This window comes from Streptomyces sp. NPDC006687 (assembly GCF_040636215.1).
Lineage (GTDB): Bacteria > Actinomycetota > Actinomycetes > Streptomycetales > Streptomycetaceae > Streptomyces.
The window spans coordinates 1-110155 of record NZ_JBEYJJ010000009.1; the positions used below are offsets into that span (position 1 = coordinate 1).

Sequence of the window (110155 nt, forward strand, 5' to 3'; positions counted from 1 at the left end):
GTTCCCGGGTCGTCGCTCTCCCGCTCTCCCCCCGCGCCGCCGCTGACAGGGCGCGGTGACGGAGCTGGTGGACCGGGCCCGGGCCCCCCCGGCCCCACGGCCGGGTCCGCCGCCGGGTGCGGGCGCGGGTACACCCCGCGAAGCGGAATCCTCGGAGGCCGCCGCGCGTTGGGATGGTCGGGGCGTACCCCGCCCCACCCCACCCGCACTCCCCAGGAGGCGCCTTGACCGGCTCCCTTCCCCTGCGTCCCCGGCTGCGCTCCCTGCGGCCCGAGGCATTCGGCGCGGACCCCTCCGGCGCACGGCTGGAGCGCATCCTGCGCTCGCCGAACTTCGCCGACGGCGTCTTCCAGAACCCGGTGGGGGCCAGGACCAGGCCCACCGGCTCGCTGCTGGAGTTCGCCAAGATCTACTTCCACAAGGAGCAGCGGATCCGGCGCAACCCCGGCGCGCCCATCCCCGTCTACCCCACCACCCTCGCCGAGCTGGCCAAGCCCCCCGCCGGCGGCCTGCGGCTGACGTGGATGGGGCACTCCACCGTGCTCGCCGAGATCGACGGCCGCCGGGTGCTCTTCGACCCCGTCTGGGGCGAGCGCTGCTCACCCTTCCCCTTCGCCGGGCCCAAGCGCCTGCACCCCGTACCGGTGCCGCTGGCCTCCCTGGGCGAGGTCGACGTGGTGGTCATCTCCCACGACCACTACGACCACCTGGACCTGCCCACCATCAAGGCCCTGGCCGGCACCGGCACGGTCTTCGCCGTCCCGCTGGGCGTCGGCGCGCACCTGGAGCGCTGGGGCGTACCGGCGGACCGGATGCGCGAGCTCGACTGGAACGAGTCCACCGAGGTCGCCGGACTGACCCTCACGGCCACCCCGGCCCGCCACTTCTGCGGGCGCGGCCTGCGCAACCAGCAGTTCACCCTGTGGGCCTCCTGGGTGGTCGCGGGCGGAGAGCACCGGATCTTCCACAGCGGGGACACCGGCTACTTCCCCGGGTTCAAGGAGATCGGCACCGAGCACGGCCCCTTCGACGCCACCATGATCCAGATCGGCGCCTACTCCGAGTACTGGCCCGATATCCACATGACGCCCGAGGAGGGCCTGCGGGCCCACCTTGACCTCCAGGGCGGCGCCCCCGCCGGAACGATGCTGCCGATCCACTGGGGCACCTTCAACCTGGCACCGCACCCGTGGGACGAGCCCGGCGAGGGCACCGTCGCCGCCGCCGGGGCGACCGGAGCCGCCATCGCCCTGCCGGTGCCGGGCCAGCCCTTCGAACCCGGCGCGGCCGACGCCCCCGCCGCACCCTGGTGGCGTCCCTTCACCGCGGGCGCCACCACCCCCGCCGACGTCCCGGCGACCGCCGCCGGCCTCCAGGCCGCCCCGGCCGGGGCGGGTGCCGGCGACCCGGCTCCGGCCCCGGCGGCCGGGCTCGGAGAACCGGAGGCCGTCGGTTCGTGAACCCGGGAGCGTGTGCCCCCGACCCGCGCGGGTGTACGCGCTCCCGGCGCATTCGGGCTGCCGTACGAGCGCTCCACCGGGAGCGGGAAGCAGCGCGGCAATGTTCCCCAACTGGGCAACCGCCGTGTGAGCGTGCGGTCTAGCGTGGGTATCCGGTGATCAACACCGGGCCCCGGGCAGTCGATCCGGGGGCCGGGCCCCACGTACCGAGGACGCCGATGTCCGGACTCCGCGCCGCCGCCCGCCACGCCCCGTCGAGACACGCCGCCCCGGGCCCCGGCCGGCAGATAAGGCCGCAGCTGGTCCGCGCCGCCGTGCTGCCCACGCTCGCCGCCGGGCTCAGCGGCACCGCCGCGGTGATCTTCACCCTCCAGCTCGGCGGGGGCGCCGGACACCGGGACGGCCGGCTCTGGCCGGTGCTCGCGGGCTGCGCCCTGCTGGCCGTGGGGGCCCTCGCCGCGGCCCTGCTCGGGGCCCAGCGCGGAGCGAAGGCCGTCCGGGACCGGTGCGAGGCACTGCGGCGCTCCAGCCTGCGCGGCCGCCAGGAGCTGCGGACGACCGCCGAGCGGCTGGAGCGGGGCGAGCGGCCCGGCCGCCAGGTGCGGGCCGGCCGGGTAGCCGCGCCGCCGGAGGCCGGTGCCTCCGGGGTGGACGAGTTCTGGCTCCTCGCGCAGGAGCTGCGCACCGCCCGTGAGCAGGCGCACGACACCCTCGTACGGCTGGCCGCCCCGCCCCCGCCGAGCGACAGTGACCGCAAGGTGGAGGTCTTCGTCAACCTCGCGCGCCGGCTTCAGTCGCTCGTGCACCGGGAGATCTCGCTGCTGGACGAGATGGAGGACACGGTCGAGGACCCCGACCTGCTCAAGGAGCTCTTCCACGTCGACCACCTCGCCACCCGGATCCGCCGGCACGCCGAGAACCTCGCGGTGCTGGGCGGGGCCGCCTCCCGGCGCCAGTGGACCCGGCCGATCGACCTGAGCGAGGTGCTGCGGTCCTCGGTGGCCGAGGTGGAGCAGTACACGCGGGTCAAGGTGGTGCCCCCGGCGGGCGGCACCGTACGCGGGCACGCCGTCGCCGACGTGGTGCACCTGCTGGCCGAACTCGTGGAGAACGCCACGGTGTTCTCCGCCCCCGACACCGATGTGGTGGTGCGGGCGGAGCGGGTCACCGCCGGGATCGCGGTCGAGGTGGAGGACCGCGGGCTGGGCATGCCCCCGCAGGAGCAGAACCGGATGAACGCCCTGCTGGGCGACCCCGACCAGGTCAGCGTCGGGCACCTGCTCGCGGACGGGCGGATCGGGCTGTACGTGGTCTCGGTGCTGGCGCGGCGGCACGGCATCGCCGTCGAGCTGAAGCCGAACATCTACGGCGGGGTGCTGGCCGTCCTCGTCCTGCCGCAGGAGCTGCTGGGGGCGCAGGCTCCCGGCGCCGCCGAGGCCCTGGGCGGGTCCCGGCCCACCTCCTGGGGCACGGCGGAAACCGCCCCGCCCCTGGAACCGGACTGCCGCACCCCCCTGGACCTCGGCCTGGTACCCGCCTCCCCGGAGGGCATCCCGTCACCCGCCGGCACGGCGGAGGCCGGCGGCCCGACGTGGGCCGGCGGAACGCAGCCGGAACCCGGCCCCGCTCCCCGCACCCCCCTCCCGCGCCGAGTCCCGGCGGCCCGCACCAGCCGCGAAACCCGGCCCGCCCCCACCACCCCGCCCGCCCAGGCCGACCACCCCGCCCCTGCCGCCCCAGCCGGTTCTGCCGCCCCAGCCGCCCCTGCCGGTTCTGCCACCCGGCCCGGCCCGGCGGTCCCTGCCGCCCACCCTGCCTCTGCCGCCCCTGCCGCCCCTGCCGCCCCTGCCGCCCCTGCCGGTTCTGCCACCTGGCCCGGCCCTGCGGTCCCCGCCGACCCCGTCGGCCACGTCGACCCGGCCGTCCCGAGCGTCCCGCCCGCCCCCGTCGACCGGCCCCGGCTGCCGCGGCGGCGGGCGCAGACGCATCTCGCGCCGGAGCTGCGCGAGGCTCCCGTCGGCCGCCGGGCGGACGAGGGCGGCGAGCAGCCCCTGCACGACCCCGGCCTGATGGCGGCCTTCCAGCGCGGCTTCGGCCTCGCCGAGTCGGCCGAGCAGCAGTCATGACCCCCCGCCTGACCCCCCGCCTGATCCCCCGCGCGATCGCTCGCGTGACCCCCCGCACGAACCCCAGCAAGGAGCACACCCCCATGGCCGGCGAAGTCGCCACGCAGACGAAGACCCGCAGCCTCTCCGACCTCGACTGGCTGCTCGGCGGACTGGTCCAGCGCGTCCCCTACACGCGCGCCGCGGTGCTGCTGACCAACGACGGGCTCGTCACCTGCGTGCACGGCCTGGACCCCGACGGCGCCGACCACATGGCCGCCCTCGCCTCCGGGCTGTACTCCCTCGGCCGCAGCGCCGGGGCCCGCTTCGGCGAAGGCGCCGAGGTCCGCCAGGTCGTCGTCGAACTCGACACCGCCCTCGTCTTCGTCTCCGCGGCCGGCTCCGGCACCTGCCTGGCCGTCCTCGCGGACCGGGAGGCCGACGCGGGCGTGCTCGGCTACGAGATGGCGATGCTGGTCAAGAGCGTCCGCCCGTACCTCGCCGCCCCGCCCCGCCGCCCGGTCGCCCCTGGCACCGCCGACGCCGAAGCCGGGCGGTGAGGGCCTGGGGCCGGGGGGCACACGCGACCGGAGCCGGGGCACTGCGCGACACGCCCTGGCTCGACGACTCGGCCGGCCGGGTCATGCGCCCGTACACGGCCAGCGGCGGCCGCACCCGGGCCGCCGTCGCCCTCGACCTGCTCTCCCTGGTCAGCGCCACCGGGGTCCGGCCGAGGGGTCCGCTCGGCGCCGAGCACACCCTCGCCCTGCGCTGCTGCGCGGTCGCCCCGGCGGTGACGGTCGCGGAGGTCGCCGGCCACCTGCGGCTCCCGGCCGTGGTGGTCAAGGTGCTGCTGTCCGACCTGATGGAGTACGGGGCCGTACGGGCGCAGGCGCCGCGGTTCCCGGGCGGCGGGGGGTCCTTCGCCGCCGACGACCAGTCCCTGCTGAGGGCGGTGCTCGATGGACTACGCCGACGGCTCTGAGGCCCCGGCCCTGCCCGCGACCCTGAAGATCCTGGTCGCGGGCGGGTTCGGGGCGGGGAAGACCACCTTCGTGGGCGCGGTCAGCGAGATCGAACCGCTGTGCACGGAGGAGCTGCTGAGCGGGATCGGCGCCGCCGCCGACCCGCTCGACGGGGTGGAGACCAAGACGGCGACCACGGTGGCCCTGGACTTCGGCCGGCTCACCCTCGACGACCGGCACGTCCTCTACCTGTTCGGCACGCCCGGCCAGCAGCGCTTCTGGTTCCTGTGGGAGGAGCTCTGCGCGGGCGCGCTCGGCGCCGTCGTCCTCGCCGACACCCGCCGCCTGGACGACTGCTTCCCCGCCGTGGACTTCTTCGAACGGCGCGGCATCGGCTTCGTCGTCGCCGTCAACGAGTTCGACGGCGCCCACCGCTACACCGCCGAGGAGGTCCGCGCGGCGGTGGGGCTCGGCCCCGAGGTGCCCGTCGTCCGCTGCGACGCCCGCCTCAGGGGCTCCGGCACGGGGACGCTCGCCGCCCTCGTCCACCACCTGCTGTCCACGGCGCAGCGCGCCGCCGCGGCCGGTCCGCCGGCACCGCACCTGTCCGCACACCACTTCCCACCGGGGGGACCACCGTGAACCACTACGAATCGACCGGCCACCTGCTGCTCACGCCCGTGGACCGGGAGGCGCCCGCACGGGCCGTGCGGCTGCGCGAGCTGAACCTGGGGGAGCGGGCGGACGCCGAACTCGACGCCTTCGCCCGGCGGATCGCCCAGACCCTGGACGCCCCCCACGCGGGGGTCAACTTCGTCGGCGAGGAACGCCAGTTCTTCGCCGGACTGCACCACGCCCCGGACGCGGCACCGAGCGGCTACCCGGCGCGCGTGCTGCCCCGCGACCACGGCTACTGCCCGCACGTGGTGGTGCGCCGCCGCGCCCTGGTCCTGGAGGACGTACGGGACTTCGCGCGCTTCGCGGGCAACGCCGTGGTGGACGGGAGCGGGATCCGCTCCTACCTGGGCGCTCCGCTCACCGACCGGCGGGGCGTCGTCCTGGGCACGGTCTGCGCGGCCGACGTGGTGCCCCGGCGGTGGGGGCCGGACGGTCTGGCCACGGTCAAGGACCTCGCCGCCGAGCTCGCGGAGCGCCTCCAGGAGCGCGAGGACCGCCCCGCCTGAGGGCCCGCTCAGCGCAGGAAGGCCGTGATCCGCTGCCGCAGCGAGGCGGGGTCCAGGCCGTGGGCGGCGGTGTGCTCCTCGATCGTCCCGAACCGGCGCAGCTCCGCCCGCCCCACTCCCAGGGGCAGCACCCGGTGCGGGACGTCGAGCAGCGCCTGCCCGGCGGCCGCCGCGGAGGTGCCGGCGAGGTACGGCTCCACCAGGACCACGTCGGCCGAGGCCCGCGCGGCGGCGGAGCGCAGGGCCGCGTCGTCGAAGGGGCGCACGGTGGCGGCGTACAGCACGGTGACGTCGAGGCCCTCGGTGGCGGCGAGGACCCCGTCCAGCATCGGCCCGACGGCGAGCACCACGCCCGCGCCGCCCTCCCGCAGGGTGTGGAACCCCAGCTCCCCGGCCCGCGGCTGCGGGGCGGCGTTCGACATCTGCGAGAGCCGGACGTAGACCCGGTCGTCCCCGGCGGCGTAGGCGTGGCGCAGCAGGGCCTCCGCTTCGTCGGGGTGGCCGGGCACGTGCACGGTCCAGCCGTCGAGGGTGTCCAGCAGGGCCACGTCGCCGGGTGACATATGGGTGTATCCGCCGGCCGGCCAGTCGTAGCTGGCGCTGGCGCTGACCAGGACCCCGCCCGTGTCCTGGTGCCCGAAGTCCAGCTTGACCTGCTCGAACGGCCGCTCCACCAGGAAGCTGGCGAAGGTGTGGACCACCGGCCGCAGCCCGGTGAGGGCCAGACCTCCGCCCACGCCGATCATCAGCTGCTCCCGGATCCCGACGTTGATCACGCGGTCGGGATGGCGCCGCTGGGCGGGCCGGAACCCGTCCATGGTGATCTCGGCGAGCACGAGGGCCAGCCGGGGGTCCTCGTCCAGCACCCTCGACGTGACTGAGATGAACCGCTCCCGCATGGTGTCCATGACCATCCCCCTCAGTACTTCTTCTCGACCCGGGCGACGACGGCGTGCGGCCGGCCGGGATGCGGTGTGGTGAAGGCGGCGTACAGCGCCGCGTGGTCGCGCCCGTCGACCGTGGCCGTGCTCCAGCCCGCGGCCTCGAAGCGGGAGGCGATCCCGCCGCGCCAGCCATGGGTGGCGGAGTCGTTGTCCACCACCACGGTGTGCAGGGCCTCCAGCCCGGCCGGGCCGGCGTAGGCGATGGCCTCGTGGTTGCTGCCCTCGTCCAGTTCGGCGTCCCCGATCAGCACCCAGACGGCCGCCTCGTCCAGCCCCTGCGCCCGCAGGCCGAGCGCGCTGCCGACGGCGAGCGGCAGCCCGTGCCCGAGGGACCCGCTGGCGATCTCCACGCCGGGGACCAGGACGCGGTCGGGGTGGTGGCCGAGGGGGGAGTCGAAGGTGCCGAAGCCGGGCAGCCAGTCCACGGGGAAGAACCCCTTGGCGGCGAGCACGGCGTAGTAGGCCATCGGCCCGTGCCCCTTGGACAGCAGGAACCGGTCCCGTCCGGGGTCCCGCGCGCTGTCCGGCCCGACCCGCAGCACCCGGTCGTACAGCACCCACAGGGCGTCGAGGGTGGAGGTGGCGGCGGGGCCGTGCTTCTCGTCCCCGGTCATGAGGGCCATCAGGCGGCCCAGGTCCTCGTAGCGGAAACCGGTGTCCGCGGTCGCGTGTGTCATACGAGAACCATCGGACCTCAAGCGGACTTGAGGTCAACCCCCGCCGGTCCGGCCCGCCGCGCCCACCCGGCCCGCGAAAGGTGCGCGCGACTACCCGGGGAAGTGAGGTATGGTTCTCATGCCGGTTGAGCCGGGGAGAAACCCCAGGTCAGCGGCATCGGGACGTGGCGCAGCTTGGTAGCGCACTTGACTGGGGGTCAAGGGGTCGCAGGTTCAAATCCTGTCGTCCCGACTGTGCGGAAACGCAGGTCGGAGGCCGTTCTCTCATAATGAGAGGGCGGCCTTTCGCATGCCCGGAGGCGTTCCCGCGGGCGCGGTCGTGGGGTCATTCCGACAGTCCGATAGCATGTTCGGCCTTATAGCGATCGCGTCGAAACAATGAACATCGGCTGAAAATTGATATCTGCGGTATCGCGCGTGTTGTCCGGACGAACCGGCGGAGCGGAGCCGCCCGTGTGGCGTCGGCCCCGGGTCGTGCTGTGGGCCGTCGTCGCCTCGGTGGGGCTGGCCTTTCTCGTGGCGCTGGAGATCGCCTCGCGCCATTACGGCACGCCGGGGCCGATCACCGCCCAGGCGCGCGAGGTGATCTTCCCGCCGAAGTCGGGGACCGTGCTCTACGCCGCCATGACGCTGATGCTCGTGGTGCTCACCTGGCGGCAGCGGTTCCTCGCCGTCGGCGCCGCCGTCGCCATCGACCTGGTCTTCTGGCTGGTGCGCTGGGCGGCCGGGGCGCCGACGATGTTCGGCAACGGGGCGCTGATCGTCACCCTGGCCTGCGCCGTCATCGCCCTCACGCGCCGCACCGGCCGCGAGCGCGTCCTGTTGCTCCAGGGGGTGGGGCTGGCCCTGCTGCTGGTGGCCGGCCGGAAGACCGGCTACACCTGGCTGGAGATCACCGCCAGGACCCGGCCGATGGTGCTCGACCAGTACATCGCCACCGCCGACCACGCGCTGGGCAACCCCTCCTGGGTGGCCGGCCAGCTCGTCCGGGCCAGTGGCGCCGTCGGCGCGCACGTCCTGGAATGGGTCTACATCCAGCTCGCGGTGGGCGCGGTCGTCGTCGCCCTGTACCAGCTGCGCAAGGTGGCCGTGGAACGCCGCTTCCCCACCCACCACCTGGTCCGCACCTTCCTCGTGATCGGGCTGCTCGGCCCCGGCATCTACATGATCTACCCGGTGGTAGGCCCGGTCTTCGCCTACGGGGCCGACGGGGGCCAGTTCGCGCTCGCGGACCTCTGGCCGAACACCCCGCCGCCGCTCGGCACCCCGCAGGCGATGCTCTTCGACGGGGTCACCCCGCGCAACTGCATGCCCAGCCTCCACACGGCCTGGGCCACCGCCATCTTCATCCACTCCCGCAAGGGCCCCCGCGCCCTGCGCTTCCTCGGCGCCTTCTGGCTGGTGGCCACCCTCGGCGCGACGCTCGGCTTCGGCTACCACTACGGCGCGGACATCCTCGCCGGAGTGGTGTTCACGGTGACGATCGAAGCGGCGCTGCGCGCCTTCGACCGCCGCGGCGACCGGCGGGGCGTCCTGCTCGCCTGTTACGGCGCGACGGTCTTCACCGCGCTGCTGCTCTCGTACCGCTTCCTGCCGCAGGAACTCGCCGCGCTGCCGTGGCTGACCGGGCCGCTGCTCGTGCTGGCCGTGGCCTCGGTGGTCTACGGCTACCTGCGCACCGTCCGGCTCTGGGAGCGCGAGGTCCGGCCGGCGGCCGTGCCGCGGCCCCGGCGTGAGACGCAGCCCGAACTGGTCTGAGCCGCGGGGTCCCCGTCGGCGGGCTCGGACGGGGCGTCGTCGAGCAGGCCCGCCCGCAGGGTCTCCAGGGTCCGGGTGAGCAGCCGGGAGACGTGCATCTGCGAGATGCCGAGCCGTTCGCCGATCTGCGACTGGGTGAGCTCCTGGCCGAAACGCAGGGAAAGGATCTCCCGGTCCCGCTCGGAGAGCTCCGCCAGCAGCGGCTTGAGGGACTCCAGGCACTCGATGCGCTCGTAGACCGGCTCCTCCTCGCCCAGCGGGCGCTGGGCCGTGCCGGAGTCGGCGTCCTCCTGCGCCGGGGCGTCCAGCGAGCGCGAGGCGTACACCTGGGCGGCCCGGCGGCCCTCGGCCAGCTCGGCCTCGGTCAGTCCGAGCCGGTCGGCCAGCTCGGCGTCGGTGGCGCCGCGGCCCAGGTCCTGCTCCATCTCGTCGGACGCCTTGGCCAGGTTCAGGCGCAGTTCCTGGAGCCGGCGCGGGACCTTCACGGCCCAGCTGGTGTCACGGAAGAAGCGTTTGATCTCGCCGGTGACGGTGGGCAGCGCGAAGGTGGTGAACTCCACCCCCCGGGCGACGTCGTACCGGTTGATGGCCTTGATCAGGCCGATCGTGCCGACCTGCACGATGTCCTCGAAGGGCTCGCTGCGCCCGCGGAACCGGCGCGCCGCGTACTTCACCAGGCTGAGGTTCAGCTCGACCAGGGTGTTGCGCACGTACGAGTACTCGGGCGTCCCCTCCTCCAGGGAGCCCAGCCGGCGGAACAGGGACCGCGACAGGGTCCGGGCGTCGGCGGTGCTCGCCTTGAGCGGCTCGGCCAGAAGGTCCGCCACCGGCTCCTCCAGGGGCGTCGCCGGGGAGCCCTGCGGCGGGTGCTGGATACGGGTCCGCTGGATGCGGGTCTGCTGGATTCGAGTCATGGAACGGCCCTCCGGTCCATGTAGGCATCAGAAGATTCATACCCAGTTCATCCCGATATCGACCATTTTGTTATCTAGGAGTGCCTCACGACACCCGCACGACCACCAGACTGGTGTCGTCGTCGGTGTCCCCCAGGACCGAGGACATCAGCCGGTCCGCCAGCTCCTCCGCAGGTCCGGGCCGCAGCCCCTGGGCCGCCGCGCGCAGCGCCTCCATGCTCTCGTCCAGTCCCACGTGCCGGCGCTCGATGAACCCGTCCGTGTACAGCAGCAGGGTGTCGCCCGAGCGCAGCCGGGTGTGGTGCTGCCGGTACGCCGCCCCCGGCATGGCGCCCAGCAGGATGTTGGACGCGCCCTCCATGAAGCGGGCCCGCCCGCCGCGCAGCAGCAGGATCGGCGGGTGGCCGGCACCCGACCAGAGCAGCGAACGGTCCGCCGGGTCGAACAGGGCGCACACGGCCGTCGCCGTCGGCTGGCCGGGGGTGCGCAGGGTCACCTCGTTGAGCCACTCCATCAGCCGCGCCGGGGGGTTCCCGGTGAACGCCAGGCCGTGCAGCGCCCCCCGCAGGGCGATCATGGCCGTGGCCGACTCGATGCCGTGCCCGGCGATGTCACCCACCGTGACCAGCGCCTTCCCGTCGGGCAGCGACTGCACGTCGTACCAGTCGCCGCCCACCCGGTACTCCACGGCGGCCGGCCGGTAGCGGGCCGCCACCCGCAGCCCGGGCGGGGTCTCCAGCGTGGGGGCCTCCGGGACGATGGCGTGCTGGAGGCCCAGCACCAGGTGGTCGCGCAGCTCGGCCTCGGTCCGCGCGATGGACAGCTGGTCGTAGGTGGCCGTGAGCGCGACCTCCGTGTGGTGCTGCGCCGAGACGTCCTGGAACACGCCGACGATTCCGGTCAGCGCACTGCCCGTGAGCACCGGCTCGGCCGCCACCCGCACCCGGCGCACCCCGCCGCCGGGCCGCACGACCCGCACCAGGACCTGGCCGCCCTCGTGCCGGTCGGTGAGCGAGGCCAGCAGGGTGCCCAGGCGCCCCGTGTCCTCGGGGTGCACCCGCGCCGCCAGGGCCCGCAGCGGCACCGGGGGGTCCTCGGGGTGCAGCCCGAAGACCGGGTAGGCGTGCGCGCTCCACTGCGTGGTACCCGTGACGAGGTCCTCCTCGAAGACCGCCAGCTGGTCCAGCCGCGCCAGCGCCCGGGTCACCGCGGGGCCCCGCCGGTCATCGGCGTGCCACATCACCACGGCCCGCCCGCGTCCCAGGGGCAGCACCCGTACCTCGGCCATCTGGGGCCCCGCCGCCGGACCCCCCGCCTTCCCGGGCCGCGCGTTCGAGGGGGCGGCCGGCAGCACGCGGGCGTACTGCGGGGCGCCGGTGGCGTTCGCCCGCGCGAGCAGCCCGGTCAGCTCCTCGTAGACGGAGGGGAAGAGCTGGGCGACGGGCCGCCCGAGCGGCGGCGGGAGCGGACCGAGGGCCCGTACGGCGGCCGGGTTGAGGTACTCCAGGGTGTGCGCGCGGCCGAAGCCCCCGGCCTCGCGGTCCCCGTCGGGTACGGCCATGCTGACCACCATCGCCGGCAGCACCAGCTCCGCCAGGACGGCGGTGAGCCGCGGCGGCATGGCCGAGCCGGAGTCCCCGAGGCCGAGCACCTGCCCGGCCGGGCGGCACAGGGCGGCGACGGCGTTCCGTACCGCCGTGTCCAGGGCCCGCGCACGGGGCCACACCACCAGGGCCAGTCCCACGGTCCGGCCCCCGCGCTCCAGCGGGACCAGCCCCCGGGCCGCGTCGGCGGCCGGACCGGGCAGCCGGCCCTCCGCCCCCGGCCCGTCGGGGAACCACGCGGGCAGGCCGACCCTCAGCGTCCGGTGCAGCGGGCCGCCGGTCTCGGGCGGGACCCACTGCCAGTGCGCCGCCTCCAGCGGGGTGGCCCCGGCCTGCCCGGCCAGGTGCAGGCAGTCGGTCTCCGTACGCCGCCACAGGTAGACGGACTCCGCCCCGAGCCGCCGCAGCCCGCCTTCCAGCAGCGCCGAGGCCGCGCCGTCGGCGGTGTCGGAGGTCTGCACGGCGGTCGTTCCCCGCCGGATCCGTCGGGCCTCCGCCGTCGGAACGCCGGAAGCCTGCCCCGGCAGCGGGTCGCCGCCGGCGTCCGGGCCGGCGGCCGCGTTGAGGATGTCCGCCGCGAGGTCCGTCGCGCTCAGCCCGGTCGACACCGCCAGCCGGAGCAGGTGGTCGGACGCCTCGCCCGGCGACAGCGACAGCTGGGCCATCAGCGCCCCGCACGCCAGGTCCAGGAGGCGGCGCCGGGCCCGGTCGGCGTGCAGGACCGCCACCTCGGCCGTCAGGTCCGCGACGGCCGAGGAGAGTCCGCTCTCGGGCAGGGCCATACCGGTTCCTCAGCGGGGTGTCAGCCAGGTGCGCAGGGCGGTCAGCAGCCGGTCGGGGGCCACGGGCTTGACCACGTAGTCCGACGCCCCGGCGGCCAGCGCCTCCGCCCGGTCGCCCGGCATCGCCTTCGCGGTCACCACCACCACCGGCAGCTCCTTCAGCCCGGGCATGGCGCGGATGGCCCGGGTGGTGGCGTAGCCGTCGAGCCCGGCCATCATCAGGTCCATCACCACCAGCTCCACCTCCCGGTGCGCGGCCAGCAGCTTGATCCCGGCCTCGCCGTTGTCGGCGGTCAGCACCTGCATGCCCGCCGACTTGAGCAGCTCGGTGAGGGCGTACACGTTGCGGGTGTCGTCGTCGACCAGCAGCACCGTCCGGTCCCGCAGGCCCTCGTCGTCCACCGGCGCCGCGAAGGGGGCCGCGGGGGCTTCCTCGCCCCGCTCCTCGGCCGCCCCGCCCGGGACCGACCCGGACTGCGCCCTGAGGTCGTGCTCCGGAAGGTAGAGCGTGAAGCAGCTGCCCTGGCCCATCGTGCTCTCGGCGGTGATGGTCCCGCCGAGCAGCCGGGAGACCTCGCGGCTGATGGACAGGCCCAGCCCGGTGCCGCCGTACGCCCGGTCGGCGCCGCTGTCGCCCTGCTGGAAGGCGTCGAAGACGGATTCCAGCTGTTCCGGGGCGATGCCGATGCCGGTGTCGATGACCCGGAAGGCGAGCACGGGCCCCGCACGGCGCAGCGGTTCGGGCACCTCCTGCGCGGTGGCGTGCTGGACGCGCAGGGTGACCCCGCCGGTCCGGGTGAACTTCAGGGCGTTGGAGACCAGGTTGCGCAGCACCTGGCGCAGCCGGGCCTCGTCGGTGACCAGTCCCTCGCCCGCCGACGGCGCCCGGCTGACGGTGAACTCCAGCCCCCGCTCGTCCGCGACCGGCCGGAAGGTGACGTCCACGTAGTCCAGGACGCGCTGGAGGGAGACCGGCTCCGGGTGTACGTCCATCCGCCCGGCCTCCACCTTCGACAGGTCGAGGATGTCGTTGATCAGCTGGAGCAGGTCCGAGCCGGCCGAGTGGATCACGGCCGCGTAGTCCGCCTGCTTCTCGGACAGGTTCCCCTCGGAGTTCTGGGCGAGGAGCTGGGCGAGGATCAGCAGGCTGTTGAGCGGGGTGCGCAGCTCGTGGCTCATCTTGGCCAGGAACTCCGACTTGTAGAGGGAGGCGCGGGCCAGTTCCTGGGCGCGTTCCTCCAACTCCTGGCGGGCCTGCTCGATCTGGTGGTTCTTCCGCTCGATGTCGCGGTTGCGGTCGGCCAGCAGGGCTGCCTTGTCCTGGAGTTCGGCGTTGCTGCGCTGGAGTTCGCGCTGGCGGGACTGGAGTTCCCCGGACCGGGCGCTCAGCTCCGCCGTCAGCAGCTGGGAGCGCTCCAGCAGCTCGTCGGTGCGGGCGTTGGCGGTCAGCGAGCTGACGTTGACCCCGAGCAGTTCGGTGAACTGCTCCAGGAAGTCGCGGTGCAGGGGTGCGAACGGGCGCAGGGAGGCCAGCTCCAGGGCGCCGAGCACCTGCCCCTCGAAGACGATGGGCAGCACGATCAGCGTGCAGGGGTCGGCGGAGCCCGTTCCGGTGAGGACCGGCGCGTACCCCGGCGGGAGCCCGTCCACCACGAGCACCCGGTGGTCGGCGGCCGCCTGGCCCACCAGGGACTGGCCCACGCGGAAGCGGCGGGGACCGGCCGAGGGGTCGTCGGGCAGCCCGTACGAGGCGATCGCGACGAGCTCGGCCCCGGCGGCGGCACCCCCGTCGGGGCCGTCCTGCGCCAGGAAGAAGCAGCCGTACTGCGCGTGGACCAGCGGCGGCACCTCCCGCATGACCAGCTCGGCCACCGTGGTCAGGTCGCGGCGGCCCTGGATCTGGCCGGAGATCCGCGCCAGCTGGGTCTTGAGCCAGTCCTTCTCCTCGTTGGCCCGGGTGGTGTCCCGCAACGACTCCACCATGGAGTTGATGTTGTCCTTGAGGGCGCCCACCTCACCGGGGGCCTCGACGGTGACGGTACGGGTCAGGTCGCCGCGTGCCACGGCGCTGGTGACCTCGGCGATCGCCCGTACCTGGCGGGTGAGGTTGCCCGCCAGCTCGTTGACGTTCTCGGTGAGCCGGCACCAGGTGCCGGACACGTCCGCCACCTCCGCCTGGCCGCCGAGCCGCCCCTCGCTGCCGACCTCCCGGGCCACCCGGGTCACCTCGGCCGCGAAGGAGCCCAGCTGGTCGACCATCGTGTTGATGGTGGTCTTCAGCTCCAGGATCTCCCCGCGCGCGTCCACCCTGATCTTCTGGGTCAGGTCGCCCCGGGCCACCGCCGTGGCCACCTCGGAGATGTTGCGCACCTGCGAGGTCAGGTTGTCGGCCATGCTGTTGACGGCGTCGGTGAGCTCGCGCCAGACGCCCCCGACGGGAGGCACCCGCGCCTGGCCCCCGAGCCGGCCCTCGCCGCCGACCTCCTGGGCCACCCGGGTGACCTCGGTCGTCACCTGGGACAGCTGGGCCACCATGCCGTTGAAGACCGACGCGATGTTCCCGGGCAGGCCGCCGCCGTCCTCCGGCAGCCGGATGTCCAGATTGCCGTCGCGGACGGCCGTCAGGCCCGCCAGCAACTGCTCCAGCGTTCTGTCTGTCTCGTCCATGGCCAGTCCCGTAGTGGAGCCGTCGCCTCCACTGTGACACGGGTCGGCCCCGCCCACCGTCCTACACCGAGGCGGTGGCGGCGGCGAGCTCGTCGACGACCGCGGTGAGGCTGCCGTGCCGGCGCAGCACGGCGCGCTGCCGGTCGGCCCCGCTGCCCGCCAGCCGCAGCCGGCGCAGCAGGTCCTCCACCAGGGCCAGGTCCCCGGTGGCTTCCAGCCCCGGCGCCGCGCGGGCCAGGAGCCGGTCCACCAGGGTGCCGGCGGGCAGCCGTGCGCCCGTGACGGGGTCCAGGCCCCAGCCGTGGAGCCCGTCGGTCGCGGCGAGCTCGTGCGCGGCCCGCAGCCGCCGGTCGGAGACCTCCGGGGGCGGCTGGTGGCGTTCCTCCTCGTCGAGCAGGTCCTGGGCGAGGCCGCGTACGAGGGCGGCCAGCAGGACCACCGTGTCGAGGTCGGCGTTGGAATCCGCGACGCGGATCTCCAGGGTGGGCACGTGCTCGGAGGGGCGGGCGTACCAGTACAGCATCCGCCGGTCCATCAGGATCCGGTGCTCGACCAGGGCCCCCACGTACGCCTCGTACTGCGCTTCCCGCATCACGGGGGCGGGGCCGACGGTGGGCCAGCGGGAGAACTCCTTGAAGCGCCAGCTGTCGAAGCCGGTGTCACGGCCCAGGATGAAGGGGGAGTTGCCGGTGAGGGACTGCAGCACCGGCAGCCAGGGGCGCATCCGGTGGGACAGGGCCAGGGCGGTGGCCCGGTCCAGGGTGCCGACGTGGACGTGGCAGCCGCAGACCAGGCCGTCGTAGTGGCCGACGAGCGAGGCGAACGCCGTGGCCATACGCCGGTAGCGGTCGGTGTCGGATACGGCCAGCGGCCGGGTGGGCGGCACCGCCGGGGTCCCCGACGCCACCAGCAGGCAACCGTTCTCGGCGGCGGCCGCGCCGGCGGTGCGCCGCAACCACGCCAGCTCGGCCCGTAGCGCGGCCAGGTCGGCGACGGGCCGGGTGCACACCTCCACCTGGGCGGCGAAGAACTCCCTCTGCACCTGCTCCCCGAGCTCCCCGGCGGCCGCCGCGATCACGGCGGCCGCCCGGTCGGCCGGACGCCTGCTGGAGCGGTCGACCAGCAGGAACTCCTCCTCCACTCCCACCGTCAGCGCACGCATCGGGGCTCTCCTCGCTCTGGGCCCCGCGCCTACCCGCACACGCGGTGCGCAGTCGTGCGGGGCGGGGGTCCTGCGGGGGCTGGTCAGCGGTCGTCACGCATGTCGTCGAGATCCCGTTCGGTCAGGTCCCGCATCACCTCGCGCAGGGTCGCGTCCTCCCGGCCCCGCTCGTGTGCCACCTCCTCGGGAGTGCGCGGCCGCCCGCCGGTCTTCGGCTGTCCGCGGCCCCGGGCCGCCCCGCCCTGTGGCTCGCCCCGTCGTCTGTCCGCCATGACGCACGCTCCTCACGCCCCCTGCCCACACCCCCTCGGGGCTGTTTTCCGCTGCTATGAACGTACTTCTTCACGTTTGTCCGCGCCGCCCCCGGGCAAACGCCCGCATGCCGCCCCGTGGTCCTGAGCCCGGGGCGGACCAGTTGGGCGGCCCGGGAGGCGGCCGGACGCGGGGCGGCAGACGATGGAGTCGAGACCGGGCTTCCCGCCGGTCCGCCCGGACCGGCCGGGCGCCCCGACGGGCCGCCACCGGGCATGGGGTGCGTGCCGTATGGACGAGGACCTCCAGGTCGAGGACCTGTTCGACAGCGCGGCGCAGGCCGCGGGCGGCTGGCTGGGCTCCCTGCCCGTCGCCCTGGTGGCCACCAGCGCCACGGGCACGATCGTGCGCTGGAACCAGGTCGCGCAGGAACTCCTCGGCTACACCCCGCCACAGATGCTGGGCCACAACATCGCCGACCTCCTCCACCCGGGATCCGACCGCAGCCTGGGCCGCACCCTGTGGGAGACGGCCGCCGCCGGCCGGGGCGTGATGGGCACGGTGACCGCCTGGCACCGCGACGGGCACCCGATGGAGCTGGAGATATGGGCCTCGCCGGTGGCCGACCGGCAGGGGCACGGCTCCCCCACGATGCTGGTCTTCGCCGCCGACGCCCCCGCCGCCCGGCGGATCAGGGGCTCCTCGGCGGTGTGGGACGGCCTGTTCGCCCGCTCGCCCGTCGGGATCGCCGTCCTCGACACCCAGCTGAGGTTCCTCCAGGTCAACGCGGCCCTCGAAGCGATGAACGGGCTGCCGGAGTCCGCCCATGTGGGCCGCCGCCTCGCCGAGATCCTCCCGGCGGTCAACGCCCGCGACATGGAGGACGCCATGCGCCGGGTCCTGGAGACCGGCGAGCCGGTCCTCGACCTCCGCCGCGTCGGACGCACCCCCGCCGAACCGGACCACGACCGGGTGTGGTCCTGCTCCTACGTCCGGGTGGAGGACCCCGCCCACATGCCCATCGGGGTCATCGCCTCCCTGGTCGACATCACCGAGCAGCAGCGCGACCACGTCGAGGCGGCAGCGGGCCGCCGGCGGCTCGGCCTGCTCAGCGAGGCCAGCATCCGGATGGGCTCCAGCCTGGACCTGGAACGCACCGCGCAGGAGCTCGCCGACCTCGCCGTCCCCCGCCTCGCCGACGCCGTCACCGTCGACGTCCTCGAAGCCCTGGCCCGCGGCGAGGAGCCGGGCGGGGGACTCGCCGCAGGCGTGGCCCTGCGGCGGCTGGGCCGGGCACCGCTCGGCGGCTCCCGGGTGACGGACGTCCTCGCGCCCCTCGGCCGGACCCTCCTCTTCCCCGCCGCCGCCCCCTATACCCAGGCCCTCGCCGGCCGCCAGCCCTTCCTGGTGGCGCGCCTCGACGAACAGGCCGTCGCCTCCGCCGCCCGGTACACGGCCAGGCCCGCGCGGCTGGTGGAGGCGGGGGTGCACTCCTGCGTCATGGCCCCGCTCGTGGCCCGGGACCGGGTGCTGGGCGTCGCCAGCTTCTACCGCACCCGGCCGGCGGGACGGGCCGGCTCCTCGGGCCCCGCCGGCCCCCTGGACCGCCAGGACCGCCTGGGCCCCTTCGGCGCCGAGGACGTCACCCTCGCCTCCGAACTCGCCGCCCGCGCGGCCCTCAGCATCGACAACGCCCGGCTCTACCACCGCGAGCACGAGACCGCCGTCATCCTCCAGCGCAGCATGCTGCCCCAGCACATCAGCCCGCCGGCGGGTATCGCCGTCAGCCACCGCTACCTGCCCGCGAGCGATGTCAACGAGGTCGGCGGCGACTGGTACGACGTGCTGCCCCTGGCCGGCGGCAAGGCCGCGCTGCTGATCGGGGACGTGATGGGCCACGGCATCGGGGCCGCCGCCGTCATGGGCCGCCTGTCGGCCTCCGTACGCTGCCTCGCCCGTCTGGACCTGTCGCCCGTACGCCTGCTGCACGAGCTGGAGGCGGTCCTCGCCGACCTCGCCGAGCCGATGCTGGCCACCTTCCTGTACGTGGTGGTCGACCCCGCCGCGGGCCGCTGCACGGTCACCCGGGCCGGCCACCCGCCGCCCGTCCTCGCCCTTCCCGACGGCTCCGTCCGGATCCTCGACACCCCGCCCGGCGTGCCCCTCGGCGTCGGGGGCATCGCCTTCACGCCGACCGAGGCCGAGGTGCCCCCGGGCAGCCTCCTCGTCCTCTACACCGACGGGCTGATCGAGGCGCGCGGCTGCGACCTGGACGAACGGCTGGCGGAACTCGCCCAGCTCCTGGCGGACCCGCAGCGGCAGCTGGACCACGTCTGCGACTCGCTGATCACCCACCTGGTCCCGGCCGCGGCGGACGACGACATCGCCCTCCTCGTCGCGCGGGTCGGCGACTAGGCCGTCTCTTCCGGATCTTGTCTGACCCGCAAGATCCGGAAGAGAAGAACCAGGAGGGCGATGCCGGGGATCAGCGGGTGCCGAGGAGGCCGTTCATACGGGTGATCTCGGCGCTCTGGGAGGCGATGACCGAGGCGGCCATGTCCTTGGCCGGCTGGTACGCCCCGTCCGTCTGCTCGGTCCGGGCCATGGCGACGGCGCCCTCGTGGTGCTTGACCATCAGCTGGAGGAAGGCCGTGTCGAAGGCCCTGCCGGACTTCCGGCCGAGCTGCTCCGTCTCCTCGCCCGTCATCATCCCGGACATCGAGTGGCCCGCGTGGCCGCCCTGGGCCTGCTCGCCCCAGGAGGCCAGCCAGCCGGACAGCGTCGTGATCTCCGGGTCCTGGGCCTTCCTGATCTCGTCGGCCAGCGTCTTCACCTCGGACGACTCGGCGCGGGTCGCCGCGAGCGAGGCCATCTCCAGGGCCTGGCGGTGATGGGGGATCATGCCCTGGGCGAAGGCGGTGTCGGCGGCGTTGTGCGCGGCCGCGCCGCCGACGGAGGCCGACGGGGTCGCGGAGCCCGCATGGCCGGCGCCGTGCCCGGAGCCGGCGGTGTCGGACGCCTGGCCGCAGGCGGCGAGGACGAGGGCGGCGGTGACGGCGGCGGCCGGGGCGGCGGCGCGGCGGATGAGGGAACGCGTGACGTACATGGTGGTGCTTCTCCTGTGCTGAGAGGTGTCGGAACGGGCTCGGCCGGCGAGAACGCCGGGGGAGCCGCCCTATATGCGCAGGAGCTGGAGTTCGCTGAGGGAGGGAGGCGCGCGCCCGTGCGCCCGCGCCCCGGGCGGCGCGGCGAGCGCGGCGGCGGCCTCGGCGGGGACGCCGCCGGGCGCGGGGGAGAGGGCGGGCAGGACGGGGGCGCCGCTGATCCCGGAGGCCGCGCAGGCGGCGTCGGCGTGCTCGGCGTGGCCGCCGCCGTGGGGGGTACCGCCCGTGCGGGCCGGCCCGCGGTCGTCGCCGGGCGGCTCGGGGGCCGTGACGGGGGCGGCCGGGGTCCCGGCGTGCCCCGCCGTGTGGGCGGGCCCGCGGGCGGCGCCGGGCGGCTGGGGGGCCGTGGCTCCGGCGTGGTGTGCGGCGCCCGTGTGAGCGGTGGCGGTGGGGCGGGGGAGGGTGCCCGGGGCCAGGCCGTGCATGGCCAGCAGGCCCGTGAGGACCGCCAGGACGAGGAGCAGGAAGGCCGGTGCCGCCTCGGCGGGCCCCGCCCCTCCTCGTTCCGCCCGTGTACGCATGCCGGGCATCGTATGCGACGCGGCCCCGCATACTCCCCCGGGGTAGGCGGGCGGGGGAGGATCAGACGGGCCGGCCCCGGTGGAGCTCCAGGGGGCCGGTGCCCTCCGCGAGGGCCTTGAGGCATGCCTTGATCTGCCGGCGCAGATGCGGTTTCACCAGCTCGCGCAGGTCCCCGCGGCGGGCGGTGCGCCACTCCAGCAGCTCCGTGGGCTCCAGCCGGATCCGGCTCAGCGCCGCCGCGTCGAGCACCCCGCCGTCGTACAGGAACCGCACCCGCGCCGGGTATCCCGGACGGTGGGACCAGTTGACGGCCAGGAGGCGGCCCGGCGCCCGGTCCAGCCCGATCTCCTCGCGGACCTCCCGTGCGGCGGCGGCCCGGGGCGTCTCCCCGAGATCGCTGTCGACCCCGCCTCCGGGCAGCAGCCACCGGCCCGGCTCGCCGTAGCCGGGCCGGACGAGCAGCACCCCGCCGGCCCCGTCGGTGAAGAGCACGTTCGCCGCGGTGAGGGCCTTCGGCCGGGCGGCCCGGTGGGCGGCGGCCTCGTAGCCGCCCGCCTGTTCGCGGGCCGCCCGGTCCGCCGGGTCGAGGCCGGCCGGGGAGCCGGGCTGGACGACCCCCTCGACCAGGTGCGCGAAGGAGCCCGAGTACAGCGCGGCCAGCGCGGCGCGCAGCCGGGGAGCGAGCCGGGCGGGCAGCTGCCGCACCGCCTCCTCGGGGGAGAGCCAGCGGGCCTCGGTGACCTCCCCGTCGGGGAAGGACAGCGCCCCGGCCCGCTCGGCGGAGAGCGGTCCCACCAGGTACAGGTGCACCACGAGCGAGCGCCCGAGCGCGCCGGGCGCGCAGGAGTCCACCGCGAGCAGCCGGCCGGCCGGCACGGCCAGGTCCAGCTCCTCCCTCAGCTCCCGCGCGAGCCCCTCCTCCGGCGTCTCACCCTCCTCCACCGTGCCGCCGGGCAGTTCGCGGCCGTCCTTGTAGGAAGGAGTGAGGACGAGGACCCGCCCGGCCGTGTCCAGGACGATCCCGGTCGCGGCGACGAGCGGGGACGGCTGGGCGGCGTAGTAGGCGCGCAGGGCCTCGGGCGACGGTCGGTCGGGCACGGTGACGGCTCCAGGTGTCGGCGGGGCGGCCGTGAGGGCCGCGCCTGACGGAATCAGTACCACGTCCCCGTCTGGCAGCCCGCGCCCTCAGGCCCGGGCCAGGAGCATGCCGCCCATCGTGACCATGGTCGCGGCCACCAGCCCGTCCAGCACCCGCCAGGCCCCCGGCTTCGCCAGCAGCCCGCTCAGCAGCCGGGCACCGTAGCCGAGCGTGGTGAACCAGGTCAGGCTCGCCAGGACGGCGCCGGCCCCGAAGGCCCAGCGCAGATCGCCCCGGTCGGCGGCCAGCGAGCCCACCAGCAGGACGGTGTCCAGGTAGACGTGCGGGTTGAGCCAGGTCATGGCCAGGCAGGTCAGCACGGCCGCGCGCGCCGACCCGGAGGCGGCGCCCCCGGCGGTGAGGGCCGCGCCCGGGGCGGGGCGCAGCACCCGGCGGGCGGCGAGGATCCCGTAACAGACGAGGAAGCCGCCCCCGGCGATGCCGACGGCCGTCAGGGCGGCGGGCCAGGCCGTGACGAAGGCGCCGACGCCGCCCACGCCGAGGGCGATGAGGGCCGCGTCCGAGACGGCGCAGATGGCGACCACCCACAGCACGGCATGCCGGCGCGCGCCCTGCCGGAGCACGAAGGCGTTCTGCGCGCCGATGGCGACGATGAGGGAGAGGCCGGTGCCGAAGCCGGCCAGGAGCGCTGTGGTGATGCCGTTGTTCATGCCTCCGACCGTAGGCAGGGCGCGGCAATCAGTACAGCTAAAGATTTTTACGTACCCTTAGCGTTCGTGATGGACGAGCTTCCCCTGGACCAGGTGCGCACCCTCCTCGCGGTGGTGGACGAGGGCACCTTCGACGCGGCCGCCGCCGCCCTGCACGTGACCCCCTCCGCCGTGAGCCAGCGGGTGAAGGCCCTGGAACAGCGCACCGGGCGGGTCCTGCTGATGCGCACCAAACCGGTACGGGCCACCGAGTCGGGGGAAGTCGTGGTCCGCTTCGCCCGTCAGCTGGCCCGGTTGGAGCGTGACGCCCGCGCCGAGCTGGGGATGGGGACGGCCGACGGCCAGGGAGCGGTCCGGCTGCCGATCGCGGTGAACGCCGACTCCCTGGCGACCTGGTTCCTGCCCGTGCTCAGCCGGGTCCCGCAGGACCCGCCCGTCTGTTTCGAGCTGTACCGGGAGGACGAGTCCCACACCACGGCCCTGCTGCGCGAGGGCCAGGTGATGGCGGCCGTCACCTCCTCGCCGGACCCGGTGGCGGGATGCACCGTGCGCGCGCTGGGCCTGGCCCGCTACCTGCCCGTGGCCAGCCCCGGCTTCGCCGCCCGCCACCTGGGCGGGGACCCGGCGGTGGACCTGTGCGAGGCGCCGACCATCGTCTTCGACCGCCGCGACGACCTCCAGGACGCCTTCGTCCGCACGCTCACCGGGGACCCCTCGGGCGCCTCGGCCACCCGCCACCAGGTGCCGACCTCCGAGGGCTTCCGTGACGCGGTGGCGGCGGGGCTGGGCTGGGGCCTGGTACCGCAGCCGCAGGCGGAACCCTTGTTGCGCACGGGGGCGTTCGTACGGCTGACGCCGGGGCGGACGCTGGACGTGCCGCTGTACTGGCAGCAGTGGAAGCTGGACTCGCCCGCGCTGGCGGTGGTGGCCCGGCTGGTGGCCGAGACCGCCCGCACGGCGCTCCTGCCGCCCGGGCGGTCCGCCCCGGGTGCCCCCGCCGGGGACCGCTCGCGCTGATCCGGCCCCCGCCGACCCGGTGAACCCTGACGTGATCATGCCTCTACGCTTGGCTGCGGCAGGCCGTGGACGGACGGCCGGTGAGGGAACGGAGCGGGCGGTGCCGGTGCCATCGGAGCAGGCGAACGACGGAGACCTGGTCGGCAGGGCACTCGCGGGCCGCTACCGGGTGACCGCGGTGGTCGGCCGCGGCGGCATGGGCGTGGTCGCCCGGGCGGTCGACGAGGTCCTCGGCCGGGAGGTCGCCGTCAAGGTCCTGCGGGCCTACACCGACGCGAGCCCCGCCGAACTCGCCGACCTGCGGACCCGGATGCGGCGGGAGGCGCAGGCCGCCGCGCGGATCCGGCACGCCGGCGTGGTCACCGTGCACGACGTCACCGAGGAGCAGGGGCTCCCCGTCATCGTGATGGAACTCGTGGACGGCCCCTCGCTGGACGCGGTGGTCGAACGGCGGGGCGCGCTGGACCCGTACGAGGCGGCGGCGATCGGCGCGAAGCTGACGGACGCCCTGGACGCCGCCCACCGGGCCGGTGTCCTGCACCGGGACGTCAAGCCCGCCAACGTGCTGCTGGAGGAGGGCGGGCGGGTCGTCCTCACCGACTTCGGCATCGCCAGCATGCAGGCCCCCGACGACGAGGAACTGGCGAAGCTGACCCGCAGCGGGGAGATCGTCGGCTCCCTCGACTACCTGCCCCCGGAGCGGGCGCAGGGGCGGGAACCCGGGCCCGCCTCGGACATCTGGTCGCTGGGGATGACCCTGTACGCGGCGGTGGAGGGCGTGTCGCCGTTCCGCCGGACCTCGGTGTGGTCGACGCTCTCCGCGATCGTCGCCGACCCGCTGCCCGAGGCCCGCCGGGCGGGCCCGCTCGGGCCGGTGCTCCAGGCGCTGATGGCGAAGGACCCCGAGTCCCGTCCGACCGCCGGGCAGGCCCGCGCGCTGCTGGAGGCGGTGGCGAACGGCGGGGCCGGTGGGGCCTTCGAAGCCGACAGGGCCGGTGGGACCACTGGGGCCTTTGGAGCCGACCGGGCCGGTGGGGACGGTGGGGCCAATGGGGCTGGTGGGACTTACGGGCCCGGCGGGGCCAGTGCGGCAGCTGGGGCGGCCGGGCCGGTGGCCGGCGGCTTCGGGCCTGCGCCCACGGCCGCGTCCCCCCTCGCGCCCCCGCCCGCCGGCGCCGGAAGCGCCTCCGGACCGGCGACCGCGCGCGTCGCGGCGCCCGGGGCCGGGGCGCCCGCCGGTTTCGGGCCTGCGCCGGCGGCCGTCGGGCCCGGCGGCGCCGGATCGTTTCCGCAGCCGCCCCACGCCCCGTCCCCGTACGCCCCGTACCCCCCGCACGGCGGCGACGGTCCCCCGGGGCGGCAGCCGACGGGCCGGGCGCGGGGCCGGGGCCCGGCGGCGGTCGCCGTCGCCGTGGCCGCCGTCCTCGCCGCCGGAGGCGTCACGTACGCCCTCACCTCCACCGGCGACGGCAAGAAGGGTCACGCCACGGCCGCCACCCGGCCCGCCGCCACCCCCGCCCCACCGGCGGCCACCCGGCCCGGCACGGCGGGCCCGGCGCCGTCCGTCTCCCCGTCCCCGTCCGGCCCCTCCCCGAGCTCCTCCAAGAAGGGCACGGCCTCGCCCTCCCCGTCGGCGTCCCCGTCCGCCGCGGCCAAGCCGAAGCCCGTGCCGACGGGCTGCGCCGGCTGGACCCACAAGGACCCCAAGCCCGGGACCTACGGCTACATATCGGGCGACCACCACCTGCTCGCCGCGCCCTACCAGCAGTGCGCCCAGGGCAGCCTGGTCAAGAGCGGCACGAAGCTCTGGTACCACTGCTACGTCGTCAACTCGTACGGGAACCAGTGGACGTTCGTGCGCGTGGACGGCACCAACCAGACCGGCTGGCTCTACAACCGCGACCTCACCGGCCAGAAGGGTTCCTCCCCGGCCTGTTAGCCGCCCGCCCGCCCCCGCCCTAAGCTGCGGCCCATGGAGTCCTACACCATCGGCCAGGCGGCCCGGCTGCTCGGCGTCAGCGTCGACACCGCCCGCCGCTGGGCCGACGCCGAGCGTTTCCCCACCCGCCGCGAGGGCGCCCGCCGCATGGTCGACGGCCCGGACCTGGCGGCGTTCTGCGTCGAGGCGGCGAAGGAGGGGGCCGAGGGCGGGGAGGCCCCGTACACCTCGGCGCGCAACGCCTTCCCCGGCATCGTCACCGGCGTGAAGCTCGGCACCGTGGACGCCCAGGTCGAGATCCAGGCCGGACCGCACCGCGTCGTCTCCCTGCTGACCCGCGAGGCGGTGGAGGAGCTGGGCCTGGAGGTGGGCTCGCGGGCCACGGCGCGGGTCAAGTCCACCAGCGTCTTCATCGACCGGGGCTGACCTGCGGCGGGCCCTTTGGCGAGGCGGTGGCAGACTGGCCGCTGATCCGCCGAAGGGAAGTTCCTTGTCCATGTTCAACCATCTGCGCCGGGCCGTGCGCCGCGGCTACCGGCGGGCCGTCGACCTCAGCCACCCCGCCCGCTCGCCGCTGGGCAGCGCCGTGGTCAACTGCGTGGTGTACCAGGACGGCATCCGCCAGGACGGCTGCGCGGAGGTCGAGGAGGCGCTGCGCCGGGTGCGCAAGACGGGCCAGGGCTTCGTCTGGATCGGCCTGCACGAGCCCTCGCAGCTGGAGCTCGCCGGGCTCGCGGAGCTGCTCGGACTGCACCCGCTGGCCGTCGAGGACGCCGTCCACGCGCACCAGCGGCCCAAAGTGGAGCGCTACGACGAGACCCTCTTCGCGGTGTTCAAGACCGTCCGCTACGTCGAGCACGAGGAGCTGACGGCGACCAGCGAAGTGGTGGAGACCGGCGAGCTGATGGCCTTCGTCGGCGGGGACTTCGTCATCACCATCCGGCACGGCGGCCACGGCACCCTCGGCCCCGTCCGCGAGGCCCTGGAGGCCGAGCCGGACCAGCTGGCCAAGGGGCCGGCGGCCGTCCTGCACGCCATCGCCGACCATGTGGTCGACGACTACGTGGCCGTCACGGACGCGGTGCAGAGCGATATGGACGCCGTGGAGACGGCCGTGTTCAGCGAGCACGGCGCACGCGGCGACGCGGGCCGGATCTACCAGCTCAAGCGCGAACTCCTCGAACTGCGCCGGGCGGTGGCCCCGCTGGGGAGGCCGCTGGAACACCTCGCCACGCAGCCGATACCGGTCATCCCGGCGGAGGCCCGGGCGTACTTCCGCGATGTCGCCGACCATCTGACGCGCGCCACCGAGCAGATCGCGGCGTACGACGGGCTCCTCGACTCCGTACTCCAGGCGCATCTGGCCCAGGTGACGGTCGCTCAGAACGAGGACATGCGCAAGATCACGGCGTGGGCGGCGATCGTGGCGGTCCCGACGATGGTGTGCGGGGTCTACGGCATGAACTTCGACCACATGCCCGAGCTGCACTGGACGTACGGCTACCCGCTGGTCCTCGGGGTGATGGCGGTGGCCTGCTGGGTCATCCACCGCGGCTTCCGCCGCAACGGCTGGCTCTGAGTCCCCTTTGCGGACGGACGGCTTCCGGACAGGGGCCGTCCGAGGGGTTCTCTGCGCCTGCGAGGTCTGGTAGGAAAGTTTCCTAACGGAACACTCACGGCTCAACGCCCTTACGGAGGCCCTGTGTTCACCACCCGCCGTACCGCCATGACCCTCGGCGCCCTCCTCGGCGCCGCCCTCCTCACCGCCCCGGCCGCGGCCCAGGCCGCGCCCGCCGCGTTCGCCTCCCCGGTCCCGGCCGCCGCCCGTGCGGCGGCCGGACTGGACGACCCGGCGAAGAAGGACATCGCCATGCAGATCGTCTCCAGCGCGGAGAACTCCTCCCTCGACTGGAAGGCGCAGTACAAGTACATCGAGGACATACGCGACGGCCGCGGCTACACCGCCGGCATCATCGGCTTCTGCTCCGGCACGGGCGACATGCTCGACCTCGTCGAGTACTACACCCAGGTCAAGCCCGGCAACGTGCTCGCCAAGTACCTTCCCGCCCTGCGGAAGGTGGACGGCACCGACTCGCACAAGGGCCTGGACCCTAACTTCACCAAGGACTGGGCGAAGGCCGCCCAGGACCCGGAGTTCAGGAAGGCCCAGGACCACGAGCGCGACCGGGTCTACTTCGACCCCGCCGTCAAGCAGGGCAAGTCCGACGGCGTGGGCACCCTCGGCCAGTTCATCTACTACGACGCCATCGTCATGCACGGCGACGGCGGCGACTCCACCAGCTTCCGCAACATCCGCAAGCGGGCCCTGTCCAAGGCCAAGCCCCCGGCCCAGGGCGGCAACGAGACCACCTGGCTGAACGCCTTCCTCGACGCCCGGGTCTGGGCGATGAAGCAGGAGGAGGCGCACAGCGACACCAGCCGCGTCGACACCGCCCAGCGGGTCTTCCTCAGGAAGGGCAACCTGAACCTGAACACCCCGCTGGACTGGAAGGTGTACGGGGACTCCTTCCACATCGGCTGAGACCGAGGGGTCCAAGTGGCTTGAAGGCGCCGTAGGGAGGGAATGAAACCGGCCCCGCCCCGTTTTCGGGGCGGGTCGCAGGTTCCGTCCCAAGGGGGGCTCGTGAACTACTACCTCGATGTCATCAAGCGGTACGCCGACTTCCAGGGTCGAGCGCGCCGCCAGGAGTACTGGATGTTCCTGCTGTGGAACATCCCGATCGTCATCGTGCTGACGATCCTGGACTTCGCGCTCGGCAGCTACCCGGTCATCACCTGGATCTACACCCTCGCCGTGTTCCTCCCGTCCCTGGGGGTCTCGGTCCGCCGGCTGCACGACACCGGGAAGTCCGGCTGGTGGTACCTCGTCAGCCTGATCCCGTTCGTCGGCTTCATCTGGATGATCATCCTGATGGCCACCGAGGGTGACGCCGGCCCGAACGTGTACGGCCCGAACCCGAAGCAGATCGCCGCCTGATCCACCGCCGCACGACCCGTACGCCGTAGCGCCGTCACCGGCTCGTCACAGCCGGTGACGGCGCTTCCGCGTGCGGGCCGTGACACGCGTCTCGCTCGCGTTGCGGCAGGGGGCTGTCCTGACCGGGCCGATCACGAGATATCTTGATGTCGAGCAATGTTGCAGACGAGAGACGCAGACTGTGGAGCGGAGCATCCGGTGACTGACTCGACCATCATCTACACGCACACTGACGAGGCCCCGGCCCTCGCGACGTATTCCTTCCTGCCCGTGGTGCAGGCGTACGCGTCGACGGCCGGTGTGAATGTCGAGACCCGTGACATCTCCCTGGCCGGCCGGATCATCGCCCTCTTCCCGGAGTACCTCGAGGAGGGGCAGCGCATCGCCGACGCCCTCGCCGAGCTCGGTGAGCTGGCGAAGACCCCCGAGGCCAACATCATCAAGCTGCCCAACATCTCGGCCTCGATCCCGCAGCTGAAGGCCGCGATCGCCGAGCTCCAGGGCCAGGGCTACACCCTTCCGGACTACCCGGACGACCCGAAGAGCGACGAGGAGCGCGACATCCGCGCCCGCTACGACAAGGTCAAGGGCAGCGCCGTCAACCCGGTCCTGCGCGAGGGCAACTCCGACCGCCGCGCCCCCGCCTCGGTGAAGAACTACGCCAAGGCCCACCCGCACCGCATGGGTGCCTGGAGCCCCGAGTCGAAGACGAACGTCGCCACCATGGGCGCGAACGACTTCCGCTCCACCGAGAAGTCCGTCGTCGTCTCCGAGCCCGGCACCCTGCGCATCGAGCACGTGGCCGCCGACGGCGCCACCACCGTCCTGCGCGAGTCCGTACCGGTCCTCGCCGGCGAGGTCGTGGACGCGTCCGTCATGCACGCCGACGCGCTCCGCACCTTCCTCAACGACCAGATCGCCCGGGCCAAGTCCGAGGGCGTCCTGTTCTCCGTGCACCTCAAGGCCACGATGATGAAGGTCTCCGACCCGATCATCTTCGGCCACGTGGTCCGCGCCTTCCTCCCCAAGACCTTCGCCCGCTACGGCGAGACCCTGGCCGCCGCCGGCCTGTCCCCGAACGACGGCCTCGGCAGCATCCTGAGCGGCCTGGGCGCCCTCCCCGACGGCGACGCCATCAAGGCGTCGATCGACGCCGAGATCGCCGAGGGCCCGGCCCTGGCGATGGTCGACTCGGACAAGGGCATCACCAACCTGCACGTCCCGTCGGACGTCATCGTGGACGCCTCCATGCCGGCCATGATCCGCACCTCCGGCCACATGTGGGGCCCGGACGGTGCCGAGGCCGACACCCTCGCCGTCCTCCCCGACAGCAGCTACGCCGGCGTCTACCAGGCCGTCGTCGAGGACTGCCGCGCCCACGGCGCGTTCGACCCGTCCACCATGGGCTCGGTGCCGAACGTCGGCCTCATGGCCCAGAAGGCCGAGGAGTACGGCAGCCACGACAAGACCTTCGAGCTCGCCGCCGCGGGCACCGTCCGCGTCGTCGACGCCGCGGGCAACGTCCTCATCGAGCAGGAGGTCGCCGCCGGCGACATCTTCCGCGCCTGCCAGACCAAGGACCTGCCGATCCAGGACTGGGTCAAGCTCGCCGTCACCCGCGCCCGCGCCACCGGCGCCCCGGCCGTCTTCTGGCTGGACGAGACCCGCGCCCACGACGCGCAGCTGATCGCCAAGGTGCGGACGTACCTCGCCGAGCACGACACCGAGGGCCTGACCATCGAGATCCTCTCCCCGGTCGAGGCCACGAAGTACTCCCTGGAGCGCATCCGCCGCGGCGAGGACACCATCTCGGTGACCGGCAACGTGCTGCGCGACTACCTGACCGACCTCTTCCCCATCCTGGAGCTGGGCACCAGCGCCAAGATGCTGTCGGTCGTCCCGCTGATGGCGGGCGGCGGCCTCTTCGAGACGGGCGCCGGCGGCTCCGCCCCGAAGCACGTCCAGCAGCTGGTCAAGGAGAACTACCTGCGCTGGGACTCGCTCGGTGAGTTCTTCGCGCTGGCCGCCTCCTTCGAGCACCTGTCCACCACCACGGGCAACGCCCGCGCCCAGGTCCTGGCCGACACCCTCGACCGCGCCACCGGCACCTTCCTCAACGAGGACAAGTCGCCGACCCGTCGCCTCGGCGGCATCGACAACCGCGGCAGCCACTTCTACCTCGCCCTGTACTGGGCGCAGGAGCTGGCCGGCCAGAGCGACGACGCCCAGCTGGCGGCGGCCTTCGAGCCGCTCGCCAAGACGCTGGCCGAGCAGGAGCAGACCATCGTCTCCGAGCTCATCGCCGTCCAGGGCTCCCCGGCCGAGATCGGCGGCTACTACCAGCCCGACCCGGCCAAGGCCGAGGCCGTCATGCGCCCGTCGGCCACGCTGAACAAGGCTCTCGCCCTCCTGGGCTGACCCCGCGGGCCCCACGGCCACGGACCCGCCCCGACCGGCACGCAGCCGGCCGGGGCGGACCCGTATCCGCGACCCGGGAACGGTTGTCCCCGCCGCGTGGATCGGCTGTACTGCTGTGCAGCCCCCGGCGGGGCGGGCAGCTGGAAGGGGCTCGATGATGGCGGGTGACCGGTGGAACGGCGGGCGGGCGCATCGGCGACGCACGCGGCTGCGGGGGAGCAGGGTCTTACCGGCGGTGCTGCTCTCGCTCTTCCTGCTCGTCGGGCTCGGTGCCGCCACCGGGCTCGCCGGGGACCCCTCCGGGGCCGCCGCTCCGCGTTCCGGTGGGGCGCTGCCCTTCGACCTGCCCGGGCCGGCCGCGCTGCGGGCCGGGGAGGCGGGGAAGAAGCTGGTGTTCGCCCACTACTTCACCCCCTATCCGCTCTCCCTGGACAACGCGAGCGCCGAGAGCGACTACTACACCCGCAACTACCTCGACCCCGCGGGCGAGAACGGCAAGCACCAGCGGTACGGCGGCCTGTTGCGCGACCGGCCCCTGCCCGTCCCGCCCCAGGGCGGCGACTGGGAGTACGCCAACCTCCAGCGGGAGGTGCGTACCGCGCGTGACGCGGGGATCGACGGGTTCACCCTCGACCTGCTCTCCCTCTCCGGCAAGAACTGGGAGCGGGCCGGGCAGCTGATGCGGGCGGCCCACGCGGTGGACCCCGCCTTCCGGATCATGCTGATGCCCGACATGACCGCGCTGGACACCGACGACCCGGCCGTGCTCGCCGCGGCCGTCGCCACCCTCGCCGCATCCCCGGCCGCCCACCGGCTCGCCGACGGCCGTCTCGTCCTGTCGCCGTTCAAGGCGGAGCAGAAGGACCCCGGCTGGTGGAGCCGGATGCTCGGCACGCTGAGCAGCCGGCACGGTATCCGGACCGCCTTCGTCCCGCTGTTCCTCGACTTCGACGCCCACAGCGCGGCGTTCGCGCCGATCAGTTACGGGTTCTCCGAGTGGGGCAGCCGCAGTTACGCCGGCCAGGAGGGTGCCACCGCCGACGTGCGGCGGGCCCACGAGCTCGGCAAGGTCTGGATGCAGCCCGTGTCCGTCCAGGACTCCCGCCCCAACCAGGGCGTCTACGACGAGGCCGGCAACACCGCCACCCTGCGCTCCACCTGGAGCCACGCCATCGACGACGGCGCCGACTGGGTCCAGCTGACCACCTGGAACGACTACTCCGAGGGCAGCCAGTTCGCGCCCTCCCTGCACAACGGCTACGCCTACCTGGACCTCAGCTCGTACTACCTGACCCGCTTCAAGACCGGCCGCTGGCCCCCCGTCGTCCGCGACACCCTCTACCTCACCGCCCGCACCCAGTTCGCGGACACCGGCCCGACGGGCGCCCAGTCCCTGGTGATGTCCCTGCGCAAGGGCAGCGCCGAGGCCCGGGACACGGTCGAGGTGCTCAGCTTCCTGACCCGCCCCGGGACGATCCGTACCACCGTCGGCCGGACCGTCCGGGAGCAGCAGGCCCCGGCCGGGGTGCACTCCGCCCTGGTCCCGCTGGGACCGGGCATCAGCTCCGCCCGGCTGGTGCGCGACGGCAAGGCCACGGCGGCGGTGGAACTCCCGTACCCCGTCGACCGGGAGGTGCCCGTCCAGGACCTCCAGTACTACGCCGCGACGAGCGGCCGGCAGGGGTAGCACAGGCGTCGAAAAGGGGCGCCACGGGTGGCCCGCCAGGCCAATCCCGCCCAAGCGGCCCTTTCCCTCCGCCCCGGGCGCCCCGCATGCTGCCGGAGCCCGCCCACGAGGCCGGGCCCGCCCGCCGTCCCCGACCCGGAGGCCCCCGTGACCGAACCGAACGCCCCCTCCGCCTTCCCCGGCGGCCCCGCCCTCTTCCGGCTGGACCCCGCCGTCGCCCACCTCAACCACGGCTCGTACGGGGCGGTCCCGCTGCCCGTGCAGGAGGCCCAGCAGGCCCTGCTGACCGAGGCCCACGCCGACCCCGACGCCTTCTTCAACGGGGTCGCCGACCGGCTCACCGCAGCCCGCGGCCGGATCGCGGCGCGCCTGGGAGCGGACCCGGAGGGCCTGTCCTTCATCTCCAACGCCACCGAGGGCGCCAACCTCGCCCTCGACGCCATCCCCCTCGCCGAAGGCGACGAGATCCTGGTCACCGACCACGGCTACGGCACGGTCGTCGCCGCCGCGGCCCGCCGCGCCAAGGTCACCACCGTGGCCCTGGACCCCCGCCTCCCCGACGAGGACGCCGTACGGGAGGCCGTACTGGCCGGGGTCACGCCCCGCACCAAGGTGGCCGTGCTCGACCACATCAGCTCACCCACCGCCCGCCTCATCGCCGGCCCCCGGCTCCTGGCCGACCTCGCCGCGCGCGGGATCACCACCGTCGTCGACGGAGCCCACGCCCCCGGGATGCTGGCCGAGCCGATCGCCGCCGGCGCCGACTTCTGGTTCGGGAACCTGCACAAATGGGGGTACGCCCCCTCCGGCAGCGGCCTGCTCGCCGTGGCCCCCGCCCACCGCGCCCGCGTCCGCTCGCTGAGCCCGTCCTGGGAGGACCACCGGGGCTTCCCGCTCTCCGTCGAGTACCGGGCCACCTTCGACTACACCGGCTGGCTCGCCGCCCCCGAGGGCCTCGACCTCCTGGAGCGGCTCGGCGCCGACCGGGTCCGGACCCACAACAGCGCCCTGGCCGGCTACGGGGCCGGCCTGCTCGCCCGGATCCCGGGAATGACCCCGCTGCCGCACACCCCCGGCCTGGCGCTGCGCTCCCTGCTGCTGCCGCCCGGCGTGGCCGAAACCCGGGAGGAGGCCAGGGCACTGCGCGAGGAACTCGCCGCGAAGCTCCGTATCCGGGTACTGGTCTGGCCCTGGCCGGGCGGCGGCGGGCTGCGGGTCTGCGGGCAGGTCTACAACCGGCCCGAGGAGTACGAACGCCTCGCCGCCGCCCTGCCCGCCTACCTGCGGTGACCCGCCTGTCTGCGGTGAACCGGCGGCCGGCTCAGGGGCGGCGCAGCAGATAGGTGTCCATGATCCAGCCCTTGCGGGCCCGGGCCTCGGTCCGCAGCTCCTCGATCCGGCCGGACACCTCCGACAGCTTGCCCGAGACCAGGATCTCGTCCGGGGTGCCCACGTAGGCGCCCCAGTAGATGAACAGGTCCTGGTCGAGGTGGGCGGTGAAGGCGTGCCGCGCGTCCAGCATCACCACCACGTCGTCCACGTCCTGCGGCCAGCCCTCCGCCAGCCGCCGCCCCGTGGTGATCTGGACCGGGCGCCCCACCCGGTTCAGGTTGGTGCGGTGCCGCGCCAGCAGCGCCGACACACTGCTGATGCCCGGCACCACCTCGTGCTCGAACGCCACCCGGCCGCGCTCCAGCACCTCGTCGAGGATCGCGAGCGTGGAGTCGTACAAGGAGGGGTCGCCCCACACCAGGAACGCGCCCGTCTCGCCCTCGGCCAGGTCCTCGGCGATGAACCGCTCGAAGAGCTCCGCCCGGGCGCTGCGCCAGCCGTCCACCGTCGGCGCGTAGTCCGCCGGGGTCCGGTCGCGATCGGGGTCGCGGCCTTCCACCAGGCGGTGGCCGGGGCGGGCGTACGTCTCCAGCATGGTGCGCCGCAGCCCCGTCAGATCCGCCTTCTCCTCCCCCTTCTCCAGGATGAGGAATGCGTCCGCCGCACCGATCGCCTTGACCGCCTGCAGGGTCAGGTGGTCCGGATCGCCCGCGCCTATACCGATCACTGAGAACTTCTTCACCGGGCTATTGTGCCCACCATGCGTGTCGCCCTGTTCGTCACCTGCGTCAACGACGCCCTCTACCCCGCTACGGGCATCGCCGTCGTCCGCCTGCTGGAGCGGCTCGGAGTCGACGTGGACTTCCCGGCGGCCCAGAGCTGCTGCGGGCAGCCGCAGTACAACACCGGCTACCGCCGCGAGGCCGAACCGCTGCTGCGGCGCACCGCCCGCGCCTTCGCCGGCTACGACCACGTCGTCACCCCCTCCGGCTCCTGCGCCGCGATGATCCGCGCGCACTATCCGCGGATCGCCCGTCTGGCCGTGCGCGAGGGGCGGGGGAGCGCACTGGAGGAGCTCACACAGGGGCTCGTTCCGCGCGTGTACGAGCTCACCGAGTTCCTGGTGGACGTGCTCGGCGTGACCGACGTCGGCGCCTGGTTCCCGCACACCGTGACCTATCACCCCTCCTGCCACGGCCTGCGCACCCTCGGGCTCGGCGAGCGCCCCCGGCGGCTGCTGGCCGCCGTCAAGGGGCTGGAACTGCTCGAACTGCCCGGCGCCGAGGAGTGCTGCGGCTTCGGCGGCACCTTCGCCGTCAAGAACCCGGACGTCTCCGCCGCCATGGGCGCCGACAAGACCGCCGCCGCCCTGGCCACGGGCGCCGAGGTGCTGTGCGGGGCCGACAACTCCTGCCTCGCCCACCTCGGGGGCACCCTCCGCCGCGCCGGGGCCCCGCTGCGGACCCTGCACATCGCCGAGATCCTGGCATCGACCGAGGAGGACCCGCTGCGATGACGCGCACCCACCTGGGCATGCCCGCCTTCCCGCCCTTCCCCGAAGCCGCGGGAGAGGCCGTACGGGACGAGGTCCTGCGCGCCAACCTCCGCCGCGCCACCCACACCATCCGCGGCCGGCGGGCCAGCGCCGTCACCGAACTCGCCGACTGGGACCGGCTGCGCGAGGCCGGCAAGGCCCTCAAGGACCACACCCTCCGCCACCTCGGCCACTACCTCCTCCAACTGGAGGAGGCCGTCACCGCGGCCGGCGGCACCGTGCACTGGGCGGCCGACGCCGAGGAGGCCAACCGCATCGTCACCGCGCTGGTCCTGGCCACCGGAGAACGCGAGGTCGTCAAGGTCAAGTCGATGGCCACCCAGGAGACCGGCCTCAACGAGGCACTCGAAGCCGCCGGGATCGCCGCGTACGAGACCGACCTCGCCGAGCTCATCGTCCAGCTCGGCCACGACCGGCCCTCCCACATCCTGGTGCCCGCCATCCACCGGGGCCGCGCCGAGATCCAGGGCATCTTCCGCACCGAGATGGGCCGATGGGGGCGCCCCGGCCCCGAGGGCCTCGGCGACGACCCGCGCGAACTCGCCGAGGCCGCCCGGCTGCACCTGCGGGAGAAGTTCCTGCGCGCCAAAGTGGCCGTCTCCGGCGCCAACTTCATGGTCGCCGAGACCGGGACGATGGTCGTCCTCGAATCCGAGGGCAACGGCCGGATGTGCCTCACCCTGCCGGAGACCCTGATCTCGGTCGTCGGCATCGAGAAGGTCGTCCCCACCTTCCGCGACCTGGAGGTCTTCCTCCAGACCCTGCCGCGCTCCTCCACGGCCGAGCGGATGAACCCGTACACCAGCATGTGGACCGGCACCCTCGACGGCGACGGCCCCTCCGCCTTCCACCTCGTCCTCCTCGACAACGGCCGCACCGACACCCTCGCCGACGAGACCGGCCGCCAGGCCCTGCGCTGCATCCGCTGCTCCGCCTGCCTCAACGTCTGCCCCGTCTACGAACGCGCCGGAGGCCACGCCTACGGCTCCGTCTACCCCGGCCCCATCGGCGCCATCCTCAGCCCCCAACTGCGCGGCACCGCCAGCGCGGTCGACGCCACCCTGCCCTACGCCTCCACCCTGTGCGGGGCCTGCTACGAGGTCTGCCCCGTCGCCATCGACATCCCCGAGGTCCTGGTCCACCTGCGCGAACGCGTGGCCCAGGGCGGCCCCGTCACCCGCGAGGGGATCCGCGTACGGCTGCGGCCCGCCGACGGCCACACCGCCGAACGGGCCGCCCTGCGCGCGGCCAGGCTCCTCCTCGACCACCCGGGCGCACTGCGCGCCGGCGAACGCCTCCTCGCCCGGGCCCGCCGCCTGCGCCCCCGCCGCCTCCCCGGCCCGGGCCGCGCCTGGACCGCCACCCGCGACCTGCCCGACATCCCGGCGGAACCCTTCCGCGACTGGTGGCTGCGAGAACGGGGAACCCGCACATGACCACGAAGGACCGCATCCTCGCCCGCATCCGCAGGGCCCAGCGGACCACCCCGGCGGACACCGGCCCCGCCGCCGGCCTGGCCGCCATTCCCCGGGACTACCTCCACGTCCACGGCGCCCGCACCCCCGCCCAGTCGGCGGACCTCCTCGCCGCCCACCTGGCCGAGTACCGGGCGCGGGTCCACCGCACGGACGAGGCCGGCCTGGCGCCCCTCCTCGCCCGCCTGCTCTCCGCCTCCCGGACGGTCCTCGTCCCGCCGGGCCTGCCCGCGCACTGGCTCGCCCGGACCTCCGCGACCCCCGTCCCAGACCAGGCGTCCTCCACCCCGCACGAGCTGGACGGCGTCGACAGCGTGGTCACCGGCTGCGCCCTGGCCATCGCCGAGACCGGCACGATCGTCCTCGATGGCGGCCCCGGCCAGGGCCGGCGCCGCATCACCCTGGTCCCGGACCACCACGTCTGCGTGGTCCGCGTCCCCGGCCAGGTCGTGGACTCCGTCCCGCAGGCCCTCGCCCGCCTCGACCCGGTCCGCCCGCTGACCTGGATCTCCGGCCCCTCGGCCACCAGCGACATCGAACTCGACCGGGTCGAGGGCGTCCACGGACCCCGCACCCTGGACGTGGTCCTCCTCGGCCCGCCCGCACAATGAGGGCATGCCTTCCCACCTCGCCCTCACCGCCCTCCTGGTCCGCGACTACGACGAGGCCGTCGACTTCTACACCCGCGCCCTCGGCTTCGAACTCGCCGAGGACACCCCCCGCCCCGACGGCTCCCGCTGGGTCGTCGTCCGCCCGCCCGGCGCCCGGGAGTCCGCCCTGCTCCTGGCCCGCGCCAAGGACGACGCCCAGCGCTCACGCGTCGGCGACCAGACCGGCGGCCGGGTCGGCTTCTTCCTCTACACCGACGACTTCGCCGCCGACCACGCCCGGATGACCGCCGAGGGCGTCCGCTTCCTGGAGGAGCCGCGCCACGAACCGTACGGCTCCGTCGCCGTCTTCGAGGACCTCTACGGAAACCGCTGGGACCTCCTGGAGCCCGCCTCCGCATAGGGCCTCGGCTCTCCGGATCAGGCCGCCGGGCCGGTGAGACGGGGCGCCTCGGCCGCCGCGTCGATCCGCTCCCCGGCCTCCACCCGCCCGGCCAGCTCCCGGGCCCACGCCACCAGTGAGGCCAGGTCCAGCCCGTGCGCGCCCTCCCGCCCGGCCAGCCCGCCGGCCCCGCGCCGCAACAGCCGGGCCCCGCCGACGGAGTTCCCCCGGGCGGCATGCGTCAGCCCGACGGCGAGCTGCGCCATCCCCCGCCACAGGGCGGCCTCCTGCTCCGGCCCGGACTTCCAGGCGTCCTCGAACACCTCGTGGGCGTGGAACGGCATCCCCGCGTCCAGCAGCCTTTGCGCCTCCGCGACCGTCTCCCCGGGCGCCCGCACCACCCCCTCGGGCTGCCGCGCCACCCCCTCGGCCCCGTACGGCAGAGGCCGCCCCAGCCCGTCCCGCGGCCGCGCACTGCGCGCCCGCCCCCCACCATCGCGATCCCGCTCCCGACCGTCCACCCGCCCATCCTCCTCCGCCCCGCTCACCGGTGCACGGGCACCCCTCGACGTGCGGTAATCTTCTGCATGTGCCCGCCACGAGGGGGAAACCCCAGGTCGCAGGCACAACGGGACGTGGCGCAGCTTGGTAGCGCACTTGACTGGGGGTCAAGGGGTCGCAGGTTCAAATCCTGTCGTCCCGACTCGAAAGAGTCGCAGGTCAGGGGCCGTTTTGGAGCAATCCGAAACGGCCCCTTGATCGTTTTTGGGGACCAGTTGGGGACCAGGTCGGTCCGTGTGGGTCAGACCGCGGTGACGGCCGTGACTGGCAGCGAACGAGGTGCACGGAGCACCATGAGGTACGCAGACAGCGCGGCACCAGCGGCGGTGATCTGGCCGGCATCGGGGTGCAGGTATCGCTGAGTGGTGGTCAGCGAGCCGTGGCCGGCGATCTTGCGCAGGACGTGGAGCGGCACGCCGGCGTCGGCGAACCAGGTCAGTCCGGTGTGGCGCAGGTCGTGCCGTCGGAGGTGCTCGAAGCCGAGTTCCGTGACGACGTCGTCCCAGTGAGTGGCGTCGCGCAGGACCGCGGTGGAGATGCGACCGCCACGCGGTCCGAAGAAGATCCGGGCATCGGGGTCATTACCGACGGCCAGCAGCCGCTGGGCAACCATCGGCCGTACTTCTTCGATGAGGGGTACCTTGCGGGCGCGCTTTCCCTTGGTGGCCTTATCGACGAGCCCGCCTTGGGCGGGGGTGGTCTGCCGTCGTACGGTCCAGATCCAGTTGTCGGTGTCGATGTCCTTGACGCGGACTCCGGAGACTTCGCCGATGCGGGCTGCTGTGGATGCGGCGAACGTGACCACGTCGCCCCAGCCCTGGTATTGGCCGTATGAGCGAGCGACCAGAGCCTTGGCGAGGGCCTGGAGGGTCTCCCAGTCGGGCAGAGCGAGCGCACGCGGGTCGTTGAGTTCGTCCTCGACCTGCTGGTACTGGCGCTGCCAGCCGCTGACCCGGGCGGGGTTGACCTTGATGAGCCCGTCGCGAACGGCCTGCTCCATGACACGCACGAGGACGGCGATGGTGTTCTTCACGGTGGAGCGGCTGAGCTCGTCTGCGATCCACCGGTAGACCGTGCGGTCCACGGCGCCATTGGTGATCATTCGAACCGGCAGGTGCCCGAGGGAGGGCACTACGCGCAGACGCCAACCGGCCATATAGGGGTCGAGCGTCTTGAGTTCCAGCCCTCGAAGCGCGAGGTCCATGTTCGCGGTCCCGTAGTCGGCCAGCGGCATGGTGGCAAGCGACGGGTTGATGCCGGCTTGGGCGGCCTCGACCAAGGCCGAGATCCACTCCTGGGCTTCGTCCTCGGTCTCCTTGGCCTCAGAGATGGACTTGCGGGACTTGGTCTCGGGGTCCCACCAGCGCACGCGTGCCCGGTAGGGCGAAGGGCGATTGGGCCGGTACTCGACATCAGCGGTGAGACGGACCCCGATCGGAACGGCTTCGACAGCGGCGGTGGGTGTCGCTATCGCCATGTCAGGCCGCCTGTTCGGGATCGACACGGCGACTGCGAAGCCAGTGCTCGACGTCAATCGCGCTGTAGAGGGTGACGCGATCCGAGACAGGGATGAACGGCGGCCCTTGCAACGGGCGAGCAGTCCGCCAGCGACGGAGCGTGGAGGGATCGACGTTCAAGATGCCTGCGAGTTCATCGGTCGTTAGCCACTTGCCCGTGACCAGATCGGGGGAAACGTTTCGTCCGCTCTTCGCGGATTCCTGGGATGACATGGGGTCCTTGCGGTGGCGCAGGGCGCCGATCGGGCGAGTCGGTGTAAGAGACAGGTCGGTCACGCTCTCCTGGGTGGAGGACTGGTGGGACGACGACCATAGGGGGAACGTTTGAAAAGTCCAGCGATAGACCGCCGGATTCGCACACGGAGAACAACTCCGCTGGCGCGTGCAGCTTCCAGAGAGCCCCTTCCGAGGCATCGATCTGCTCTTGAGGGGCTGCGGCTCAATGAGTGATCGATGCGCCCATCCCGAGACGGAAAGGCGCGTGGCATTCCGTTCGGGCTGTGGGGCGGCGGTCCGCTTCCGGATCGAGTCTTGGGCGCCGTGGCGCTCCCGGAGCAGGGTGGCGCTAGGGATTATGAGATCGAAGCTGTGCCATCGGACGACAGGTACCTTTCGACTCGAGTGCAGGGAAACGGCGGTGGAGTTTCGATCATCTACACGATCCCCGGTTTCGGAAACCGGGGATTTCCAGCTATATTCCACCGCGCATCGGCCGCATAGTCGGGTGAAGGAGCCAGGCTTCCGCGGCTGCCTCTTCACCAACGCCGCGGCGGAGTAACCCCACCATGAGGGAATCCGGGCGGCCATCGCCGATGACCGTGCCTGACTGCTCGTCCTTTTCACACGCCTCTTCTCGGCGCTGACACGGACAGCCGACTCGTCGCAGCCCTTGCACAGCTCTGCGAAGGGGCTTTCACCGCCGCGCACCTCGACCGCACCCGGACCGGACGCGGACCGCCCGCGCGACCGCCGAGCTCTTCCTGGCGGCTCGGCCCCCGGGGAACCGGTATCCGACACGCACCGGATCGGCCCAAGCGCCAACCCACTGGCGGGTATGCGACGACGCCGACCTCTTCACCCCGACAACCGGCGGGTCGGGCGCTCGCCTTGAGGTAAGCGTCTTCTGCCCTCAGCCGTGCCTTGCTGGACCCAACGAGCGTCGCTGGGTGGCACTGGGCGTCAGCTACGACGGAGCCCCCATGCGCCGGATGCCTCGACTTGTTCCCGATGACCCACCATGTTGAGTGCGTGGCGATCCTTGAACCCACGGCAAAGGGCGTCTGACCTGCACCTTTGTCGAGTGTGCATTATGTGCGCTACGTGCGTTACGGGCGATATCTTGACGCACGTCTGACGCACGTGACGCACGTCTGACGCACGCGTGACGCACGATCGCCCCCTCTGCTGACGGGGCGTCATGCACGAAAAGCCGCCTTCCCGCCGGGCGCAGAGCCTGGTGGGAAGGCGGCTTTTCGTGTGTGGGGCGGCGCGGCAGGCGCCCCTAGCTCCCGTTGACGCTCCGTAGTCGGCCAAGGGGATCGCTCACCTTCGGAAATAGTCCCGAAGCCGCTCGTGTTGGGGGATGTCGACGATGGGGGGTGTCGACGCTGAGGTTGTTCAGCACGAAGGGCGGCGTCACGGAGGTTGCGCCGCGATTGGCCGATGAAGAGGCGGAGGTGCAGGCCCTCGTCGAAGGCGCGATGGAGGCCATGCTGGGAGTGCGGTTCCTGGCGAGCGAATACAGCACCGGCCCCGTGCACGGAGGGCGTATCGACTCGCTCGGGCTGGACGAGAACGGCTCGCCCGTGATCGTCGAGTACAAGAGGGCCACCGACCCGGGTGTCCTCTCGCAGGGCCTGTTCTACATGGCCTGGTTGGTCGACCACCGGCAGGAGTTCCATGCCCTGGTGCGCGAGCGCCTGGGGTCTGCGGCTGCGGCCCAGGTGATGTGGAAGGCGCCGAGGTTGATCTGTGTCGCGGGGGACTACACCCGGTACGACCTTCACGCCGTCCGGGAGCACCGTCGGTCGATCGACCTTGTGCGTTACCGCCTCTACGGAAAGGGCCTCATCGCTCTAGAGACGGTCGCTTCCGTCGCGGTGCAGCCCAAAGCAGCCTCGCGCATGCGCCGCGGGAACGCCGGCGGTGCGGCATCGCGGCCGAATCCGGCGGGGGCGATGGTGGAGCTGGCCGCAGTGGTTGACGAAGCGCTGCTGGCCCTGGGTGCCGACGTGACGAAGGTCGAGCGCAAGCAGTACGACGCGTACCAGCGCCTGCGCAACTTCGCCTGTGTGACGTCGCGGCAGGACAAGCTGCTCGTCTACCTCAAGGCGGCCCCAGAGGCCGTCGACCTCGTACCAGGATTTACCAGGGACGTAAGAGGGCTCGGGCATCACGGCACAGGCGATCTGGAGGTCCAGCTGCGCTCGGAGAGGGACGTGGAGCGGGCAGTGGACCTGTTCCGGTTGTCCTACGCCGCAGCCTAGGCCGGTGCAGCCGGGGCGGCGATGCCCTGGAGAGTCACGGCTGGTCGCGCCGGGACGCGGTGCTGGCTCTTGGCGGGCTCCTTTCGGTGGACGGGTAGGACGTGGCGGTGGTGCAGTCCATCTTCCGCAGGATCCCCGGTTTCGGAAACCGGGGATCCTGCGCTATGTATCGCCCAGCCACTGGCTGGGCGATACCCGCTCGGTAGCGCCTGGATGGGGCTCGTTCACATCTTGCGTACAGACGTTCGAGCGGGCAGGGTTCCATACTTCCGAGCACGTCCAGCCCACTTCGGCAGGAAGCGAGCGAAGCCGACCATGGCCAAACGTCAGCCCGAAGAAACCGGAACCTCTCCACTGCTCATCGCGATCGAGCAGCTTGCTTGTGTGCAGGACCGCTTCGACACCCAGGAATCCGATCCCACCGGCACCTCGGCCGGCGATGACGGAGAGAACCGCGACGGCCTGAACCACCCCGAGGCGTAACCGCTGCCCCCGTTCGAGCCGCTCTGTAGCCCGGGCCCGCCCCTTCTCCAGGGTGGGCCCGGCCCGCACCCGAAGCCTCCGGAGGACGCCATGCACCACCAGCTCGTCGAAGCCCTCGAAACCGCCCTCGGCTGGACCGGGCCCGCCCCCATGGGCAGGGAGTTTGCCCGAGGCCACCTCGCTGACCCTGGGCTTCCGGCCCGGTTGATGAGCCCTACCCGCCTCTTGGACACTGTCATGCGGCGCAGTCTGTCCCACCCTCAGTTCCGCGCCTTCCAGAACGGACGCGAGCTCCACCCCGGCGAGTACTTCACCGACACAGTCACCCGCCGCGGCCAGGGCATCCGCTTCACGAACATGACCCGCCTTTCCGCGCTCATGCAGGAAGGCGCCACCCTCGTCCTCGACGAGCTCGACTTCTTCGACCCAAGCCTCGAAGTCGCCTGCCGCGCCCTCCAGTGGTGGTCCCGCGAGCTCGTCCAGGTCAACGCCTACCTGACCACGCAGGACGCCGCAGGGTTCGCCCTCCACTGGGACGACCACGACGTGGTCATCGTCCAAGTCGCCGGCGAGAAGTCCTGGGACGTGCGCGGCACCTCGCGGCCGGTCCCCATGTACCGGGACGCCGCCCCGAACAACACCCCGCCCGAGACCTCGATCTGGCAGGGCACACTCCGCGCCGGCGACGTCATGCACATCCCGCGCGGCCACTGGCACCAAGCCACCCGCACCGACCAGGGCGACGGCTTCTCCCTGCACCTGACCTTCGGGTTCGTCAAGCGCACCGGCGTGAACTGGCTGACGTGGCTGACCGACCAATGCCGCCGCGACGAGGTGTTCCGCACCGACCTCGACCGATGGGGCAGCCCCGGCGACCAGCAGCTCCAAGATGCCAACCTCGCAGCCGCCCTGAGCAAACTGGGCGAGAACTTCCCGCCCTCGGCGTTCCTCGCCGCCCGTGAGCGCGAACGCCCCGCCGCCCGGCACGTGCAGACCGCCGGCCTCTTCGGCTCGGCGACCCGCCTGGTCTGTGTCACCGACTTCGCCCCGATCATCGAGGCCGATGACGAGCAAGTCCGCATCACCGCCTCCGGTAAGACCATCACCCTGCACGCAAAAGCCGAGCCCGCCGCGCGGCTGATGCTGTCAGGGGAGCCTGCCGACATCGAGAAGGTGAGCATCGAAACCGGCATCGACAGCCAAGAACTCGCCGACATCCTGATCAGGGAGGGCCTGTGCGCGGAGCTGACCGACGAATTGTCCTCGGGCTATACCGGGTGGCTCCGACCCGCGCGCTCCTCGAACACGCCCTGACAGCCGGGGTCACCGCCCTCGACACCGCCTTCAACTATGACCGCTATGCCAGCCACCGCGTCCTCGCCAAAACCGCCCGGGAACTCCTCGACCAGTTCGAGGTATCGACGAAGGTCGGCTACTTCCCCGGCGGGCACACCCTCGAGCCGACGCGGCTGCGGGCGGCCGTCGAGCAGACGGCGGTCGAACTCGGCCGCACACCGGACACGGTGTTCCTTCACAACCCCGAGCACGACCCAACCCGGCTGGCAGCAGCCTGCGAAGAGCTGACCTCCTGCCGGGAGGCCGGCCTCTGCCGTGCCTGGGGGATCGCCACCTGGAACCCCGTTCCGCTTCTCGCCGCCGCCCCGACGGTCCCGGTGGTGCCGGACGTGGTCATGATGCGTGCCGGGCTCGCCGTACGCGGGGAGGTCCTGGACGCGGCCGAGCGGTTCGCGGCTGAACTGGAGGCGGGGGACCGGTGGGGTATGGCACCCTTTGCGGGCAACCCGAACGATCCGGTCTGGTCGAAAGTCGATCCCAGCGTGTTCCTCGAACCCGGACAGCCAGCGTCGCGGATCCAGGCCGGACTCGCCGCTGCGTTCGCCCTGCCCGCCGTCTCCCGGATCGCCGTGGGCACCTCAAGCCCGCAACACCTCGACGAACTCGCCACCGCCGTCCGATACACGGCCAGCGCCGGCGTCGTCGGCGAGTACCGGAAGCTGCTGCGCACCGGGGCCGAACGATAAGGAAGGAGAGCAGCATGCCGTCCACCCCCACCATGCATGATCTACAGACCGTCCCCCATGACGACGTCCTTGCCGAGGCCGAGAAGCGCACTGGTCGGGTCCTGGACCGCGACCACAGCCACTACAGCCGTTTCAACGGCACCGCTGGATTCCCCACCAGTGCGGGTACCTGGGTCCGCCTCGCCTGGTGCCGACCGGAACAACTCAGCTCTGCGGCCTGGACCGGGATCGAGGCGTCCATTGCCATCCAGGGCGTGCGCCGCCCGGAGTGGTACGCCGGCTCTCAGTGGTACGACCCCGACCGCGGCGTGGTGTGGCGCGTGGACGAGATGAGCCGCGCCACTACGACCGCCGTGTCCCCGGTCGGCACCACCGTGCTCAGCCCCCCCGGCCGAGAAGGCCCGGCCTGCATGGGTGATCTCCTTGAACAGGATGTCCAACGCGGCCAGCACTCTCCCCTCGTCCACCAGCAGCATCGACAAGGGGCGCAGCGCAGGGTCGTGGGTCGTGGCCTGGGCGGGCGTGTCGGAGCCGGACCCGGACGGCCACGCCTGGTCCTGCATCTGTCTCACCTGCACGCGGAGGCCGGCGGGGGTGGCTGCCTCGGGGAACGAAAGGACGAACCGCACTGCCTGTTCGTCGACGTCGCGGACGAACAGGTCGTCCCAGCGGGCGGGGTCTTCGACGGTCACCGCCCGGGCGCGCTTCCTCTTCGGGGCGGATGCTTGCGTGTGCACCCTGCGCGGGGCAGGCGCGCGGTCACACCCAGGTGTAGTTGTCGTCGGTGACGGCTTCGAGGGCGGCGTCGGTGACGGCGGCGCGGGGGTCGGGCAGGGCGGCAAGGGCCGGGCCGATGGGCGGGAAGATCGGCAGTTCGGCGGTTTTGCGGTAGTCGATCCACTCGATGACGCCGGTCTCGTGGCTGCCGTCGGGCAGTTCGTCCAGTTCGGTCCCGGCGAGGGTGGCGCGCAGTTCGGAGGTGATGTGGAAGCGGTAGATCAGGTGGAGCTTGCGCGGCGGCGGGGTGGGCCCGGGACGGGTCACGCGCTGATCGACGACCCACATCAGGTCGCCGCCTTCGGCCTGGTCAACATCAAGGCCGAGTTCCTCTGCGAGTTCCCGGGCGAGGAGTGGGCGCGGTCGCGGCGGATGAGGGCGACATCGTCGCCGCAGAACACCAGGGCCCCGGTCCGGATCTTGATCCGGGAGAACGGGGCCGCGGCGGAGGTTTCGGGTGTGCTGGTCATGACGGCCAGTATCGTGGCCGCCCCGGCGGCTCGGCGGCCGTTACTCCTCGTTCACCCGCCCGCCTGGGCAGGGTCGTTCAGGCGACGGGCAGGCTGGTCAGCGCGAACGCGGCGCGGCCCTCCGCCACGCCCGTCCGGTGAGCGGATGGAGCCGTGCCTGGTTCCAGTGCACTTGGTCGAGGAGCCGCTGCACGTCCTCGGCCGACGCGGCACGGCCGGCCTGCTCCTTGGTCAGCGCAGCCGGGGACGGGGTCGAAGTCGAGGCGTCCGCCGAGAACCTCCGGCCGGTCCGCGAAGCGGGCGGAGCCGAGGCCGAGGCCGCAGTGGCCCGTACCGCCCGGTCCGTCGTCCCTCACGGTCACCCGCAGAGCCCCTCCAGCCCCTGGCCCCTGGCCCTGACCGTCAGCTGCGTCCGCTGCGTCCGCTGTCCTGACGTCAGATCAGCGGAGGACGCCCCAGGCGCGTCATCCGCCACACAGTGCGCCACTTCATCGCCTTGCGAGGACCGCACGGATTGCGCAGCCCCTCCATGAAGCCGCCGCACCACGCCTTCAGCCCGCTGAGGGACCGGATGCGCGCCAGGGTGAGCACGATCCACACGCCCAGATAGACCGGGATCAAGGGGAGAGGAAGCCGCCGCCGGGCAAGCCAGACTCGATTCCGCGCGGTGAAGCGGTAGTAGACCGCATGCCGGGCTGGAGAGGTCTTGGGGTGCTGAAGAACAAGACCGGGCTCATAAAGGATCTTCCAGCCGTCGTCCAGAGCACGCCAGGCGAGGTCGGTCTCCTCATGCCCGAAGAAGAACTCGCCGGCCCAGTCGCCAATCCGCTCCAGCATCGGGACAGAGAAGGCATGGCCGCCTCCGAGGAAGGCGGTCACCAGGCCGCGGCGCATCGGATCATCGGCACGAAGCCGCGGCACCCAGCGCCGCTCCGTGTGTCCGTGCTCGTCCGCGACCCGGAAGCCGACGATCCCGAGCTTGGGGTCCGTCGCGAACAGCTGCTGGATCCTGCGGAACACGTCATCAGCGATGAGGAGCCCGTCGTCGTCCAGCTCGACGACGACGTCAACGTCACCCGATTCACGCAGCAGCTTCAGCCCGACGTTGCGGCCGCCGGGGCAGCCCAGGTTCTCCTCGAGCGGGATCTTCGTGACGTCCGCCGTGATGTCCGTGAGAGGCGTCGCGTTCCCCACCAGCACCACCCGCGCTGCTGGAACATCCTGCCTCTCCACGGAGGCCAGGAGAGCCTTCAGCTCGTGGGGGCGGGTGCCCATCGTCACGATGACGACTCCGAGACGCGGCAACGGCATAGCGGCAAACTCCAGATGTCGGCGAACACGATGATGCTAGTGGCGCAGACGCCCCTCTTCTGCATGTCGCGCACACGCCCGACGACCTGCGGGAGAGACAACTTACAGGGAGAGCGACATGTCGGAGCAGGGTGCCATCGTGCGCGCAGGAGACCACCGAGCGGGTCGGCGCCGTGCGCCTCACCGCGGTCCAGGTCCTCCTGCCAGTGCAGGGGAATCGACCACCGGCCGACTGCGTCGGTGCGGGCGTCGTCGAACACGGTCGCCTCCCAGGTGATCACACCTTGGCCGATGTACGGCCGTCTCCGGGAGTCCTGCCACGTGGCGCCGACCGATCATGATGGCCACCGCGGCGGTCTCCCCCGCACTCCTCGCCAGCGTCCGGGGCACCGCATGGTGCGGTCGGCTGAGTATCGGACTACTACTGGCCGTCGCCCTGCTGGACAGACACGGCAGCGGCGTTCTTCGAAACCGCCTACAGCGCTTGTCTCCCAGCATTCTGGAACCGCTGACCAGCCCGAAGGCAATGCCGAACTGCACGGCAGCGCCTCCGTCACGCAGATCGCCGGGCTCGGTTCCGGCGGTCCGATCGCACAGTCGGCAGGTGCGTTGAACGGGATGTTCGCGAACGCCGCGACGTTCTTCGTCTCTCCTGTGCCTCGCAGGCATCCGGCTTCGTGAGCCGCCCCGCATCACCAGAACCGAACATCGTCCCACTTCACTGATCAGTGAAGTGGGCAAAGGTATGCGGCTGGTCGTCCTTGACCCTTGATTTCGCACGTTCACACTCTTCGGAGCCGCCTCCGATCCGGCTCTTGTGGGATACCAGTCGATCCAGGTGGCTGCCTGGTCCGGAGTGTCCACGTGGCCCCGGGAACGGTCGGCGCAATCGTCGCGTCGACCAGTGCCGAGGGTGCAGGCGGGGGCGTTCGCCGCACGCCGGTTGCTGACAGGATCGGCACGGTCCGCGCGTCCCTCTCCTCGTCATCGTCGAGTTCGGGCGGCGTCCGGGTGCCGCGGGGGCCGCAGGCCGCCGCTGGCCGAGGTGGAGGCTGTGAAGCCGTAGTGGCCCTGGTCGTTCAGGTTCTTGTGCTGGAGAGGAGACAGCCGGGTGCGCTCTGCACGGGCACGATGGGCTTGGCGGCGCGCAGCGTGCACACTGCGCCGGGCCAGACAGAGTTCGCCGGCGGGAACGTGGCAGGTCGGACATGCTTCGGCGAAGGCACCATGCCGGAACTGGCGGTGCGTCTCGTACGCGGCGTCCAAGGCGGCATCGAATACGGAACCCTGTATCAGCGCTGGGGCGGCACTCACGAAGATCTCCTTACACAGGGGGCGCGGCGGCGTCGGCCCTCACACTCCACACGTCGGACAAGCGGTTCACCTTCCCATGCCCCCGTTAAGGCAGTTCACGCGGTGGATGTCGTACGACCGCCGCACCAGGCCACTCGCCGAACCGGCCGGATCCGCGAGCGGGGTGGCGGCAGGCGGCAGCTGTGCCCGCAGCCGGTTACCGGCGTCTCGCTACTGCCTTGATCCCGTTCGAGCGGGCCGCGACTGCGACCAGCGAGGACAGCTGGCCCTGGTCGTTCGCCTACGCCTTCCGCCCGCCCCTTCGCCGTCCACGAACTGGCCCCCGAACTGCACGCCTCGGCGAGCGGAACCATGGGGTCGATGCCCAGCTTGGACGCCGCCGTCACGGTGGTGTCGTCGTAGGACGACCACCACACCCCACCCCTCAGGAGGCCGCACCGCCTTCGACAGTAGAACCTCCGCCTTCGTGTTGCAGCCGTCCGCCGGGACGTCGCCGGCGTTCCAGTGCCTGAAGCCGGTCCGCTGATACCCCGTACGAGCCTCCGCCCGGACCGGCTGCGGTACGACGCGCTGCGCGGTGGTGTCCGGCGGTCGCGGTGGCGGCGAGGGGAAATCGAGTTTGGGAGGCGGTGCCCGGCATGCGAGGCAGAGTCGCGGCTCCGCCCCTTGGATCAAGGCCGTGAAGTGACGGGCTGATCGCCGACGGGACAGCGGAACTCCCGTGGTGAACGACTCGTCTTGGAGGGCAACGTCGTTCTATCGGGACTCCGCTCCCCATGCGGGGGCCCACCAGGACCAGCTGCGTGGTAATGGCCAACCGAACGGCCAAGCGCTCACTTCATCGGCTTGTCTGGCCGAGCCCTCTTGTCAGGTCCGGTCAACCTTCCACTCTCGGGCGAGCATCGCGTAGACGTACTCGCTACCCCAGCGCTCGTCGTCGAGGTCGTTCTCGACAAGGTGCGCCTCCCGGCGCATGCCGAGGCGCTCGCAGACCCGCACCGACCCGGTGTTGAGCACGTCGAGGCGGGCGAAGAGCCGGTGAGCACCCAGCTCGGCAAAGGCCAGCGCGGCGACCGCACGCGCTGCCTCGGTGGCGTAACCCCGGCCGCCGTAGACCGGGTTGAAGACCCAGCCGATCTCTACCTGGCGCGCCCGCGCGCTCGCGAGCTTCAGGACAACCTCGCCGACGACCTTCGCCTCACCGACCGGGCAGACGGCGACCACCAGGTCGTCACCGTCCTTGGCCCACGCCGTGCCGGCCGCACGCCGCGCCAGGCTCTGCACGCACTGTTCACGAGTGAGCGGCGGCCGGTAGAGGTAGCGAGCGACTTCGGAGAGGCCCTGATACGCGTACAAGTCGTCGAGGTCGTCCGGTGTGAACAGACGCAACAGGAGCCGTTCAGTACTGACCGGCAGCAAAGGCGTGGTCATCGATCTGGTGTTCCCTCCCCGAGAGCGGCCCGTCAGCCTAACTGATCCGACCGCAGTGCCCTCAACACGATTTTCATGGCCTTGCCCCTTAGGGCCTGTCCGACGGATCTTGTGACTGTCTTCTCGTCCGGTCGTTAGGCCGGGCATGGGGCAGGGTGATCTGACGAATGCGGAGTGGGTGCGGCTTGAGCCGCACCTGCCTGCCGCCGGGCGGCGGGGCGGGCGCTGGAGCGACCACCGGCAGGTGGTCAATGGGATCCTGTTCCGGGTGCGGACTGGGATCCCGTGGCGGGATCTCCCCGAGCGATACGGCAGCTGGAAGACGGTCTACGAACGCCACCGTCGCTGGTCTGCCGACGGCACCTGGGACCGGATCCTGCGGGCGGTCCAGGCCGACACCGATCTGGCGGGCCGGCTCGACTGGAGCATGGTGGGCGTCGACTCGACCACGTGCCGGGCCCATCAGCACGCGGCCGGCGCCCGCAAGAGTGCCCCGAGGGTCCCGAAAAAAGAACGACGCCCCGCAACCATCGCCCCGACGAGGGACTCGGCCGGTCCCGGGGCGGCCTGACCAGCAAGATCCACCTGGCCGGCGAGGGCGGCTGCCGCCCGCTGGCCCTCCTGGTCACCCCGGGCCAGTGGGGCGACGCACCCCAGTTCACCGAAGTCCTCGCCCGCATCCGCGTCGCCCGGCCCGGCGGCGGACACCCACGCACCAGGCCGGACCACGTCAGCGGCGACAAGGCATACAGCTCACGCCGCAACCGCAGCCACCTGCGAAGACGCCAGATTAAGCACACGATCCCGGAACCGAGGGACCAGCGGGCCAACCGCAAACGCCGCGGCAGCGGCGGCGGCCGGCCCACCGGCTTCGACCAGCAGCTCTACAGTCGGCGCAACGAAGTCGAACGGACCATCAACCGGCTCAAACACCACCGGGCCGTCGCCACCCGCTACGACAAACGCGCCTACGTCTTCCACGGCACCATCACCACAGCAGCCATCAGACTCTGGCTCCGTGAATGATCCGCCGGACAGAACCTAGATGCGTTCCGCGTGGAGGTTGATCTGGGTGGGCTTGTGTCTTGAGAGAGGCTCCAGGCGCACGCTCATTGCTTCGGCCCAGCGGTCGATGTTGTCGTCGCTGTCGTGGAAGAACCAGCTGGTGAAACTGGAGAGATCCCGAAGGAGCTGGTCAGGTGTGTAGAGGAGTTCGCAGTGGATCTGCAGGAAGTGGTCGTGCTCGCCGTCCTCGTCGCTGATGTCGAATTGCCGTGTCAGGTCCAAGGTGAACATCGGCGGCCCGCTGAAGGAGTACGTGCCGTACTGAAAAAGCAGTCCGTCGGAGTCGGGTGAGGAGGCCGTATCGAAGCGTCGCTGACCGAAACGGAGGAACGCCAGCCACGCATCGCGTGCGGTCAGCTCGATGAGCGCGTGCCCGCTGCTCACCAATTCGGCTTCCAGGGACCCGAGTGCGTCTGCCGGAGGCCATCTGTCGGGCATGCGGTTCTCCTTGATCCAGTAGGCCCGGCAGCATAACGACGTGGCCTTGCCGGCTCGCTCATGGGGCAGAAGGCGCGAGGGGTAGCAGGGGGATGCGCTCGGCGGGCTCGCGCGCTTGTCTCAACTCGACCAGGGCAGGCCGGGCCGGTGTTCTTCGACGGCCGCAAGCAGGGCTTCGGCGACGCCACCGGGGGTACGCCCTGGTGCCCGGCGTCGGGCTGCTGGGCATGCGTGAACGCGTCACCGCCCTCGGAGGCGGCCTGCGGGCGGAGCCGCGCCCCGGGGATGGCTTCACCGTCCTGGCCGGACTCCCCCTGGAGCGGGTCTCGTGATCCGTGTCCTGCTGGTCGACGCGCGACCGAAGATGCCCATCCTCGACGGCATCGAGGCGACGTCATGCTCCTCGACCTGCTCACCTAGCTTCGGGAGTGCCAGAACGCGAGGCCACCATCGGCTGCACCGAACGTCCAGGCCGTAGTCGGTCAGGACGACGACGCGCACCCCGGCGAGCACCGGGTCCGCGGCGCCGCGCCGGGCCTCGTGCGGAGGTTCCGCGAACGCCTCCGCGTAGATCAGCCTGAACGCGTCCTGTACCTGCACCGCGGCCGGTCCGTCCATGCGTCTCATCGTGACGTGCCCCTGCTGCGACATGGGTCCCCCTGTCCGGTGGCCGAGCGGCGAAAGGCCGACGGGCTGGATTCCTCCACGCGAGCGGCCATCGCGAAGGAGAATTTGTCCGCCTCCCGCCATAGGCCGCCATCGCCGGGATGGACCCCCTGGTAGCCGCGTCGCACTCCTTCTGCCAGGTCGCCGGCTGCACGGGAAGTCCTCGCGCGGTGGAGATGCGGGGCCGCCTCGGCCTCGCCCCCGGGGAGCTGTCGACTCATGGCAGCGGCGCAGGCCAGGCCCTCGGCGGCCTGGCCGTCGTCTTCTGCACCACCGTGCGGCCCCGTCTGAGCGGGGCCGCACGGTGCGACAAGCACGTGTTGTCGGCGGGGGTTCAGTGTTCGCAGAGGGAGAATTCGCGTTCGTAGAGCTGCTCGTTGTGTTCGTCGACGAAGAACTTCCGTTCCTGCATGAGTTCTTCCCGGAACGTCTTGGCCTGTTCGAGCGTCATGGTCGAGGTGTCTGACCAGGGCTGCTGCGGCGGCACGTCCGAGGTCGAGACGATCCGCTCCGACGGGTCGACCAGGAAGAAGGCGAGGATCTTGCGGTGCCCCGGGCGGCTGGGGTCCGCGAGGCGGAACGCGTCCACCCGGTGCTGCAGGACGTTGGGGAACGCCAGGCAACGGCCCGCCGGGGTCGGGACCGCGCCCAGCACCTGGTTCAGCGCGTCTTCGTTCTCCAGTCCGTAGACCTCGCGCATCCCGGCGTCATCGTTCTGTTCGTAGTTCGGGTCGTCGAGTGCGGCCCGGAAGCCCAGCCGGCTTTCGGTGATGTTCTCGCTGTCCCAGTAGTAGATGCCCGTCGAGACGATCCGCTCGTTCAACATGCCCTCGACGTGCCACGAGCCGCCCGCGTATTCGGGCTTCTCCGGGGTGAGGTGGACGGTGGCGAGCTTGACGATGACCTGCAGGCTGCGGCCGCGCAGGTCGACGCGGGCGGCGGCGTCGGGCAGCGCGGGCGGGGTGAAGGCCGGGGCGTCCGGGACGATCGGGCGCCGGTCCTCCCACCACGTCTCGTACTTCTCCTCCCAGGCGTCGCGGGCCTCCCTGTAGGCCGCGTCGTCACTGTAGGAGGAGCGGCTCGGATACTCCGGTTCCGAGTCGTACCAGCCGTAGGGGTCGGCCTCGATCCGCAGGGGCCGCGGGTGCCGCAGGTCGGTCAGCACGTTCTCGAACAGCGGGCGCAGGCGCGCGAACACGTCCGGCAGGACGGAGGCCAGGGCCTGATGCGTCACGGGGTGGAGGTTGTTGACGTACGAACGGAAGGCGACGGCCCCGTCCTCACTGACGTCCACGTCCGTGGGCAGCCACTGGAACCTCTCCGAGAACTCGTACTTCGCGTAGTGGTTCGCCGGGTTCTGCCAGGCCCGCTCGGGACCTCCGCTCACCTCCCGCACCAGGCAGAACAGCGAGGGGTGTACGAGATCCAGTACCTGGCCGTCGGATCCGGGATGCCAGTCCCGCTCGGCTTCGGGGACCTCTTCCAGGACCCGGACCGCCTCGCGCAGCCGGGACCTGAGCTGCTCGTCGACGAGGGCATCCGACTGCCAGACCCCGTCGACCGCGGACACCTCGATGCCCGTCCGCGCGTCCCGCTGCGCGGCGTAGTGCCGCAGCTCGGCGAGTATGTAACCCACCTGTGCTTCGGTCAGGCCCTGCGCCGACGCTTCCTGCGTCCACCTGGCGACGATGCCGGCGTCGTTCATCTTGTCGAACCAGGCGGGTTTGGCGCGCAGGTGCGCGCTGCACTGCATCATCTGCAGTTCCCGCAGCGTCCGGGGCGTCGCGAACGCCGGGGAACTGGAGCTCTGGAAGGGCAGCGGGAAGGCGGACAGGCCGGTCACTTCGGATGGTCCTCACGGTCGGGTTGCGGTGCCGGGAAGAATAGCCCGGTCCACTGACACCGCAGGTGAAGGGCCCTGGGACGCACGCTGAAGGGGATCGGCGCGGGCGGGCGCGGCAGAGGTCGCGCGGGAGGGCGATCTCGGCCACGAGGTGCAGCAGTTCCTGGTTGACCCACCAGACGATGCGGATGAACGGCTCCTCCGGATCGCTTCCACCAGGCCGGCACAGCCGGTGCTGCGGCCCCATCTCCGTTTTCCCCTGTCGGCGCGGGCTCCCCAGATGCCATGATCATGATGCTGATCCGGGCACCGGCACGTCATCTGGCCGGCCCGGCGGCCCGGCCGCACCATGGCGGCGCGACCAGCGGAAGGAACCCGGCATGCGCAGACTCGTCTACTTCGTCGCCACCACTCTCGACGGCTTCATCGCGGGCCCGGACGGTGCGGACCCCACGGGCCCGAACGGCTTCTGGCCCATATCCGAGGACTACGTCCAGCACCTGGTGGCCGAGTACCCGGAGACCCTGCCCGTGCAGGCCCGGCAGGCGCTCTCCGTCACGGCGCCGGGTACGCACTTCGACACCGTGCTCGAGGGGCGGCGCAGCTACGAGATCGGTCTTGCGGCCGGCATCACCAACGCCTTCCCCCACCTGCGGCACCTGGTGTTCTCCCGGACCCTGACCGAGAGCCCGGACCCCTCGGTCGAACTGGTCGCCGACGACCCGGCGGTGACCGTGAGCGAGCTCAAGCAGCAAGAGGGCAAGGACATCTGGCTGCTCGGCGGAGCGGAGCTCGCGCGGTCCCTGCACACAGAGATCGACGCGCTGGTCCTGAAAGTCGCTCCGCTGACCATCGGTGACGGCATCCCGCTGTTCTCCCGCGACGCCGCCTTCGACCCCCGCACGTGGGCGCTCTCTGACCACACGGTCCTCAAGAGCGGTGCGCTCTTCCTCACTTACACACGCTCCGACGCCTGAGCGCTCCTGGCGGGGCCTTGTTCCGTTACCGACATCCTGGGCACCGTGCCCGGCGCGCGGTACGGTCGGGGTCACGGTTGCCGACACGGGGGTTGCGCATGCTGTCCGAGGCACTGACCGCGCTGGCCATGTCCGGTGGGACGGCGGTGGTGACCGCGGCCGGGACCGCGGCCTGGGAAGGGTTCCGAAGCCGGGTGGCCGCCTGGTTCGGGCGGGGGAACGCCCAGCGCGAGAGCACTGAGCTGCAGCGTTTGGAACGCACCGCCGCCGAGCTCGCGGCGGCCGAGGGCGGCGGCCGGCTGGAGCGGCTCCGGATCCGGCAGGAGACGTCCTGGCAGGCCCGGTTCGAGGCGTTCTTGGAGGACCTGCCGGACGACGAGCGCGAGCGCGCGGGCGAGGCTCTGCGCGAGCTGCTCGATGAGCGCGCGGCGCAGGCCCAGGTGTCGGCCGGGGACGGCGGGATGGCGGTCGGCGGAAGCGTGCACATCAGCGCGCAGGAAGGCTCGGTCGCCGCCGGTGTGATTCACGGGGGTGTGCGGATCGGCCACCCTCAGGGGCCGGATCCGTCCAGGGGCTGAACGGACCGGCTACGCCAAGCCCGCCAGAGACCTCGCCACCGCCGGTTTTCTCGGGGGTACGGGCGAGCAACCACAGCCTCGCCGTCGGCCACGCCGACCACGTGGCCTACTACGCCGGCCGACGCGCCCCGGCGGCCTGGCCGCACCAGGTCGGGGCGGTCCCGGCTGCTGCGGGCTGCTTCCAGCACCGGGCCTTCACCGACATCCCCGGCACCCCTGCGCGCTGCCGGATTCTGGTCGGCACAGCGGGGGTCGGCAAGACCCAGCTGGCCGCGAGCGAGGCTCGGACGGCCTGGCGGGCCGGGCAGCTCGACTTGCTGCTCTGGGTGAGCGCCGGCAGCCGCGTGGAGATTCTGACCGCCTACGCCCGGGCCCTCGCCGAGATCACTGGTGGTGACCCAGCCGATCCGGAGCAGGGCGGGCGCGAGTTCCTGGCCTGGCTCCGGCCGGGCGGGGGCGGGGAGGCGGTCCGCTGGCTGATCGTCCTGGACGGTCTGGTCGACCGCGACGATCTGCGCGGTCTCTGGCCTCCGGACCAGCCCGTGGGGCGGACCCTGGTCACCACCTGGCGCCGGGACCTGGCCCGCGAGGGGCTCGGCCGGCAGGTGGTCACCGTTCCGCCGTTCAGCTCCGCCGAGGCATCCGGCTACCTCACGGCGGTGCTCGCCGCGTCCGGCCGAGTCGAACCGCCTGAGCGGCTGGAGGCGCTGGCCCACGAGTTCGGGCACCTGCCGGCCGCACTCGCGCAGGCGGCCGCCTACCTGGGCAGCACCGGCCTGAGCTGCGCCGGCTACCTCCGCCTCCTGCGGGACGAGGGGCGGCAGCTGGCCGACCTCGTACCGGACCCCGGCGGACTGCCGGACGGGCAGAGCCTGCCGCTGCCCAGCATCTGGGACCTCGCACTGGAGCGCGCCGACGCCCTGGCGCCGGCCGGGGCGGCGCGGGTGCTGCTGGAGCTGGCGGCGCAGCTGGCTTCCGACGGCATCCCGGCTGCGGTGCTGACCCCTGCCTTCAGGTATCTCGACGATCTCGACCAGGAGCGCAGCGGCCGCCCGGCGGAGGGCGCGGAGCCGGACGGGAGCGCCGCCGGGACGCTCGCGCTACTGCACCAGTGGAGCCTGCTCGACTACGACCCGGCGGACCAGGACCGGTCCGTGCGGGTCCACCCGGTGGTACAGCGAGCCGTCCGTGAGCGCGTACCCGCCCGCCGGGCCGCCGAGCTGGCCGGCCGGGCCGCCAGCCTGCTCCTCGTCGCGTCCCGGAAGTCGGCGGACGAGGTGAACTCGACGTCGTTCTTCCTGGTACCTCCGCATGAGCAGGCGCCGCACCTGCGTTCGCGCGTCCTCGACTTCTCGCCGGACGTGCTGCGTTCGAATGTCGAGGCGCTGATGCGCCATGCCCCGGCCCTGCTGCTGGGCTCTGGCGAGCCAGAGCTCCGGCACGGCTGGAGCACCGGTGCGGGGCTGCACGACCTGGTGCTCCGGGTGGGGGACGCGCTGGCTGACGACGGTCGGCCACAGGCCGCGCTGGACTACTTCTCAGCTCTGCTGCCGGCGACGGCAGACCGGCTGGGAGCCCGGCACCAGTCCGTGACGAAACTGCGCGGCCGGATCGCGCGGTTGCGGGCGGAGTCCGGTGACCTCGCCACCGCTGTCACCGCGTACCGGCGGATGATCGACGATCAGCTGGAGCTGCTGAAACCGGAGTACGCACTGCTCCCCTCCCAACGGGTCCGCCTGGTCGAGGAGGTCACCGCACTGCGCCACCGCCTGGCCCGCTGGCTCGAAGAGGCAGGCGACCTGCCGGGCGTCGCAGGCGTCTATGACGACATCCTCGCCGATCACCGGTACATCGCGGCCGTTGACGGACGGACGGGGCCGCCCGACTTCACCCTGCGACGCACCGCCGCCGAGTGGCAGGGAAGGTCGGGGGACGCCGCCGGGGCTGTGGTCGCGTATCACCAGCTCGTTGACGAGCAGTTCCGCACGTACGGGCCGGGGCACCCGGGCACCTTCGACACCCGCTTCCGCTTCGGCCACTGGCTGGGCGAGTCGGGCGACGCGCGAGGGGCCGTGACGGTCCTGTCCGCCCTGCTGAGCGAGCAACTGCGCGTCCTGCGCCCGGACCACCCCGACCTCGCGACCACCCGGCAGGCACTGACGTACTGGCGGGAGCGCTCCCGGGGCAGGGGGTGGCTGCGCGGGAGGTAGACCTTGGCCGGCCGCCCACCCAGGTGGCGGCCGGCGCGCGCAAGGTCGGTGGTCTCCCGGTGCCGGCGATCAGCGGCTCAGACTGCACCGCGCCAGGAGCCGGTCTCCCGGCCTCGGTCCTCGATGTACTCCTTGAACCGCTTCAGGTCACCGCTGATCTGGCGCTTGACGAACCCGAGCTTGTCGCCGACGTTCTCGGCGAACCCCTCCGGGTCGTAGTCGAGCTGGAGCATCACCTTCGACCGGTTGTCGCCCAGACGGTGGAACGTCACCACGCCGGCCTGCTTCACCTCGCCGCCGAGGGTCGTCCACGCGACCCGCTCGTCGGGGATCTGCTCGGTGATCTCCGCCTCGAACTCCTTCTTCACCCCGCCGACCTTCGCCACCCAGTGGGTCATGGTGTCGGTGCGCTGGTCGATCCGCTCCACCCCGTCCATGAAGTGGGGGAACGACTCGAACTGCGTCCACTGGTTGTACGCCGTGCGCACCGGGACATCGACCTCGATGGACTCTTCGACCTGCGACACAGGAGCATCCTTTCCTTCTCACCGGCCAGGCGGTGTTCGCCCGGCCCAGGGGGCTCTTCCCCTGCCCGCGCGTCTGCCCACGAATTACCCGTCCATCACCCCGGAAGGACACCTACGCCACCGGCGCTGCTGTCCGTCGTCCGCCTCCATACTGATGAGCATGACGTCAGTGATCGCACCGTCTGAGCCCGAGCGTGCGGCCTTGGTGGTGGACGGACGTCGTCTGTCCTTTCTCGATTTCGGGGGTTCCGGCAGTCCTCTCCTCGCCCTGCACGGGCACTTCGGAGACGGCCGTACCTTCGCGCGTCTGGCTTCGGAGTTGGGCGGCTCGTGGCGGATCATCGCGCTCGACCAGCGGGGACACGGCCTCTCCGACAGTGCGCCTGATTTCTCCCGTTCCGGCTACGTCGAGGACGCCGCAGCCGTACTGGAACATCTGGGGATCCGCCGCGCGGTCGTGCTCGGTCATTCTCTGGGCGGCGTCAACGCCTACCAGCTCGCGGCGTGGTTTCCCGGGCTCGTGGAGGCACTGGTCGTCGAGGACATCGGTGTCGAGGTGGAAGGGGACCTGTCCTTCGGCCTGTCCTGGCCGCACCGGGCACCGACACGGACCGGGCTGTTGGCGGAGCTCGGCTCCTCCGCGCGCCACCTCAAGGATGCCGTCCGTGAGTACGCCGACGGGTGGGGCCTTGCCTTCGGCCCCGAGGACATGGTCGCCTCACAGAGACAGCTCAACGGGGATCACTGGAGCGACTGGCTCGCCAGCGACTGCCCGGCGTTGCTCCTGCGTGGCAGCCGTAGCACCGTGCTCAGCGCCGAGCACGCGAAGGAGATGGCCGCGCGACGGCCCCGTACGCGGCTGGTGGAACTTCCCGCGGGGCACACCGTCCACGAGACCGTGCCAGGGGAGTTCGCCGCCGCCGTCAGCCGGTTCCTCGGCTCGTTGTGAAGAGCGCCGCGTGGCTGGGGTCTGGGGCTTCTTCAGCCCCGGTTGAGGTCGCTGTGCACCAGGTGGTGGTCCGAGTACGGGCTGGGGTGGACGCGCTGGGTGCGGGGGGTGATGCCGCGCAGGAAGACGTAGTCGAACTTGCTGTTCCAGTCGGTGGTCGTCGTGCAGGCGTCGCTGTCGGCCGTCGGAGGGGTGCAGTGGGGGTCCGCGTCGCGGGCGAGGGTCCACATGGGGCCCAGTTCAGGCGCGTTCGGGACCGCGTTGAAGTCACCGAGGACGATGGCGCGGTCGTGCCGGGCGACTTCCGAGGTCAGTACCCTCACCTGACCCGCCCGTACCTCTTCCTGACGGCGCTGGGCGAGGTGGGTGTCGAAGACGCGGACGGGCCGGCCGCCCACCAGCGTGGTGACGGCCAGGTACCCGCGGTCCTCGGAGCCGCCGTCGGGGTATTCGACGCTCACCCGGTCCGTCATCGGCGCCGCCGAGAGGATCGCCTGGCCGAAGCCGCCCGGCCGCCACGGCAGCCCGCCGCAGCGGTTCCAGTTCCGCAGGACTGTCCCGTACGCGACGCGGTAGACCAGCCCGTAGACCTCCTCCAGGTACCTGCGGATCTGCTCGACGTCACGTACGCACGCCTCCTGCAAGCCGATGACCTGCGGCGCGTACGTGGCGATCTCCGTCGCCCGACCGAAGTTGTGGCTGCTCCCGCCGCACGGGTTGCAGAGGTTCCAGGTCGCGACCCGGTCCTCGAACGGCAGCCGTCTGGCGACGGGGACGCCACCGCCCTGTGCGCCCGGGCCCAGAAGGAGCGCCATGCAGAGCGCGCCCATCGCGCCCGCGGCCCATCGCGCGCCCCTGCTCAGCACCATCGCCTCCCCCGGAGTGGACGCACATCGTCACACGGCCGCCTCGACGGACGATCGAGGCGCTGTGCGGCAGGTCCGGGGAGGCGGTGGAGGGTCAGCAAGTCGGCCGAGGCGGGGCTTCTACCACTGGACTGCGGTGAAGTCGATGGGGCGGGGGCGGAGCCGTTGGGTGCGGGTGGTCAGCTCGCTGAGGCGGCGGGACATCTCGTCGGCGGGGAGCCGGTGGCGGTCTCCGTGGCCCGGCAGGACCCATTCGAACCGCAGGTGCCCGGCTGTCCTGGTGAGGGAGGTGGCCAGCTCCTCGATGGAGTACCAGGTCACGCTGTCGGCGACGGCCAGGTCGCCGGTGGCGCGTGACCAGTAGAAGCTGTCGCCGCTGAAGCAGTACCGGTCATCGGCGAGGTAGAGGACGCTGCCCTGGGTATGGCCGGGCAGCGGGTGAGCGGTGACACCCTGGCCGATCTCCACTGGGTCGAGGCCCCGTATCACCTGGTCGGCGTCGGGTGCGGCATCGAGGTCGCCCTCGTGGATCCACAGCCGGGCGCCGAAACGGTCCGCGTAGCGGCGGCCGTGGGCGGCGTGGTCGCGGTGGGTGAGCAGCACATCGGTGACCGGACCGAAGGCCGAGTACCGATCGGCCAGTTGGCGGCTCCAGCGGGGCGTGTCGACCATCATGACGGTGCCGTCGGGGCGTAGGAGCAGGTAGGAGTTGGCTCCTGCGGTGTGGCGGGAGTTGTGGCCGCACAGCAGTACGCCGCTGTCCAAGGGCATCGGGAAGGGATCGAGCCGCTGGTCCGGTCGGCCGGAGAGGGGGCGGATGGAGCGGGTGGGGCAGGCGAAGACGGCCGCGTGTAAGCGCCGGGTCTCCGCTTCGTCGCGCGGTGGGCGCCGGATCCGGGACCTTCCGTCGGCCTCTTCGATCAGGTCGGGTGCGAGCTGCCGCGCGACATCGCAGTTGAAGCAGCGGTCGTCCACGTACCAGCCGTCCATGGGGGTCCTTCCTCGGCGGATATCAGCCCTGGGGGCAGCGGCCCCGAACAGGGGCGCTGCCCGTCCAGGAATACCCGAGGCGCCGGACGAAGCGGAAGGACCGCCGATCTTGTGTTTCCGGGCGTGGGCTGCTCTGCCGGAGCCATACGGACGCGTGGTCGGATGTGGCTGTGGGCGAAGATTCCGCGGGGCGGCCCGGGCGCGAGGGCCCGGGCCGAGCAGGCCCGTCACGGTGGGACGTGCTCCGGTGCGGGCTAGATGCGGCCGCCGGTGAGGCGCGACAGGGGGCCGCGGGTGCGGCGGCCCGAGCGGTGGCCCAGGGTGTAGGCGGTGGTCAGGGCGGCTGCGCCGGCGGTGGCGGCACCGGCCGCGAGGGCCTTTCGGGCCCGGATCGCGGTCCAGATCCAGCCGGCTCGGCCGACGCTGCCGCGCAGCGCCTGCGCCGCGGCCGCGGTCTTCTCCGCCAGCGGTGCGGGGAGGACGGTCGGGAACCCCTCGGTGGCGCTCGCCGCGGCGGCTGCCTGGGGGCGGGCCTTGGTTCCGTTGGCGGAACTACGGGGCCTGGACTGGGTGTTGGAGTTCTTCGATTCGGTCATGTCCCGCTTGTGGCCGGGAGTACGTACGGTAAACCACTCCGGGGTGATGGGTTTTGGCGCTCACAGCAGCTTTCCCAGGGGTCCCAGGTCGATGTTGAGGTCCTCCGGACGCAGCCCGAAGCGGCTGCGCAGGAGTTCCATCCGGTCCTCCAGAAGCATCAGGGTCAGGCCGAGGCGCTCCTCCTGGTCCTCCGACAGGTCGCCGGTCTCGACGCGGCGCAGGGCCTGGCGTTCCATCAGCTGCCGCAACAGTTCGATGACGGTCAGGACGAGGCGGGCCAGATCGCGTTCGACGGTGTCGGGGTCGAGGTCCACCCGCTGTGGGCGGCTCATGGCGTTCCCTCCCTCCAGGGTGTGGGGACCGCGTCGTTCACCGAGCTGATCAGGGCTTTCAGGTCGATGCGTACGAGGTCTACGTCGGCGATGCGCAGGGTGATGTCGCCGGCGAGGACCACCCCGCCCGCCAGCAGGCGGTCGAGGAGGTCGACGAGGGCGATGTCCTGGTCCCCGGTCATGCGGGCTCGGCGGTGTGGGTGAACGAGTAGGGGACCCAGGGGCCGGTGATCTCCACCCGGGTGCCCGGCGGCAGTTCGTCGGCCGTGGGGACCTTGTCGAGGAAGGTCTGGCGGTGCGTGGTGGGCACGAGGTAGGCGGCGTTGAGGACGTTCTGGCCGGGGGCGCCCGAGAGTTGCTGCTGCTGGGGCGGGTGGAGCACGGCGGCGCTCGCCTCCCGGGTCAGCCGGTGGTGGAGGGCCTCGGCCGCCCGCCGGGCCTGGCCGGTGCGGTCGGCTTCGGCCCGGCGGTCGGCGAGGCGGCGGCGGAGGTAGTCCCGTCCGGACGCGGTCGTGGGAGCCTCCGGCGGTGATGCGGAGGGGGGCTGGGTGTGGAGTTTCACGCCCCATTCCTCCGCGCCCGTCAGCCGTTCCAGTGCCGCGTCGAGGGGCTCGTAGGCGTCGGCCAGCATCCGCTCGACGCCGGAGCTGCCACGGCAGAGCGTGGCCAGGCGCAGCGGCACCGTGGTGGTGTGGCGGCCGAGGTCGGCGACCACGCCGTGGTGGGCGCGCGCCACCTCGGCGAGCCAGTCCAGGTCCTCCAGGTGCGCGCGCAGCGGCCCTTCGTCGAAGTCGGCCGGTGCGACCGGTTCCACGACCGCCGTGAGGCCCCGGTACGTGACCGGGCGCAGGCCCTCGCCCAAGTGGGAGCGGGCGTCGAGGGAGAGAGGCTGCGACTCCTGGTTTCGGAGGACGGCGTAGACGTAGAGCAGTTCGTCCGTCACGGAAGTTCCTCCTGGCGCGCTTCCAGTTCCGTGATCCGGCGGCGCAGTTCCTCGTTCTCCTTGCCCAGTTCGCGGTGGCGTGCCTTGGAGGACAGGGCCGGATCCTGCTCCCACCAGTCGATTCCCATCTCCTTGGCCCGCTCGACGGAGGCGACCACGAGGCGCAGCTTGATGGTGAGCAGTTCGATGTCGAGGAGGTTGATGCGGATGTCACCGGCGATGACCACGCCCTTGTCGAGGACCCGTTCGAGGATGTCGGCGAGGTTGGCGCTGGAGTTGTCGTCGTAGGAGGGCCGGGGCAGGCCGGAGCCGGAGGAGGAGGGGGAGTTCGGTGAGGGCATCATGCGCGTGCGTGCCGTCGGGTCGCGCGGCGGGCGCGGGGCCGGGCGGGTTCCGGGTCCTCGTCCGGGTCCTCGTCCGGGTCGACGTCCGCGTCCATGTCAGCGCCGTCGTCCGGGTCCAGATCCGCGTCTGCGTCCGGGTCCAGGTCCGCGTCCGGGTCGTCGGCCTGGTCGTCGTAGGGTTCCGGGTCGTCCTCGTAGGTGTCCTCGTACGTGACGTCGTCCGCCGCCTCGTCGTCGGCTTCGGGGGGTTCGGGATCCTCGCCCTCCTGGGCCGGGTCGACGAGTTCGCCCTCGTGGACCTCGCCGCGCCGGCCGTCCGGCTCGCCGCCCTTGACGGTGAGGTAGCGGGCGTAGTTCTTCAGGTCCAGGCGTACGCGCCGGCCCTGGGCGCGCCAGAGGTTGGCGGTCTTCTCCATCAGGCCGCGCGGGTGGTATTCGATGACGAGCAGGACGCGGGTGAGGTCGACGGTGAGCTCGTGGAAGGTCACCACCCCGCGCGTGGTGCCCTTGTCGCCTTCGGACGTCCAGGCGATGCGCTCGTCGGGCACCTGCTCGGTGATGTGGGACCTCCAGGTGCGGCGGGACCAGAAGATCTTGGCGTTCCACTCGCTGGTGGTCTCGTCGGTGGCTTCGGCGCTGGTGACGCCTCGCGCGAAGTCGGGGAAGTCGCGGTAGCGCGTCCACTGGTTGTAGGCGTCCTCGACGGGGACGCCGACGTCCACCGATTCGAGGATGGCGGTGGGACGGCCCCGGCCGGGCTTGCCGCCGCGCCGGCCCAGCCGTTCGCGTACCGCGCTCGCCGCCTTGTCCTTGGCCTGCTTCGCCCCGGCTTCGACGACCGCCCTGAGCGGTCCGCGGCCCTTGCCGATCCTGCGGGCGCCGTCCAGGGCCATGGCCTTCAGCCCGGGGCTGCTGCCGTCGGCCAGGGCGTTGAGGTGGGCGGTGGAGCGGCCCAGGGCGCGGCCGGCGCCTGCCAGGAGGCGTTCGGTCTGGGCCATCAGGTACGCCTCCAGTTCCTGCTTGGCCCGGTCCGCGGCGGGGCTGTCCTTCAGTCGCGCCAGTGCTGTCTCAGGCATCCTCGTCACCGCCCCGGCCCCGGCCCGTGGACCGCTTCGCGGTGGTGCGCCGGGCCTGCGGCTTGTCCGCGTCGCTGCCGGTGTGGCCGTCGGCGGTCTTGCGGCTGCCGCTCTTGTTCGTGCCCCGGTTCTTGGCCGTGGAGGCTGCGGTGCGGCGGTTGGTGGTGCGGCCGGCCGGCCGCTTGCGGGCCGGCCGGTCGTCGGACTCGTCACCCTCGTCCTCGTCGGCTGCGCCGGGCTTGTCGTCGCGGCCCGTCAGACCCGCCAGGCGGTCCTGTACGTCCAGGGTGCGGTCGTGGAGCCGGTCGGCGACCGCCTCCAGGCGGCGGTCGACCAGGGCGCCGGCCGCCGCCGCCCCCACCCCGCGCAGGTCCGTGCGCAGTTGCTCGCGTATTTCCTTCAACTGGGGGCTGTTGTTCAAGTGCTGGCCCAGGAAGGAGGCGACCGAAGCTCCGTCGGGTGCGAGTTTGCGGCCGAGCACGAGGGTGGTCAGGCCGAAGGCCAGCTTGGCCTTCTTCGTGCGGCCCAGCACATAGCCGGCGCCGACTGCCAGTCCCATTGCCATGCGGGGGTTCATAGCCGTCGCATCCTGCTTTCCAGTCGGGCCAGGAGTTCGTCCTCCCGGCGGTCGAATTCGGCCTCGTCCATCGCGCCCGCCTCGAATGCCTCGACGAGCCGGGCGAGCTCGCGCTGGACCACGGCGGGGTCGTAGTACTGCCGCTCCGCTTCCGCGACGACCTGACGCAGGACCCATCCGGTCCCGCGCAGCGGCGCGGCAGGGAACAGCAGCACTTCCTTGAGCAGGCCCACCCCGCTCAGCCCGCCTCGGCGAAGCTGTACGGGGGCAGGGGGCCGGTCGCCTGTATCTGGAGGTGCTCATGCTGCTCGTGCAGCCCGCGCACGGCGGCGAGGAACTCCTCCCGGCGCTCGCGGTCGACGAGGAACGAGTAGTTGGCCAGCCACCCGGTGCCCTCGGGGCCCCGGCGGACCCCTTCGGCGAGCGGGGCGAGGGTGCGCTCGATCAGCTCGGCGTCGGTCCGCTCCCGCTCGGACACGGCCCGGGCGACGAGTTCGCCGAAGGCGAGTTTCTCCTCGTGGGTGCCGCCGCCCGACGCGCGGTTGGCCAGGTGGCGGGCGCGGAGTTCGGGATCGGCGGCCAGTACGGCGTACAGGACGGCGTCCTCGTCGTGGTTGGCCTTGACGTTGTACTCGTCGCGCCCGGTCAGGACCGTCAGCCGCTCCACGTACGCGTCGTGGTGCTCGCTGAGGACCGCGCCGACGGCCTCGTCGTCGGGTGAGACACCGCCGAAGCGCATGGGCAGTACGGGGCCGCCCGCCTGCGCCTGGATCACCACCCGCTGGTGGGCGAGGAGGTCGCGCCGCTTCGCCTTGAGTTCCGCGGGGGCGTCGCTGACCAGGGCGACCAGTTCGCCGGCCCGTACGGTGCGCACCGGAAGGGGCGGCTCGCCGATTCCCTCGATGGTGTCGGGCAGTTGCTGCGAGGCACGCGTGATGCCGTAGACGTAGGTGCTCATTCCTTCTCCTCCCTGCGGGTGGCGGTGCGGCGGCGCGGCCGGCTTTCGCTCTTCTCCTCGGAGCTTTCTTCGCGGGCCTGGCTGAAGGCGTCGGAGATGGTCTGCGCGGCGCCGCTGAGGGCGCCCTTGGTCTTGCCGCGCGCGCCGGATTCGGTCATCTCCCCGACGAGGTCGGGCAGGCCCGGGCTCTTGCGGGGGCCCGCTTCCAGGTCGAGCCGGTTACACGCCTCGGCGAAGCGCAGGTAGGTGTCCACGCTGGCCACGACCACGCGGATGTCTATCTTGAGGATCTCGATGCCGACCAGGGAGACCCGTACGAACGCGTCGATGACCAGGCCGCGGTCCAGGATCAGTTCGAGTACGTCGTACAGGCCGCTGGAGCCACCGCCCGAGGCGGCGGGTGCGGGCTGCGCAGGAACGACAGTCATAGTTCCGGTTCCCTTTCTCTGGGGTAGGGCCGGGAGTTGCCGCGGTTCAGCGGCGGTCCGAACGACCCCTTTCGTAGCGGCGGGTGCGTCGGTAGCCGAGGAGCTCGCCGTCGGCGTCGACCTCGACGTCGTAGGAGGCGAGCAGTGTCATCGTGTCCGGGACGCGGGGCAGCTCGACGATCTCGACCTTGAGGTTCCAGGTGCCGTCGTCGGCGCGCTCACAGGAACTCACCGCTTCGGCCGGCAGGCCGAGCAGCTGGGACAGCTGCTGCATCGCCGAAAGGATCACCGCTGCCGGGCGCGGGGGCTTGCCTCCGTCCGCCTTCTTGTGTGTGTCGTTGTCCGATGTGTTGGCCATGACTTCCTCCCTGGTGCGTATGGCCGACTGGTCCGGGCTGAAACAGCCCGGATTCCGGTGTGAGCTGAGTCCGCCTCAGAGGATCCGGATCATGGGGGGCGTTTGCGGGTAGTGAAGACGCTGTCGGGCCGGCGCCGGGGACGGTCACGCGGCCCGGCCCGAGCCCCCGAGGAACAGTGGAGGAGAATCCGATGTCCGAGCAGGACGATCTGCGTCAGCGGTTGCGGTCGCTGCGCCAGGAGCTTGAGGAGCAGCCGGCGCTCTCGGCGCGTGAGCGCGAGGACGTCCGTGCGCTGATCGAGGCCATCGAGGACCGGCTCCGGACGGGTGGGCACGCCTCGCACTCCGGTCTGTCCGACCGCGTGAACCTGGCGGTGGAGCGCTTCGAAGTCCGCCATCCCCAGGTCTCCGGGGCGCTGCACGGGATCGGTGTGGCTCTGGCCAACGCCGGCATCTAGCGGCCGCGGGGTGCATGAAATCGGCGTGGCGAAGCATCCGGGTGTCATGGAATGCGTGATGTACGAGGAACGCTCCGGGCGGTCGGAGACGGTGGAGTGCGGCCTGGAGGACGATTCCTGCCAGCTGGTGCTGAAACGGCTGCGCGGGCTGGGCGAGGGCGAGTTCGGCTGGGTGCGGCTGGTCGATCCGGCCGAGTCCGAGCTGGTGCGGCTGGCCGGGGAGCTGGGCCTGCATCCGCTGGCGGTGGAGGACGCGGTCCAGGCGCGGCAGCGTCCTAAGCGGGAACGTTTCGGTGATGTGCTGGCCGTCGCGTTGAAGACGCTCTGGTACGTCGACGCGGAGTCGGCGGTGGAGACGGGGCAGCTGATGGTCTTCGTGGGCCCCCGGTACGTGCTGACCGTACGCCACGGGCCGGTGGACCCGGCGGGGGAAGCGGCCCGCCGGCTGGCAGCCGACCCCGGCATGCTGCGGTTCGGCCCGATGGCCGTTCTGCACGCCCTCCTCGACGTGGTCGTGGACGACTACGGCGACTGCGCCGACAAGGTGCGGGCCGCGCTCACCGCGCTGGAGGACCGCGTCTTCTCCCCCTCCCGGGTCGACCACACCGAGGCGATCTACTCCCTCAAGCGGGAGGTACGGGAGTTCCGCGACGCGGTGCTGCCCCTCGTCCCGGTCCTCCAGGGACTCCTCGCCGGCCCGCGCGAGGGCGGTCCGCAGCATCCGCCGAAGGTGCTCCCCTACTTCCGGGACGTGGAGGACCACCTGAACCGCACCGCCACCGAGGTACGGTCGCTGGACGAGCTGCTGACTTCGGTCCTGGACGCCCAGCAGGCACGGGTGGGCACCTGGCAGAACGACGACATGCGGCGGATCTCGGCCTGGGCGGCGATCTTCGCCATTCCGACCATGGTCGCCGGGGTGTACGGGATGAACTTCGAGCACATGCCGGAGCTCCGGTGGAGCCTCGGCTACCCCCTCGCCCTCGCCCTCATGGCCCTGGCGTCCGGGCTCCTCTACCGCGCCTTCCGCCGCAACGGCTGGCTCTGACCGCCGTCCTACAGCTGGTCTCCCCTGCCGGCCCGTTCCGGAGGGTGCGTCCCGCCGCCGTCCTTGATGTCCACCGCGCAGGTGCGTCGGTCGTGGGACTGGTCGTTGGGGATGAACAGCACGCCGACGACCTGCTCGGGGTGCTCGACGTCGAGCCACTCGTCATCCGCGGGGGCGCCGTCCCGCGCGGGCCGCGCCTCGGAGGCGTAGACCGTCCGACAGCCCAGCGCCACGCGCCCCTTGTCGACGGCGCAGACGTCCAGTGCGGGGCCGGGTGTCCTGTCGGCGCCGTCGAAGCGGTAGTGGAAGTGGACCTTGTCGCCTTCGGAGGGCACCTGCGGGTGGGGTTCGAGGCGCCAGTCGACGACCGCGGCGGTGACGCCGAGAGGCCGCCCGGACGTGTCCTCGGCCCGCACGCTGACACCGGCCTCGCCGCGCTCCGCGGTCGTGTCGGTGCAGCCCCAGGCTGCGGAGCAGCCGGACAGGGCGAGCAGGACCAGCGCCAACGGGGCACCGGCACGTATCCGTGCAGGGAACACTGGGACGACCTCCGGTCGGGGTGGGGCGGAGCAGTGTATCCCCGTGGACCGGGCGGGCAGCGGGACGGGGGTTCAGGTGCGGTGGCCGGGGGCGGGGGTGGTGGCGTAGCGGGTCATGGTGGCGAGGGTGTCCTCGGGGGTGAGGGGGCGGCCCGTGGTGAGCATCCGCTGGAGGTCGCGGAAGTACTGCACGTAGTGGCCGGGGGTGAAGACGCTGAGCATGACGGCGGGCCGGCCGGTCAGGTTGGCGAAGGTGTGGGGGGTGCCGGGCGGGACCATGACGAGCGTGCCCGCGGTGGCGTCGTGTTCCGTGGTGCCGACGGTGAACCTGACCGTGCCGGAGAGGATGTAGAAGCCCTCGTCATGTCGCTCGTGGCGGTGCTGGGGCGGCCCTTCGGTGTGCGGGGCCAGGACGGATTCGGTGATCGCCAGGCGGTGCCCGGTGTGGCTGCCGTCCTCCAGAACGCGCATGTGCGTGGTGCCCAGGATGATGGTCTCGCCGTCGCCGGAACCGACCACTGACAGGGTGTTCTCTTCTTCGGTCATGGTCATCAGTGCACCGCCGGGGGCCTGACGGTGTCCAAGACCCGTTGCGTGGCGCCGATACCTCATCGGTATCGTCGCAGCGTGGAGTTACGGACCTTGCGTTACTTCGTGGCGGTCGCCGAGGAACGCCACTTCGGCCGGGCCGCCGCCCGGCTGCACATGAGTCAGCCGCCGCTGAGCCGGGCGGTCAAGCAGCTGGAAGCCGAGGTCGGAGCCCCGCTGTTCGCCCGCTCGCCTGCGGGGGTCACGCTCACCGCGGTGGGCTCGGTGCTGCTCGACGAGGCGCGGGCGCTGCTCGGCCATGCCGACCGCGTCCGGGAACGGGTGCGCGCGGCGGCCGGCTCCGGAAGCCTCGCCATCGGCATCCTGGGCGACGGCACCGACCCCGGAGTGGCCCGGGTGGCCGCCGCCTTCCGGCGCAGCCGTCCCGGTGTCGACATCCGCGTCCGCGACACCGATCTGACCGACCCCACCTGCGGGTTGCGCGCCGGGCTGGTCGATGTCGCGCTGACCCGGGCGCCGTTCGACGAGACGGCCCTGGCGGTGCGCACCCTGCGGGCCGACCCGGTCGGCGTGGTGCTGCGCGCCGACGATCCGCTGGCCCGTCGCGGCGGGCTGCGGCTGGCCGAGCTGTGCGACCGCCGCTGGTTCCGGTTCCCTCAGGGCACCGATCCGGTCTGGCAGGCGTACTGGCACGGTGGCGGCCCACGCGAGGGCCCCGTCGTGCGCGGCGTCCAGGAATGCCTGCAGGCCGTGCTGTGGAACGGCACCGTCGGCCTGGCCCCGCTCGGGCACCGCCTGCCGGCGGAGCTGGCGGTGGTGCCGCTGACCGATATGCCGCCGAGCCGCGTGGTGGCGGTGTGGAACGCGGGTGACAGCAACCCGTTGGTCCGGTCCTTCGTGGAGAGCGCGGCGAGCGCGTACGCCGTCAGTACGAGTGGGCCGCCGTGACGGCTGCGGACAGGTGCAGGGACGCTTCGGCCGGGGCGCCGCGGAGGTGTTTCAGGGTGAGGGTGAGGGCGTCGACCACCGCGAGGTGGGCCAGGCGGCTGGCGACCGTTTCGAGGCCGAAGACCAGGTCCTGGCCGCCCGCGACCAGGGTGCAGTCGGCGGTCTCGCTCAGTGGTGAGCGGGCGTAGCTGGTGAGGGCGACGACCCGGGCGCCGGCCCCTCGGGCGCGCTGGGCGGTGTCGACCGTGCTGCGGGTGGCGCCCGTGTGGCTGACGGCCAGACAGGTGTCGGCGGCGGTGAGCCGGGAGGCGGCCAGCTGCGCGGTCAGCGGGTCGGCGGGAGCGTCGACCGCGAGGCCGAGGGCGCGCAGCCGGTAGGCGGTGTCCAGGACGACGGCGCCGGACAGTCCCGCCCCGGCGACGAGGACCCGGGGGGCGGAGTCGAGCAGCCCGGCCGCCGTGCGCAGCTGGTCCGGGGTCACCGTCGCGGTCAGTCCGTCCAGCGCCTCCCGGGCGGCGCGGACCGTGTCGGCCAGGGCCCGGGCGGCCGGGTCCCGGTCACGGGACGGTTCCGGGGCGGGCGCCTGCCGGGCGGCGGCGATCTTCAGCTCCTGGTACCCGCGGAACCCCAGCCGCTGGCAGGCCCGTACGACGGAGGACGGTGCGGTGCCGGCCAGGGCGGCGACGTCGCTGACGCTGAGGTGCACCACCTCCGCTCCCTTGTCCAGGACGACCTGCGCCACCCGGGCCTCGGTGTCGCGCAGCTCGGGCAGGCGGGCCCGGATGTGGGCGGCGAGCCCGCCCGTGGGTGCGGAATGAATTTCCATGTTGTTAGATTACCAAGGAATTCCGTTCCAGCACCTTGCTCTCTGCCGTGAGGAGTGGTCGTGTCTGCCGATCTGCTGTCGGGGGCGGCCGCCGTGCCCGTCGTCGTTCTCGCCTCGGCGGTGCTGCACGCCGTCTGGAACGGCCTGGCACACGGGCTGCGGGACAAGCTGGCGGGCTTCACCCTCATCAGCCTCGCCTCCGCCGGCTGCGGGGCCGTCCTCGTCTGCTTCGCCCCGCTGCCCGAGCCGGCGGCCTGGCCGTACATCGCCGCCTCGGCCGCGCTGCAGACGGCGTACCAGCTCCTGCTCCTGCGCGCCTACCAGCTGGGCGACTTCGGGCAGATGTACCCCACCGCCCGTGGCACCTCGCCGCTCGTGGTGGCGCTCGTCTCGACCGCCCTGCTGGGGCACTCCCTGCCCGCCGGCCAGGCCCTCGGCATCGCGGTGATCTCCTGCGGCCTGGCGGCCCTCGCCGTCGCCGACGGAATGCCCGGCCGCGCCCAGCTGCCCGCGCTGGCCGCCGCGCTCGGCACCGGGGTGATGATCGCCTCGTACACCCTCGTCGACGGCAGCGGGGTGCGCGTCTCGGGCAGCGTCTTCGGCTACATCGCCTGGCTCTTCCTCTGCCAGGGGCTCGTCCTGCCGGTCGTCGCCCGGGCCGTACGGGGCCCCGGACTGCTCACCGCGCTGCGCCCGCTGTGGGGCCGGGGGCTGGCCGGCGGGCTGCTCTCGCTGCTGGCGTACGGGCTCGTCGTGTGGGCGCAGTCGCGCGGTGATCTGGCCACCGTCGCGGCGTTGCGGGAGACCAGCATCGTCTTCGGCACGCTCATCGGGGCGGTCGTGTTCCGCGAACGCCTCGGCCACCGGCGGATCACCGCGAGCGTGACCGTCCTGGCGGGCATCGCGGTGCTCCAGCTCACCGGCGGCGGTTCCTGAGGGCCCGTGGCGGGGTTCCGGTCAGGGCGTGGTGAGGAGGTGTTCGGGGGCGCCGTCGAGGACGAAGCCGTTGTCGAGGCGGACCCTGACCGTCGCCCGGCTGCCCTCCTCCTGGAAGGCGGTCCATTCCGGTTCGAGGGCGGCGACCTCCTCCTCCAGGCGCTTGCGGCTCTCCTCGGGAATGGTGTGGCCGTAGTCGCCGAGCAGCGAGTTCAGCCGCTGGTACTCCAGGACCGCGTGGCTCGGGGGCCGGTCCGCGTCCACCCGCTCGACCGTGCCCCCGGTGCCCGCAGCCAGCCAGAGGCAGCCGGCGGCGGTCCCGGACGGGCCCGTGACCGCCTCGCCCAGTCCGATGTCCTCGGCGAGCCGCACCCGCTGGCCTTCCCTCAGGGTCATCGGTGGTTCGTCCCTCGTCTCGGCGCCTGCCGTGGGGGCACCCCGCGGCAGGACCATTATCGCGTCCCGCCGCCTCGGGATCGGGACGAGACGGGACGGGCTCAGCCGTTGTGGTAGAAGGTCGTGCAGAGCAGCACCGAGGCGTCGAGCATCGTCCACCACCGGTAGTCGGTGCTGTCCCCCTGGCTGCGGCGGCAGTTCGCGGTGGTCGGGTTCGCCGGGGCGCGGTAGACGCCGGTGATGTGCAGGATGTAGTCGTAGTCGGCCGGGATGCGGGTGGCCCGGCAGTCCACCAGGGTGAAGGTGCCGAGGACGGGCCGGTCGCTCGGCGCCTTGGCGAGGAGGCAGTAGCCGACGCGGAAGATGCGCGTCAGGCAGAGGTTGGTGCTCTTGTAGCGCCAGTTCGTCCGTCCGGACCCGCTGGGGCAGTCGCCCGAGGTGACGGAGCCGACCTGGACGTGCGCCTGCTCGCCGTCGCACCGGACGGGGCCGGGCGGGGCGTCCGCGTTCCACTTGTTGGGGACGCCGGTGTCGTACAGCGGCAGGCAGGAGCCCGCGGTGACCGCCTGGAACGCCTCCTCCCTGAGGTCCCGGGTGGCGGAGGGGGTGGGGTGGGCCGGTTCGGCCGCGGCGGATGCCGTGCTCTGCGCGTGCTCGGTGGCGGAGGACGTGGGGGTGGGCGTGGGCGTGGGGGTGGGCGTCGCTGTCGGGAAGAGCGGCCGGGTGGGCGCCGGGCGCGAGGAGAAGGCGGACGGGGACGGACCGCTCCCCGCTTGGGCGGCCGTCCCGCCGGCCCCCGTCCAGGGCTGCCAGGCGAGCAGCGCGACGGCGAGCAGCACGGCGGCGAACGCCCAGCCGCCCACGCCCGCGCCCCCGTTGCCGCCCGTCCCCCCTCCCCCGGCGGCCTGCCGGGCCAGCCTGCGGGCCTCCTCGGCCCGGCGGCGGCGCGCCGCCTCGGCACGGCGCTCCCGTTCCTGACGTGCGGCGGCCTCCCCCGGATCGGTCGGCTGCGGGATCCGCGGCGGCCCGGAGTCGGCGGGGGCTTCTCCCGTCCCGGAGCGGGGTGCGGCGGGTCCGGCGTCGAGGGCGCGGCCATGGGCCTCGTACGCGGTGATCGTCGCCGTCCACTCCACCGGCAGCCAGCGCCGCCCGCGGCGCTGGGCGGACACGGCGGCCGCCAGCACGGTGGCCAGGTCGGGACGGTCGCGCGGGTCGTGGGCCAGGCAGGGCTCGATCAGCGGGGCCAGGCGGCCGGGCAGCCCCGTCAGATCGACCCGTCCCCCCTGGACATGGGCCAGCAGCACCATCGCGGACTCCAGCCCGTCCCCGTAGGGCGGGCGTCCGACGGCCAGGTGGAAGAGGGTCGCGCCGAGGGAGAAGACGTCCGACGCGGCAGTCGACGCCTCCCCCCGCGCCTGTTCCGGCGAGGTGAAGGCGACCGTGCCCAGGGTGAGGGAGGTACGGGTGCGGTCCACGGCGTGCGAGATGCCGAAGTCGATCACGAGCGGGCCGGTCAGCGGCAGCAGGATGTTCTGCGGTTTGACGTCCCGGTGGACGATGCGGCTGCCGTGCAGGGACACCAGTGCCTGCAGCACGCCCGCCGCCACGGACGGCACCGCCCAGGCGGCCAGCGGCCCGTGCTCGCGCACGAGGTCCGCGAGGGAGGGGGCCGGTACGTACTGGATGGCCATCCAGGGCCGGGCGGCGCCGGGGTCGGCGTCGAGGACGCGGGCCGTGTACGCACCGTCGACCCGGCGGGCCAGCTCCACCTCCCGCGCGAACCGCTGCCGTTCGACCCGCCCCACCGGGCCCCGCGCGAGCAGCGTCTTCACCGCGACGAGCGGGCCCCCGCCCTCCGGGCGGGCCAGGTAGATCCGGCCCATGCCGCCGGAGTCCAGGCGCCACAGCAGGCGGTAGTCGCCCAGGCGTCGGGGATCGTCCGCGTCGAGACGGTGTACAGCGATGCCCGGCATGGGCGTCCTCCCTCGGTCAGCGCACGCACGCGGCCGCGACGATCAGGAACAGCACGAGGACGACGGCCGGCCCGGCGCAGCCGATGCCGCCGCCGCGGCCGGAATCCCGGACACCGGCCTCCACCTGCCCTCCCAGGCGCAGGCCCGGGTGGCGGCCCGCGTAGTGGTCCATGTGCTGGCGTTCGGCGACGGATTCGGGGCCCCAGGGGGTCTTGAACCCGCATTCGCCGCACCAGAAGCGGTACGCCATGGCTGTCCTCCTCGGCTCTCCGGCGGGCTGCCGGTGGTGCGTTCCTCCGTCTCCGAGCATCGAGTCGCCGCCCGCCGGGGTACAGGTCATGGCACCGGTCATGTATGACCGGCCGCCGGGCCGTTACGCTCACCTGCGGTCCGGACCGGTGGCCGGGCCGTGGGGAGGGGGGCCACGTGACGACCGACCGACTCGCGCTGCTGGGCGGGCTGTTGAAGGAGCTGCGGCGGCGGTCGGGGCTGACGCAGCAGCAGTTGGCGGAGAAGGCCGAGGTGAGTGAGAGCACCGTCAGGCGGCTGGAGAGCGGCCGGGCCCCGAACCCGACCCTGCAGTCGCTGGCGAGGCTCCAGGACGCGCTGGGGGCCGGGCCGCGCGAGCGCAGGCAGGTGGCCGAACTGCTTGCGAACGGGCCGGGAGGGGAGGCGGGGGCGGCCCGGGCGGCGGGGGTCTCCGGCGGGGCGACGGACGCGCAGGGGGCAATGGACGCGGACGGGACGCCGGACACGGACGGGACGCCGGGCGCGGACGGCGCGGGGCCCGGGCGGTTGCGGGCGCCCGCGGGGCCCTCCGGAACGCTGGTCCGCGACGAGGTCCTGGCCGCGGCCCGGGATCTGGCGCTGGAGGTGCGGCGCCGCTGGCGGCTGGAGGAGGAGCAGCGCCGGGTGCACGACCCCTTCCCGCTGCCGGTGCGGTGGCGGCGTACGGACGCCGCGCTCGGCGACCACGAGGCCAACGTCGAGCGACTGCTCCCGGGGGCCGCCGTCCCCCGCCCCGCCGACCTGAGCGGTGATCTGCCGACGGTGGCCGAGTTCTACCGGCGCAGGCCCTCCGGGCGCCTGGTGGTCCTCGGCCGGGCGGGCTCCGGCAAGTCGGTCCTCACGATCCGGTTCCTCCAGGACTTCCTGGAGTCCCGCTCCGCGGCCGACCGCGTTCCGGTGATCTTCAGTATCGGGTCGTGGGACCCGGCGGCCTCGACCCTGCGCGCGTGGATGGCCGAGCGGCTCGTACGCGACCACCCGCATCTGGCAGACCGCGTGGCGGGCTCCTCGACGGCCGGCGCCCTGGTCGAGGCCGATCTGGTCCTGCCGGTCCTGGACGGGTTCGACGAGCTCGCGGAGGGGCTGCGGGTGCGGGCCCTGGAGCGGCTGAACGAGTTCTCCTCCCCGCTCGTCCTCACCAGCCGGCGCGAGGAGTTCGCCGAGGCGGTCGAGGCGGCCGGTACTCCGCTGGTGTGGGCGGCGGTCATCGAGCTGGCCGATCTGACCGTCGAGGACGTGGCCTCGTACCTGCCGCGCACCGCCCGGCGGGCCCGTGACGCGGCCGGGACCGGCGCGTGGGACGGGGTGGTGGAGCGGCTGCGGGCCGGGGGCGGCGGCCGTGGCGCGGCCCTGGCCGGGGCCCTGCGCACGCCCTTGATGACCTCGCTGGCCCGGACCCTGTACAGCGAACGGCCCGGGGCCGACCCGGCCGAGCTGCTGGACGGGCGGGAGTTCCCCGACGAGAGCTCCATCGAGGAGCACCTCCTGGCGGGGTTCGTCCCGGCCGTGTACCGGTCGGGGCGGGGCCGGCGGAGCCCGGATCCGGAGCGGGCCGCGCACTGGCTCGGCTACCTCGCCCACCACCTGGCCGACCCCGACCGGGAGCGGCAGGACCTCGCCTGGTGGGAGATCGGCGACTTCCTGCCACGCGGCCGGCGCGTGCTGAGCGTGGTGCTGGCCGGCACGGTGTGCACGGTGCTGAGCACCTGGCTGATCGGCTTGCTGATCGGCCGGCTCCCGGTCTGGGTGACCCTCCTGCAGGGGGCGCTGATGGGTCCCGTCGCGGGGCTCGCCTTCGGCTTCGTGTACGCCGTCAGGCTCGCCCGGGGCGGCGGCAGTTTCGAACCCGCCTACGTACGGCTGCGCCTGCGCCTGCCGCGCGGCGCCCCGGTGGCGGGTCCCGGGCGGGGCGCGGCGGTGCGCGGCGGGCCGGTGCGGGCGTTCGCGGCGCGGTTCGGGGCGGTCATGGCGGGCGGGGCGGTGATGGGGGTGGGGTGCGGCTGCGCCCTGACGTTCCAGCGGCAGCTCTACTACGGGGTGCTGGCGCTGAACCTGGAGGTCCTGAAGGGGACGGCCGTGAACATGCTCGTCTTCGGGCTGGTCTTCGGCGCCGGGGCGGGGCTGGTGTTCGGCCTGCTGGCGGTCTTCGAGGCACCCCTGGACGTGGCCTCGGCGGCGGACCCGCCCAGTCTGCTCGCCGCCGACCGGGCGGTGGTGCGGTGGCAGCTCCTGGCCGTGGTGCCGCTGCTGTCCCTGTCGGTGGCGTTCGGCGGGGGGCTGATCGTGGCACTGCTGGACGGCGGTGTCCTCGGCGAGCTGAACTGGGAGAGGTGGGACGGGCTCTACATCGGGGCCGTCGCCGGCCTCGGGGGCGGGCTGTCGTACGCGCTCTCGTTCACCGCGTGGGGGTGCTGGGTGGTCCGGGCCAGGCTGTGGCTGCCGCTGACGGGCAGGCTGCCGTGGGACACGGCGGCGTTCCTGGACGACGCCTACCGGCGCGGGGTGCTGCGCCAGGCGGGGGCGGTGTACCAGTTCCGCCACGTCCGGCTCCAGCACCACCTGGGCCGGGAGTACCGGCGCCGCCAGACCGCACGCTCCCACCGCTGGGCTCCGGTGGAGGCGGACGGGGGGCGGGGGGACGCCGGCTGACGGGCCGTCGGGGGGCGGGGTGGTTCAGGGGCGGAAGCGGAGGGGGTGGTCCGCCGGGACCTCCACGAGGACGATGCGGACCCCGTCCGGGTCGGCGATCCACATCTCGATGAGCCCCCACGGCTCCTGCTGCGGCGGCCTGAGCACCTCAGCTCCCCGCTCCCGGAGCTCGCGGTGGGCCGCTTCCACGTCCTCCACCTGGAGCCACAGCCGCAGCCCGGGCGCGGGCGGGTCCTCGGCCCGGCCGGACAGTTCGAGGAAGCCGCCGCCGAGGAAGTAGACCGTGCCGCGTTCGGGGCCGGTGCCGAACTCGCGGTGGACGGCGAGGCCGAGGGTGTCCCCGTAGAAGGCGCGGGAGCGTTCGGGATCGGTGGGGCGCAGCAGGATCCTGCTGCCGAGTACGTGGACCATGGCCCCACCCTGCCCACGTCCGGGCCGGGTGATGCCCGCGTCCGCCGTCTCGCGTCTGCCGTCCGCGCGCCGGCGTGGGGAGGGCGGGGCGGGTGGGGCGCGCGTGCATGAAGGCGCGCATTCGGGTGATACGCGCCCCCACAGGGCGGTCGCGGAGGGCCGCCCCCCGCCGGAAGGAACAGCCCGTGAAGGCTCAGACCGTGGCCGACATCGCCCGTACGGACGTACTCTCCCACCCCCGGTTCGACGGGCCGTGCCGCACCGTCGCCCGGGACGTCTTCGCGCCGGGCACGCACGAGTCGGCCGCGGCCGCGCGGGAGCGGGAGGAGGCCGCCAAGGCGGTCTGCGGCGGCTGCCCGGTCCGGCTCCCCTGCCGCCGCCAGGCCCTGGCCGAGCGGGTCCTGGACGGCGTCCGCGGGGGCCTCACCCCGGAGGAGCGGCACGTCCTGCTGGCGCGGACGCGGCCTGTGGGCGCCTTCTGACCTGGCCGGCCGGCCGCGGGCCGGCGCGGGAGCCCGGGCCTACCGGCCGGGGCGGGCGAGGCCGGTGAGCAGGACGTCGAGGGCCAGGTCGGTGGCCTCTGCCAGCGGGGTGTCGTCCAGGAGGGAGCCGACGGCCAGGGTGGCCAGGCCGTGGACGGTGGAGAAGGCGACCTGGGCCAGGCGGGCCGGGTCGCCGGCGCGGACGGTTCCCTCCGCCTGGGCCTGGGCGATGAGCCCGGCGGTGGTGTCGAGGCTGCGGTGGCCGAGTTCCTTGAGCCCGGCGCTGGAGTCGTCGGCGTGCTTGGCGCTGAACATCAGGTCCAGCAGGGCGGCGTGGGTGACGGCGAACTCCACGTAGGCCCGTCCCAGTCCGGCCAGGCGGGCGGACACCGGCCCGGGGGCCTCGGCGGCGGCGCGCAGGCGCTCGTTGAGCCGGGTGAAGCCGCTGACGGCGAGGGCGTCCAGCAGGGCGCGGCGGTCGCGGAAGTGGCGGGACGGTGCGGCATGGCTCACACCGAGGTCGCGGGCGAGGGCGCGCAGCGACAGGCCGTCCGCGCCCGACTCGGCCAGGACGGCTTCCGCGCGCTCCAGCAGGGCGGCCCTGAGGTTTCCGTGGTGGTAGGGCCCCTCGGTCAAGGCGGGCTCCCCTCTCCTTATGTTGTCGTTGACTACAATGATGGCGTCGCCTACATTCAAGGCTGTCCCCCATGAAGACGGAGCAGCCGACGATGCCTATGACATACCAGGGAACCGTGGCCCTGATCACCGGGGCCAGTGCGGGCCTCGGAGTCGAGTTCGCCCGCCAGTGGGCCGAGCGCGGAGCCGACCTCGTTCTCGTCGCCCGCCGCCTCGACCGGCTCGAAGGGCTCGCGGCGGATCTGGAGAAGCGTTACGGCATCACGGCGCACGTGGTCGCCGCCGACCTCTCCCTGCCCGGCGCGGCCGCGGCGCTGCGCGCGGAGCTGGACGCCCGCGGGATCGCGGTCCACACGCTCGTCAACAACGCCGGCTTCGGCAGCCACGGCCCCTTCGTCCGCCAGGACCCGGCGCAGATCAACGAGATGATCCAGCTGAACGTGGTGGCCGTCGCCGAGCTCACCCGGGCGTTCCTGCCGGACCTCGCGGCCGACGGCCGGGGTGCGCTGGTGACCGTCGCGAGCTCGGCGGCGTACCAGCCGACGCCCGCGATGGCGGTCTACGGCGCCACCAAAGCCTTCGTGCTGAGCTTCACCGAGGCCGTCGGCTACGAGACCCGTACCTCTCCCCTGCGGGTGCTCGCCGTGTCACCGGGGCCCGTCAGCACGGAGTTCTTCGACGTCGTCGGCAGCCGTGACGTGGCCGTCGGCCGGATGGCCACGGCCGAGCAGGTCGTGACGGCCGCCCGCCGCGCGCTGGAGCGGGACCGGACCCCGCCCAGCATCGTGGCCGGCCTGGCCAACCGCGTCTCCGCCCTCGCCGCCGCCCTGAGCCCCCGCCGGGTGACCCTGGCGGTGACCGGGCGGCTGCTCAAAGCCTGACGCACCTCGGCGGGCCCCCGGAACCGGGGACCCGCCTCGTGCGCCGCCGTCGCCCCGGGGGGGCGGCGGGAGCGGTCAGTGCGCGGCGATCTGCTGGAGCGCCGCGCCCTGGTAGCGGGCGCCGGCGTTCCAGAGGATGAAGGACTCCATCTTGTTGGCCTCCGCGGCCTTGATCTGTGCGGCCACCTCGGCCGGGCCGTAGGTGCTTCCCATCGAGAAGTCCTGGAGCCACGGGACGATCTCGGTCTGCGTCCCCTTCGCCAGGCGGGCGAAGTCGGCGAGCGAGCGCTGCACGATCGCGTACGGGGAGGTGTCGGGCTGGGCGACGCCGTACTCCCCCGGCGCCCAGTGCGACGGGTAGACCATCGGCGCGACGTAGTCGGTGACCTTGACCAGGGCGGGGATGTCCTGGGCGATCTCGGTGGGCCGGGTCGCGGCGATCCCGAAGACCGAGACGCCGAGGTACTTCGCCTGCGGGCGCAGCGCCGTGCGGGTGTCGGCGACGAACGAGGTGATGGACTGCTCGGGCGTGGCGCTGCCGAGGCCCGGGAAGCGCATCTGTGACAGCGGGCCGTCGGGGCGGCGCACGTAGTCGTAGAGGATGTCGTCGAAGCCGAGCCGGGCCGCTTCGACGGCCAGGTCCTGGTTGTACTTGCGGACCGCGGGGTTGGCGAAGTTGGTGAAGGACAGGGCGCCGTAGTGGCCGCCGTTGTAGGGCTCTCCGGAGGGGGTCAGCACGAGCCGGTCCTGCTGGCCGGACTTCCAGGAGGCCGCGGCGAGCTTGGGGTCGCGGAAGGCCACGATGCGGCCGATGACCTGCGCCCCGGCCGCGTGGAGCTCGTCGATCGCCTTACGGGCGTCGTAGTAGCCCTTGGCCGCGCCGATCTGGCGGGCCAGCGGCACCTGGGAGGCGTATCCGACCTCGCCGTCCTCGTCCTTGACGTCCAGTTCGACGGCGTTGAGCTTGCCGCTGCGGACCAGGGCGAGGACGCCGCCGCGCAGCGTGTCGTCGCCCCAGCCGATGGCCGTGATGTGCGCGGCCCGGATCATCGGGCGGCGGCCCCGGGCGGAGACGTCCTTCGTGGTGGTGTTCCCGGCGCGGTCCACCGCCGTGACCGTGACGAGGGGGGTGCCCTTGGGCACGGTGGCCTTGAAGGCACCGGACTTGTCGAGGGGGATCTTCTTGCCGTTGACGGTCACTTCGGCGTCGCTGGAGGCGTTGCCGGTGATGGTCACGGGGGCGGAGGCGTTCTTGACCTCCGGGGCGGCCACCTTCAGCTCCGGCGGGGTGGTGTCCACGCTGAAGCCCACGACCTTGCGGTGCGAGGTGAAGGGGAGGCTGCTGTCGCCGTCCAGGACCAGGGTGTGCCGGCCTTCCTTCAGCTGCGGCAGGGCCAGCTTCATGCGGGCGCCGTCGGCCGTGAGGGGGACGGGGGCGCCGTCGAGGGTGGCGTGCAGGCCCTTGCCCCCGGCGGGGGCGCCGGCCCCCAGGTAGGCACTGACCTGTGCGGCGGCGCGCCCGCTCAGGACGGCGCCGTCGCTCACACCCTCGATGCCCGGGCCCGGGGCGAGGAACGTCCAGGCCCCGACGCCCGCGCCGGCCAGGGCGAGCGCCCCGGTCGTCGCTATGAGGGCGCCGCGGCGGGAGGGGCGGCGGGAGGGGGAACCGGAGCGGGATATGCGGGTGCGGGGCATCGTGGCGTCCTTCGTGCCGGGGGCGGGGACAGGGCCCGTTGTCGTCTCCATTCATTGCCGTCCTGGCGGCCGCTCGCCTCGCCCGGCCGAGATTTCACACGATCGGCCGCGACCGGTCCCGGCGTGGCGGCTACGCCGAGCAGGGGACAGTGCGGTACGCGGGCTCCCGTCCCCGGTAGGTATGGCGCGACACCTTCGCCGTGGAGAGGCTTTCCGATGCGTCACCCGTTCGTCCCGCTCGGCGTCCTTGCGGGCGCCGCCGCACTGCTCGCCACCGGCTGTTCGACGGGATCCCCGCCGGCCGCCGGGGAACCCCGCGCCGCCGCCCCGCCCGTGGCCAGCCCGGTCACCGCGAAGAACCCGGCGGAGGTCGGCGCCAACGAACTCGGGCTGGTGCCCGTGCTGATGTACCACCAGCTCACCGAGAAGCCGGCCAGCGTCTACGACCGCACCCCGGCCGATTTCCGGGCGGAACTGGAGCGCCTCGCGCGGGAGGGCTACGTCCCCGTGACCGCCCGGGACTTCCAGACGGGCCGGATCGACATCCCGGCCGGCGCCCACCCGGTGGTCCTCACCTTCGACGACTCCACCAACAGCCAGGTGCGGCTCGGGGCGGACGGGAACCCGGCCCCGGACACCGCCGTCGCCATCCTGGCGGAGACGGCGAAGAAGCACCCCGCATTCAAGCCGGCGGCGACCTTCTTCGTCAACGCGGAAGCCTTCTCGGCGACGGGCCCCGCCCGGGCCCTGACCTGGCTGAAGGACCACGGGTACGAGGTCGCCAACCACACCGACCGCCACGAGAACCTGCGCTCCCTGGACCAGGCGGGCGCCGTCCGGGCCATCTCGGCCGGCCAGCAGGCGATCGAGAAGGCGGCGCCGGGCACGCGGGTCACCTCCCTCGCCCTGCCCTTCGGCGCCATGCCGGAGCCGGCCGCAGTGGCCGCACGGGGAACGGGCTACCGCTACGACGGGGTGTACCTCGTGGGCGCCAACCCCTCGGCCTCCCCGTACGCGAAGTCCTTCACCCCCGGCGCGATCCCCCGGATCCGCTCGGCCGGCCCGAAGGACGAGGACGCCGAGTTCGGCTCCTCGCGCTGGCTGGACAAGCTCGCCGCCGGGAAGAACCGGTACGTCTCGGACGGGGACCCCGCCACCGTGGCCTTCCCCCGGGCCGCGCAGAACGAGCTGTCCCCGGCCTTCGCGAAGCGGGCCCGGCCGTACTGAGCCCGGCCCGGCCGTACTGAGCCCGCCGGTGCGGGCTCAGCGGACCAGTCCGGCTCAGGAGACCAGTCCGGCTCAGGAGACCAGGGGACCCTCGTCCGCCTCGGTCAGCCGGACCGTGCACAGGCCGCCCCGCTCGGCCTTCACCTCCGTCACCTTCAGCTGGGTGCCCGGCGCGAGGATGTACTCCTCCTCGCCGGTGAAGGCCGAGAAGCTGCGGATCCCCACCGCTCGGGAGGGCGTCACCTCGAAGAGGGTCCTCTTGCCCCGGCTGCCGAGGAAGGCGCGGGCCACGCCCAGCTCGGAGGTGCAGGAGGACACGCCCCACCAGGTGACCGTCCCGCCGACCGGGTACTGCGCCCGCAGGTCCAGCGACACCCCGCGCCACAGCGGCGCGGTGCGGGCGGGCAGCTGCCCGACCGCCGAGAACAGCAGCCGGAGGTACGGGAGGTAGGGCACCACGCGGCTGCGGTCCGGGGAACGCAGGACCGCGTTGATCTCGCGGTAGAAGGCGGACTCGCAGGTGTAGAGGTACAGGGCGGCGATCGCGTCGGGGGACAGCCCCCCGGCCACGGCCGTCTCGTCGGCCCTCCGCTTGCCGAACTCCAGGGAGCGGTCGATGTGGCGGCCCAGCCCGGACAGCACCTCGGCGACGGGTGCGACCGCCGTACGGAAGTCCATCAGCGGGGTGTCGAACACCCCCGTGATCGCCGGGAGGACGAGGCCCTCGTCCTTGACGCTGGTGAGCCGCTCCAGGTACAGCTGGTGCAGTTCCATGGTCGACGCGATGAAGGCCCCCATCCGCGCGGCGACATCGCCCTCCGTCCCGCCGGCCGCCGCGGTCCCGGTCCCGGCCCCCTGGTCCCATCCCCTGCTCGGCAGCCAGTCGACCGGCTCGGCGCCCAGCGAGGCGAGGGCGTCGTTCACCGTGGCGAAGTGGTCGCCCTCGCAGAAGACATCGCCCTGGGCGGCGGGGTTGGCGTGGTCGATGTGCCGGACCTCGACGCCCGGGTACTTCGCCTCGAGACGCTGGACCACCTTCTTCAGGCTGCGGGCGTGCGCCCCCCACCAGGCGAAGACCACGCTGCGGTCCTCCTCGGCGGCGTCCTGCTTGGCCTTGAGGATCTCCTCGGCGATCCGTTCGGCGACGGGCCGCCAGAAGGCGGTGTGCCGGTCGGCGCCCATGGCCCCGTCGCCACTGGCGGTGAGCGAGGCGTTCAGCAGGAGCACGCCCTGGGTGAGCATCGCCTGGAACCACTCCGGCGGCTGGACCGTGTCCCGCTCCTTCAGCAGGGCGCGGACCTGCGCGATCGGCGTCTTCTTGGCGATGCCGTACTTCCACATCGCGGCCGCCTTGATGATGCAGCGGATGCTGACGACCCGGCCGAACTGGCTGTCCTTCCAGTCGTTGAAGGTGTTGTCGAACATGGCTATGCCGGTGGCGCTCTCCGGCCTCGGGTAGGGGTTCTGCCCGAAGACGACGACCTTCCACTTGTGCGGCGGATGCGGCTTGAGGGCCTGGAAGGTCAGCTCGCGGACCGGGACGACCTCGGGGCTGCGGCCCGCGCCGATGAAGCGGGCGGCCTCCGGCTGCGCCTCGATGACGGGCTTCAGGAGCGGAAGCCAGGGTTCACCGCCGCCCTTGAAGAGTTCGGTGAGCTGCAGCGGGTCGCCGGCGTCGGGCTGGGGCGGGGTGGTGGCGTCGTGGTGCATGGGGCTGGGGCTCCCGGTCGTCGTGCTGGAGGGGTGGAAGGTGGCGGCGGGCTGAGCGGCGGCGGGCGCGGTGGGGTCGGCGTCAGCGACGAAAGGAATGCCCTTTCGGCGGCACGATGCGGACCCGCTGCGCGACGGGGGCGCTCTCGATCCCGTCGAGCTGGGCGGTGAGGGTGGCCCGCAGTTCGTCGTCGTTCTCGAACCAGTGGTCGTGGAAGAGCGTGTAGCCGGTCCACATCAGGTTCGCGCAGAGGCGGGCGGGGACCCGGCCGGTCTGCGCGCCCATCCCGACCAGCGCAACGGAGCGGATACTGCCCGGCGCCTTCCGGTTCTGCCGGTGGACGGCCTGGAACGCGGCGGCGCACGCCAGGGCGACGTTCAGCGTGTCCCGGACGTTCTGGGCGGACTGCACCATGGTCGGGGTCGATATGAGGAACCGCGGGACGGTCGCGCCGGAGGGGACGCACACCGCGCTGCCGACCGGGAGGGCCCCGGCGAACCGGTCGCGGATGGCCCGCTGCACGCGCAGCTGGATGCCGGCTCCGAGGTGGCGCTTGATGGCGGCGTCGACTCCGCCGTCCATCCGGCCCTGGGAGTTGGTGGGGGTGACCCAGGCGTCGACGTCCTCGTCGAGGATCGAACCCTTGCGGATCTCGATGCCGGGGGTGTCCGCGAACGCCGCCCGCCACGCCTCCACCACGCGCTGGTTCACATCGGTCAGCACGACCCTGAGCCCGGACTGCACACGGTTGTCGGTCATCATCCACTCCTGCCGGAAATCGAAAATGGGGACACGGAAATCGGCCCGACGGCCCCTGCCCTCTCCCTACGAAGCTATCGGCCACCACTGACAACGCGGCTTCGCGGACAGGAGAATGGATTCGCCCGCGCCGCCGCCGCGTTCGAACCGCCGGCCGCCCGCCGAGGCATACATTCCGAGGGGCCTGACCAGTACACAGGGGACAGCAGTTGACTCAGGCTCACCCCCAGGGAGACCCGATGATGACCATGTCCATGACGACGCGGCTCGCCGTGACCGTGGCGGCCACGACCGTGTTCGCGACGACCTCCGCCACCGGCGCGGGCGCCGTCACCCGCGCGCCGGAGCCCAAGGCTCCCGCGGAGTTCGTCTCCCTCGGCTCCGTCGACCCCACGATCATCCAGGAGATGCGGTACGTGTCGGCGCACAACTTCACCGGCGAGCGCATCGACGGCTATCGGCAGCCCGTCTGCCTCCTGACCCGGCCCGCCGCCGAGGCCCTGCACCGCGCGCAGACGCGTCTGCTGTCCCAGGGCTATTCGCTCAAGGTGTACGACTGCTACCGGCCGCAGCGGGCCGTGGACCACTTCGTCCGCTGGGCCGAGGACCTGGCCGACGAGCGGAGGAAGGCGGAGTTCTACCCGCGGGTGGAGAAGTCCCGCCTGTTCGCGGACGGTTACATCGCCGCGAAGTCCGGCCACAGCCGCGGCAGCACCATGGACCTCACCCTCGTGGCCCTGCCGGCCCTCCCGGCGCCGGCGCCCGAGCCGGGGCAGGAGTCCGTTCCCTGCTACGCGCCGCAGGCGGAGCGGTACCCGGACAACTCGATCGACATGGGGACGGGCTTCGACTGCTTCGACACGCTGTCGCACACCGACGACCCGCGCGTGCCGCGAGCGCAGCACGCGCACCGGATGATGCTGAAGGAGGCGCTGGCCCGGGAGGGGTTCGTCAACCTCCCGGAGGAGTGGTGGCACTTCACGCACCGGCCCGAGCTGTTCCCGGACACCTACTTCGACTTCCCCGTCTCCCGCCGCTCGGTCTCCGGGCACCGCCCCTGACCTACGGGTACGGCCCCGGGCACGGGCACGGGTTCGGCGGTCCACGGCCAGGCCGCCTCCCGGCCGGCCTCCACGAGGCCGACCATGCGGAACGCGGCGTCGGTCAGCCCGCCGAAGGTGTGCCGGTGGGGGCCGGAAGGGGCGAGGGCGGGCCGGTATCCGGCCAGGTTCCAGGTGTAGACCGGGACGTCTGCCGGGACCGGTTCCGGAACGCCGCCGCGTGGCGGGGGCGCGGCCTGTTCGTCGGTGACGATCAGGACGCGGTCGTGGCCCTTGTAGTGGGCGCCTACCGCCGTCGCGGTGTGGGTGCCGCCGAGGCTGTGGAACCGTTTCAGCACGTCGAGCACCGGCTCCCCCGGCCGGAAGGGCACCACCGCGCTGGACCAGCCGAACTCCACCAGGTCCGCCTGTTCGGCCCGCAGCGCGGTCGCGGCACCGAACAGGGCCGCGGCATCCGCCCGGGTCAGCCGGGACCGCTCGGAGAGGGTGTCCCAGAACATGGAGTCGGAGCGGTCCACGAGGATCAGCGTACGGCCGGTCAGCCTCGGCACGTTGGCCAGGGCGTGGTCCAGGGCCTGTTCCAGCGGGAGCGCCCAGCGCGGCGACGGGGCGTGGCGGCGGGCGGCCAGGTAGCGGAAAGGGAACTGCCGTGACCGGGCGACCTCGGCGGGGTCGGAGAGCCGGGCGGCGACCCGGGCCGCCACCTCGTCGCAGACGCCCGCCGCGTCGAAGTTGCGCAGGTTCCGCAGGAGCGCCATCGGCCCCATCGAGGGAATCACGGCCTCCCACACCGCGGCGCCCATCGGCCCCTGGAGCCAGCCCGCCACCGCCTCCCAGGTCATACCGGAGGCGGCGAGCCGTTCGGCGCCGCCCGGCCCCGCCACGACGGTGCGGCGCTCGTGCAGGGGTAGTTCCATGAGCGCCCGGTGTGCGGTGAGCAGCCGGTCGGAGGCCGGCGGTACGGCGTGCTGCGGGTGGTGGCGGCGGTCCAGGGCATAGCGGAAGAGCGCGCCCTGCCAGGGTTTCTGCGGGGCGGGAGAGGGATGCACCAGGTTGAGGACGTCACCGAAGCGGAAGGCATGGGAGTCGGTGTCGTACTTCAGCAGCGACCGTGAGGAGTACAGCCGGCGCACGGCGTCGCCGACGCCCCGCTTCACCGGCTGCGGCAGATTGCGCCCGTAGCGGCCGGTCCAGTGGGCAAGGAACTCTCCGGGCTCGTCGGCGCGTTGGAGTACCGAGTCGACCACGGACCGCAGCGACGGGCCACCGGTGGAGCCGGCGGCGAGCCGCGCGTGGACGTAGGCGGCGGCCCCGACCAGCGAGGCCGTGCGCATGTTGCCCTCCCCGCGGAGCCAGCGGAGCAGGCCGGCCGTCCATGTGGGGTCCTCGACGGCGAGTGCGGCCACGAGACGGAGGAATCGGTCGTCGCGGTCCTGCCCGCTCTCGTAGAAGGTCGGCTGGGAGACGAAGGTGCCGACGGCCAGGAGGAAGAGTTCCTCCTTGGGCTCCCGGGCGAAGGCCGGTCCGCCCTCGTAGGTCAGGGTGGCCGGCGGCCCGATGGGGCGCAGCCCCGGCGCTGGGCGGGTGCGGGCGGCGGCCGCGATCTGCGGCGCCACGAGCATCTCGGACCATGTTTTCGAGACGCGCGGGGTGTGACGACGAGGCAGGGAATCCCCCGGATGACGGAGACGGGCGAGGACGGCCGCGCGCCGCCCGAGATCAGAAGGGGCCGCGGCGTCACTTGGTGTCAGAAGGAAGGAGCCGCAGCCGGACGCATCGGGGGCGCGGGCCGCGGAGTCACCCTAGGCATCCGCTGGGGCGTCGTGCCACCGGTTTGTTCTACGCCGGGCACAGGGCGCCAACCGGCGCCCCAGAAAAGGACATTGCGTCGTCAGCGCTCGCTGTTACCGTGTCCGGGTGACGTCGATCAAGAAGTTCCAGGTGACCTTCGACTGTGCGGATCCGGAGCGTGTCGCCCGGTTCTGGTGCGAGGTGCTCGGCTATGTCGTGCCGCCGGCTCCGGAGGGTTTCGCGGACTGGGAGGACTACCAGCGGTCGCTTCCGCCGGAGCGGCAGGGGGCGGGGTTCGTCTGCCAGGATCCCTCGGGTGTGGGGCCGCGTTTCTATTTCCAGCGGGTTCCCGAGGGGAAGGCCGTGAAGAACCGGCTGCACCTCGACGTGAGGGTCGGCACGGGGCTGGTCGGTGAGGAGCGCGTGGCCGCGCTGGAGGCCGAGTGCGCACGGCTGGTCGCGCTCGGCGCCTCCCGCGTGCGGCTGCTGCGGGCGGACGGGTTCGACGAGTCGTGCCTGGTGATGCAGGACGTCGAGGGCAACGAGTTCTGCCTCGACTGAGCCGCCGCCCGGGCGGGGAACGGGTCAGCGGTCCCCCGCCCCGGCGGCCAGGAGGCCGGCCAGTTCCACAGGACGGCTGAGGGCGGCGCAGTGGCCCGCCGCGATCTCCTCCGGGACCACCGCGAGCCGCTTCCGCACGAGCCGGCGCAGGAAGCCGGGCGGAAGGAAGCGGTCCTCGCTGCACAGCACGAACCGCGTCGGCACGTCCGGCCAGGAGTCCAGCGGCCACGGCTGGGCCGACGCCGCCGGTGAGGGGTGGGCCCGTTCCCTGCGCACCGCCTCCTCGGCCAGCTCCCGGGGCACGTCGTGGTAGAACGCGGCGTACGGGTCGCCGCCCTGGCCGGCCCGGTGCCGTACGGCCTCGGCGTAGCCGCTGCCGGTCCACCACCGGTCCGCCGATTCGCCCGGCGCGGGAACCATCCCGGCGACCAGGACCAGCGAGGCGACGGGACGGCGGGCGGCGACCAGAGGAGCGGTGAACGCCCCGAACGACTGGCCCACGACCACGAGTCCGTCGCGGTCGCCGGCCGCTTCCACGACGGCGTCGGCGTAGTCGTCGAGCGTCAGCGCATCGTCGCCGACGGGAAGGTCCGGCGCGAGCACGCCGTAGCCGCGCGCCCGGAGCTCGGCCGCGACCAGGTGCCAGTACCAGCCGGCGTCACCGGCCCCGTGGATCAGGACGAACGTACGCACGCGCTCCCACCGCCCTCCCGTCCCGGGCCGGCTCAGACGCCGCGGTCGGGGGCGCTCATGTCGCCGGTGGCGGGTGTGCCCTCGGCGAGGGCGTAGCGCAGGTAGACGGTGCCCTGGGGGCCGGCGGCCGGGGGTGCGAGGAGTGTGAGGCGGGCGGGTACCACGCCGTCGGCGAAGACCTTCTTGCCGACGCCGAGGGTGATCGGGTGCAGCCACAGGTCGAGACGGTCGAAGAGCCTCTCGCGCAGCAGGGTCTGCACGAGGTCCAGACTTCCGACGACCTTGACGTGCTCGTGCCGCTCGCGGACCTCCCGCACCGCGCCCGCCAGGTCGGGGCCGAGCAGGGTGGATCCGGCCCATGACAGGTCGGGCTCGCCCCGGGAGGCCACGTACTTCGGGACGCGGTTGAAGAGCTCGGCGATCTCGTTGTCCGGGCCGCCCTTCTGGTGCGGCCAGTAGGAGGCGAAGAGGTCGTACGTGCGGCGGCCGAGCAGCAGGGCGTCCGTCCCCTCGTACGCGGCGCCCACCTGCCTCCCGGTCACGTCGTCGATCAGGGGTGCCTGCCAGCCGCCGTAGGGGAACCCCTCCGGGTCCTCGTCGGGGCCGCCGGGCGCCTGCCCGACCAGGTCGAGGGTGGCGAACAGTTCGATGTGGATGAGGCCCATGGTCTGCTCCCGGTGAGTCGGTTCCCTGCGTCAAGAGATAGACCGGCCGGGGCCCGCGAACTCATCGCCGCGCCGGAACGGGGCGCGCGCCCGGCCCGGCCGCCCGCCGAGTTGCCGAGCCGGTCGGCCGGTGTTTGCGTGGACGGGAAGGGGTCCCGGCCGGCGGGGCCGCGGAGCAGGGAGGACCCCCGTGAAGTTCGCGCAGATCATCGACTTCGAGACCGAACGCGCCGACGAGATGGCGGAGCTCATGCGCGGGTACGAGGAGACCGCCCGGGCTCAGGGCCGCACCGAGGGTCCCCGCCGCCGCACGCTGCTGCGCGACCGCTCCAACCCCGGCCGGTACCTGGCGGTGGTGGAGTTCGACTCCTACGAGGACGCCATGGCCAACAACGAGGCCCCGGAGACCTCCGAGCTCGCGGGGCGCCTCGCGGAGCTGTGCACGCGGCCGCCCGTCTTCACCGACTGCGACGTGACGGACTCCGCGGACCTGTAGGGGCCGCGGCCCGGACCGCCGCCCGGCATGCGCCCGCGGCTGGCAGGCGGTACGTTCACACAAGAACCCTCCGCCCGGGTTCGCGCCCGGCCGGCAGGGCGAGTATGGCCGGCGGAACGGACGCGGCCAGGCGAAGGCCCTGGTCAGGGCGTTCCGCCGTCCGGAGAGGACCGGCCGATGAAGGGGCGTAGCGTTTTCGGTGTGCTCGCGGCGGTGGTGGTGACGGCGCTCCTGTCCGCCGCACCGTCCCAGGCCGCCGTACCGGCCCAGCCCGCCATGGACTGCGCGGCGCTGATCAGCCTGCTTTCGGACCCGACCGTCTCCGTCCAGGAGAAGAAGGACGCCGGCCGGGACTTCCTGGACACCCACACGAGGGACGAGATCAACGCCTGCCGGCAGGACTACCAGGGCGGCGGCCTCGGCTGACCCGGCGCGGGCTCTCAGCGGCCCGAGGGGTCGCCGCCTAGGGTGTCGCGGAGCTCCTGGAGCTCGGTGATGAGAGCCTGGCCGTCCTCGTTCACGGGCGTGAGCCGGTCGATGAGGGCGCGGCTGCGGACGGTGTCCTCGGCGTTGATGCGCTCCATGATCTGGGCCAGCGTGGCGTTCAGGCGCGCCTGGTGCTGTGCGTGGTGGCGTTCCACCGCGTCGATGAGCAGCCGGCCCTGGCTGTGCGTGACGTTCTCGAAGGCACTGCGGGCCCGTTTGACCTGTTCGTCGATCATGTCCTTGCGTTCCTGGCGGGCCCGCTGGACCTTGGACTCGCGGTCCTTGAGGAGGTCGGTGACCTTGGCGATGGCGACGGCCGCCAGGACGGCGGCTCCCGCCGGTACCGCGATGGTGGCCAGGCTGAGGCTGGTCGTGAGCCACACGGCTCCGGCGGCCAGCGGGCTGGCGACGCCGAGGGTACTGGCCGCTGCCTGGACCACCCCGTAGGCGGTCAGGGGCGGCGGTCCGTCGGTCTGCATCGGGAAATAGCTCGTGTCGAGGGGTTCCGGGGAGACCAGCTGGGGGCCGGTGTCCAGGCCGAGGTCCGCCCGCAGCAGCTGCCGGGCGCTCGCGTCGAATGCCCGCAACTCCCCTTCCCACAGAGTGGCGGGCCCGTCGGCGGCGGTCATCCACCGGCTGAACAGCTGGACTTGGAGGACGTCGATCTCGTTGGCGTGCTCGGCGCTGAGGTTGCCGCCGTCGATCAGCGGGTCGAGGTGCTGGTGCAGAACGTCGGCCAGACCGCCGAACGGCCCCCGCGCGGCGCGGATCCTGCGCTGGAGCTCGCGTCCCAGTTCGGTGCGGATGTGGTCCAGGGAGCGCTCCGCGCCCGTGATGCGGCCGCGCAGGCTCTCCTGCTGGACCTCCAGGTCCTCCACGGCCAGCAGGTGGGTGTCGAGCATGTCGGCGAGCTGGCGCTGGCGGCGCCGTACGAGCCAGCGTGCCTCGTCGGCGACCTGGCGCAGGTGCGCGTGGCCCGCGCCGGATTCCATCAGGTGGCGCAGGTGGCCGCGCAGGGCCTCCATGCCGCTGAGGCGGCGCAGGGTGTCGCCGTCCTCCCCCTGGGCGTTCTTGAAGTCCCCTTCGGCCTCCCAGGCGGCCGAGACGGGCAGGAAGCCCTCGCCGACGAACTGGCCGCCGGGGGCGCCGAAATGGCTGCGCAGGTAGGTGTTGTTGGTGGCCAGCACGCTCTTCCAGGCGGCCTGGCCCGCCTCGCGCTGGTTGGCCAGGTCGATTCCGGAGAGGACCCACAGCACCCGCTTGTTCGCGTTGCTCTGCATGTGGTGGGTGTAGAGGTCCCGGATGAGCTGGAGTTCGTTGGCGGTGAGGGCGGACGTCGCGTGGCTGACGTAGAGGAAGCAGTCGGCCTTGGCCCATGCCTCGCGCATGATGGCCTCGTGCTCCTCGATCGGGGATTCCGAGCCGGGCAGGTCGAAGAGCTTGACCGGCAGGCGGGCGTCGGAGAGGAGAACCTCGACCGATTCGACCCGGAGATTGATGTGCTCGCGGCGGCGGTTGGTGACGTCGCCGTCCACCGCTCCGTACGCGGAGACGACGGCGGGCGGCAGGTCGGTGCCGATGTCCTCCACCCTGCCGCCCGCGAACCGCACGCGCAGCCGCGCCCGGCCCGTGTCCCCGTCGGAAGCCTCGTCCCCGACGGGGACGACCGTGCAGGGGCAGGCGGTGGTCGGGCGGGCCGAGGAGGGCAGGACGCCGAGGAACTCCGCCGACGGCATCCCGTCCTCGTCGGTGATGGGGACGTACTCCAGGCCGCCCTGGAGGCCGCTGATCAGGAAGCTCTTCCCGGACGACTGCCGCCCCAGGAGGGCCACGTTCAGCATGGACGACAGCACGCGCGTGCGCAGGGCCTCCATGCGGGCGGCGTCGTCGGCGAGGCCGGCCGTGTCGGGGAGGAGGGCGCGCGGTCCCTCCTCGTCCCACAGCCAGCGTTCGCAGCGGCTCAGCAGGTGCTTGAGTTCGTCCTGGGCTTCCTCGACCGGCGTCATGCCGGTACTTCTACCGCAGGACGCCGCCGCGCACCGGGTGAACGGGCCAACACCCTCCGGTTTCAGAAGGCGAAGACCGGATCGTCCTTCAAGGCCGCGGACATCAGGCACGGGTTGGCGAAGGAGTGCTTCCAGGAGACACGGGTGCCCTGCCAGACGCCGTCCGCCGTGACGGTGACGGGGTCGAAGCGCTTCGGACACGGGCGGCTCCCGCCGGAGGAGGCGGCCAGCAGGCGGTCGAAGGAGCCTCCGGCGGCGTTCACGGCGTCGCACGCGGCCCTGGGGGCGGGGTGGGTGCCCTCGGCGGTGTAGGCGCAGCTGAGGACGGCGGCCCGCAGCACGGTGCCCGAGGAGGCGTCGCCCCGGGTGACGGTGAAGACCAGGGCGGACGGGCCGGACGGGCTCGCGGGCTCGGCCCGTGCCACACCCGTGGTGCCGCCGAGGCAGAGGAGAGCGGCGGCGGAGACAGCGGCCAAGCGGTGACGCATGATCAACTCCCTTTCGAATCAAAGGTATTGAGCGGATGTAAGGCCGTTTCACCGGCCGGGCACCGCCGACCTTCGCAGATCCGAAGGAAGGTCGCATGTCGACGATCGGATTACGGACAGGCGGTCCGGATACCGGAGCGCGCAGGTGGCCCGGCCCTCGCTCCGGCCCCCTCCTGGTGAGGGCCGTGCGGGACGGCGCGGACGGGCCTGCGAGGGTGACCGGATCGGTGGGGTGGCGGCGCTCGGAGCCCCGCCGCGGGCGGCGCCCGCGGGCCTCAAGTGACGTATGAGTAGCGCATGGAGAGCCGGTGACAAACACGACTGTCGCGGGCTCCCGGCCGCGTGCCACCTTTGCTGTCGTCACCGACCGAGGGAGCAGGTGTGAACAACGGGCACGCGGCCTTCTGCGACGCCGACCGCTGGTTCTACGACGCACCGTACCGGCGCGCCGGCGAGAGCTTCCCCGCCGCCGTCTCCCCCGTACCCGAGGGGTGGCGGGCGCACCGCAGCGGCGACTGGCTCGCCCTGCGGCCCCTGGACGGGCACCACCTGCCCTCCCAGGGCTGGAAGATCCACGTGTCGGCCTCCCTCGACAACGCGGAGCGCATCCTCGACCGGGTGTACGCCTACTGCGTGGAGCGGCGGATCGCCTTCAAGTTCGTGCCCAGCCGGTACCTGCTGCACCTGCGCAACGCCAAGTACGCCGACCGCGCGGCCAGCGGCAAGTTCCTCACCGTCTACCCCGCCGACGAGGACGCCTGCCGGCGGATCGCCGAGGACCTGGACGCCCTGCTGGCGGGCGAGCCCGGCCCGTACATCCTGAGCGACCTGCGCTGGAACGCCGGCCCCGTCCACCTGCGCTACGGCAGCTTCACCCTGCGGCACTGCTACGACGACCACGGCGACCTGGTCCCCGCGATCGAGGCGCCGGACGGACGCCTGGTGCCCGACGCGCGCGGACCGGTGTTCCAGCCGCCCGCCTGGATCGAGCTGCCCGCCTTCCTGCGGCCCCACCTGGAGCGGCGCTCGGCCGTCACCCTGGAGGGCATCCCCTACGCCGTGGAGCGGGCCCTGCACTTCTCCAACGGCGGCGGGGTCTACGCGGGCCGTGACACCCGCACCGGCGAGCGGGTCGTCCTCAAGGAGGGCCGCCCCTTCGCGGGGCTCGCGGCCGACGAGGCGGACGCCGTGACCCGGCTGCACCGGGAACGGCGGGCGCTGGAACGGCTGGACGGGCTGGACTGCGTCCCCGCGGTCCGCGGCCACTTCACCGTCGGGGACCACCACTTCCTCGTCCTCCAGCACCTCGACGGCCACCCCCTCAACACCTACTTCGCCCGCCGCCATCCCCTGATCGAGGCCGACCCCGATCCCGCCGAGCTCGCCTCGTACACCGAGTGGGCGCTGAAGATCCACGCGCGGGTGACGGAAGCCGTCGACGCCGTCCACGCCCGCGGCATCGTCTTCAACGACCTGCACCTGTTCAACATCATGGTCGCGGAGGACCCGGACACCGGCGAACCCTCCGTCGCCCTGCTGGACTTCGAGGCCGCCGCCCCCGTCGAGGAGAACCTCCGCCAGACGGTGGCCAACCCGGCCTTCGTCGCCCCGCCCGACCGGCGCGGCTTCGCCGTCGACCGCTATGCCCTGGCCTGTCTGCGCCTGGCCCTGTTCCTGCCGTTGACCAGCCTCCTCGTCATGGACCGGGGCAAGGCCGCGCACCTCGCGGACATCGCCGCCGCCCAGTTCCCCGTGCCGCGCTCCTTCCTGGACGAGGCGGTGCGCGAGATCCTCGCCGACCCCGCGGCCGGCGCCCCCGGCGGGCCCCAGCCCGCGCGGCCCTACCTCCCGGCCGCGCCGGAGGACTGGCCGGCGGCCCGCGCCTCCCTGACGGCGGCCCTGCACGCCACCGCCACCCCGGACCGCGAGGACCGCCTCTTCCCGGGGGACCCGGCCCAGTTCGCCACCGCCGGCGGCGGCATGGCCTTCGGCCACGGGGCCGCCGGCGTCCTGTACGCCCTGGCCGAGACGGGCGGCGCCCCCTGGCCGGAGGCCGAGGAATGGCTGCTCGACCGCACGAAGCAACCCCCGTCGGGGACCCCGCTCGGCTTCTACGACGGTCTCGCCGGGCTGGCCTGGACCCATCACCGGCTCGGCCACCACGACCGCGCGCTCGCCCTGGTGGAGCGCCTCCTGGACGAGCCCTGGCAGTCCGCCGGCCCCGACCTGCACGGCGGCCTGGCCGGCATCGGGCTCGCCCTGGACTCCCTCGGCACGGCCACCGGCGACGGCTCCCTGCACGACGCCGCCCTGCGCTGCGCCGACCTGGCACACGCAGCGGCCCCGGCGCTGAAACGCACCGGACTCCTCTACGGCCACAGCGGGATCGCCCTGCTGCACCTGCGCCTGTACGAGCGCACCCGCGACCCGGAGCTGCTGCTGCGGGCCAGCCGTTTCCTCCACCGCGATCTGGACCACTGCGTGACCAGTGCCTTCGGCACGCTCCAGGTGGACGAGGGCTGGCGCACCATGCCCTACCTCGGCGCGGGCAGCGTGGGCATCGGCATGGTCCTGGACGACTGGGCCGGGCACGCCTCGGACGACCGCTTCGAGCAGGCGCGGACCCAGATCGTCCGGGCCGCCCAGGCGACGTTCTACGCCCAGCCCGGGCTGTTCCGCGGCGCCGCCGGGATGATCCTGCACCTGTCCCGGACCACGACCCCCGGCCCAGGCACCCGTGCCGAGGACATCGCCCGGCAGATCGAGGCGCTGGCCCGCCACGCGGTCCCGTACCAGGGCCATCTGGCCTTCCCCGGCGAGCAGATGATGCGCCTGTCCATGGACCTGTCCACGGGCACCGCCGGCGCTCTCCTCGCCCTCGGCAGCGCCGCGACCGGCGGTCGCGCGCACCTGCCGTTCCTCCCGCCGCCGCGCACCGCGACGGCCCCAGAGCCGGTCCCCCTCGCGGGGGCCGTGACCCGACCGAGCACATCCACCGACGAAAGGAACCAGCCATGACCCTCCTCGACCTGCAGTCCATGGAGACCCCGAAGGAAGAGAACACCGAGGCCGCGAACCTCACGGGCAGCCGCGCCAGCCTGCTCCTGTGCGGTGACAGCTCGCTGAGCGTCACGACCTGTAACTAGTCGGGTCCCTGCGGGCCCGGGCGGCACGTCGCCCGGGCCCGCACCTCTTTTCCCCGGGCCGCGCGGAGCCCGGGCCCGGACACCTGGAGCCGCTGCCGATGACCCCGCCCGACGCACCCGGCGACACGGCTGCCGCGGACACCGCCGACCGGGCGCTGCAGGCGGCCGCACGGCACAGCGCCGGCCGCACCGCCGCCGTGGCCGGCTGCGCGCTGGCCTCCGCCTGCGCGGCGCTCGCCGAACCGGCCCTGCTCGGCCGCGCCCTGGACCTGCTCCTGCGCCGCGACCCCTCCGCCACCGTCTGGGTCCTGTACTGCGCGGCGGTGATCACCGCCGAGGTCCTGCTGGACGCGGCGACCGTACGGCTCACCGGCAGCGTCGACGCCCGCTCCACGGCCTGGCTGCGCCGGCGCGCCCTGGACGCGCTGCTGCGCACCGCACCGCACCACGCGGCCCGCCGCTCCCCCGGCGACGTCTCCGCCCGGCTCACGGCCCACGCCGCCGGCGCCGGGACCGTTCCGGCGGCGGTGGCGACGGCCGTCACCGCCCTGCTCCCGCCGCTCGGGGGCCTCGCCGCCCTGTTCCTGGTCGACCTGTGGACGGGCCTCGCCTTCCTGGCCGGGGTGCCCGTACTGGCGCTGCTGCTGAGGGCCTTCGCCCGTGCGTCCGGGGCCAGCGTCGGCCGCTACCAGCAGGTGCAGCTCGCGCTGGCCGGACGCCTCGCCGAGGCTCTGGCCGGCGCCCGCACCATCGCCGCGGCGGGCACGGCCGGGCGGGAGGCGGCGCGGATCCTGGCGCCCCTGCCCGAACTGGGCCGCGAGGGACGGCGGATGTGGCGGATCTACGGGGGGACGATGGCCCGTACCAGTGCCCTGATGCCGCTCCTGCTGTACGGGGTCCTCTGCGTGGGCGGCCTGCGCCTGGCGGCCGGGGCGCTCGGCGTCGGCGGTCTGCTCGCCGCCGTGCGCTACGCGGGTCTCGCCGCCGGCGCGGGAGCCGTCACGGCCCGCCTCTCGGCGGTGGTGCGCGGCCGGGCCGCCGCCCGCCGGACGGCCGCCCTGCTCGGCCTGCCCGAACTCCCCCAGGGGGCGAGGGAGTACGCCGCTCCGGGCCCCGGCACGCTGGAACTGCGCGGGGTCCGTGTGGAGCGGGCCGGACGGACCGTCCTGAGCGGCGTCGACCTGCGGCTGCCGGGCGGCACCACCACCGCCGTCGTGGGCCGCTCCGGCTCGGGCAAGAGCCTGCTGGCCGCCGTCGCCGGGCGGCTCACCGCCTGCGACGGCGGCCAGGTGCTGCTGGACGGCACCGCGCTGGAGGAACTCACCGGCCCGGCCCTGCGCCGGGAGGTGGGGCACGCCTTCGAGCGGCCTGCCCTGTTCGGGGACAGCGTCGGCGCGGCCATCGCCTTCGGCACCCGGCCGGAGCCCGGGGCCGACGCCGTACGCGCCGCGGCGCGGGCCGCGGGCGCCGACGCCTTCGTACGCCGCCTTCCAGAGGGCTACCGCACCCCGCTCGACGCGGCTCCCCTGTCCGGCGGGGAGCTGCAACGCCTCGGCCTGGCCCGGGCGTTCTGCCGGGCGGAGCGCGTGCTCGTGCTGGACGACGCCACCTCCAGCCTGGACACCGTCACCGCCCGGGAGGTGGAGCACGCGCTGGCCCGTGACGTCTCCGCCCGGACCCGGCTCGTCGTGACCCACCGCGCCGCCACGGCAGCCCGCGCCGACCTCGTGGTCTGGCTGGACGACGGCAGGGTCCGGGCCACGGGGGAGCACGCGCGGCTGTGGCAGGACCCCGGCTACCGCGCGCTGTTCGGCTGGGACGGGGACACCGCGGGCGGGGCGGACCGGTGAGCGGGGACGGCGCCGGCGCGTGGCGGCGGGTCGGCGGCGAGGGGCTCCGCTTCCTGCGGGGCCGTGCGCGGACGCTGCGCATCCTCGCCCTGTGGTCGCTGCTGGAGTCCGCCCACACCTTCCTCGGCGGGTACGCGGTGGCCCGCGCCCTCGACGACGGCTTCCTCGCCGCCCGGCCGGCGGCCGGCGTGGCGTGGCTGGCGGTGGCCGGGGCCGGGGCGCTCCTCGGGGGGCTCGCCCTGCGGGGGGTCTTCGGCGGGCTCGCGGACCTGGTCGAGCCCCTGCGGGACGGTCTGGTGCGCCGGGCCGTGCGCCAGGCCCTGGAGCGGGCGGTCGCGGATCCGGGGAGGGCCGCGCGGGACGGGGGCGTGTCCCGGCTGGCCCAGCAGACCGAGATGGCCCGGGACTCCTTCGCGGGCCTGGTGCTCGTCGCCCGGTCCTTCGTCTTCACCGCGGCGGGCGCGCTGGCGGGGATGGCGGCGCTGGCGCCGGTGCTGCTGCTGTTCGTCCTGCCTCCGCTGCTCCTGGGGACGGCCGGGTTCCTGCTCACGCTGCGGCCCGTGGCCCGGGTGCAGCGGCGGGCGCTGGACAACGACGAGGCCCTGGCGGCGCGGACCGGCGAACTGGCGGCGGGGCTGCGCGATGTGGTCGCCTGCGGGGGCGGTGAGCGGGCGGGGGCGGGCCTGCGGCTGCTGATCACCGAGCAGGAGCGGCTGACGCGGCTGCTCGCCCGGTGGGCCGCCCTGCGGACCCTGGCGCTGGGGGTGGCGGGCCGGCTGCCCGTCGTCGTCCTGCTGCTGGGGGCGCCCTGGTTGCTCGGGCGGGGGGTGAGCGCGGGCGCCCTGGCCGCCGCGCTGACCTACCTGGTCCAGTCCCTGCTGCCGGCGCTCGACTCCCTCATGGGCGCCCTCGGCTCGGCGGGCACCCGGCTGGTGGTGGTCCTGGACCGCTTCTGCGCCCCGCGCCCGGACCGGCGACCGGCATCCGGGCCCGAGGGGCCGGCGCACCATCCGGCTCCGGCTGTGGCTGTGGGTGTGGGTGTGGGCCCGGCTGCCGCCCCCGCCTGCCCCGGGCCGCCCTTCCGCCGCTCCGGCGTGGCCCGGGCCGCGCGCGGCGGCCCCGGGGCGGCCGGCCCGGGGCCGGTGTGCGGGAGCGGCCAGGGGGGTGTGGCGGCCGAGCTGCGGGGGGTGCGCTTCACGTACGGGGCCCGGGCCGAGCCGGTGATCGACGGCCTCGACCTGGTCCTGCGCGAGGGGGAGCACCTGGCCGTGGTGGGGCCGAGCGGGATCGGCAAGTCCACCCTCACCGCACTGCTGGCCGGGCTCCTCCCGCCCGGCCGGGGCGCCGTCCTGCTGGCCGGCGCCCCGGCGTGGAACGGCCCCGTCCGCTCCCCCGATCCCCGGCGCACCCTGCTGCCGCAGCACGCCTACGTGTTCACGGGCTCCGTACGGGAGAACCTCACCCACCTGTGCCCCGGGCCGGTCCCGCCGGCACGGCTGGACCGGGCCGTGGCGGCCCTGGGGGCGGACGGGCTGGTCGGCAGGCTGGGCGGCCCCGACGCACCGGTCGACCCGGCCACGCTCTCGCAGGGCGAGCGCCAGCTGCTGGCGCTCGTGGCCGCCCACCTCTCACCGGCACCGCTGCTGCTGCTGGACGAGGCCACCTGCCACCTCGATCCGGCGGCCGAGGAACGGGCCGAGCGGGCGCTCGCCGCCCGCCCCGGCACCCTCGTCGTGGTGGCCCACCGCATCTCCTCCGCCGCCCGGGCCGACCGGATCCTCGTCCTCGACGGGAACCGAGCGGTCTGCGGCACGCACGAGGACCTCCCGGCGAGGTCCGCCCTCTACCGGGAGCTGCTGGGGGTGTGGAACGCACAGGTGTGAGCCGTCCGGCCCGCCGGTCCGGCGGCGCTCAGACCCAGCCGGCCCTCCGCGATATCCGGATGGCATCGATCCGGTTGCGGGCTCCGGTCTTACGGGTGGCGGCGGCCATGTAGTTGCGCACGGTGCCGCTCGCGAGGTGCAGGGCGCGCGCGATCTCGGCGACGGAGTCGCCCTCCGCCGCCCGGGCCAGCACGCTCAGCTCGCGCGGGCTGAGCGGCATGGGGTCGGCCTCCAGCAGCGCCGAGGCCAGGGAGGGGTCCACGAACCGCTCCCCCGCGGCGACCTTGCGGACGGCCCGGACCAGCCTGCCGGGCGAGCCGTCCTTGTCCACGTAGCCCCGGGCCTCCGCCTGGACCCCGCGCCGGAGCGAGCCGGGCGCGCCCGAGGTGGCGAGTACCAGCAGCGGGGCCACCGGCTCGGGAAGCGGCCGGGCGGTGCCGTCGGGGAGGCCCAGGGTGGCCGAGGCGCCGGGACAGTCGAGGTCGACGACGGTCACGTCCGGGCGTAAGGACTCCGCCTGGCGGGCGGCCGTTCGCCAGCCGGCGGAGGTGACGTCGAAGCCGCCCTCCGATCTGAGCAGGGCTGCCAGCGCCGATCTCACGAGGCTGACGCTGTGCAGGACGAGGACCTTGGTCATCGGGGCTCTCCTAGCCTGAAGATCGAGGGACCCCAAGCGGGTGCCCATCAACCAGGCGGCGGGAACGCACCCGTCCGCGTCCGGTGGTGGCCCGTGGCCGAAGCCGGACGCCCGTGCCGCCGCCCGCCGGGCCGCCGTACCGGCCGCACGCACCGCAGGTACGGCTCGGGCGGCGGGTGACGCGCGCCAGCGCAGTGAAGCGGCGGGGCTGATTCCGGGTGCATCGGCGGCGCTGACCCGGTTGCCGGACTCAGGGGCGCACCGGTATCTCCCCCGTGCGGTCCGGGAGGAGTTCGGCGATGAGGCCGGTGCCGAGGGCGTACGCCGGGACGCCGGCGGTGATGAGGGCGGTCTCGGCGACGCCGATGAGGTCGGCGATGCCCGCTCCGGCGTGCAGGGCGCCCCGTGCATGGATCCGGGCGGGTTCCTCCCGGCCCAGGGCCAGCAACTGGCCGAAGTGGACGAGCTGTTGCACCCGGGCGCCCAGCGGACTGTCCGCCAGGACGACATGGCGCAGGGCGGCGAGCGCCTCCTCCGTGGGCAGCCGGCCGAACTCCCCGGCCAGGCGCAGCCGTTCCTCCACCCCGTGGGGGACGGCGCCCAGGGTCGAGCGGTACCGCTCGCGTACGGCCTCCGTACGCGGGGCGGGAGCGGCGTCCGTCATGAGGCGACCCGGGCGGCCGAGAGGCGTACGGCTTCCAGGGCGTCCGCCGGGAAGTCCACGGCCCCGCCGATCGCCGCGGCGGCGATCTCGGCCTCGGCGCTCTCCTCGATCGCCACCACCAGCTGGGCGGCAGCCGCCGCGTCCGGGCCGAAGACCAGCAGCCCGTGGTTGGCCAGCAGGACCGCGGAGGTGGTGGGCCGCCGCTTCAGCACCTCGATGATGCCGCGCACCGACACGTCCGATCCCCGGGGACCCCAGGGGACCACGGGGACCTCCTCGGCCTGCCCGAACCGGAGCATCGGCTCGGTGCGGCAGGGCAGCGGCCGGTGGGCGACGGCGAAGGCGGTCGCGGCGGGCGAGTGGGTGTGGATGACCGCGCCCACCTGGGGCCGGTCCCGGTAGACGGCGGTGTGCATGGAGGTGATCTCGGCGCTGACGGACCGCAGTTCGCCCTCCAGGACCCGTCCGTCGAACCCGACGGTGGCCAGCTGCCCGGCCCGCAGGCCACGGACGTGGCCCGGGGTCAGCAGGTAGCGCTCGCCGTCGAGCCGGGCGCTCAGGTTGGCGTGTCCGGAGTGGGACATCACTCCGGCCGTGAAGAGCGCCTCCGCTGCTTCCACCAGCTGGCCGGCCCGCATCCCGCGTACGTATGCGTCACTCATGGCGACATCTCCCTGACGTTCGGCCGGCGACGGTTTCTCCGCCGCCGTGCACCTGCCGACCACTCTTCAACTTGAACTAAGGTTCAAGTCAACTCGTCGGGAGAGCCGTTGCTGGAGGAACAGGTGGAGCGGAACGCGCGGATGACCATCGGCCGGCTCGCCGAGGTCACCGGGGTGCCGGCGTCGGCCATCCGGTACTGGGAACGCCACGGCCTGCTGCCCGCTCCGCAGCGCGAGAGCGGGCAGCGGCGTTATCCGCCGGAGGCGGCGGAGCGGATCATCGTGCTCCGCACCTGCCAGCAGGCCGGCCTGTCACTGGCCGAGATCGGCGAGTTCCAGCGGGAACAGCAGCGCCGGAAGGCGATGATCCGCGCCAAGATCAGCGAGATCGAGCAGCGCAGGATCGCTCTGGACCACGCGCACCAGCTGCTGACGCACGCCCTGCGGTGCGGCGAGGAGGACATCGTGGCGTGCCCCAGGTTCCGCGAGGAGATGGCCGCCTGGCGGAAGGCCGATCCGGCGCCGTGAGCGGCGGGCGGGCTACTTCTTCGTCTGGTTGAGGCAGAGCACGAACTGCTTGCCCGAGTGGCGGCGCGAGCCGCGGGTCTGCTCGTAGTAGCCCATGTCGGACTTGCCCTGGCAGCGGTTGGTGTCCAGCGTGCCGGTGAGCACCTCGACCACCTTGTACGCGGCTCCTGCGGAACCGCAGTCCACCACCTGGAGGTCCAGGCTCGCCGCCGTGGTGCCGTTGTTCTTCAGGCAGTCACCGACCTCCGCGTGGTCGGCGTCGTCCTGGCTCAGGAAGTAGCCCACCGCGACGACGATGAGGGCGATGACGATGCCGATGATCTTGAGGACCTTCATGACCCCGATCCCCCCGCTCCGGGCCGGAGGAGCCGGCGGGCCCGGAGGCACGGACCACTGCTGCGGGTGGGGCGGCTGCATCTGCATCGGGGGCTGCTGCGGGTACCCGGGCTGCTGCGGCGGCGCGCCGTACGGCGGCTGGGCCTGCTGCGGGGGGTACGCGTATCCCGGCTGGGGCGGCGGCGGGTACCCCTGCGGCTGCTGCGCGTACGGGGCGGGGTGGCCGTACGGGCCGGAGCCCTGGTGCGGCGGGTGGGTCATGCGGGAGTCCCCCAGTGATCATGACGGTTCATTGACGTGGGCACGCTATATCAACCGTTGCCCGTCCCCCGCATCCGTCCGGCTCCCGGGACGGACGGCTTCGGCCGGTGACGGGACGTCAGGCGGCGCCAGGTGTCCGGCACGGCGGCGCCAGAGAAAGGCCGCCGACAGGAGCGCGGCGCCTCCCAGCAGCCAGGGCAGCCGCCCCGGCGGCAGGAGGCCGACGGCCAAGCCCGCGAGGGCGCCCGCCAGTTGGAGGGCGAGGGACTGCACCGACAGCGCCGTGGCCCGGACCGCGCCGGATACCCGATGGTGCAGGGCGTCGTTCTGGTTCGGTCCGGCCGCGCCGAGTCCGAGGTAGACCAGGCCGTAGCCGGTGGCGGCGAGCAGGACGGAGAACGGGCCCGTCGCCGTCGGAGCGGCGCCGAGCAGGAGCAGGCCGCAGGCGCCGGCGCCCAGGGCGAGCAGGACGGCCCGCTCCCCGCTGCCCGCCAGGCGGGCGGTCAGCGGCGCGAGGTGGCTGCCGAGGCCCGCGCAGACGAAGCCGGCGCAGGCGAGCCCGGCGAAGAGCACCGCCCCGGACTCGGAGGCACCCGTGAGGGCGGCGGCGCGGCCCGGGGTGAGCAGTTCGAGCGCGGCCAGGGCGCCGCCGGCGGCGGCGGCGCTGAGCAGCACCCGGCGGACCACCGCGTCACGGCCGCCCAGGCGCAGCCCGTCGAGGACGGTGCCCGGGACTCCCCGCAGGACGTCGCGCGGGGTGGCCGGCGGGCGGGGCGGTTCGGGGAGCGCGGTCAGGGCGTAGAGCACGAAGGCGACGTAGACCGCCGCGCCCAGCAGCAGCGGGACGGAAAGGGGCAGTACCCGCCCCGAGGTGGCGGCGCCGAGGTCCGGGCCCAGCCCGAGCAGCCAGGGGAGGGCCCCGCCGAGCAGGGTGCCGGCGGCGAGCGCGGCGGAGGTCGCGGAGGAGCCGCGGGCGAGGCCGGTGCGCAGGTCGGCGCCGGGTCCGCCGAGGCCCTGGACGGTGTCCACGTACCAGGCTTCGGCGGGGCCGCTGGACAGGGCGCGGCCGGCGCCCATCAGGGCCATGCCGAGGGCCAGCGGCCAGGGGGTGGCGCCGAGGGCCAGGAGGGTGAGCGCGGTCAGGTTCAGCAGGCCGGCGGCGGCCAGGACGGCGCGGCGTCCCAGCACGTCGGACAGGCCGCCGGTGGGCAGTTCCAGCGCCGCGGCGGTGAGGGAGTGGACCGCGGTCAGGCCCGCGACGGCCGCCAGGCCCAGGCCGCGCTGGGTCAGCAGCAGGACCAGGGGGGCGATGGTCAGACCGAGGGGCAGCCAGAACAGCACGCAGACCCGGACGTAGCGGCGACGGGCGGCAGCGGGATCCAGGAGCGGCCGGGCCGCCGTCACGAGGGGTCCCCGGCACCGGTCGCGGGCGGGGCCAGGGGCAGTCCGGCGACGAGGAGGACGACCTGCGCGGCGCGCGGGTCCTCCGCGTCACGGGCCGTCAGCTCGTCCAGCTTCCGCTGGAACTCCTCCCGCAGTGCGGTGAGGGACTCGGGGGTCAGGCGCGGCAGCAGGTCGCTGACCCCGGCGGCCTCCGCCCACTCCGGGCCCAGCCGCCCGTCGGCGAGGTCGGCCTCGTGGCGCAGGAGGGAGGTCCGGAGGTGCTCGATCTGCACCCGGCGGGACAGCCCGACGTAGGCGCGGCTGTCGGCGGTGGCCGCCATCGCCCGGCTGCTCCAGGCCGTCGCCGCGTGCACCGCCTGCCAGCGCCGCTCCCGCCCGTCCCGGTGTTCGGCCTCGGTGACGAAGGCGTACTTCGCCAGGACGCGCAGATGGTAGCTGGTGGAGGCGGAGGACTCGCCGGTGCGGACGGCGAGCTCGCTCGCGGTGGCGGGGCCGTCCTGTCTCAGCAGGCCGAGCAGCCTGATGCGCAGGGGGTGCGTGAGGGCCTTCAGGGCCGCCGCGTCGTTCTCGGGGTCGAGGACGCGGGTGTGGTCATCGCTGATCATGAAAGCAGGCTAGGGCGCTCACCGCTTCTGCAAAAGCATTTTTGCAGAATTTATTGGGGAGTTGGTGAGCCGGGGGCGGAACCCGCGGTGCCCGGGCGGCGCCGGAAGGCGGCGCGGCCCGGGCACCGGGTGAAGGTGTGCGGTCGTCAGGTGGGGTCAGGTGGGGTCAGGGCTGCGGGGGGCGGTCACGGTCGATGTACTCGTTGGCCTTCTCCTGGCCCATGTCCACCTTGTCGGCGTACTTTCCGCCCGTCCGCTTGTCGATCATGTCTCCCCCGCGCTCCACCCCTTGCTTGGCCTGGTCGGGGTGCTGGCCGAGCATCGCCTTGAGCTTGTCGACAATCGACATGGTGCTTCCTCCTTCGAGCCGGTTGGCACCTCCCAGCGTCCCCCTCCTTCCGCCGGACCGCATCCGCGCGCCGGTCCGGGCCCGGACACGGCGGCGGGGCCCGCCCCCATGGAGGGCGGGCCCCGCGAGCCGGTGTGCGTCAGACGGCTACCAGCGGTACCAGCGGCCGCTGCCGGTCTTCGGGCGGGCGACGAAGCCGAGCAGCCAGATGACCAGCACGACGAGCGCCACCCACCACAGGACCTTCAGCGCGAAACCGGCTCCGAACAGGATCAGCGCGAGCAGGAGAACGAGAAGCAGGGGAACCACGGTTATCACCTCCGCGCACTCGCATGCCCCCGCCGGCCCCGCCCATGCGCCCCTCCTTCAGTCCGCGCGGCACACGCGCGCGAACGGGCGGGCGGGGACCGGTCAGGCGACCTCGAAGCCGATGACGCAGGTGTCGTCGTCGGTGTCGGACCAGCTCTGCGTCAGCAGGCCGTCGAGCCTGCCGTCCAGGTCCTCGGCCCCCGTGGCCACCGTGTCCAGGAGATGCGCGAGGGAGTCCTGCACGGAGGCGTCCCGGCGCTCGACGAGGCCGTCGGTGAACATCAGCAGGGCGTCCCCCGGCTCCAGCCGCTCCTCCTGCTCCGCGTAGGTGACGTCGGGCAGGGCGCCGAGGAGCAGCCCGTCGATCAGCGGGAAGGCCGTGGCCTCGCCCTTCCTGACGAGGACCGGCGGCAGGTGCCCGGCCCGCGCCCAGCGCATGACACGGGTGCTCGGATCGTAGAGCCCGCAGACGGCGGTCGCGGTGACCTGCTTGGTCAGGTGGTGGGTGACGGTGTTGAGCCAGGACATCAGCTGCGCGGGCCCGGCGCCGGTGACGGCGAGGCCGCGCAGGGCGTTGCGCAGGACGACCATTCCGGTGGCCGCCTCGATGCCGTGGCCGGCGACGTCGCCGACGGACAGCAGGATCAGGCCGGAGGGCAGCACCAGCGCGTCGTACCAGTCGCCGCCGACCAGGGACTCCGTCTCGGCGGGCCGGTAGCGGACCGCCACGCGCAGCCCCGGCGCCTCCACGTGGTGGTGCGGGGGCATGATGGCGTGCTGGAGCTGGAGGGCGAGCCGGTTGCGTTCGGCCGATTCGGCTTCGGTGAGGGCGAGCTGGTCGCGGGTCGCGGCGAGGGCCACCTCGGTCCAGTGCTGCGCGGAGACGTCCTGGCAGGCCCCGCGGACGGCGTGCAGCCGCTGGGCGGCGTCGAGGACGGGCTCGGCGACGACCCGGATATGGCGCAGGATGCCGTCGGAGCGCCGCAGGCGCAGGTTGACGGAGGCGGGGCGACGGTAGCGCAGGACGGCACGCAGGAAACGGCCGAGGGCCGCGGAGTCGTCGGGGTGGGCGTGGGCGGGCAGGTCCCGCAGCGGTACGGGGGACGCGGTGGTGGGCAGTCCGTGGAGGGCGTAGAGCTCGGAGTTCCAGGTGATCTCGCCGGTGAGGAGGTTCTCCTCGAAACCGCCGATGCGGCCCAGGCGCTGGGCGTGCTGGAGCAGGTCGGCGAGGCGGGCGGTCTCGTCCTCGATCCGCCAGATCAGCAGGATGGCGGCGCCGTGCCGGCTGACGCTGATGTCGGCGACCGCGGTCAGCGGGATCTGGTCGACGAGGGCGGTCAGGCTCACCCGTTCGGCACGGAAGGGCTCGCCGGTGGCGTGCACCCGCTCGACCGTGTCGAAGAGGCCGCCCTCCCCCGCGGCCATGGGGTACGCCTCCAGCAGCAGGGCGCCGTTGACGTCGGCACGGGGCCGGCCCGCCGGGTCGGCGAAGCGGCTGTTGACGTGGCGGATGCGGAAATCGGCCAGCCGCCCGTCCGGATCGAGCTCGGGGGTCAGGACGATGGTGGGGTCGTGCAGTCCCTCGGCGAGGTCGATCAGCTCCGATACGTCGGGGAGCAGCCCCTCCGCGGCGAGGGCGGCGGGCGGGACCGCCGTGTCCAGGGTGTGCGCGCACAGCTCGGCCAGTGCCTCGACCTGGCGTCGGATCTGCGGGGGCAGCGGCGTCAGGGGGTGGGGCCAGCACACTTCGAGGACGCCGTGCACGCGTCCCCCCGTCCCGGCGGGTACGGCCATCCGGCCGCCCTCGGGCCATTGCAGGTGCCCGATCGAGGGCAGGCCCTCGCGGCGCAGGTCGGTGACGGTGACGGCGCCGCGCTCGCGCAGCGCGAGGCGGGGGACGGTGGCGACCCCCGGCGGGACGTGGCGCCAGCGGGCGGCCTCCTCGGCGGGGAACCCGGCGTGGCCGGCGAGGGCCAGGGAGCCGTCGGGGGCGGCGGCCCACACGGCCACGGCGACCGCCCCCAGCGGGGTCAGGGCGTTGGCCAGCAGCGAGTCGGCGACGGCCTGGGTGTCGGCGGCGGCCAGGGCCCCGCTCTCGGCGGTGCGCAGCCGTACGGCGACGGTGGCGGACGGCGGGGAGGGCCGCGCGGCGGCGGCGCGTTCGACGAACTCGGCCGCGACCTCGCTGACCTGGTCGCGGGCCGCCTGGTTGACGATGTCGGCGGCGAGTTCCAGGGGGACGAGCCCGGACTCGCGGCACAGTTCGTCCAGCTGGCGGGCGGCCGCGGCGGGGGTGCAGTTCAGCCGCCCCATGAGGATGCCCTTGGCCAGTTCCACCAGGGCCCGGCCGTCGGCGGCCGCGTGGGCCTCGCGCACCTCGCGGCGCAGGCGTTCGACCGTGGCGACGAGCCGGCCCAGGGAGGGGGGCGTCTGCCGGGGAAGGGAGGGCAGCACGGTGTCACCGGCGGGGGCTTCGTCCGTGCGCTGCACGGGGTGGCGGGAGGTGTCGGGGAGGGTCACCGCGCGGCCGGCCCCTCGTGGCGGCGGGCGGGGGCGGTCAGCCAGTGCCGGACACGGCTGATGAGCTCGTCGGCGTCCACGGGCTTGGTGACGTAGTCGCTGGCCCCGGCGGCGAGGCTCTTCTCCCGGTCCCCGGGCATCGCCTTGGCGGTGACGGCGATGATGGGCAGGCCCGCGTACTCGGGCATGCTGCGGATCTCCGCGGTGGCGGCGTATCCGTCGAGCTCGGGCATCATCACGTCCATCAGGATGAGGTCGACGCCGGGGTTGCGGGTGAGGGTCTCGATGCCCTTGCGGCCGTCCTCGGCGTGCAGGACGCGCAGCCCGTGCAGTTCGAGGATGCCGCTGAGGGCGTAGAGGTTGCGGGCGTCGTCGTCGACGACGAGGACGGTGCGTCCCGCGAGCTCCCCGTCGGGGGTGCCGGGCGCCCGGTCGCCCTGCGCCGCCCCGTCCACGAGCGGTGGCACCTCTCCGGGCCGGTCGGCGGACAGGTGCAGGACGATGCGTTCACGGAGCTCGTCCAGGCTGCTCAGCAGCTCCACGCGGCCGGAGGCGGCGCGCTCGCGCAGGGCCCGTTCCCGGCCGTCGTCGAGGCGGGGGTTGTGGTGGGCGAGGACGGGCAGGGCGCCGAGCGCGGGGTCCCCGTCGAGGGCGTCGAGGAAGCGGGTGGCCTCGCCTCCGGACATGCCGAGTTCGAGGACGACGCAGTGGAACGGCTCGGACGCCAGCACGGTGGCGGCCTCGCGGGAGCTGGTGGCGCCGACCACCTGGACGCCCGCGGGCTCCCCGGCCCTGCCCGGACGCGGTACGAGGTCGCGTTCGGCGCTCTCGGCGACGAGGGAGAGCAGGCCGTTCGGCCGCTCCTCGATCACGAGGAGGCGCCGGTCCTGCCGGGGCCGCGCGCCGGGGGCGTCGCCGTCGGCGCCGCGCCGCGGCTCGGGGACCGCGCGGCCGGCGCCGAGGGCGGCCGGGGCGGGGGCCGGGTCGAGGGCCGCGGCGCCTTCCTCGAAGTCGGTGTGGCTGACGGGGAGGTAGAGGGTGAAGGTGCTGCCCTGGCCGGGGGTGCTCTCGGCCGTCACGGCTCCGCCCAGCAGCTGGGCGATCTCGCGGGTGATGGACAGGCCGAGGCCGGTGCCGCCGTACTTGCGGCTGGTGGTGCCGTCGGCCTGCTGGAAGGCGCCGAAGACGGATTCCAGCTGCTGTTCGGGGATGCCGATGCCGGTGTCGCGGACGCGGAAGGCCGTCATGCTGCCGCGGTGGCGCAGCCCGGGCGGGAGCTCGGCGTCGGAGGCCCGTTCGATGCGGAGCTCGACCCCGCCGCGCTCGGTGAACTTGACGGCGTTCGAGAGCAGGTTGCGCAGGATCTGGCGGAGCCTGGAGTCGTCGGTGAGCAGGGCGGTGGGAGCGTCGGGGGCGGTGGTGACCTTGAAGTCCAGGCTCTTCTGGGTGGTCATCGGGCGGAAGGTGGCCTCGACGTAGTCCAGCAGCTGCGGGAGGTCGACCCGTTCGGGGTGGATGTCCATCTTGCCCGCCTCGACCTTGGAGAGGTCGAGGATGTCGTTGATGAGCTGGAGCAGGTCGGAGCCGGCCGAGTGGATGATGCCCGCGTACTCGACCTGCTTGGGGGTGAGGTTGCGGGTGGGGTTCTGGGACAGCAGCTGGGCCAGGATGAGCAGGCTGTTGAGCGGGGTGCGCAGCTCGTGGCTCATGTTCGCCAGGAACTCCGACTTGTACTTGGAGGCCAGCGACAACTGCTGGGCGCGGTCCTCCAGTTCCTGCCGGGCCTGCTCGATCTGGAGGTTCTTCGCCTCGATGTCGCGGTTCTGGCTGGCCAGCAGGGCCGCCTTC

The 110155-nt window shown here is 73.2% G+C and carries 109 protein-coding genes, 2 tRNA genes and 3 pseudogenes (1 of these 114 cut by a window edge); 50 read left to right on the forward strand and 64 right to left on the reverse strand.

The annotated features are described in order from the left end of the window. Positions 1-224: 224 nt before the first annotated feature. The 6 genes from ABZ716_RS13510 (at position 225) to ABZ716_RS13535 (ending at position 5714) form a co-directional block, all read left to right on the forward strand. Complete coding sequence (locus tag ABZ716_RS13510) at positions 225-1460, forward strand: MBL fold metallo-hydrolase (protein ID WP_358958734.1); 1236 nt, start codon at positions 225-227, stop codon at positions 1458-1460. Positions 1461-1678: 218 nt separating this feature from the next. Further along, entirely contained in the window at positions 1679-3586 is a 1908-nt protein-coding gene (locus tag ABZ716_RS13515) for an ATP-binding protein (RefSeq protein WP_358958736.1), read from the forward strand. A gap of 83 nt (positions 3587-3669) precedes the next feature. After that, positions 3670-4125, forward strand: coding sequence for a roadblock/LC7 domain-containing protein (locus ABZ716_RS13520; RefSeq protein WP_358958738.1), 456 nt, complete (start codon positions 3670-3672; stop codon positions 4123-4125). A gap of 83 nt (positions 4126-4208) precedes the next feature. Then, a complete protein-coding gene (locus tag ABZ716_RS13525; protein ID WP_358959138.1) occupies positions 4209-4550 on the forward strand; it encodes a DUF742 domain-containing protein in 342 nt (113 codons plus the stop codon). Further along, positions 4528-5172 (forward strand): ATP/GTP-binding protein, encoded by a 645-nt coding sequence (locus tag ABZ716_RS13530; protein WP_358814123.1) that lies wholly within the window; start codon positions 4528-4530, stop codon positions 5170-5172. The genes ABZ716_RS13525 and ABZ716_RS13530 overlap by 23 nt, the downstream gene beginning before the upstream one ends. Further along, complete coding sequence (locus tag ABZ716_RS13535) at positions 5169-5714, forward strand: GAF domain-containing protein (RefSeq protein ID WP_358958741.1); 546 nt, start codon at positions 5169-5171, stop codon at positions 5712-5714. Before ABZ716_RS13530 ends, ABZ716_RS13535 begins: the two co-directional genes overlap by 4 nt. A gap of 8 nt (positions 5715-5722) precedes the next feature. On the opposite strand, the gene ABZ716_RS13540 is transcribed toward ABZ716_RS13535, so the two are convergent. Beyond that, positions 5723-6622, reverse strand: a complete 900-nt coding sequence (locus ABZ716_RS13540) for a transketolase (protein ID WP_358814121.1) — start codon at positions 6620-6622, stop codon at positions 5723-5725. A gap of 11 nt (positions 6623-6633) precedes the next feature. Further along, complete coding sequence (locus tag ABZ716_RS13545; protein WP_358958744.1) at positions 6634-7335, reverse strand: transketolase; 702 nt, start codon at positions 7333-7335, stop codon at positions 6634-6636. Between the two features lie 158 nt (positions 7336-7493). Between ABZ716_RS13545 and ABZ716_RS13550 the strand changes: the two genes are divergently transcribed. Together ABZ716_RS13550 and ABZ716_RS13555 are read left to right on the forward strand one after the other, a co-directional pair. Next, positions 7494-7567, forward strand: a tRNA-Pro gene (locus ABZ716_RS13550). A 221-nt stretch (positions 7568-7788) separates the two neighbouring features. Next, positions 7789-9093, forward strand: a complete 1305-nt coding sequence (locus ABZ716_RS13555; protein ID WP_358958746.1) for a phosphatase PAP2 family protein — start codon at positions 7789-7791, stop codon at positions 9091-9093. Here ABZ716_RS13555 and ABZ716_RS13560 read toward each other — a convergent pair. The 5 genes from ABZ716_RS13560 to ABZ716_RS13580 all read right to left on the reverse strand — a co-directional run bounded on the left by ABZ716_RS13560 (position 9003) and on the right by ABZ716_RS13580 (position 16494). Beyond that, positions 9003-10007 carry a SigB/SigF/SigG family RNA polymerase sigma factor gene (locus ABZ716_RS13560; protein ID WP_358958749.1) on the reverse strand — a complete coding sequence of 335 codons (1005 nt, stop codon included), beginning with the start codon at positions 10005-10007 and terminating at the stop codon, positions 9003-9005. The genes ABZ716_RS13555 and ABZ716_RS13560 overlap by 91 nt on opposite strands. 85 nt (positions 10008-10092) lie before the next feature. Then, positions 10093-12393, reverse strand: a complete 2301-nt coding sequence (locus ABZ716_RS13565; RefSeq protein ID WP_358814117.1) for a SpoIIE family protein phosphatase — start codon at positions 12391-12393, stop codon at positions 10093-10095. 9 nt (positions 12394-12402) lie between these two features. Continuing rightward, positions 12403-15060: an ATP-binding protein gene (locus ABZ716_RS13570; protein ID WP_358958751.1), complete on the reverse strand. Its 2658-nt coding sequence runs from the start codon at positions 15058-15060 to the stop codon at positions 12403-12405. A 61-nt stretch (positions 15061-15121) separates the two neighbouring features. After that, on the reverse strand, positions 15122-16222 hold the full coding sequence (locus ABZ716_RS13575) for a glutamate--cysteine ligase (protein WP_358958753.1): 1101 nt from the start codon (positions 16220-16222) through the stop codon (positions 15122-15124). 83 nt (positions 16223-16305) lie between these two features. Continuing rightward, complete coding sequence (locus ABZ716_RS13580) at positions 16306-16494, reverse strand: hypothetical protein (RefSeq protein WP_358814114.1); 189 nt, start codon at positions 16492-16494, stop codon at positions 16306-16308. A 271-nt stretch (positions 16495-16765) separates the two neighbouring features. Between ABZ716_RS13580 and ABZ716_RS13585 the strand changes: the two genes are divergently transcribed. Then, positions 16766-18889, forward strand: a complete 2124-nt coding sequence (locus ABZ716_RS13585) for a SpoIIE family protein phosphatase (RefSeq protein ID WP_358814113.1) — start codon at positions 16766-16768, stop codon at positions 18887-18889. Positions 18890-18959: 70 nt separating this feature from the next. Here the strand turns inward: ABZ716_RS13585 and ABZ716_RS13590 are convergent, their stop codons facing one another. The 4 genes from ABZ716_RS13590 to ABZ716_RS13605 form a co-directional block, all read right to left on the reverse strand. Next, positions 18960-19580 (reverse strand): DUF305 domain-containing protein, encoded by a 621-nt coding sequence (locus ABZ716_RS13590; protein WP_358958756.1) that lies wholly within the window; start codon positions 19578-19580, stop codon positions 18960-18962. Positions 19581-19649: 69 nt separating this feature from the next. Further along, a complete protein-coding gene (locus ABZ716_RS13595; protein ID WP_358958759.1) occupies positions 19650-20159 on the reverse strand; it encodes a DUF6153 family protein in 510 nt (169 codons plus the stop codon). 61 nt (positions 20160-20220) lie between these two features. Further along, positions 20221-21258, reverse strand: a complete 1038-nt coding sequence (locus ABZ716_RS13600) for an NUDIX hydrolase (RefSeq protein ID WP_358958762.1) — start codon at positions 21256-21258, stop codon at positions 20221-20223. Between the two features lie 87 nt (positions 21259-21345). Continuing rightward, entirely contained in the window at positions 21346-21969 is a 624-nt protein-coding gene (locus tag ABZ716_RS13605; protein WP_355967488.1) for a LysE/ArgO family amino acid transporter, read from the reverse strand. A 69-nt stretch (positions 21970-22038) separates the two neighbouring features. Between ABZ716_RS13605 and ABZ716_RS13610 the strand changes: the two genes are divergently transcribed. The 9 genes from ABZ716_RS13610 to ABZ716_RS13650 all read left to right on the forward strand — a co-directional run bounded on the left by ABZ716_RS13610 (position 22039) and on the right by ABZ716_RS13650 (position 33318). Next, positions 22039-22986 carry a LysR family transcriptional regulator ArgP gene (locus tag ABZ716_RS13610; protein WP_358958764.1) on the forward strand — a complete coding sequence of 316 codons (948 nt, stop codon included), beginning with the start codon at positions 22039-22041 and terminating at the stop codon, positions 22984-22986. A 106-nt stretch (positions 22987-23092) separates the two neighbouring features. Continuing rightward, on the forward strand, positions 23093-24925 hold the full coding sequence (locus tag ABZ716_RS13615; protein WP_358959141.1) for a serine/threonine-protein kinase: 1833 nt from the start codon (positions 23093-23095) through the stop codon (positions 24923-24925). Positions 24926-24958: 33 nt separating this feature from the next. Beyond that, a complete protein-coding gene (locus ABZ716_RS13620; protein ID WP_351890371.1) occupies positions 24959-25351 on the forward strand; it encodes a TOBE domain-containing protein in 393 nt (130 codons plus the stop codon). Positions 25352-25421: 70 nt separating this feature from the next. Next, entirely contained in the window at positions 25422-26504 is a 1083-nt protein-coding gene (gene corA / locus ABZ716_RS13625) for a magnesium/cobalt transporter CorA (protein ID WP_358814108.1), read from the forward strand. Between the two features lie 147 nt (positions 26505-26651). After that, on the forward strand, positions 26652-27467 hold the full coding sequence (locus tag ABZ716_RS13630) for a chitosanase (RefSeq protein WP_358959144.1): 816 nt from the start codon (positions 26652-26654) through the stop codon (positions 27465-27467). A 102-nt stretch (positions 27468-27569) separates the two neighbouring features. After that, complete coding sequence (locus tag ABZ716_RS13635; RefSeq protein WP_351890366.1) at positions 27570-27923, forward strand: DUF805 domain-containing protein; 354 nt, start codon at positions 27570-27572, stop codon at positions 27921-27923. A gap of 198 nt (positions 27924-28121) precedes the next feature. Next, positions 28122-30341 carry an NADP-dependent isocitrate dehydrogenase gene (locus tag ABZ716_RS13640; RefSeq protein WP_358958767.1) on the forward strand — a complete coding sequence of 740 codons (2220 nt, stop codon included), beginning with the start codon at positions 28122-28124 and terminating at the stop codon, positions 30339-30341. 235 nt (positions 30342-30576) lie between these two features. Continuing rightward, entirely contained in the window at positions 30577-32028 is a 1452-nt protein-coding gene (locus tag ABZ716_RS13645) for a glycoside hydrolase family 71 protein (protein ID WP_358958769.1), read from the forward strand. 147 nt (positions 32029-32175) lie between these two features. Beyond that, positions 32176-33318 (forward strand): aminotransferase class V-fold PLP-dependent enzyme, encoded by a 1143-nt coding sequence (locus tag ABZ716_RS13650; RefSeq protein ID WP_358814104.1) that lies wholly within the window; start codon positions 32176-32178, stop codon positions 33316-33318. 31 nt (positions 33319-33349) lie between these two features. Here ABZ716_RS13650 and cobF read toward each other — a convergent pair whose 3' ends face one another. Further along, the gene (cobF, locus tag ABZ716_RS13655) at positions 33350-34102 is read right to left on the reverse strand and encodes a precorrin-6A synthase (deacetylating) (RefSeq protein WP_358814103.1); all 753 of its coding nucleotides are present in this window, start codon (positions 34100-34102) and stop codon (positions 33350-33352) included. A gap of 18 nt (positions 34103-34120) precedes the next feature. On the opposite strand from cobF, the gene ABZ716_RS13660 reads away from it, so the two are divergent. From ABZ716_RS13660 to ABZ716_RS13675, 4 genes are read left to right on the forward strand one after another with little or no spacing between them, the layout of a single operon-like run. Then, positions 34121-34876 (forward strand): (Fe-S)-binding protein, encoded by a 756-nt coding sequence (locus ABZ716_RS13660; RefSeq protein ID WP_358958772.1) that lies wholly within the window; start codon positions 34121-34123, stop codon positions 34874-34876. Continuing rightward, positions 34873-36351, forward strand: coding sequence for a lactate utilization protein B (locus ABZ716_RS13665; RefSeq protein WP_358958774.1), 1479 nt, complete (start codon positions 34873-34875; stop codon positions 36349-36351). Before ABZ716_RS13660 ends, ABZ716_RS13665 begins: the two co-directional genes overlap by 4 nt. Further along, the gene (locus ABZ716_RS13670) at positions 36348-37001 is read left to right on the forward strand and encodes an LUD domain-containing protein (protein WP_358958777.1); all 654 of its coding nucleotides are present in this window, start codon (positions 36348-36350) and stop codon (positions 36999-37001) included. Before ABZ716_RS13665 ends, ABZ716_RS13670 begins: the two co-directional genes overlap by 4 nt. A 4-nt stretch (positions 37002-37005) precedes the next feature. Then, positions 37006-37401: a VOC family protein gene (locus ABZ716_RS13675; protein ID WP_355967467.1), complete on the forward strand. Its 396-nt coding sequence runs from the start codon at positions 37006-37008 to the stop codon at positions 37399-37401. 17 nt (positions 37402-37418) lie between these two features. Here the strand turns inward: ABZ716_RS13675 and ABZ716_RS13680 are convergent, their stop codons facing one another. Continuing rightward, entirely contained in the window at positions 37419-37901 is a 483-nt protein-coding gene (locus ABZ716_RS13680; RefSeq protein ID WP_358958779.1) for a DUF309 domain-containing protein, read from the reverse strand. A gap of 108 nt (positions 37902-38009) precedes the next feature. Here ABZ716_RS13680 and ABZ716_RS13685 point away from each other — a divergent pair. Then, positions 38010-38083, forward strand: a tRNA-Pro gene (locus ABZ716_RS13685). A gap of 99 nt (positions 38084-38182) precedes the next feature. Here the strand turns inward: ABZ716_RS13685 and ABZ716_RS13690 are convergent. Both ABZ716_RS13690 and ABZ716_RS13695 read right to left on the reverse strand, forming a co-directional pair. Continuing rightward, the gene (locus ABZ716_RS13690; protein ID WP_358958781.1) at positions 38183-39418 is read right to left on the reverse strand and encodes a site-specific integrase; all 1236 of its coding nucleotides are present in this window, start codon (positions 39416-39418) and stop codon (positions 38183-38185) included. Between the two features lies 1 nt (position 39419). After that, on the reverse strand, positions 39420-39734 hold the full coding sequence (locus ABZ716_RS13695; protein ID WP_358958784.1) for a helix-turn-helix domain-containing protein: 315 nt from the start codon (positions 39732-39734) through the stop codon (positions 39420-39422). A 1322-nt stretch (positions 39735-41056) separates the two neighbouring features. Here ABZ716_RS13695 and ABZ716_RS13700 point away from each other — a divergent pair. The 4 genes from ABZ716_RS13700 to ABZ716_RS13715 all read left to right on the forward strand — a co-directional run bounded on the left by ABZ716_RS13700 (position 41057) and on the right by ABZ716_RS13715 (position 44469). Next, a complete protein-coding gene (locus ABZ716_RS13700) occupies positions 41057-41944 on the forward strand; it encodes a DUF5655 domain-containing protein (protein ID WP_358958786.1) in 888 nt (295 codons plus the stop codon). 315 nt (positions 41945-42259) lie between these two features. Beyond that, positions 42260-42427, forward strand: a complete 168-nt coding sequence (locus ABZ716_RS13705) for a hypothetical protein (protein WP_358958789.1) — start codon at positions 42260-42262, stop codon at positions 42425-42427. Between the two features lie 90 nt (positions 42428-42517). Next, on the forward strand, positions 42518-43741 hold the full coding sequence (locus ABZ716_RS13710; RefSeq protein ID WP_358958791.1) for a cupin domain-containing protein: 1224 nt from the start codon (positions 42518-42520) through the stop codon (positions 43739-43741). Beyond that, on the forward strand, positions 43705-44469 hold the full coding sequence (locus ABZ716_RS13715) for an aldo/keto reductase (RefSeq protein WP_358958794.1): 765 nt from the start codon (positions 43705-43707) through the stop codon (positions 44467-44469). The genes ABZ716_RS13710 and ABZ716_RS13715 overlap by 37 nt, the downstream gene beginning before the upstream one ends. Before the next feature lie 41 nt (positions 44470-44510). On the opposite strand, the gene ABZ716_RS13720 is transcribed toward ABZ716_RS13715, so the two are convergent. The 6 genes and pseudogenes from ABZ716_RS13720 to ABZ716_RS13745 all read right to left on the reverse strand — a co-directional run bounded on the left by ABZ716_RS13720 (position 44511) and on the right by ABZ716_RS13745 (position 49772). Beyond that, positions 44511-45161 carry a hypothetical protein gene (locus tag ABZ716_RS13720; protein ID WP_358958796.1) on the reverse strand — a complete coding sequence of 217 codons (651 nt, stop codon included), beginning with the start codon at positions 45159-45161 and terminating at the stop codon, positions 44511-44513. 67 nt (positions 45162-45228) lie between these two features. Further along, positions 45229-45534 (reverse strand): hypothetical protein, encoded by a 306-nt coding sequence (locus ABZ716_RS13725; protein ID WP_358958798.1) that lies wholly within the window; start codon positions 45532-45534, stop codon positions 45229-45231. Next, the gene (locus ABZ716_RS13730) at positions 45534-45716 is read right to left on the reverse strand and encodes a hypothetical protein (RefSeq protein WP_358958800.1); all 183 of its coding nucleotides are present in this window, start codon (positions 45714-45716) and stop codon (positions 45534-45536) included. The genes ABZ716_RS13725 and ABZ716_RS13730 overlap by 1 nt, the downstream gene beginning before the upstream one ends. A gap of 435 nt (positions 45717-46151) precedes the next feature. Next, entirely contained in the window at positions 46152-47027 is an 876-nt protein-coding gene (locus ABZ716_RS13735) for a glycosyltransferase (RefSeq protein WP_358958803.1), read from the reverse strand. Positions 47028-48646: 1619 nt separating this feature from the next. Next, positions 48647-48754, reverse strand: a pseudogene (locus tag ABZ716_RS13740) (HNH endonuclease); the annotation flags it as partial. 454 nt (positions 48755-49208) lie between these two features. Further along, positions 49209-49772: a GNAT family protein gene (locus ABZ716_RS13745; RefSeq protein ID WP_358958806.1), complete on the reverse strand. Its 564-nt coding sequence runs from the start codon at positions 49770-49772 to the stop codon at positions 49209-49211. Positions 49773-49917: 145 nt separating this feature from the next. Between ABZ716_RS13745 and ABZ716_RS13750 the strand changes: the two genes are divergently transcribed. Then, positions 49918-50798 (forward strand): IS5 family transposase gene (locus tag ABZ716_RS13750; RefSeq protein WP_358958809.1). Its coding sequence is split into 2 segments (ribosomal slippage): positions 49918-50308 and positions 50308-50798, totalling 882 coding nucleotides; the frame shifts between segments, so codons are not numbered across the junction. Between the two features lie 15 nt (positions 50799-50813). Here the strand turns inward: ABZ716_RS13750 and ABZ716_RS13755 are convergent. Beyond that, complete coding sequence (locus ABZ716_RS13755; RefSeq protein ID WP_358958812.1) at positions 50814-51275, reverse strand: hypothetical protein; 462 nt, start codon at positions 51273-51275, stop codon at positions 50814-50816. Between the two features lie 206 nt (positions 51276-51481). Between ABZ716_RS13755 and ABZ716_RS13760 the strand changes: the two are divergent. Beyond that, positions 51482-51607 (forward strand): annotated as a pseudogene (locus ABZ716_RS13760) (sensor histidine kinase); the annotation flags it as partial. 668 nt (positions 51608-52275) lie between these two features. Here ABZ716_RS13760 and ABZ716_RS13765 read toward each other — a convergent pair. Further along, positions 52276-53784: a DUF4246 domain-containing protein gene (locus ABZ716_RS13765; RefSeq protein ID WP_358958815.1), complete on the reverse strand. Its 1509-nt coding sequence runs from the start codon at positions 53782-53784 to the stop codon at positions 52276-52278. Between the two features lie 103 nt (positions 53785-53887). Next, positions 53888-54004: pseudogene (locus ABZ716_RS13770) on the reverse strand (DinB family protein); the annotation flags it as partial. A 160-nt stretch (positions 54005-54164) separates the two neighbouring features. On the opposite strand from ABZ716_RS13770, the gene ABZ716_RS13775 reads away from it, so the two are divergent. From ABZ716_RS13775 to ABZ716_RS13785, 3 genes are all read left to right on the forward strand, one after another. Then, on the forward strand, positions 54165-54761 hold the full coding sequence (locus tag ABZ716_RS13775) for a dihydrofolate reductase family protein (RefSeq protein ID WP_358958818.1): 597 nt from the start codon (positions 54165-54167) through the stop codon (positions 54759-54761). 98 nt (positions 54762-54859) lie between these two features. Further along, a complete protein-coding gene (locus ABZ716_RS13780; protein WP_358959146.1) occupies positions 54860-55339 on the forward strand; it encodes a hypothetical protein in 480 nt (159 codons plus the stop codon). A gap of 101 nt (positions 55340-55440) precedes the next feature. Next, the gene (locus tag ABZ716_RS13785) at positions 55441-57549 is read left to right on the forward strand and encodes a tetratricopeptide repeat protein (RefSeq protein WP_358958820.1); all 2109 of its coding nucleotides are present in this window, start codon (positions 55441-55443) and stop codon (positions 57547-57549) included. 77 nt (positions 57550-57626) lie between these two features. On the opposite strand, the gene ABZ716_RS13790 is transcribed toward ABZ716_RS13785, so the two are convergent. Further along, positions 57627-58076, reverse strand: a complete 450-nt coding sequence (locus tag ABZ716_RS13790; RefSeq protein WP_358958822.1) for an SRPBCC family protein — start codon at positions 58074-58076, stop codon at positions 57627-57629. Between the two features lie 160 nt (positions 58077-58236). Here ABZ716_RS13790 and ABZ716_RS13795 point away from each other — a divergent pair, with 160 nt between their 5' ends. After that, a complete protein-coding gene (locus ABZ716_RS13795) occupies positions 58237-59025 on the forward strand; it encodes an alpha/beta hydrolase (RefSeq protein WP_358958825.1) in 789 nt (262 codons plus the stop codon). A 32-nt stretch (positions 59026-59057) separates the two neighbouring features. On the opposite strand, the gene ABZ716_RS13800 is transcribed toward ABZ716_RS13795, so the two are convergent. From ABZ716_RS13800 to gvpO, 13 genes are all read right to left on the reverse strand, one after another. Beyond that, positions 59058-59894 carry an endonuclease/exonuclease/phosphatase family protein gene (locus tag ABZ716_RS13800; protein ID WP_358958827.1) on the reverse strand — a complete coding sequence of 279 codons (837 nt, stop codon included), beginning with the start codon at positions 59892-59894 and terminating at the stop codon, positions 59058-59060. Positions 59895-60011: 117 nt separating this feature from the next. Then, positions 60012-60881 (reverse strand): MBL fold metallo-hydrolase, encoded by an 870-nt coding sequence (locus ABZ716_RS13805; RefSeq protein ID WP_358958830.1) that lies wholly within the window; start codon positions 60879-60881, stop codon positions 60012-60014. Positions 60882-61135: 254 nt separating this feature from the next. Continuing rightward, on the reverse strand, positions 61136-61477 hold the full coding sequence (locus ABZ716_RS13810) for a hypothetical protein (protein WP_358958832.1): 342 nt from the start codon (positions 61475-61477) through the stop codon (positions 61136-61138). Between the two features lie 60 nt (positions 61478-61537). Beyond that, positions 61538-61810, reverse strand: coding sequence for a gas vesicle protein K (locus ABZ716_RS13815; protein ID WP_358810880.1), 273 nt, complete (start codon positions 61808-61810; stop codon positions 61538-61540). Then, entirely contained in the window at positions 61807-61992 is a 186-nt protein-coding gene (locus ABZ716_RS13820) for a gas vesicle protein (RefSeq protein WP_358810879.1), read from the reverse strand. The genes ABZ716_RS13815 and ABZ716_RS13820 overlap by 4 nt, the downstream gene beginning before the upstream one ends. Continuing rightward, the gene (locus ABZ716_RS13825; protein ID WP_358958834.1) at positions 61989-62753 is read right to left on the reverse strand and encodes a GvpL/GvpF family gas vesicle protein; all 765 of its coding nucleotides are present in this window, start codon (positions 62751-62753) and stop codon (positions 61989-61991) included. Before ABZ716_RS13825 ends, ABZ716_RS13820 begins: the two co-directional genes overlap by 4 nt. After that, positions 62750-63097: a gas vesicle protein gene (locus ABZ716_RS13830; RefSeq protein ID WP_358810877.1), complete on the reverse strand. Its 348-nt coding sequence runs from the start codon at positions 63095-63097 to the stop codon at positions 62750-62752. The genes ABZ716_RS13825 and ABZ716_RS13830 overlap by 4 nt, the downstream gene beginning before the upstream one ends. After that, the gene (locus ABZ716_RS13835) at positions 63094-64173 is read right to left on the reverse strand and encodes an SRPBCC family protein (protein WP_358958836.1); all 1080 of its coding nucleotides are present in this window, start codon (positions 64171-64173) and stop codon (positions 63094-63096) included. Before ABZ716_RS13835 ends, ABZ716_RS13830 begins: the two co-directional genes overlap by 4 nt. Continuing rightward, a complete protein-coding gene (locus tag ABZ716_RS13840) occupies positions 64166-64738 on the reverse strand; it encodes a DNA primase (protein WP_358958838.1) in 573 nt (190 codons plus the stop codon). The genes ABZ716_RS13835 and ABZ716_RS13840 overlap by 8 nt, the downstream gene beginning before the upstream one ends. Before the next feature lie 8 nt (positions 64739-64746). Next, positions 64747-64983, reverse strand: a complete 237-nt coding sequence (locus ABZ716_RS13845) for a gas vesicle protein GvpG (protein WP_358958840.1) — start codon at positions 64981-64983, stop codon at positions 64747-64749. A 5-nt stretch (positions 64984-64988) separates the two neighbouring features. Continuing rightward, the gene (locus ABZ716_RS13850; protein ID WP_358958842.1) at positions 64989-65708 is read right to left on the reverse strand and encodes a GvpL/GvpF family gas vesicle protein; all 720 of its coding nucleotides are present in this window, start codon (positions 65706-65708) and stop codon (positions 64989-64991) included. Continuing rightward, positions 65705-66136 carry a gas vesicle structural protein GvpA gene (locus ABZ716_RS13855; RefSeq protein WP_351887873.1) on the reverse strand — a complete coding sequence of 144 codons (432 nt, stop codon included), beginning with the start codon at positions 66134-66136 and terminating at the stop codon, positions 65705-65707. The genes ABZ716_RS13850 and ABZ716_RS13855 overlap by 4 nt, the downstream gene beginning before the upstream one ends. A 46-nt stretch (positions 66137-66182) precedes the next feature. Then, positions 66183-66494, reverse strand: coding sequence for a gas vesicle protein GvpO (gvpO, locus tag ABZ716_RS13860; RefSeq protein WP_351887869.1), 312 nt, complete (start codon positions 66492-66494; stop codon positions 66183-66185). A 191-nt stretch (positions 66495-66685) separates the two neighbouring features. Between gvpO and ABZ716_RS13865 the strand changes: the two genes are divergently transcribed. Together ABZ716_RS13865 and ABZ716_RS13870 are read left to right on the forward strand one after the other, a co-directional pair. Beyond that, complete coding sequence (locus tag ABZ716_RS13865; protein ID WP_358958844.1) at positions 66686-66952, forward strand: DUF4404 family protein; 267 nt, start codon at positions 66686-66688, stop codon at positions 66950-66952. A gap of 25 nt (positions 66953-66977) precedes the next feature. Continuing rightward, complete coding sequence (locus ABZ716_RS13870; RefSeq protein ID WP_358958846.1) at positions 66978-68000, forward strand: magnesium and cobalt transport protein CorA; 1023 nt, start codon at positions 66978-66980, stop codon at positions 67998-68000. An 8-nt stretch (positions 68001-68008) separates the two neighbouring features. Here ABZ716_RS13870 and ABZ716_RS13875 read toward each other — a convergent pair whose 3' ends face one another. Continuing rightward, positions 68009-68539, reverse strand: coding sequence for a hypothetical protein (locus ABZ716_RS13875; protein WP_358958848.1), 531 nt, complete (start codon positions 68537-68539; stop codon positions 68009-68011). A 72-nt stretch (positions 68540-68611) separates the two neighbouring features. After that, positions 68612-69091, reverse strand: a complete 480-nt coding sequence (locus ABZ716_RS13880) for a cupin domain-containing protein (RefSeq protein ID WP_358958850.1) — start codon at positions 69089-69091, stop codon at positions 68612-68614. A gap of 75 nt (positions 69092-69166) precedes the next feature. On the opposite strand from ABZ716_RS13880, the gene ABZ716_RS13885 reads away from it, so the two are divergent. Beyond that, positions 69167-70036, forward strand: a complete 870-nt coding sequence (locus ABZ716_RS13885; protein ID WP_358958852.1) for a LysR substrate-binding domain-containing protein — start codon at positions 69167-69169, stop codon at positions 70034-70036. Here the strand turns inward: ABZ716_RS13885 and ABZ716_RS13890 are convergent. Then, positions 70014-70862, reverse strand: coding sequence for a MurR/RpiR family transcriptional regulator (locus ABZ716_RS13890; RefSeq protein ID WP_358958855.1), 849 nt, complete (start codon positions 70860-70862; stop codon positions 70014-70016). The genes ABZ716_RS13885 and ABZ716_RS13890 overlap by 23 nt on opposite strands. Positions 70863-70922: 60 nt before the next feature. Between ABZ716_RS13890 and ABZ716_RS13895 the strand changes: the two genes are divergently transcribed. Then, positions 70923-71798 (forward strand): DMT family transporter, encoded by an 876-nt coding sequence (locus ABZ716_RS13895; RefSeq protein WP_358958858.1) that lies wholly within the window; start codon positions 70923-70925, stop codon positions 71796-71798. Between the two features lie 21 nt (positions 71799-71819). Here ABZ716_RS13895 and ABZ716_RS13900 read toward each other — a convergent pair whose 3' ends face one another. From ABZ716_RS13900 to ABZ716_RS13910, 3 genes are all read right to left on the reverse strand, one after another. After that, positions 71820-72194 carry a hypothetical protein gene (locus ABZ716_RS13900; protein ID WP_358958861.1) on the reverse strand — a complete coding sequence of 125 codons (375 nt, stop codon included), beginning with the start codon at positions 72192-72194 and terminating at the stop codon, positions 71820-71822. Positions 72195-72295: 101 nt separating this feature from the next. Then, entirely contained in the window at positions 72296-74167 is a 1872-nt protein-coding gene (locus ABZ716_RS13905; protein ID WP_358958863.1) for a serine/threonine-protein kinase, read from the reverse strand. 16 nt (positions 74168-74183) lie between these two features. Continuing rightward, positions 74184-74417 carry a hypothetical protein gene (locus ABZ716_RS13910; RefSeq protein WP_358958866.1) on the reverse strand — a complete coding sequence of 78 codons (234 nt, stop codon included), beginning with the start codon at positions 74415-74417 and terminating at the stop codon, positions 74184-74186. Between the two features lie 176 nt (positions 74418-74593). Here ABZ716_RS13910 and ABZ716_RS13915 point away from each other — a divergent pair, with 176 nt between their 5' ends. After that, positions 74594-77104 carry a helix-turn-helix domain-containing protein gene (locus ABZ716_RS13915; RefSeq protein ID WP_358958868.1) on the forward strand — a complete coding sequence of 837 codons (2511 nt, stop codon included), beginning with the start codon at positions 74594-74596 and terminating at the stop codon, positions 77102-77104. A 24-nt stretch (positions 77105-77128) separates the two neighbouring features. Here ABZ716_RS13915 and ABZ716_RS13920 read toward each other — a convergent pair whose 3' ends face one another. Then, the gene (locus ABZ716_RS13920) at positions 77129-77515 is read right to left on the reverse strand and encodes a glyoxalase superfamily protein (RefSeq protein WP_358958870.1); all 387 of its coding nucleotides are present in this window, start codon (positions 77513-77515) and stop codon (positions 77129-77131) included. A 185-nt stretch (positions 77516-77700) separates the two neighbouring features. Between ABZ716_RS13920 and ABZ716_RS13925 the strand changes: the two genes are divergently transcribed. Further along, positions 77701-77997 carry a WhiB family transcriptional regulator gene (locus tag ABZ716_RS13925; RefSeq protein ID WP_358958873.1) on the forward strand — a complete coding sequence of 99 codons (297 nt, stop codon included), beginning with the start codon at positions 77701-77703 and terminating at the stop codon, positions 77995-77997. Positions 77998-78036: 39 nt separating this feature from the next. On the opposite strand, the gene ABZ716_RS13930 is transcribed toward ABZ716_RS13925, so the two are convergent. Further along, positions 78037-78633: a TetR/AcrR family transcriptional regulator gene (locus ABZ716_RS13930; RefSeq protein WP_358958875.1), complete on the reverse strand. Its 597-nt coding sequence runs from the start codon at positions 78631-78633 to the stop codon at positions 78037-78039. 92 nt (positions 78634-78725) lie between these two features. Between ABZ716_RS13930 and ABZ716_RS13935 the strand changes: the two genes are divergently transcribed. Further along, positions 78726-79514, forward strand: a complete 789-nt coding sequence (locus ABZ716_RS13935; RefSeq protein WP_358958877.1) for an SDR family oxidoreductase — start codon at positions 78726-78728, stop codon at positions 79512-79514. 75 nt (positions 79515-79589) lie between these two features. Here ABZ716_RS13935 and ABZ716_RS13940 read toward each other — a convergent pair whose 3' ends face one another. Then, positions 79590-81209: a putative glycoside hydrolase gene (locus tag ABZ716_RS13940; protein WP_358810858.1), complete on the reverse strand. Its 1620-nt coding sequence runs from the start codon at positions 81207-81209 to the stop codon at positions 79590-79592. A 216-nt stretch (positions 81210-81425) separates the two neighbouring features. Here ABZ716_RS13940 and ABZ716_RS13945 point away from each other — a divergent pair, with 216 nt between their 5' ends. Beyond that, on the forward strand, positions 81426-82436 hold the full coding sequence (locus tag ABZ716_RS13945) for a polysaccharide deacetylase family protein (RefSeq protein ID WP_358958880.1): 1011 nt from the start codon (positions 81426-81428) through the stop codon (positions 82434-82436). A gap of 72 nt (positions 82437-82508) precedes the next feature. Here ABZ716_RS13945 and ABZ716_RS13950 read toward each other — a convergent pair whose 3' ends face one another. Together ABZ716_RS13950 and ABZ716_RS13955 are read right to left on the reverse strand one after the other, a co-directional pair. Then, the gene (locus ABZ716_RS13950; RefSeq protein WP_358958882.1) at positions 82509-84146 is read right to left on the reverse strand and encodes an ADP-ribosyltransferase domain-containing protein; all 1638 of its coding nucleotides are present in this window, start codon (positions 84144-84146) and stop codon (positions 82509-82511) included. An 82-nt stretch (positions 84147-84228) separates the two neighbouring features. Continuing rightward, on the reverse strand, positions 84229-84906 hold the full coding sequence (locus tag ABZ716_RS13955; RefSeq protein WP_358958884.1) for a macro domain-containing protein: 678 nt from the start codon (positions 84904-84906) through the stop codon (positions 84229-84231). A 242-nt stretch (positions 84907-85148) separates the two neighbouring features. Between ABZ716_RS13955 and ABZ716_RS13960 the strand changes: the two genes are divergently transcribed. Beyond that, positions 85149-85967 (forward strand): M15 family metallopeptidase, encoded by an 819-nt coding sequence (locus ABZ716_RS13960; protein WP_358959148.1) that lies wholly within the window; start codon positions 85149-85151, stop codon positions 85965-85967. Here ABZ716_RS13960 and ABZ716_RS13965 read toward each other — a convergent pair. Continuing rightward, positions 85916-87589, reverse strand: a complete 1674-nt coding sequence (locus ABZ716_RS13965; protein ID WP_358958887.1) for a TROVE domain-containing protein — start codon at positions 87587-87589, stop codon at positions 85916-85918. The two genes, ABZ716_RS13960 and ABZ716_RS13965, sit on opposite strands and share 52 nt — an antisense overlap. Before the next feature lie 295 nt (positions 87590-87884). On the opposite strand from ABZ716_RS13965, the gene ABZ716_RS13970 reads away from it, so the two are divergent. Continuing rightward, positions 87885-88319, forward strand: coding sequence for a VOC family protein (locus ABZ716_RS13970; RefSeq protein WP_358810854.1), 435 nt, complete (start codon positions 87885-87887; stop codon positions 88317-88319). A 24-nt stretch (positions 88320-88343) separates the two neighbouring features. On the opposite strand, the gene ABZ716_RS13975 is transcribed toward ABZ716_RS13970, so the two are convergent. Together ABZ716_RS13975 and ABZ716_RS13980 are read right to left on the reverse strand one after the other, a co-directional pair. After that, a complete protein-coding gene (locus ABZ716_RS13975) occupies positions 88344-89012 on the reverse strand; it encodes an alpha/beta hydrolase (protein ID WP_358958889.1) in 669 nt (222 codons plus the stop codon). Positions 89013-89044: 32 nt separating this feature from the next. Next, positions 89045-89677 carry a dihydrofolate reductase family protein gene (locus ABZ716_RS13980; RefSeq protein WP_358958891.1) on the reverse strand — a complete coding sequence of 211 codons (633 nt, stop codon included), beginning with the start codon at positions 89675-89677 and terminating at the stop codon, positions 89045-89047. Between the two features lie 190 nt (positions 89678-89867). Here ABZ716_RS13980 and ABZ716_RS13985 point away from each other — a divergent pair, with 190 nt between their 5' ends. Then, a complete protein-coding gene (locus ABZ716_RS13985) occupies positions 89868-90173 on the forward strand; it encodes a hypothetical protein (protein WP_358958893.1) in 306 nt (101 codons plus the stop codon). Between the two features lie 177 nt (positions 90174-90350). After that, the gene (locus tag ABZ716_RS13990) at positions 90351-90599 is read left to right on the forward strand and encodes a hypothetical protein (protein WP_358810851.1); all 249 of its coding nucleotides are present in this window, start codon (positions 90351-90353) and stop codon (positions 90597-90599) included. Positions 90600-90613: 14 nt separating this feature from the next. On the opposite strand, the gene ABZ716_RS13995 is transcribed toward ABZ716_RS13990, so the two are convergent. Together ABZ716_RS13995 and ABZ716_RS14000 are read right to left on the reverse strand one after the other, a co-directional pair. Beyond that, positions 90614-92665 carry a dynamin family protein gene (locus ABZ716_RS13995; protein WP_358958895.1) on the reverse strand — a complete coding sequence of 684 codons (2052 nt, stop codon included), beginning with the start codon at positions 92663-92665 and terminating at the stop codon, positions 90614-90616. Positions 92666-92727: 62 nt separating this feature from the next. Next, a complete protein-coding gene (locus ABZ716_RS14000) occupies positions 92728-93153 on the reverse strand; it encodes a subtilase-type protease inhibitor (protein ID WP_358958897.1) in 426 nt (141 codons plus the stop codon). Between the two features lie 381 nt (positions 93154-93534). Between ABZ716_RS14000 and lanKC the strand changes: the two genes are divergently transcribed. The 4 genes from lanKC to ABZ716_RS14020 all read left to right on the forward strand — a co-directional run bounded on the left by lanKC (position 93535) and on the right by ABZ716_RS14020 (position 100032). After that, positions 93535-96171, forward strand: coding sequence for a class III lanthionine synthetase LanKC (lanKC, locus tag ABZ716_RS14005; RefSeq protein WP_358958899.1), 2637 nt, complete (start codon positions 93535-93537; stop codon positions 96169-96171). Next, positions 96168-96299, forward strand: a complete 132-nt coding sequence (locus ABZ716_RS14010) for a SapB/AmfS family lanthipeptide (RefSeq protein ID WP_351887784.1) — start codon at positions 96168-96170, stop codon at positions 96297-96299. Before lanKC ends, ABZ716_RS14010 begins: the two co-directional genes overlap by 4 nt. Positions 96300-96397: 98 nt before the next feature. Continuing rightward, positions 96398-98149, forward strand: a complete 1752-nt coding sequence (locus ABZ716_RS14015) for an ABC transporter ATP-binding protein (protein WP_358958901.1) — start codon at positions 96398-96400, stop codon at positions 98147-98149. Beyond that, positions 98146-100032, forward strand: coding sequence for an ABC transporter ATP-binding protein (locus ABZ716_RS14020; RefSeq protein WP_358958903.1), 1887 nt, complete (start codon positions 98146-98148; stop codon positions 100030-100032). Before ABZ716_RS14015 ends, ABZ716_RS14020 begins: the two co-directional genes overlap by 4 nt. 28 nt (positions 100033-100060) lie before the next feature. Here the strand turns inward: ABZ716_RS14020 and ABZ716_RS14025 are convergent, their stop codons facing one another. From ABZ716_RS14025 to ABZ716_RS14035, 3 genes are all read right to left on the reverse strand, one after another. Continuing rightward, positions 100061-100669 (reverse strand): response regulator transcription factor, encoded by a 609-nt coding sequence (locus ABZ716_RS14025; RefSeq protein WP_358810845.1) that lies wholly within the window; start codon positions 100667-100669, stop codon positions 100061-100063. A gap of 250 nt (positions 100670-100919) precedes the next feature. After that, positions 100920-101333 carry a carboxymuconolactone decarboxylase family protein gene (locus ABZ716_RS14030; RefSeq protein WP_358958905.1) on the reverse strand — a complete coding sequence of 138 codons (414 nt, stop codon included), beginning with the start codon at positions 101331-101333 and terminating at the stop codon, positions 100920-100922. Next, the gene (locus ABZ716_RS14035; RefSeq protein WP_358958907.1) at positions 101330-101995 is read right to left on the reverse strand and encodes a class II aldolase/adducin family protein; all 666 of its coding nucleotides are present in this window, start codon (positions 101993-101995) and stop codon (positions 101330-101332) included. Before ABZ716_RS14035 ends, ABZ716_RS14030 begins: the two co-directional genes overlap by 4 nt. Positions 101996-102103: 108 nt before the next feature. On the opposite strand from ABZ716_RS14035, the gene ABZ716_RS14040 reads away from it, so the two are divergent. Beyond that, the gene (locus tag ABZ716_RS14040) at positions 102104-102523 is read left to right on the forward strand and encodes a MerR family transcriptional regulator (protein WP_358958909.1); all 420 of its coding nucleotides are present in this window, start codon (positions 102104-102106) and stop codon (positions 102521-102523) included. A gap of 12 nt (positions 102524-102535) precedes the next feature. Here ABZ716_RS14040 and ABZ716_RS14045 read toward each other — a convergent pair whose 3' ends face one another. The 7 genes from ABZ716_RS14045 to ABZ716_RS14075 all read right to left on the reverse strand — a co-directional run. After that, positions 102536-103120, reverse strand: coding sequence for a hypothetical protein (locus ABZ716_RS14045; RefSeq protein WP_358958912.1), 585 nt, complete (start codon positions 103118-103120; stop codon positions 102536-102538). A 45-nt stretch (positions 103121-103165) separates the two neighbouring features. Then, a complete protein-coding gene (locus ABZ716_RS14050) occupies positions 103166-104524 on the reverse strand; it encodes an MFS transporter (protein ID WP_358958914.1) in 1359 nt (452 codons plus the stop codon). Continuing rightward, positions 104521-105129, reverse strand: coding sequence for a winged helix-turn-helix domain-containing protein (locus tag ABZ716_RS14055; protein ID WP_358958917.1), 609 nt, complete (start codon positions 105127-105129; stop codon positions 104521-104523). The genes ABZ716_RS14050 and ABZ716_RS14055 overlap by 4 nt, the downstream gene beginning before the upstream one ends. Positions 105130-105295: 166 nt before the next feature. Beyond that, positions 105296-105478: an antitoxin gene (locus ABZ716_RS14060; RefSeq protein ID WP_358958920.1), complete on the reverse strand. Its 183-nt coding sequence runs from the start codon at positions 105476-105478 to the stop codon at positions 105296-105298. A 147-nt stretch (positions 105479-105625) separates the two neighbouring features. Beyond that, positions 105626-105787 (reverse strand): hydrophobic protein, encoded by a 162-nt coding sequence (locus ABZ716_RS14065; protein WP_351887753.1) that lies wholly within the window; start codon positions 105785-105787, stop codon positions 105626-105628. A 102-nt stretch (positions 105788-105889) separates the two neighbouring features. After that, a complete protein-coding gene (locus ABZ716_RS14070) occupies positions 105890-108241 on the reverse strand; it encodes a SpoIIE family protein phosphatase (RefSeq protein WP_358959150.1) in 2352 nt (783 codons plus the stop codon). Between the two features lie 62 nt (positions 108242-108303). After that, a protein-coding gene (locus tag ABZ716_RS14075) for an ATP-binding protein (protein ID WP_358958922.1) crosses the window boundary here: on the reverse strand, positions 108304-110155 show its 3' portion. The gene runs 1385 nt beyond the window's last position; 1852 of the gene's 3237 nt are visible here — the last part of the coding sequence; the start codon falls outside the window, past its right edge — the gene reads right to left on this strand; the stop codon is at positions 108304-108306.

What these genes read in the sequence shown, in the direction of transcription:
- ABZ716_RS13515 (WP_358958736.1), top strand. Translation starts at nt 1,679, where the DNA reads ATGTCCGGACTCCGCGCCGCCGCCCGCCACGCCCCGTCGAGACACGCC.
- ABZ716_RS13520 (WP_358958738.1), top strand. Translation starts at nt 3,670, where the DNA reads ATGGCCGGCGAAGTCGCCACGCAGACGAAGACCCGCAGCCTCTCCGAC.
- ABZ716_RS13525 (WP_358959138.1), top strand. Translation starts at nt 4,209, where the DNA reads ATGCGCCCGTACACGGCCAGCGGCGGCCGCACCCGGGCCGCCGTCGCC.
- ABZ716_RS13530 (WP_358814123.1), top strand. Translation starts at nt 4,528, where the DNA reads ATGGACTACGCCGACGGCTCTGAGGCCCCGGCCCTGCCCGCGACCCTG.
- ABZ716_RS13540 (WP_358814121.1), bottom strand. Translation starts at nt 6,622, where the DNA reads ATGGACACCATGCGGGAGCGGTTCATCTCAGTCACGTCGAGGGTGCTG.
- ABZ716_RS13545 (WP_358958744.1), bottom strand. Translation starts at nt 7,335, where the DNA reads ATGACACACGCGACCGCGGACACCGGTTTCCGCTACGAGGACCTGGGC.
- ABZ716_RS13560 (WP_358958749.1), bottom strand. Translation starts at nt 10,007, where the DNA reads ATGACTCGAATCCAGCAGACCCGCATCCAGCGGACCCGTATCCAGCAC.
- ABZ716_RS13565 (WP_358814117.1), bottom strand. Translation starts at nt 12,393, where the DNA reads ATGGCCCTGCCCGAGAGCGGACTCTCCTCGGCCGTCGCGGACCTGACG.
- ABZ716_RS13570 (WP_358958751.1), bottom strand. Translation starts at nt 15,060, where the DNA reads ATGGACGAGACAGACAGAACGCTGGAGCAGTTGCTGGCGGGCCTGACG.
- ABZ716_RS13575 (WP_358958753.1), bottom strand. Translation starts at nt 16,222, where the DNA reads ATGCGTGCGCTGACGGTGGGAGTGGAGGAGGAGTTCCTGCTGGTCGAC.
- ABZ716_RS13580 (WP_358814114.1), bottom strand. Translation starts at nt 16,494, where the DNA reads ATGGCGGACAGACGACGGGGCGAGCCACAGGGCGGGGCGGCCCGGGGC.
- ABZ716_RS13585 (WP_358814113.1), top strand. Translation starts at nt 16,766, where the DNA reads ATGGACGAGGACCTCCAGGTCGAGGACCTGTTCGACAGCGCGGCGCAG.
- ABZ716_RS13590 (WP_358958756.1), bottom strand. Translation starts at nt 19,580, where the DNA reads ATGTACGTCACGCGTTCCCTCATCCGCCGCGCCGCCGCCCCGGCCGCC.
- ABZ716_RS13595 (WP_358958759.1), bottom strand. Translation starts at nt 20,159, where the DNA reads ATGCGTACACGGGCGGAACGAGGAGGGGCGGGGCCCGCCGAGGCGGCA.
- ABZ716_RS13605 (WP_355967488.1), bottom strand. Translation starts at nt 21,969, where the DNA reads ATGAACAACGGCATCACCACAGCGCTCCTGGCCGGCTTCGGCACCGGC.
- ABZ716_RS13610 (WP_358958764.1), top strand. Translation starts at nt 22,039, where the DNA reads ATGGACGAGCTTCCCCTGGACCAGGTGCGCACCCTCCTCGCGGTGGTG.
- ABZ716_RS13620 (WP_351890371.1), top strand. Translation starts at nt 24,959, where the DNA reads ATGGAGTCCTACACCATCGGCCAGGCGGCCCGGCTGCTCGGCGTCAGC.
- corA (WP_358814108.1), top strand. Translation starts at nt 25,422, where the DNA reads ATGTTCAACCATCTGCGCCGGGCCGTGCGCCGCGGCTACCGGCGGGCC.
- ABZ716_RS13630 (WP_358959144.1), top strand. Translation starts at nt 26,652, where the DNA reads ATGACCCTCGGCGCCCTCCTCGGCGCCGCCCTCCTCACCGCCCCGGCC.
- ABZ716_RS13660 (WP_358958772.1), top strand. Translation starts at nt 34,121, where the DNA reads ATGCGTGTCGCCCTGTTCGTCACCTGCGTCAACGACGCCCTCTACCCC.
- ABZ716_RS13665 (WP_358958774.1), top strand. Translation starts at nt 34,873, where the DNA reads ATGACGCGCACCCACCTGGGCATGCCCGCCTTCCCGCCCTTCCCCGAA.
- ABZ716_RS13670 (WP_358958777.1), top strand. Translation starts at nt 36,348, where the DNA reads ATGACCACGAAGGACCGCATCCTCGCCCGCATCCGCAGGGCCCAGCGG.
- ABZ716_RS13675 (WP_355967467.1), top strand. Translation starts at nt 37,006, where the DNA reads ATGCCTTCCCACCTCGCCCTCACCGCCCTCCTGGTCCGCGACTACGAC.
- ABZ716_RS13690 (WP_358958781.1), bottom strand. Translation starts at nt 39,418, where the DNA reads ATGGCGATAGCGACACCCACCGCCGCTGTCGAAGCCGTTCCGATCGGG.
- ABZ716_RS13705 (WP_358958789.1), top strand. Translation starts at nt 42,260, where the DNA reads ATGGCCAAACGTCAGCCCGAAGAAACCGGAACCTCTCCACTGCTCATC.
- ABZ716_RS13710 (WP_358958791.1), top strand. Translation starts at nt 42,518, where the DNA reads ATGCACCACCAGCTCGTCGAAGCCCTCGAAACCGCCCTCGGCTGGACC.
- ABZ716_RS13725 (WP_358958798.1), bottom strand. Translation starts at nt 45,534, where the DNA reads ATGTGGGTCGTCGATCAGCGCGTGACCCGTCCCGGGCCCACCCCGCCG.
- ABZ716_RS13730 (WP_358958800.1), bottom strand. Translation starts at nt 45,716, where the DNA reads ATGACCAGCACACCCGAAACCTCCGCCGCGGCCCCGTTCTCCCGGATC.
- ABZ716_RS13735 (WP_358958803.1), bottom strand. Translation starts at nt 47,027, where the DNA reads ATGCCGTTGCCGCGTCTCGGAGTCGTCATCGTGACGATGGGCACCCGC.
- ABZ716_RS13745 (WP_358958806.1), bottom strand. Translation starts at nt 49,772, where the DNA reads ATGACCACGCCTTTGCTGCCGGTCAGTACTGAACGGCTCCTGTTGCGT.
- ABZ716_RS13755 (WP_358958812.1), bottom strand. Translation starts at nt 51,275, where the DNA reads ATGCCCGACAGATGGCCTCCGGCAGACGCACTCGGGTCCCTGGAAGCC.
- ABZ716_RS13775 (WP_358958818.1), top strand. Translation starts at nt 54,165, where the DNA reads ATGCGCAGACTCGTCTACTTCGTCGCCACCACTCTCGACGGCTTCATC.
- ABZ716_RS13780 (WP_358959146.1), top strand. Translation starts at nt 54,860, where the DNA reads ATGCTGTCCGAGGCACTGACCGCGCTGGCCATGTCCGGTGGGACGGCG.
- ABZ716_RS13795 (WP_358958825.1), top strand. Translation starts at nt 58,237, where the DNA reads ATGACGTCAGTGATCGCACCGTCTGAGCCCGAGCGTGCGGCCTTGGTG.
- ABZ716_RS13800 (WP_358958827.1), bottom strand. Translation starts at nt 59,894, where the DNA reads ATGGTGCTGAGCAGGGGCGCGCGATGGGCCGCGGGCGCGATGGGCGCG.
- ABZ716_RS13805 (WP_358958830.1), bottom strand. Translation starts at nt 60,881, where the DNA reads ATGGACGGCTGGTACGTGGACGACCGCTGCTTCAACTGCGATGTCGCG.
- ABZ716_RS13810 (WP_358958832.1), bottom strand. Translation starts at nt 61,477, where the DNA reads ATGACCGAATCGAAGAACTCCAACACCCAGTCCAGGCCCCGTAGTTCC.
- ABZ716_RS13815 (WP_358810880.1), bottom strand. Translation starts at nt 61,810, where the DNA reads ATGAGCCGCCCACAGCGGGTGGACCTCGACCCCGACACCGTCGAACGC.
- ABZ716_RS13820 (WP_358810879.1), bottom strand. Translation starts at nt 61,992, where the DNA reads ATGACCGGGGACCAGGACATCGCCCTCGTCGACCTCCTCGACCGCCTG.
- ABZ716_RS13830 (WP_358810877.1), bottom strand. Translation starts at nt 63,097, where the DNA reads ATGATGCCCTCACCGAACTCCCCCTCCTCCTCCGGCTCCGGCCTGCCC.
- ABZ716_RS13835 (WP_358958836.1), bottom strand. Translation starts at nt 64,173, where the DNA reads ATGCCTGAGACAGCACTGGCGCGACTGAAGGACAGCCCCGCCGCGGAC.
- ABZ716_RS13840 (WP_358958838.1), bottom strand. Translation starts at nt 64,738, where the DNA reads ATGGCAATGGGACTGGCAGTCGGCGCCGGCTATGTGCTGGGCCGCACG.
- ABZ716_RS13850 (WP_358958842.1), bottom strand. Translation starts at nt 65,708, where the DNA reads ATGAGCACCTACGTCTACGGCATCACGCGTGCCTCGCAGCAACTGCCC.
- ABZ716_RS13855 (WP_351887873.1), bottom strand. Translation starts at nt 66,136, where the DNA reads ATGACTGTCGTTCCTGCGCAGCCCGCACCCGCCGCCTCGGGCGGTGGC.
- gvpO (WP_351887869.1), bottom strand. Translation starts at nt 66,494, where the DNA reads ATGGCCAACACATCGGACAACGACACACACAAGAAGGCGGACGGAGGC.
- ABZ716_RS13865 (WP_358958844.1), top strand. Translation starts at nt 66,686, where the DNA reads ATGTCCGAGCAGGACGATCTGCGTCAGCGGTTGCGGTCGCTGCGCCAG.
- ABZ716_RS13880 (WP_358958850.1), bottom strand. Translation starts at nt 69,091, where the DNA reads ATGACCATGACCGAAGAAGAGAACACCCTGTCAGTGGTCGGTTCCGGC.
- ABZ716_RS13890 (WP_358958855.1), bottom strand. Translation starts at nt 70,862, where the DNA reads ATGGAAATTCATTCCGCACCCACGGGCGGGCTCGCCGCCCACATCCGG.
- ABZ716_RS13900 (WP_358958861.1), bottom strand. Translation starts at nt 72,194, where the DNA reads ATGACCCTGAGGGAAGGCCAGCGGGTGCGGCTCGCCGAGGACATCGGA.
- ABZ716_RS13905 (WP_358958863.1), bottom strand. Translation starts at nt 74,167, where the DNA reads ATGCCGGGCATCGCTGTACACCGTCTCGACGCGGACGATCCCCGACGC.
- ABZ716_RS13910 (WP_358958866.1), bottom strand. Translation starts at nt 74,417, where the DNA reads ATGGCGTACCGCTTCTGGTGCGGCGAATGCGGGTTCAAGACCCCCTGG.
- ABZ716_RS13920 (WP_358958870.1), bottom strand. Translation starts at nt 77,515, where the DNA reads ATGGTCCACGTACTCGGCAGCAGGATCCTGCTGCGCCCCACCGATCCC.
- ABZ716_RS13935 (WP_358958877.1), top strand. Translation starts at nt 78,726, where the DNA reads ATGCCTATGACATACCAGGGAACCGTGGCCCTGATCACCGGGGCCAGT.
- ABZ716_RS13940 (WP_358810858.1), bottom strand. Translation starts at nt 81,209, where the DNA reads ATGCCCCGCACCCGCATATCCCGCTCCGGTTCCCCCTCCCGCCGCCCC.
- ABZ716_RS13945 (WP_358958880.1), top strand. Translation starts at nt 81,426, where the DNA reads ATGCGTCACCCGTTCGTCCCGCTCGGCGTCCTTGCGGGCGCCGCCGCA.
- ABZ716_RS13950 (WP_358958882.1), bottom strand. Translation starts at nt 84,146, where the DNA reads ATGCACCACGACGCCACCACCCCGCCCCAGCCCGACGCCGGCGACCCG.
- ABZ716_RS13955 (WP_358958884.1), bottom strand. Translation starts at nt 84,906, where the DNA reads ATGACCGACAACCGTGTGCAGTCCGGGCTCAGGGTCGTGCTGACCGAT.
- ABZ716_RS13960 (WP_358959148.1), top strand. Translation starts at nt 85,149, where the DNA reads ATGACCATGTCCATGACGACGCGGCTCGCCGTGACCGTGGCGGCCACG.
- ABZ716_RS13965 (WP_358958887.1), bottom strand. Translation starts at nt 87,589, where the DNA reads ATGCTCGTGGCGCCGCAGATCGCGGCCGCCGCCCGCACCCGCCCAGCG.
- ABZ716_RS13980 (WP_358958891.1), bottom strand. Translation starts at nt 89,677, where the DNA reads ATGGGCCTCATCCACATCGAACTGTTCGCCACCCTCGACCTGGTCGGG.
- ABZ716_RS13990 (WP_358810851.1), top strand. Translation starts at nt 90,351, where the DNA reads ATGAAGGGGCGTAGCGTTTTCGGTGTGCTCGCGGCGGTGGTGGTGACG.
- ABZ716_RS13995 (WP_358958895.1), bottom strand. Translation starts at nt 92,665, where the DNA reads ATGACGCCGGTCGAGGAAGCCCAGGACGAACTCAAGCACCTGCTGAGC.
- ABZ716_RS14000 (WP_358958897.1), bottom strand. Translation starts at nt 93,153, where the DNA reads ATGCGTCACCGCTTGGCCGCTGTCTCCGCCGCCGCTCTCCTCTGCCTC.
- ABZ716_RS14010 (WP_351887784.1), top strand. Translation starts at nt 96,168, where the DNA reads ATGACCCTCCTCGACCTGCAGTCCATGGAGACCCCGAAGGAAGAGAAC.
- ABZ716_RS14015 (WP_358958901.1), top strand. Translation starts at nt 96,398, where the DNA reads ATGACCCCGCCCGACGCACCCGGCGACACGGCTGCCGCGGACACCGCC.
- ABZ716_RS14025 (WP_358810845.1), bottom strand. Translation starts at nt 100,669, where the DNA reads ATGACCAAGGTCCTCGTCCTGCACAGCGTCAGCCTCGTGAGATCGGCG.
- ABZ716_RS14030 (WP_358958905.1), bottom strand. Translation starts at nt 101,333, where the DNA reads ATGACGGACGCCGCTCCCGCCCCGCGTACGGAGGCCGTACGCGAGCGG.
- ABZ716_RS14035 (WP_358958907.1), bottom strand. Translation starts at nt 101,995, where the DNA reads ATGAGTGACGCATACGTACGCGGGATGCGGGCCGGCCAGCTGGTGGAA.
- ABZ716_RS14045 (WP_358958912.1), bottom strand. Translation starts at nt 103,120, where the DNA reads ATGACCCACCCGCCGCACCAGGGCTCCGGCCCGTACGGCCACCCCGCC.
- ABZ716_RS14055 (WP_358958917.1), bottom strand. Translation starts at nt 105,129, where the DNA reads ATGATCAGCGATGACCACACCCGCGTCCTCGACCCCGAGAACGACGCG.
- ABZ716_RS14060 (WP_358958920.1), bottom strand. Translation starts at nt 105,478, where the DNA reads ATGTCGATTGTCGACAAGCTCAAGGCGATGCTCGGCCAGCACCCCGAC.